This window comes from Serratia sp. CY74737 (assembly GCF_052166775.1).
GTDB classification, from domain to species: Bacteria; Pseudomonadota; Gammaproteobacteria; order Enterobacterales; family Enterobacteriaceae; genus Serratia; species Serratia ureilytica.
In genome coordinates this window covers 286,001-401,343 of the sequence record NZ_JBJNOF010000006.1, presented here as the reverse complement: position 1 = coordinate 401,343, position 115,343 = coordinate 286,001, and the positions used below count along the sequence as shown (strand labels likewise).

The 115,343-nt window shown below is 59.7% G+C and carries 101 protein-coding genes and 1 tRNA gene (1 of these 102 cut by a window edge); 56 read left to right on the top strand and 46 right to left on the bottom strand.

The genetic code is table 11. From position 1 onward, the window contains the following. The 7 genes from ACJ8PE_RS11285 to ACJ8PE_RS11255 all read right to left on the bottom strand — a co-directional run. A protein-coding gene (locus tag ACJ8PE_RS11285) for an NAD(P)/FAD-dependent oxidoreductase (protein WP_197759951.1) crosses the window boundary here: on the bottom strand, window positions 1–301 show its start. It extends 911 nt beyond the left edge of the window; the window shows 301 of its 1,212 coding nt (coding positions 1–301); the start codon lies at window positions 299–301; its stop codon lies off the left edge, out of view. After that, window positions 298–1,239, bottom strand: coding sequence for a VOC family protein (locus tag ACJ8PE_RS11280; RefSeq protein ID WP_046687782.1), 942 nt, complete (start codon window positions 1,237–1,239; stop codon window positions 298–300). The genes ACJ8PE_RS11285 and ACJ8PE_RS11280 overlap by 4 nt, the downstream gene beginning before the upstream one ends. 109 nt (window positions 1,240–1,348) lie before the next feature. After that, complete coding sequence (locus ACJ8PE_RS11275; protein WP_004937625.1) at window positions 1,349–2,143, bottom strand: IclR family transcriptional regulator; 795 nt, start codon at window positions 2,141–2,143, stop codon at window positions 1,349–1,351. Between the two features lie 37 nt (window positions 2,144–2,180). Continuing rightward, window positions 2,181–2,936 (bottom strand): SDR family oxidoreductase, encoded by a 756-nt coding sequence (locus ACJ8PE_RS11270; RefSeq protein ID WP_197759950.1) that lies wholly within the window; start codon window positions 2,934–2,936, stop codon window positions 2,181–2,183. Then, window positions 2,933–3,976 (bottom strand): aromatic ring-hydroxylating oxygenase subunit alpha, encoded by a 1,044-nt coding sequence (locus ACJ8PE_RS11265; protein ID WP_042785347.1) that lies wholly within the window; start codon window positions 3,974–3,976, stop codon window positions 2,933–2,935. Before ACJ8PE_RS11265 ends, ACJ8PE_RS11270 begins: the two co-directional genes overlap by 4 nt. A gap of 20 nt (window positions 3,977–3,996) precedes the next feature. Next, the gene (locus ACJ8PE_RS11260; RefSeq protein WP_019456046.1) at window positions 3,997–4,305 is read right to left on the bottom strand and encodes a recombinase-like helix-turn-helix domain-containing protein; all 309 of its coding nucleotides are present in this window, start codon (window positions 4,303–4,305) and stop codon (window positions 3,997–3,999) included. Between the two features lie 2 nt (window positions 4,306–4,307). Continuing rightward, on the bottom strand, window positions 4,308–4,625 hold the full coding sequence (locus ACJ8PE_RS11255; RefSeq protein ID WP_004937614.1) for a non-heme iron oxygenase ferredoxin subunit: 318 nt from the start codon (window positions 4,623–4,625) through the stop codon (window positions 4,308–4,310). Between the two features lie 397 nt (window positions 4,626–5,022). Here ACJ8PE_RS11255 and ACJ8PE_RS11250 point away from each other — a divergent pair, with 397 nt between their 5' ends. Next, window positions 5,023–6,264, top strand: coding sequence for an MFS transporter (locus ACJ8PE_RS11250; RefSeq protein ID WP_197759949.1), 1,242 nt, complete (start codon window positions 5,023–5,025; stop codon window positions 6,262–6,264). Between the two features lie 110 nt (window positions 6,265–6,374). Here the strand turns inward: ACJ8PE_RS11250 and ACJ8PE_RS11245 are convergent, their stop codons facing one another. The 3 genes from ACJ8PE_RS11245 to speA form a co-directional block, all read right to left on the bottom strand. Continuing rightward, window positions 6,375–6,527, bottom strand: coding sequence for a Hok/Gef family protein (locus tag ACJ8PE_RS11245; protein ID WP_004937610.1), 153 nt, complete (start codon window positions 6,525–6,527; stop codon window positions 6,375–6,377). A 335-nt stretch (window positions 6,528–6,862) separates the two neighbouring features. Continuing rightward, window positions 6,863–7,783 (bottom strand): agmatinase, encoded by a 921-nt coding sequence (gene speB / locus ACJ8PE_RS11240; RefSeq protein WP_004937606.1) that lies wholly within the window; start codon window positions 7,781–7,783, stop codon window positions 6,863–6,865. Window positions 7,784–7,977: 194 nt separating this feature from the next. Beyond that, complete coding sequence (gene speA / locus ACJ8PE_RS11235; RefSeq protein ID WP_442536761.1) at window positions 7,978–9,954, bottom strand: biosynthetic arginine decarboxylase; 1,977 nt, start codon at window positions 9,952–9,954, stop codon at window positions 7,978–7,980. Between the two features lie 908 nt (window positions 9,955–10,862). On the opposite strand from speA, the gene metK reads away from it, so the two are divergent. After that, window positions 10,863–12,017, top strand: a complete 1,155-nt coding sequence (metK, locus tag ACJ8PE_RS11230) for a methionine adenosyltransferase (protein ID WP_033644710.1) — start codon at window positions 10,863–10,865, stop codon at window positions 12,015–12,017. 123 nt (window positions 12,018–12,140) lie between these two features. Here the strand turns inward: metK and ACJ8PE_RS11225 are convergent, their stop codons facing one another. From ACJ8PE_RS11225 to hrpB, 7 genes are all read right to left on the bottom strand, one after another. Further along, window positions 12,141–12,293, bottom strand: coding sequence for a Hok/Gef family protein (locus ACJ8PE_RS11225; RefSeq protein WP_004937610.1), 153 nt, complete (start codon window positions 12,291–12,293; stop codon window positions 12,141–12,143). Between the two features lie 305 nt (window positions 12,294–12,598). Continuing rightward, the gene (gene fhuB / locus ACJ8PE_RS11220; RefSeq protein WP_197759948.1) at window positions 12,599–14,587 is read right to left on the bottom strand and encodes a Fe(3+)-hydroxamate ABC transporter permease FhuB; all 1,989 of its coding nucleotides are present in this window, start codon (window positions 14,585–14,587) and stop codon (window positions 12,599–12,601) included. After that, a complete protein-coding gene (gene fhuD, locus ACJ8PE_RS11215; protein WP_197759947.1) occupies window positions 14,584–15,492 on the bottom strand; it encodes a Fe(3+)-hydroxamate ABC transporter substrate-binding protein FhuD in 909 nt (302 codons plus the stop codon). The genes fhuB and fhuD overlap by 4 nt, the downstream gene beginning before the upstream one ends. Further along, a complete protein-coding gene (gene fhuC / locus ACJ8PE_RS11210; RefSeq protein WP_033651341.1) occupies window positions 15,492–16,289 on the bottom strand; it encodes a Fe3+-hydroxamate ABC transporter ATP-binding protein FhuC in 798 nt (265 codons plus the stop codon). The genes fhuD and fhuC overlap by 1 nt, the downstream gene beginning before the upstream one ends. Before the next feature lie 47 nt (window positions 16,290–16,336). Then, window positions 16,337–18,535: a ferrichrome porin FhuA gene (fhuA, locus tag ACJ8PE_RS11205; protein ID WP_197792678.1), complete on the bottom strand. Its 2,199-nt coding sequence runs from the start codon at window positions 18,533–18,535 to the stop codon at window positions 16,337–16,339. Window positions 18,536–18,786: 251 nt separating this feature from the next. Then, window positions 18,787–21,279: a bifunctional glycosyl transferase/transpeptidase gene (gene mrcB, locus ACJ8PE_RS11200; RefSeq protein ID WP_033644705.1), complete on the bottom strand. Its 2,493-nt coding sequence runs from the start codon at window positions 21,277–21,279 to the stop codon at window positions 18,787–18,789. A 118-nt stretch (window positions 21,280–21,397) separates the two neighbouring features. After that, entirely contained in the window at window positions 21,398–23,836 is a 2,439-nt protein-coding gene (hrpB, locus tag ACJ8PE_RS11195; RefSeq protein ID WP_197759946.1) for an ATP-dependent helicase HrpB, read from the bottom strand. Between the two features lie 190 nt (window positions 23,837–24,026). Here hrpB and thpR point away from each other — a divergent pair, with 190 nt between their 5' ends. The 6 genes from thpR to folK all read left to right on the top strand — a co-directional run bounded on the left by thpR (window position 24,027) and on the right by folK (window position 29,128). Further along, entirely contained in the window at window positions 24,027–24,569 is a 543-nt protein-coding gene (thpR, locus tag ACJ8PE_RS11190) for an RNA 2',3'-cyclic phosphodiesterase (protein WP_197792680.1), read from the top strand. Beyond that, window positions 24,566–25,273 carry a DNA/RNA nuclease SfsA gene (sfsA, locus tag ACJ8PE_RS11185; RefSeq protein ID WP_004937572.1) on the top strand — a complete coding sequence of 236 codons (708 nt, stop codon included), beginning with the start codon at window positions 24,566–24,568 and terminating at the stop codon, window positions 25,271–25,273. Before thpR ends, sfsA begins: the two co-directional genes overlap by 4 nt. A 183-nt stretch (window positions 25,274–25,456) precedes the next feature. Further along, window positions 25,457–25,912, top strand: a complete 456-nt coding sequence (gene dksA, locus ACJ8PE_RS11180) for an RNA polymerase-binding protein DksA (RefSeq protein ID WP_004937569.1) — start codon at window positions 25,457–25,459, stop codon at window positions 25,910–25,912. Window positions 25,913–26,107: 195 nt separating this feature from the next. Continuing rightward, complete coding sequence (gene gluQRS, locus ACJ8PE_RS11175; RefSeq protein WP_033644703.1) at window positions 26,108–27,019, top strand: tRNA glutamyl-Q(34) synthetase GluQRS; 912 nt, start codon at window positions 26,108–26,110, stop codon at window positions 27,017–27,019. A 61-nt stretch (window positions 27,020–27,080) separates the two neighbouring features. Then, window positions 27,081–28,628 (top strand): polynucleotide adenylyltransferase PcnB, encoded by a 1,548-nt coding sequence (gene pcnB, locus ACJ8PE_RS11170; RefSeq protein ID WP_071883579.1) that lies wholly within the window; start codon window positions 27,081–27,083, stop codon window positions 28,626–28,628. Continuing rightward, entirely contained in the window at window positions 28,628–29,128 is a 501-nt protein-coding gene (gene folK / locus ACJ8PE_RS11165) for a 2-amino-4-hydroxy-6-hydroxymethyldihydropteridine diphosphokinase (protein ID WP_197759945.1), read from the top strand. The genes pcnB and folK overlap by 1 nt, the downstream gene beginning before the upstream one ends. Before the next feature lie 5 nt (window positions 29,129–29,133). Here folK and qseC read toward each other — a convergent pair whose 3' ends face one another. Together qseC and qseB are read right to left on the bottom strand one after the other, a co-directional pair. Then, the gene (qseC, locus tag ACJ8PE_RS11160; RefSeq protein ID WP_197759944.1) at window positions 29,134–30,492 is read right to left on the bottom strand and encodes a quorum sensing histidine kinase QseC; all 1,359 of its coding nucleotides are present in this window, start codon (window positions 30,490–30,492) and stop codon (window positions 29,134–29,136) included. Further along, window positions 30,489–31,151 carry a quorum sensing response regulator transcription factor QseB gene (qseB, locus tag ACJ8PE_RS11155; RefSeq protein WP_033651337.1) on the bottom strand — a complete coding sequence of 221 codons (663 nt, stop codon included), beginning with the start codon at window positions 31,149–31,151 and terminating at the stop codon, window positions 30,489–30,491. Before qseB ends, qseC begins: the two co-directional genes overlap by 4 nt. 166 nt (window positions 31,152–31,317) lie before the next feature. Between qseB and panB the strand changes: the two genes are divergently transcribed. The 3 genes from panB (at window position 31,318) to panD (ending at window position 33,516) form a co-directional block, all read left to right on the top strand. Next, window positions 31,318–32,112, top strand: a complete 795-nt coding sequence (gene panB, locus ACJ8PE_RS11150) for a 3-methyl-2-oxobutanoate hydroxymethyltransferase (RefSeq protein WP_004937548.1) — start codon at window positions 31,318–31,320, stop codon at window positions 32,110–32,112. Window positions 32,113–32,135: 23 nt separating this feature from the next. Further along, window positions 32,136–32,990 carry a pantoate--beta-alanine ligase gene (gene panC / locus ACJ8PE_RS11145; protein WP_033644699.1) on the top strand — a complete coding sequence of 285 codons (855 nt, stop codon included), beginning with the start codon at window positions 32,136–32,138 and terminating at the stop codon, window positions 32,988–32,990. Window positions 32,991–33,135: 145 nt separating this feature from the next. Beyond that, a complete protein-coding gene (gene panD, locus ACJ8PE_RS11140) occupies window positions 33,136–33,516 on the top strand; it encodes an aspartate 1-decarboxylase (RefSeq protein WP_004937544.1) in 381 nt (126 codons plus the stop codon). A 36-nt stretch (window positions 33,517–33,552) separates the two neighbouring features. On the opposite strand, the gene ACJ8PE_RS11135 is transcribed toward panD, so the two are convergent. The 3 genes from ACJ8PE_RS11135 to ACJ8PE_RS11125 form a co-directional block, all read right to left on the bottom strand. After that, window positions 33,553–34,830 (bottom strand): polysaccharide deacetylase family protein, encoded by a 1,278-nt coding sequence (locus tag ACJ8PE_RS11135; protein WP_033644697.1) that lies wholly within the window; start codon window positions 34,828–34,830, stop codon window positions 33,553–33,555. A 177-nt stretch (window positions 34,831–35,007) separates the two neighbouring features. Next, window positions 35,008–35,778 (bottom strand): ABC transporter permease, encoded by a 771-nt coding sequence (locus tag ACJ8PE_RS11130; protein WP_033644696.1) that lies wholly within the window; start codon window positions 35,776–35,778, stop codon window positions 35,008–35,010. Further along, a complete protein-coding gene (locus ACJ8PE_RS11125) occupies window positions 35,775–36,698 on the bottom strand; it encodes an ABC transporter ATP-binding protein (protein ID WP_033644695.1) in 924 nt (307 codons plus the stop codon). The genes ACJ8PE_RS11130 and ACJ8PE_RS11125 overlap by 4 nt, the downstream gene beginning before the upstream one ends. A gap of 211 nt (window positions 36,699–36,909) precedes the next feature. On the opposite strand from ACJ8PE_RS11125, the gene can reads away from it, so the two are divergent. Then, window positions 36,910–37,566, top strand: a complete 657-nt coding sequence (gene can / locus ACJ8PE_RS11120) for a carbonate dehydratase (RefSeq protein ID WP_015379031.1) — start codon at window positions 36,910–36,912, stop codon at window positions 37,564–37,566. Window positions 37,567–37,607: 41 nt separating this feature from the next. Here can and hpt read toward each other — a convergent pair whose 3' ends face one another. The 4 genes from hpt to cueO all read right to left on the bottom strand — a co-directional run bounded on the left by hpt (window position 37,608) and on the right by cueO (window position 40,489). Next, entirely contained in the window at window positions 37,608–38,144 is a 537-nt protein-coding gene (gene hpt, locus ACJ8PE_RS11115) for a hypoxanthine phosphoribosyltransferase (RefSeq protein ID WP_048234659.1), read from the bottom strand. Window positions 38,145–38,234: 90 nt separating this feature from the next. Next, window positions 38,235–38,510, bottom strand: a complete 276-nt coding sequence (locus ACJ8PE_RS11110; protein WP_099784514.1) for a type II toxin-antitoxin system RelE/ParE family toxin — start codon at window positions 38,508–38,510, stop codon at window positions 38,235–38,237. A 5-nt stretch (window positions 38,511–38,515) separates the two neighbouring features. Beyond that, the gene (gene relB / locus ACJ8PE_RS11105; protein WP_004937521.1) at window positions 38,516–38,707 is read right to left on the bottom strand and encodes a type II toxin-antitoxin system RelB family antitoxin; all 192 of its coding nucleotides are present in this window, start codon (window positions 38,705–38,707) and stop codon (window positions 38,516–38,518) included. A gap of 105 nt (window positions 38,708–38,812) precedes the next feature. Further along, on the bottom strand, window positions 38,813–40,489 hold the full coding sequence (cueO, locus tag ACJ8PE_RS11100; protein WP_197759943.1) for a multicopper oxidase CueO: 1,677 nt from the start codon (window positions 40,487–40,489) through the stop codon (window positions 38,813–38,815). A gap of 219 nt (window positions 40,490–40,708) precedes the next feature. Here cueO and ACJ8PE_RS11095 point away from each other — a divergent pair, with 219 nt between their 5' ends. The 3 genes from ACJ8PE_RS11095 to speD all read left to right on the top strand — a co-directional run bounded on the left by ACJ8PE_RS11095 (window position 40,709) and on the right by speD (window position 42,865). Beyond that, a complete protein-coding gene (locus tag ACJ8PE_RS11095) occupies window positions 40,709–41,056 on the top strand; it encodes a YacC family pilotin-like protein (RefSeq protein WP_033644927.1) in 348 nt (115 codons plus the stop codon). Window positions 41,057–41,179: 123 nt separating this feature from the next. Continuing rightward, window positions 41,180–42,043: a polyamine aminopropyltransferase gene (gene speE / locus ACJ8PE_RS11090; RefSeq protein ID WP_404769043.1), complete on the top strand. Its 864-nt coding sequence runs from the start codon at window positions 41,180–41,182 to the stop codon at window positions 42,041–42,043. 27 nt (window positions 42,044–42,070) lie between these two features. Next, window positions 42,071–42,865 carry an adenosylmethionine decarboxylase gene (gene speD / locus ACJ8PE_RS11085; protein ID WP_004937510.1) on the top strand — a complete coding sequence of 265 codons (795 nt, stop codon included), beginning with the start codon at window positions 42,071–42,073 and terminating at the stop codon, window positions 42,863–42,865. A gap of 32 nt (window positions 42,866–42,897) precedes the next feature. Here speD and yacL read toward each other — a convergent pair whose 3' ends face one another. The 6 genes from yacL to pdhR all read right to left on the bottom strand — a co-directional run bounded on the left by yacL (window position 42,898) and on the right by pdhR (window position 53,660). Then, the gene (gene yacL, locus ACJ8PE_RS11080; protein WP_004937507.1) at window positions 42,898–43,260 is read right to left on the bottom strand and encodes a protein YacL; all 363 of its coding nucleotides are present in this window, start codon (window positions 43,258–43,260) and stop codon (window positions 42,898–42,900) included. 139 nt (window positions 43,261–43,399) lie between these two features. Continuing rightward, the gene (gene acnB / locus ACJ8PE_RS11075; protein WP_033644692.1) at window positions 43,400–45,997 is read right to left on the bottom strand and encodes a bifunctional aconitate hydratase 2/2-methylisocitrate dehydratase; all 2,598 of its coding nucleotides are present in this window, start codon (window positions 45,995–45,997) and stop codon (window positions 43,400–43,402) included. Window positions 45,998–46,511: 514 nt separating this feature from the next. Continuing rightward, window positions 46,512–47,936: a dihydrolipoyl dehydrogenase gene (gene lpdA, locus ACJ8PE_RS11070; RefSeq protein ID WP_004937500.1), complete on the bottom strand. Its 1,425-nt coding sequence runs from the start codon at window positions 47,934–47,936 to the stop codon at window positions 46,512–46,514. Between the two features lie 233 nt (window positions 47,937–48,169). Then, window positions 48,170–50,053 carry a pyruvate dehydrogenase complex dihydrolipoyllysine-residue acetyltransferase gene (aceF, locus tag ACJ8PE_RS11065; RefSeq protein ID WP_197778166.1) on the bottom strand — a complete coding sequence of 628 codons (1,884 nt, stop codon included), beginning with the start codon at window positions 50,051–50,053 and terminating at the stop codon, window positions 48,170–48,172. 13 nt (window positions 50,054–50,066) lie between these two features. Continuing rightward, window positions 50,067–52,730 (bottom strand): pyruvate dehydrogenase (acetyl-transferring), homodimeric type, encoded by a 2,664-nt coding sequence (gene aceE / locus ACJ8PE_RS11060; RefSeq protein WP_033632104.1) that lies wholly within the window; start codon window positions 52,728–52,730, stop codon window positions 50,067–50,069. A 165-nt stretch (window positions 52,731–52,895) separates the two neighbouring features. Continuing rightward, window positions 52,896–53,660: a pyruvate dehydrogenase complex transcriptional repressor PdhR gene (gene pdhR / locus ACJ8PE_RS11055; protein ID WP_004937490.1), complete on the bottom strand. Its 765-nt coding sequence runs from the start codon at window positions 53,658–53,660 to the stop codon at window positions 52,896–52,898. A 631-nt stretch (window positions 53,661–54,291) separates the two neighbouring features. Between pdhR and ACJ8PE_RS11050 the strand changes: the two genes are divergently transcribed. After that, window positions 54,292–55,668, top strand: coding sequence for an amino acid permease (locus ACJ8PE_RS11050; protein WP_004937488.1), 1,377 nt, complete (start codon window positions 54,292–54,294; stop codon window positions 55,666–55,668). A 63-nt stretch (window positions 55,669–55,731) separates the two neighbouring features. On the opposite strand, the gene ACJ8PE_RS11045 is transcribed toward ACJ8PE_RS11050, so the two are convergent. The 3 genes from ACJ8PE_RS11045 to ACJ8PE_RS11035 are packed head-to-tail and all read right to left on the bottom strand — an operon-like array spanning window position 55,732 to window position 60,304. After that, a complete protein-coding gene (locus tag ACJ8PE_RS11045; RefSeq protein ID WP_404769042.1) occupies window positions 55,732–56,967 on the bottom strand; it encodes a c-type cytochrome in 1,236 nt (411 codons plus the stop codon). Then, entirely contained in the window at window positions 56,964–57,518 is a 555-nt protein-coding gene (locus ACJ8PE_RS11040; protein WP_015379038.1) for a (2Fe-2S)-binding protein, read from the bottom strand. The genes ACJ8PE_RS11045 and ACJ8PE_RS11040 overlap by 4 nt, the downstream gene beginning before the upstream one ends. Next, a complete protein-coding gene (locus ACJ8PE_RS11035) occupies window positions 57,515–60,304 on the bottom strand; it encodes a xanthine dehydrogenase family protein molybdopterin-binding subunit (protein WP_197792684.1) in 2,790 nt (929 codons plus the stop codon). Before ACJ8PE_RS11035 ends, ACJ8PE_RS11040 begins: the two co-directional genes overlap by 4 nt. A 208-nt stretch (window positions 60,305–60,512) precedes the next feature. Between ACJ8PE_RS11035 and ACJ8PE_RS11030 the strand changes: the two genes are divergently transcribed. Together ACJ8PE_RS11030 and ACJ8PE_RS11025 are read left to right on the top strand one after the other, a co-directional pair. Continuing rightward, window positions 60,513–61,097, top strand: coding sequence for a nucleotidyltransferase family protein (locus ACJ8PE_RS11030; RefSeq protein WP_047573692.1), 585 nt, complete (start codon window positions 60,513–60,515; stop codon window positions 61,095–61,097). Between the two features lie 8 nt (window positions 61,098–61,105). Then, window positions 61,106–62,158 carry an XdhC family protein gene (locus ACJ8PE_RS11025; protein ID WP_197759939.1) on the top strand — a complete coding sequence of 351 codons (1,053 nt, stop codon included), beginning with the start codon at window positions 61,106–61,108 and terminating at the stop codon, window positions 62,156–62,158. On the opposite strand, the gene ACJ8PE_RS11020 is transcribed toward ACJ8PE_RS11025, so the two are convergent. Next, a complete protein-coding gene (locus ACJ8PE_RS11020) occupies window positions 62,082–62,948 on the bottom strand; it encodes a helix-turn-helix domain-containing protein (RefSeq protein WP_033644684.1) in 867 nt (288 codons plus the stop codon). The two genes, ACJ8PE_RS11025 and ACJ8PE_RS11020, sit on opposite strands and share 77 nt — an antisense overlap. A gap of 151 nt (window positions 62,949–63,099) precedes the next feature. Continuing rightward, window positions 63,100–64,746 (bottom strand): class I fumarate hydratase FumA, encoded by a 1,647-nt coding sequence (gene fumA, locus ACJ8PE_RS11015; RefSeq protein WP_033644683.1) that lies wholly within the window; start codon window positions 64,744–64,746, stop codon window positions 63,100–63,102. A 349-nt stretch (window positions 64,747–65,095) separates the two neighbouring features. Between fumA and ACJ8PE_RS11010 the strand changes: the two genes are divergently transcribed. The 6 genes from ACJ8PE_RS11010 (at window position 65,096) to ruvX (ending at window position 69,300) form a co-directional block, all read left to right on the top strand. Then, entirely contained in the window at window positions 65,096–65,608 is a 513-nt protein-coding gene (locus tag ACJ8PE_RS11010; protein ID WP_033651326.1) for a SprT family zinc-dependent metalloprotease, read from the top strand. Between the two features lie 101 nt (window positions 65,609–65,709). Further along, window positions 65,710–66,405 carry a deoxyribonuclease I gene (gene endA, locus ACJ8PE_RS11005; protein WP_025304243.1) on the top strand — a complete coding sequence of 232 codons (696 nt, stop codon included), beginning with the start codon at window positions 65,710–65,712 and terminating at the stop codon, window positions 66,403–66,405. 69 nt (window positions 66,406–66,474) lie between these two features. Continuing rightward, entirely contained in the window at window positions 66,475–67,206 is a 732-nt protein-coding gene (rsmE, locus tag ACJ8PE_RS11000; protein ID WP_025304244.1) for a 16S rRNA (uracil(1498)-N(3))-methyltransferase, read from the top strand. Window positions 67,207–67,216: 10 nt separating this feature from the next. Beyond that, window positions 67,217–68,167, top strand: coding sequence for a glutathione synthase (gene gshB / locus ACJ8PE_RS10995; RefSeq protein ID WP_033651325.1), 951 nt, complete (start codon window positions 67,217–67,219; stop codon window positions 68,165–68,167). Window positions 68,168–68,314: 147 nt separating this feature from the next. Further along, window positions 68,315–68,878 (top strand): YqgE/AlgH family protein, encoded by a 564-nt coding sequence (locus ACJ8PE_RS10990; protein ID WP_004937452.1) that lies wholly within the window; start codon window positions 68,315–68,317, stop codon window positions 68,876–68,878. Next, window positions 68,878–69,300, top strand: coding sequence for a Holliday junction resolvase RuvX (gene ruvX, locus ACJ8PE_RS10985; RefSeq protein WP_015379046.1), 423 nt, complete (start codon window positions 68,878–68,880; stop codon window positions 69,298–69,300). The genes ACJ8PE_RS10990 and ruvX overlap by 1 nt, the downstream gene beginning before the upstream one ends. Here ruvX and ACJ8PE_RS10980 read toward each other — a convergent pair. Next, window positions 69,297–70,319 (bottom strand): type IV pilus twitching motility protein PilT, encoded by a 1,023-nt coding sequence (locus tag ACJ8PE_RS10980; protein WP_442536760.1) that lies wholly within the window; start codon window positions 70,317–70,319, stop codon window positions 69,297–69,299. The genes ruvX and ACJ8PE_RS10980 overlap by 4 nt on opposite strands. A 20-nt stretch (window positions 70,320–70,339) precedes the next feature. Between ACJ8PE_RS10980 and ACJ8PE_RS10975 the strand changes: the two genes are divergently transcribed. Genes ACJ8PE_RS10975 through hemW form a run of 6 tightly spaced genes read left to right on the top strand, consistent with a single transcriptional unit; the run spans window position 70,340 to window position 74,507 of the window. Continuing rightward, on the top strand, window positions 70,340–71,047 hold the full coding sequence (locus ACJ8PE_RS10975; protein ID WP_033644673.1) for a YggS family pyridoxal phosphate-dependent enzyme: 708 nt from the start codon (window positions 70,340–70,342) through the stop codon (window positions 71,045–71,047). A 19-nt stretch (window positions 71,048–71,066) separates the two neighbouring features. Further along, window positions 71,067–71,888 (top strand): pyrroline-5-carboxylate reductase, encoded by an 822-nt coding sequence (gene proC, locus ACJ8PE_RS10970; protein WP_033644672.1) that lies wholly within the window; start codon window positions 71,067–71,069, stop codon window positions 71,886–71,888. 31 nt (window positions 71,889–71,919) lie between these two features. Continuing rightward, a complete protein-coding gene (locus ACJ8PE_RS10965; protein ID WP_033644671.1) occupies window positions 71,920–72,474 on the top strand; it encodes a YggT family protein in 555 nt (184 codons plus the stop codon). Beyond that, the gene (yggU, locus tag ACJ8PE_RS10960; RefSeq protein WP_004948014.1) at window positions 72,471–72,761 is read left to right on the top strand and encodes a DUF167 family protein YggU; all 291 of its coding nucleotides are present in this window, start codon (window positions 72,471–72,473) and stop codon (window positions 72,759–72,761) included. The genes ACJ8PE_RS10965 and yggU overlap by 4 nt, the downstream gene beginning before the upstream one ends. Window positions 72,762–72,778: 17 nt before the next feature. Then, on the top strand, window positions 72,779–73,372 hold the full coding sequence (locus tag ACJ8PE_RS10955) for an XTP/dITP diphosphatase (RefSeq protein WP_033651321.1): 594 nt from the start codon (window positions 72,779–72,781) through the stop codon (window positions 73,370–73,372). After that, window positions 73,365–74,507: a radical SAM family heme chaperone HemW gene (gene hemW, locus ACJ8PE_RS10950; RefSeq protein ID WP_197792690.1), complete on the top strand. Its 1,143-nt coding sequence runs from the start codon at window positions 73,365–73,367 to the stop codon at window positions 74,505–74,507. Before ACJ8PE_RS10955 ends, hemW begins: the two co-directional genes overlap by 8 nt. Before the next feature lie 37 nt (window positions 74,508–74,544). On the opposite strand, the gene ACJ8PE_RS10945 is transcribed toward hemW, so the two are convergent. The 5 genes from ACJ8PE_RS10945 to trmB form a co-directional block, all read right to left on the bottom strand. Next, window positions 74,545–74,979 carry a DUF29 domain-containing protein gene (locus ACJ8PE_RS10945; RefSeq protein ID WP_016930094.1) on the bottom strand — a complete coding sequence of 145 codons (435 nt, stop codon included), beginning with the start codon at window positions 74,977–74,979 and terminating at the stop codon, window positions 74,545–74,547. Between the two features lie 100 nt (window positions 74,980–75,079). After that, complete coding sequence (locus ACJ8PE_RS10940; RefSeq protein WP_102985235.1) at window positions 75,080–75,802, bottom strand: DUF2884 domain-containing protein; 723 nt, start codon at window positions 75,800–75,802, stop codon at window positions 75,080–75,082. A gap of 30 nt (window positions 75,803–75,832) precedes the next feature. Then, the gene (gene glsB / locus ACJ8PE_RS10935) at window positions 75,833–76,756 is read right to left on the bottom strand and encodes a glutaminase B (RefSeq protein WP_047575480.1); all 924 of its coding nucleotides are present in this window, start codon (window positions 76,754–76,756) and stop codon (window positions 75,833–75,835) included. A 95-nt stretch (window positions 76,757–76,851) separates the two neighbouring features. Beyond that, window positions 76,852–77,178, bottom strand: coding sequence for a YggL family protein (locus ACJ8PE_RS10930; protein ID WP_004937412.1), 327 nt, complete (start codon window positions 77,176–77,178; stop codon window positions 76,852–76,854). Further along, on the bottom strand, window positions 77,178–77,897 hold the full coding sequence (gene trmB / locus ACJ8PE_RS10925; protein ID WP_004937410.1) for a tRNA (guanosine(46)-N7)-methyltransferase TrmB: 720 nt from the start codon (window positions 77,895–77,897) through the stop codon (window positions 77,178–77,180). The genes ACJ8PE_RS10930 and trmB overlap by 1 nt, the downstream gene beginning before the upstream one ends. 175 nt (window positions 77,898–78,072) lie before the next feature. On the opposite strand from trmB, the gene mutY reads away from it, so the two are divergent. From mutY to mltC, 3 genes are all read left to right on the top strand, one after another. Then, complete coding sequence (gene mutY / locus ACJ8PE_RS10920; protein WP_197759936.1) at window positions 78,073–79,173, top strand: A/G-specific adenine glycosylase; 1,101 nt, start codon at window positions 78,073–78,075, stop codon at window positions 79,171–79,173. Then, window positions 79,170–79,442, top strand: coding sequence for an oxidative damage protection protein (locus ACJ8PE_RS10915; RefSeq protein WP_004937404.1), 273 nt, complete (start codon window positions 79,170–79,172; stop codon window positions 79,440–79,442). Before mutY ends, ACJ8PE_RS10915 begins: the two co-directional genes overlap by 4 nt. Before the next feature lie 63 nt (window positions 79,443–79,505). After that, the gene (gene mltC / locus ACJ8PE_RS10910; protein ID WP_033644661.1) at window positions 79,506–80,582 is read left to right on the top strand and encodes a membrane-bound lytic murein transglycosylase MltC; all 1,077 of its coding nucleotides are present in this window, start codon (window positions 79,506–79,508) and stop codon (window positions 80,580–80,582) included. A gap of 48 nt (window positions 80,583–80,630) precedes the next feature. Here mltC and speF read toward each other — a convergent pair whose 3' ends face one another. Further along, window positions 80,631–82,796, bottom strand: coding sequence for an ornithine decarboxylase SpeF (gene speF, locus ACJ8PE_RS10905; protein ID WP_197759960.1), 2,166 nt, complete (start codon window positions 82,794–82,796; stop codon window positions 80,631–80,633). Between the two features lie 703 nt (window positions 82,797–83,499). Between speF and ACJ8PE_RS10900 the strand changes: the two genes are divergently transcribed. From ACJ8PE_RS10900 to ACJ8PE_RS10795, 22 genes are all read left to right on the top strand, one after another. Continuing rightward, window positions 83,500–83,575, top strand: a tRNA-Phe gene (locus tag ACJ8PE_RS10900). 638 nt (window positions 83,576–84,213) lie between these two features. Further along, entirely contained in the window at window positions 84,214–84,786 is a 573-nt protein-coding gene (locus tag ACJ8PE_RS10895; protein ID WP_197759935.1) for a sorbitol dehydrogenase family protein, read from the top strand. A 3-nt stretch (window positions 84,787–84,789) separates the two neighbouring features. Next, window positions 84,790–86,445 (top strand): GMC family oxidoreductase, encoded by a 1,656-nt coding sequence (locus ACJ8PE_RS10890; RefSeq protein ID WP_033651316.1) that lies wholly within the window; start codon window positions 84,790–84,792, stop codon window positions 86,443–86,445. Further along, on the top strand, window positions 86,442–87,860 hold the full coding sequence (locus ACJ8PE_RS10885) for a cytochrome c (protein ID WP_197792691.1): 1,419 nt from the start codon (window positions 86,442–86,444) through the stop codon (window positions 87,858–87,860). Before ACJ8PE_RS10890 ends, ACJ8PE_RS10885 begins: the two co-directional genes overlap by 4 nt. Before the next feature lie 221 nt (window positions 87,861–88,081). Next, entirely contained in the window at window positions 88,082–89,284 is a 1,203-nt protein-coding gene (locus ACJ8PE_RS10880) for a lactonase family protein (RefSeq protein WP_197759934.1), read from the top strand. A 1,042-nt stretch (window positions 89,285–90,326) separates the two neighbouring features. After that, window positions 90,327–91,622, top strand: coding sequence for a lysine N(6)-hydroxylase/L-ornithine N(5)-oxygenase family protein (locus ACJ8PE_RS10875; RefSeq protein ID WP_072626982.1), 1,296 nt, complete (start codon window positions 90,327–90,329; stop codon window positions 91,620–91,622). A gap of 50 nt (window positions 91,623–91,672) precedes the next feature. Further along, window positions 91,673–92,557 (top strand): ATP-grasp fold amidoligase family protein, encoded by an 885-nt coding sequence (locus tag ACJ8PE_RS10870; protein WP_033651313.1) that lies wholly within the window; start codon window positions 91,673–91,675, stop codon window positions 92,555–92,557. A gap of 615 nt (window positions 92,558–93,172) precedes the next feature. Then, a complete protein-coding gene (locus tag ACJ8PE_RS10865; protein WP_197759932.1) occupies window positions 93,173–94,087 on the top strand; it encodes an alpha/beta hydrolase in 915 nt (304 codons plus the stop codon). Between the two features lie 416 nt (window positions 94,088–94,503). Next, window positions 94,504–94,914, top strand: coding sequence for a GNAT family N-acetyltransferase (locus ACJ8PE_RS10860; protein WP_019453029.1), 411 nt, complete (start codon window positions 94,504–94,506; stop codon window positions 94,912–94,914). 27 nt (window positions 94,915–94,941) lie between these two features. After that, window positions 94,942–95,631 carry a helix-turn-helix transcriptional regulator gene (locus tag ACJ8PE_RS10855; RefSeq protein WP_033644646.1) on the top strand — a complete coding sequence of 230 codons (690 nt, stop codon included), beginning with the start codon at window positions 94,942–94,944 and terminating at the stop codon, window positions 95,629–95,631. Window positions 95,632–95,651: 20 nt separating this feature from the next. After that, window positions 95,652–96,953 carry a cytosine permease gene (locus ACJ8PE_RS10850; protein WP_033644921.1) on the top strand — a complete coding sequence of 434 codons (1,302 nt, stop codon included), beginning with the start codon at window positions 95,652–95,654 and terminating at the stop codon, window positions 96,951–96,953. 534 nt (window positions 96,954–97,487) lie between these two features. Continuing rightward, entirely contained in the window at window positions 97,488–98,102 is a 615-nt protein-coding gene (locus ACJ8PE_RS10845) for a helix-turn-helix domain-containing protein (protein WP_033644644.1), read from the top strand. Further along, the gene (locus tag ACJ8PE_RS10840) at window positions 98,103–98,999 is read left to right on the top strand and encodes a queuosine precursor transporter (protein ID WP_033644642.1); all 897 of its coding nucleotides are present in this window, start codon (window positions 98,103–98,105) and stop codon (window positions 98,997–98,999) included. Continuing rightward, the gene (queF, locus tag ACJ8PE_RS10835; RefSeq protein ID WP_033644641.1) at window positions 98,977–99,816 is read left to right on the top strand and encodes an NADPH-dependent 7-cyano-7-deazaguanine reductase QueF; all 840 of its coding nucleotides are present in this window, start codon (window positions 98,977–98,979) and stop codon (window positions 99,814–99,816) included. Before ACJ8PE_RS10840 ends, queF begins: the two co-directional genes overlap by 23 nt. 123 nt (window positions 99,817–99,939) lie before the next feature. Continuing rightward, window positions 99,940–102,087 (top strand): phosphocholine-specific phospholipase C, encoded by a 2,148-nt coding sequence (locus ACJ8PE_RS10830; RefSeq protein WP_404769033.1) that lies wholly within the window; start codon window positions 99,940–99,942, stop codon window positions 102,085–102,087. An 86-nt stretch (window positions 102,088–102,173) separates the two neighbouring features. Beyond that, entirely contained in the window at window positions 102,174–103,310 is a 1,137-nt protein-coding gene (locus ACJ8PE_RS10825) for an ABC transporter substrate-binding protein (protein WP_197792695.1), read from the top strand. Between the two features lie 160 nt (window positions 103,311–103,470). Further along, window positions 103,471–105,594 carry a TonB-dependent receptor family protein gene (locus tag ACJ8PE_RS10820; RefSeq protein WP_197792696.1) on the top strand — a complete coding sequence of 708 codons (2,124 nt, stop codon included), beginning with the start codon at window positions 103,471–103,473 and terminating at the stop codon, window positions 105,592–105,594. Window positions 105,595–105,791: 197 nt separating this feature from the next. Beyond that, window positions 105,792–106,718, top strand: coding sequence for an aminoimidazole riboside kinase (locus ACJ8PE_RS10815; RefSeq protein WP_047573657.1), 927 nt, complete (start codon window positions 105,792–105,794; stop codon window positions 106,716–106,718). Window positions 106,719–106,913: 195 nt separating this feature from the next. Next, the gene (locus ACJ8PE_RS10810; RefSeq protein WP_101453879.1) at window positions 106,914–108,323 is read left to right on the top strand and encodes a carbohydrate porin; all 1,410 of its coding nucleotides are present in this window, start codon (window positions 106,914–106,916) and stop codon (window positions 108,321–108,323) included. A gap of 63 nt (window positions 108,324–108,386) precedes the next feature. Beyond that, window positions 108,387–109,757, top strand: coding sequence for a sucrose-specific PTS transporter subunit IIBC (locus ACJ8PE_RS10805; RefSeq protein WP_033644635.1), 1,371 nt, complete (start codon window positions 108,387–108,389; stop codon window positions 109,755–109,757). After that, the gene (locus ACJ8PE_RS10800; protein WP_197792738.1) at window positions 109,757–111,166 is read left to right on the top strand and encodes a sucrose-6-phosphate hydrolase; all 1,410 of its coding nucleotides are present in this window, start codon (window positions 109,757–109,759) and stop codon (window positions 111,164–111,166) included. Before ACJ8PE_RS10805 ends, ACJ8PE_RS10800 begins: the two co-directional genes overlap by 1 nt. Before the next feature lie 21 nt (window positions 111,167–111,187). After that, window positions 111,188–112,231: a LacI family DNA-binding transcriptional regulator gene (locus tag ACJ8PE_RS10795; protein ID WP_033644632.1), complete on the top strand. Its 1,044-nt coding sequence runs from the start codon at window positions 111,188–111,190 to the stop codon at window positions 112,229–112,231. A gap of 56 nt (window positions 112,232–112,287) precedes the next feature. Here the strand turns inward: ACJ8PE_RS10795 and exbD are convergent, their stop codons facing one another. Both exbD and exbB read right to left on the bottom strand, forming a co-directional pair. Continuing rightward, window positions 112,288–112,710: a TonB system transport protein ExbD gene (gene exbD / locus ACJ8PE_RS10790; RefSeq protein ID WP_004937307.1), complete on the bottom strand. Its 423-nt coding sequence runs from the start codon at window positions 112,708–112,710 to the stop codon at window positions 112,288–112,290. 3 nt (window positions 112,711–112,713) lie between these two features. Beyond that, a complete protein-coding gene (gene exbB / locus ACJ8PE_RS10785; protein WP_080280861.1) occupies window positions 112,714–113,691 on the bottom strand; it encodes a tol-pal system-associated acyl-CoA thioesterase in 978 nt (325 codons plus the stop codon). A 430-nt stretch (window positions 113,692–114,121) separates the two neighbouring features. Here exbB and metC point away from each other — a divergent pair, with 430 nt between their 5' ends. Then, window positions 114,122–115,318, top strand: a complete 1,197-nt coding sequence (gene metC, locus ACJ8PE_RS10780) for a cystathionine beta-lyase (protein ID WP_033644631.1) — start codon at window positions 114,122–114,124, stop codon at window positions 115,316–115,318. Window positions 115,319–115,343 lie beyond the last annotated feature (25 nt).

The following is a 115,343-nucleotide window of genomic DNA, read 5'->3' as shown; positions in this document are numbered from 1 at the left end:
GTCGCCCGTCGCTGAGCGTGACGATTTGCTGTTCGGCGTCGATAGACTCGGCGCGCAGCGGGCGACGCCAGTCGATATTCAGCTCCGCCACCGCCTGTTCGCTGAACAGCCGGCTCAGGGGAGCCGCGGCATCCAGCAGCGCCGCTTTCGACAGCGGCGGCCGCTCGTAAAAATCGTAGGGTTCGTCGCTTATCACCGTCAGCCGGCCGCTGTAACCCCGGTCACGCAGCGTCTTGGCCGCCCAACCGCCGGCCTGGCCGCCGCCGACGATGACAATGCCCGCCTGTTCCGGCCGGTTCATAACGCCTCCGCCTTTTTATGCTGGCGGCGCGTATCGTGATCGATGCCGCCTTCTACCGCCCATTCGGTGAAGGAGACCAGCGAATGTTCCAGCTCGCGCGGCTGCCAGTTTTCCGTCAGATAATCGTCGTTGGTGTAGTACTCGAACGCGCCGCCGGTCGGGCTGTTGACGTACCAGAAATACGCCGAGGAAATCGGGTGGCGGCCAGGGCCGATGAAGGTGCTCCACTGCTCTTTGTTCATGGCGATGCCGCCGCCGATCACTTCATGGATATCGCGCACGGTGAACGCCACATGGTTCAGGCCGCGTGGGCGGTTGGGCAGCTTCAGCAGGAACAGATTATGGTGACCACCGCGCGCCTGGGTGCGCAGGAAGACGGCGCGATCGATATAGCGATCGGAAACCTGGAAATCCAACAGCTCGCGGTAGAAACGCTCGGTCGCCGCCAGATCGTCAACGAAGAACACCACGTGGCCGATATTGATCGGCTGCGCCTGCGAGTAGACCGGGCTGGGTTGATCGATGCGGCGCACGTCGCCCCATTGGTTGATCGGCGTGACCGGCACTTCGACCGCCTGCTGGCGGCTGACGACGAAGCGCAGCGTCATGCCGTTGGGATCGCGGCATTCCAGCTCTTCCCCCACCTGACGAAAGCCGGGCATCAACGCCAAACGCGGCTGCAGACGCGCCAGATCCGCGGGCGATGCCACGCCCCAGGTCATGCGGCGCAGGGTGGAACCGCCTTCAAACGCCGCAGGCAGCGCCGCGCTTTGCAACGGGTGCAGAACGACCCGCGCCCCGCTCAGGGTAGTGAATTCGCGCTGCGGTTCGCCCCAATGTTGCGTGGCGGGCTGCAGGCCAAAGTCATGCATGAATTTTTCGCAGATTGGCAGATCTTCGACGCCAAACTCCAGTTTTTCGATTCCGATTACGCTCATTGCTCAGCCTCACGTTCTCGCTGTATACGGTTTTCAGGCATGACTGAACCCCGGCCCCTGTTTGCTGTGGGCCTTATCCCTGCCTGAGTGAAAGAGTCGGTCCTGTCGGTTAGCCGACGTTGGCCTGCGGCGGCGCGCCGAGGAAGCCGGAAATTTTCTCCGCCGCATCGCGCACTTCCATGCGCAGCCGCTCGCGATCCGCTTTCGGGATCTCATCGGACGGCACCATGATGCTGACCACCGCCTCGACCCGCTGCTCACGGTTGAAGATCGGGTAGACGATCGAGGAGATGCCGTGGCGGAAGAACGATTCGCCGATTACATAGCCGCGCGCCTTGTCTTGCTGCACCATCTGCCACAGCGTTTCGCGATCCGCCGGGGTGCCCGGCGCGTTGCCCGGCAGCTGCGCGTCCGGATAGAGTTGTTCGAACTCGCTGCGGGTGGCGCTGGTCAACAACATGCGGCCGAGCGAGGTTTGGTGCACCGGCAAACGGGTGCCGACGCTGACCTGATTGATCTGAGAACCGGCGGCGCTGACGCGGGCGATATAGATCACGTCGCGCCCGTCGCGGATCGCCAGATGACTGCTGCACTGGCTGCGATCGCGCAGCTGTTCGATCACCGGCTGGCCGGCCTGCGCGACGTCCAGCGACGCGATGTATTCAAAACCGAGACGCAGCACCTTGATGCCCAGCGCGAAGGTATTGGTGCGCGGATTGCGCTCCAGAAAGCCCAGGTGCTCGAGCGTCTGCACCACGCGGTAGGCGGTGGCCTTCGGCATATCGACCAGGCGATGCAACTCGGCAAAGGTCATTTCCTTATGCTGCTCGCCAAACGCCAGCAGCAACTGCAATCCGCGATCCAGTCCCGGGATCAGATACTTACATGCTTGCTCGTCCGCCATCTCTCGCTCCTGCGCTGTGCGCCTGCCCTGCGGGCCGTCAGTTGAATACGAAACCGCCGTTGACCGGCAGCAGTTGACCGGTGACGAAATCCGCCAGCGGCGACAGCAGATAAAGCACCGTGCCGTTCACATCGTCCGGATGCTGCGCCCCGGCCAGCGCGCGCCCCTGCTCATACAGCTGATGGCGCTCGGCGGGCACATACTCGGTGGCTTCCACCCGCGTCAGGCCCGGCGCAATAGCGTTGACGCAGATGCCCTGCGGGCCCAGCTCGCGCGCCATCGATCTCGTCATCGCGATCACCGCGCCTTTGCTGGCGACATAGGCCATCAGGCGCGGTGCGCCCCACAGCGCGGTGTCCGACGCCACGTTGACGATCTTGGCGTGCGGGTTGCGCGCCAGCAGCGGCACCGCCGCCTGGCTCACCAACCAGGTGCCGCGCACGTTGACCTGCATTACCCGATCCCACAGATCGATGTCGTATTCCATCATGGTTTTACCGCCGACGCCGGTCGCCAGCGCCGCGTTGTTCACCAGCCCGTCGATCCCGCCGCCTGTGGCGATCTTCTCGAACGCCGAACGGATCGAATCCGGTGAGGCCAGATCGATGATTTGCGTTTCCACCTGAGCGCCCTGCTCACGCAGCGCGGCGCCGCTCGCCGTCAGCTCATCCGCCAAAATGTCGCACATCACCACCTGCGCGCCGGCAGCGGCAATGGCGGCGGCGAAGCTGTAGCCCAGGCCGCGCGCCGCGCCGGTGACCACGATGCGCTTGCCGTTCAGCAGGCCGTTCACTGCGCCGCCTCCCGCTCGCGCAGCGTCGCCAGCTGTTTCTGCGCCTCTTTCTGCATCAGGCGGCGCAGGCGCGACAGACCGACGTCGTGCTGGTACAGGTATTCGCGGCCACGGGCGTTAGGCGCCATGTTTTCAAGCACGATGCGATCCTGCTCGAGGACGTCCCAATGCAATGATTCCAGGCGATTGCGATACATGAAGCGCCACATGTCGCGCTGCCAGTCTTGGACCTTACGGATGCGCCAGAAGAATACCCGGCAGTGATCCTTGTCTTCCGGCACCACCATGCCGATGATCCAGAAGTGGCCGCCCGGCCCGAAACGTTTCTTGTACGGGATCGACAGACGCATCCAATACGCGCCGCTGTTGCCGAACTCCACCCAGTCGAAGTTGACGCCGATCTGGCCGTTTTTCTTGAAGATAAACCCGCTATCGGTCGGCTCCAGCCCCATATCCGCCTTGCGATCCCCTTCCGCCATCGAGTGCGAGGAAGAGTGCAGGTAGGTGCCATGCATCGGATCCATCACGTTTTCCAGGGCGTATTGGTAGTTGCAGTTCCAACTGGCGGTACACAAGAAGTGGCTGTACGACGCTTCGTCCGCCAGCTCTTGCGGGAAAGTCAGCTCCGCCGGCGCTTCATCCGCCGTCACGCCAAAATAGAGGAACACCGCGCCGTAGGCTTCTTTGGCCGGGTAAGCGCGCAGGCATTTTTGCCCCACCAGCGGGCAGCGATCCACCGCCGGCACGTCTTTCACCGTCCCGTCGCCGCCGACTTCCACCCCGTGATACCAGCAGGCGATGCGATCGCCGAGGTTCCACCCCATGGAAAGCCGCGCGCCGCGGTGCGGGCAGCGATCTTCCAACGCGTGTATCTGGCCTTCACCGTCGCGCCACACCACGATTTGTTGCTCAAGGCGGGTGATGCCGACCGGATTGTTGCCCACTTCCCAACTGGCCAGCACCGGATACCACATGCCGCGCAGCCCCTGGTCAAGATAGTCCTGCAAGCTCTGTTCGGAGGATGTTGTGTTTGCTGTCATTGTCTTCTCCCGGGTGTCGATCAGAAACCGTTAACGTGAAGGAATTCGCGGAACGTCGCTTCATTCCACGGCTGGCCGCTGCGATCGAACAGGCGGCGCTGATTCAACGCGCTGACGATCTGTTCAAGCTCTTCCGCGCCCTGATCGAAGATCGTTTCCAGCGCCGCCACCAGCGCGGTTTCGAAACCGTCCGGCACCCGGGCGCGGTTTTGCCACACAACGTTGCGGAACTGGCCCGGCTGATGGATTTGACCGTTGCCGCCTTCGCGGGCCGGCGTCACCTGTTGGGTGTCCGGCAGCCAGGGATTGAAATCGGTGATGTGCTGCATGATTACTCCTCCGCGATAAAGGTGATCTGGATTTGGTTGTCGACCACCCGGGTGGGATAGGTTTGCAGATCGCGGCCGCCCGGCTCGCGCAGGCACTGGCCGGTACGCACGTCAAACAGCGCTTCGTGCAGTGGGCACTCAACCTTGCCGTCGTCAACAAACCCCTGGCTGAGCAAGGCGTAAGCATGCGGACAGACGTCTTCCAGCGCATAGTAGTTACCGTCGAGCAGGTAAACCCCGATCTCTTTGCCTTCCACTTTGCCGGAGAAAGGAAAATCTTCTTTCACCTGAGACACTTCGCACACATTCTTCCAGCTCATTGCTTTTATCCTCTATCTGATTGTTTCATATATGAAACTCAGTTTCTTATTTAATACAGTCACTATAAGTCTGGCGAAACTTTCGTCAAGCGAGCGGAACGGCAAATGTTAATGAAAGGTTGTTTAAAAATGACAAATGCGGGAAGGATCACGAAATAATGCACCGATATGAAAAACCTATGTCCGTTGTGCGCTCTTCAGCTAATTTATGGCAAAAATTGCGTTGATCCTGGCGTCGCATTGCGCGTAAAAGAGTGCTCTCGCTGTCTTTTACACCTAGTTTTATAACAATAAATTTACATAAATCGGCCTCATCCCCGCGTTTGCGCGTAATGGCATCCGCAGGTGAGTTTACTGCTGACTGAATTCGTCAACCGATCGCACTGAGGAACGCGCCGTGCAACAACGTCAACGCTGGTTTGGGGTGATCGCCCTGCTGTTTCTGATCGTTATCGCCTATGCGGATCGGGTTAATATCGCCGTGATGTTGGTCAATCCCGACTTCCTGCAACACTTTCAACTCGGCGGTGACCGCGCCCATCAGGGCACGCTGATGACGGTGTTTTTACTCGGTTACGGCCTGTCCGCCATGTTGCTGACGCCGTTTCTGGAAACGCTGATGGGTTACCGCCGCGCGCTGACGCTGAGCGTCGTGCTGTGGGCGCTGCTCACCGCCGCGTCGCCGCTGGCGGGATCGCTGCTGTTGCTGTGCGCGGTGCGCGCGCTGCTTGGCGTCAGCGAAGGACCGCTGTTCTCGCTCAAGACCATGTACATCAGCGATCATTTCGCCGCCGACGAGCGCGGCAAACCCAACGCGGTCAGCGCGCTGGGCGTCTCGTTGGGGCTGGTGATCGGCTTTCCGCTGGTGAGTTTTCTGATGGCGCACTTCGGGTGGGCGATGTCGTTTCACCTGCTGGCGCTGCTCAACCTGCTGTTGGGCCTGGCGCTGGTGCGGCTGTTCGTTCATCCGCTCGCCTTACCCTCATCTTCACGCCCCGCCGATCCTCAGCCGGTGTTGAGCCGCGTCTGGCACACCTTCGCGCTGGCCTGGCGCACGCCGATGCTCGGTTGGATCTTGCTGATCGAGATCGCCACGCTCAGCTATCTGTGGGGGTCCAGCGCCTGGCTGCCGGCCTATCTGACCGATGAAAAAGGATTCTCCATCAAGCAGATGGGGTGGATGGCCGCACTGCCTTTCATCGTCAGCATCGCCTCAAAATACCTCGGCGGCGTGCTGCTCGATCGTATCCGCCCCTATCAGGCGCCGCTGATCTTCGTCTTTGGCGGCGCGGCGACCGCGCTGTGCATCTATGGCGTAATGAACAGCCATCAGCTTGGCTGGATCGCGTTCTCCCTGCTGGCGGCCAACGCCTGTTGGGGCGCGCAGGGCGCGGCGATCCCCACGCTGCTCCAGCATTATGCGCGGCCGGAGGCGGTCGGCAGCGCCTATGGGCTGATCAACGGCATCGGCAATCTGTTCTCGGCGTTCGTGCCGATGGCGATGGGCATGGTGATGGCCAGCCAGGGCAAGGTATCCTCGGGCTTTGCGGTACTGATCGCCTCGCAGCTGCTGACGCTGCTGGCGGGCGGCGCACTGTTTGGCCGCATGTTGCTGGCGCGGCAGGTGAAGCGGGCATAACCCCGTTCCCCTCTCCTCCGTAGCGGAAAACCGAATGCTTTAAGTGGGTGCTCAGGGATCTGGACGCCATCAACCAGCAGACGGGGGACATCCCCCGTCGCCGGGTTGCCTTACCGTTCGGATTCGTAAGCCAAAATGGCCGCAACCTCCGTAGTGCCCGATCGGATACGCAGCTCACACAGCGTGCTGCGGGTTATCCATGCCAGTGATATTACCGTGGCACAAATAACCACCAGTTTTAACAGGCTCCGTTTGTTCGGCATCATGCCTTCTTCTCCTTGCCTCGCGGCGGGTAAGAGGCTAACTTAACGTTGTCTGGCGTTAGAGTTGGCCTCGGGTTGATGAATATCGACTCGGGGCTTTTCTCTTTGTACCTTTCACGCAGGCTCTAGATACAAAGATCCAGAGCACCCGTGCGCAGTATATTCATCCTCCCCGTTATCCCGGTTCCTTTTTACTGACTCCGTTTCATTTCTGCGCAAAATTGCGCAAAGGTGTTGCAACAGACTGAAAATCGCCGCGCGGATGGCGAAAATGAAATAAAAAAAGCGGCCCCCATACGATGAGAGCCGCTTTTTCAGCGAGGCGTGGCCTGGCGTCAGGCGTGTTTCTTGGCCGCCTGCAGGTACAGCATCTCCAGACCCAACGTCGCCGCGGCCAGCGCGGTGATCTCGGACTGGTCATAGGCCGGCGCCACTTCCACTACGTCCATGCCGACGATGTTCAGCGACTGCATGCCGCGCACCAGTTTCAGCGCGCGATCGGAAGTCAGGCCGCCGATCACCGGCGTGCCGGTGCCCGGTGCGAACGCCGGATCCAGACAGTCGATGTCGAAGGTCAGGTACACCGGCATATCGCCGACGATGCCTTTGATCTGGGTCAGCAGGTCGTCCACGCTGCGATCGTTCACCTGCGCGGCGTCCAGTACGGTAAAGCCATTGTCGTGATCGAACTCGGTGCGAATGCCGATCTGCACCGAGTGATGCGGATCGATCAGGCCTTCGTTCGGCGCATGGTAGAACATGGTGCCGTGGTCGAACTTGCTGCCGTTGGCGTAGGTATCGGTATGGGCGTCAAAGTGCACCAGCGCCAGCTTGCCGAAATGCTTGGCGTGCGCGCGCAGCAGCGGCAGGGTGACAAAGTGGTCGCCACCGAACGAGAGCATGCGCTTACCAGCCTTCAGCAGTTTCTCCGCGTGCGCCTGCAGCTTGTCGCTCATGTCCTGCGCATCGCCGAAGTTGAACACGATGTCGCCGCAATCAACCACGTTCAGGCGATCGCGCAGATCGAAGCTCCACGGCCAACGGTTGCCTTCCCAGGCCAGGTTGGTGGACACCTGGCGGATGGCCGCCGGGCCATGACGGCCGCCGGCGCGACCGGAGGTCGCCATGTCAAACGGAATGCCGGTGATGACCCACTCTGCATCGCTGTCGTAAGGCATGAAGTTCAGCGGAAAGCGCAGGAAACCAAAGGCGTTGGACACTAATGAATTATCGGACTGATGGCCTAAGGTGCTCATAGTAAACCCTCGTAGTTCAACAAGTTGCCGGGCGCAGACGCCGGGCCGTGACAAAAAAAAATCCCTCCCGCGTCGTTAGCCCGACGAGAAAGGGATTTATTCGATGTGTGTTTCGGTGCTACCGATACGGCAGATTATGGCCGCATTTTGCTCATGCTTCAAGGGGACCGATATCGCCCCCCTGAAGAAGGCGGTTACTCGTCTTCCAGATACGTGTAGCCGTACAGGCCAGCTTCAAACTCTTCCAGGAACTGCGCCTGCAGCTCGCTGTCCAGATCGGTTTCTTTGACCTGATCGCGGAACTTGGACAGCAGCGCGCTCGGATCGAGCTGCACGTACTCCAGCATGTCCGCCACGGTATCGCCCTCGTCGGACAGCTCGGTCTCGACGCTGCCGTCCGGGAACACGTACACGTCAACCGAGGCGGTGTCGCCGAACAGGTTGTGCATATTGCCGAGGATCTCCTGGTACGCACCGACCATGAAGAAGCCCAACGCCGGCGGGTTCTCCGGATCGTATGGCGGCATCGGCATGGTGGTCGCCACGCCGTCGCCGTCGACGTAATGGTCGATGGTGCCGTCGGAATCGCAGGTGATGTCGAGCAGCACCGCACGGCCTTCCGGCGGCTTATCCAACCCTTCCAGCGGCAGCACCGGGAACAGCTGATCGATGCCCCAGGCATCCGGCATCGACTGGAACAGCGAGAAGTTGACGTAGAACTTGTCCGCCATGCGCTCTTGCAGTTCGTCGATGATAGGACGGTGCGCGCGGTTGCTCGGATCGAGCTGCTGCTGGATCTTGTTGCAGATGTTCAGATACAGCTGCTCGGCCCAGGCGCGCTTGGTCAGGTCCAGCATGCCGTGCGCGTATTGGGTATGCACGTCGTGCAGATCCATCTGGCTGTCGTGCAGCCATTCGCGCAGCGAGCGGCGGTTTTCCGGCTCGTTCATTTCCAGCCAGGTTTCCCACATGCTTTCCAGCGCGCGCGGCGCGTCGGCTTCCGGCGGCTGCGGTTCGCTGAACTCGTTGCGCTCTACGCCGATCACGTTGGAGACCAGCACCGTGTGGTGAGCGGTCACGGCGCGACCGGACTCGGTGATCACCGTCGGGTGCGGCAGGCCGTGTTCGTTACAGGCGTCGCCGATGCCCCAAATCACGTTGTTGGCGTATTCGTTCAGGCCGTAGTTGACCGAGCAATCGGACTGCGAACGGGTGCCTTCGTAGTCGACGCCCAAGCCGCCGCCCACGTCGAAGCACTGAATGTTGACGCCCAGCTTGTGCAGCTCAACGTAGAAGCGCGCCGATTCGCGCACACCGGTGGCGATGTCGCGAATATTGGCCAGCTGCGAGCCCAAATGGAAGTGCAGCAGCTGCAGGCTGTCGAGGCGGCCCGCTTCACGCAGGGTTTCCACCAGCTTCAGCACCTGCACCGCCGCCAGACCGAACTTGGATTTTTCGCCGCCGCTCGACTGCCATTTGCCGGAGCCTTGCGATGCCAGACGCGCACGCACGCCCAGGCGCGGTATGACGTTCAGCCGTTCGGCTTCTTCCAGCACCAGGTTGATCTCGGACATCTTCTCGATCACCAGGTACACCTTGTGCCCCAGCTTTTCCCCGATCAGCGCCAGACGAATATATTCACGATCTTTATAACCATTACAGACGATCACCGAGCGGGTCATGCCGGCATGCGCCAGCACCGCCATCAGTTCGGCCTTGGAGCCGGCTTCCAGCCCCAGCGGTTCGCCGGAGTTCACCAGCGATTCAATCACGCGGCGATGTTGGTTCACCTTGATCGGATACACCAGGAAATAGCCGCCCTGGTAACCGAAGGACTCACGCGCGCGTTTGAACGCGGCGTTGATAGAGCGCAGGCGATGCTGAAGGATCTGCGGGAAGCAGAACAGCGCCGGCAGACGTTGGCCGTCTTGCTGGCGCGTTTTCACCAGTTCTGCCAGATCGACGCGCGCCTGCGGGACATCCGGATCCGGGCACACGCTGATATGGCCCAGCTCGTTGACGTCATAGTAATTGTTGCCCCAGTAGGCGACGTTATAAGTACGCAGCATCTTGCTGGCATTACGATCATTCATGGCAACCTCCTGCATGGAGCGCAAAGATAAAGACTCGCCCTCAACCGGCGGACGGTGAATCAACAGATCATCAGACATGGTTCGCCTCACATTCCGTACTGACGAAACCGTCAGCCACTATCGCAGCTACAACCCGCGAGAACAACCCAACAAGCCGCGCCGGCGGCAGCGAAGAGAACTGCCGTTCGCGGTCAGCGATCGGTTTATCACTCATATAATTGTAAGACACCCTGTTCAAACCTCGTGAATCGGGCCAAGAAACATCCCACAGGAAGGCTGCAGGCTACCCTTGTTCAGTTCTTCAGACGACCGTTAGCCGGCCCGAGAATCCTGAGTAGCGGCCAAGTGTTTATCGCACCTGGTAAGTGACAGAGAGACAAGACGGGAAATAGCAGAAGAATGTGCGCCAGAACGGCACTGCTGTTGAGAACCAACAACCGGTAGACAACGGATCATTAATCCAACCACCTCCACGCGCGCCGTTCGGAGTGAACGACCCAGCCTCTAAAATAGTGTAAGAACGTGACCGTTCGATGAAGCGGCGGCGCCACGGCGAACGCCCGCGACGGATAATAGCGCAATGCCGACGAATGCAAAGCGGAAGTTTATCGTACCTTCCCCCACGCCAGACCGCCGTACTGTGCAGCAAATGAACCGCGCGCGCAGTTTATACCGGTAAGCAGGTGAAAAAGCAAAATGAAAATTCGCCGAAAACTGTTTCAAGCGATGAAAATGGCGCCAACCCGTTTACGCAAAAGAGCGAAAGCGCAAAAAATTACTGGCAATCTGGCTAAACCCTGACCTAAAATAGACGTCCAGATGTTAATCCATCTATACTGGTTAACTGATAAACTGCTTAACGGCTTTGCCTGAGGGGCGTTGCAGGATGCATCTCGCGCCATCAGCGGAAGACCCTTCGCTTCGATGCCGGATCTCCAGCGCTGTGCAGTAATTTCTAACCCGTCTTATGCAAGGTAAAGAACACAATGGCTAAACACCTCTTCACGTCCGAATCCGTCTCCGAAGGACATCCAGATAAAATCGCCGACCAGATCTCCGATGCCGTCCTCGACGCCATCCTGGAACAAGATCCGAAAGCGCGCGTCGCCTGCGAAACTTACGTGAAAACCGGTATGGTGCTGGTCGGCGGTGAAATCACCACCAGCGCCTGGGTCGATATCGAAGAGATCACCCGCAAGACCGTGCGCGAGATCGGCTACGTTCATTCGGACATGGGCTTTGACGCCAACTCCTGCGCAGTGTTGAGCGCCATCGGCAAGCAATCCCCGGATATCAATCAGGGCGTTGACCGTACCGATCCTCTCGAGCAGGGCGCCGGCGATCAGGGCTTGATGTTTGGCTACGCCACCAATGAAACCGACGTGCTGATGCCTGCGCCTGTCACCTACGCGCACCGTCTGGTGCAGCGCCAATCCGAAGTGCGTAAGAACGGCACCCTGCCGTGGCTGCGCCCGGACGCGAAGAGCCAGGTGACCTTCCAATACGACGACGGCAAAATCGTCGGCATCGACGCCGTCGTTCTGTCCACCCAGCACTCAGAAGACATCTCGCTGAAAGATCTGCAAGAAGCGGTGATGGAAGAGATCATCAAGCCGGTACTGCCGGCGGAATGGCTGACGGCGGGCACCAAATACCACATCAACCCGACCGGCCGTTTCGTTATCGGCGGCCCGATGGGCGACTGCGGCCTGACCGGCCGTAAGATCATCGTCGACACCTACGGCGGCATGGCTCGCCACGGCGGCGGCGCCTTCTCCGGTAAGGATCCGTCCAAGGTTGACCGTTCCGCGGCTTACGCGGCGCGCTACGTGGCGAAAAACATCGTCGCCGCCGGCCTGGCCGATCGCTGCGAGATCCAGGTGTCTTACGCTATCGGCGTAGCGGAACCGACCTCCATCATGGTGGAAACCTTCGGTACCGAGAAAGTGCCAACCGAACAACTGACGCTGCTGGTGCGCGAATTCTTCGATCTGCGCCCATACGGCCTGATCCAGATGATGGATCTGCTGCAGCCGATCTACCGCGAAACCGCCGCCTACGGCCACTTCGGCCGCGAACACTTCCCATGGGAAGCGACCGACAAAGCTGCGCAGCTGCGCGATGCCGCCGGCCTGAAATAAGCCCCGACATCAACATGAAAACGGCGAGCCAAGGCTCGCCGTTTTTTTTGAACGGATGGGTGCTCCTGGATCAACGCATCGACTGCCGGCCGGCGGAGGCAAAGCCCCCGCCGCCGGGTTGCCTTACCGTTCGGATTCGTAAGCCAAAATGGCCGCAACCTCCGTAGTGCCCGATCGGATACGCAGCTCACACAGCGTGCTGCGGGTTATCCATGCCAGTGATATTACCGTGGCACAAATAACCACCAATTTTAACAGGCTCCGTTTGTTCGGCATCATGCCTTCTTCTCCTTGCCTCGCGGCGGGTAAGAGGCTAACTTAACGTTGTCGTGCGTTAGAGTAGGCCTCGGGTTGATGGATATCGACTCGGGGCTTTTCTCTTTGTATCTTTCACGCAGGCTCCAGAGACAAAGATCCAGAGCACCCGCCCGCAGTATATTCACCTCCCCCTCTCTTCCCGCGTTCCTTTTCACGTTAAATGTCTTTCTTGCGCAGCGGCACGCAACGCCTTGCAAGGCGTTGAAAAAAGGCCCAGCAACGCTGGGCCTTTGATGGCGGAGAAAGCAAAGTAGGGCTGAAGCTTACGACGTCTGCTTACGCAACAGATAAACGAAGTACGGCGCACCGATAAAGGTCGCCAGTAACCCGGCGGGGATCTGATACGGGAACAGCAGCATACGCCCGCACCAGTCGGCAAACACCATCAGCAAGCCGCCCAGCAGCGCGGCGATCACCATTTGCGGCAGCGCGCGGCGGAAGCCCAGCATACGCGCCATATGCGGCGCCATCAGCCCGACAAAGCTCAACGGCCCGACGGTCAGGGTCGCCATGGCGGTCAGGGTGGCAGCCAGCAACAAAATGGTCAACCGCGCCGGCGTCAGCGCAATGCCCACCGAGCGGGCGGTGGCGCCGCCGAGTGGCAGGATGGTCAACCAACGGCGGCACAGCGGCGCCAATACCATCAGGCCGGCGGCCACCAGCGCGGTACGCAGCGCCTGCGCCGGCTCCACCGAATAGGTCGAACCGGAGAGCCAGGTCAGCAAGCCCCCCATACGCGGATCGCCGCTGGCCAACAGCAGGAAGATGACGGTAGTAAAGGCGGTGCTGAGCGCGATACCGGCGAGCAGCATGCGTTCCGTCGAGAAACCGCCGCGGCCTGCGGCGATCATGATGATCAGCAGCGTAACGGCCGCCCCCAGACTGCCGGCGGGCAGCAGCCAAACGAAGGCGTCGCCCGGCACCATAAACAGCATCATCACGACGCCAAAAGCGGCGCCGGAGCTGATGCCCAGCACTTCCGGGCTGGCCATCGGGTTGCCGGTCAGCTTCTGGATCAACGTGCCGGCGACCGCCAACATCATGCCCGCCGCCAACGCCGACAGCACCCGCGGCCAGCGCCACGGCAGCAAGGCGTCCAGCTCCGCGCCCAGGCTCCAGTGCCAGCCGCCGGCATTTTTGCCCAGCATCAGCGCCAACGTCAGGCCGATCAACAGCACGACGCCGGCCAGCGCTGCCCAGCCAGGCAGATTCCCGCGCTCGGCAGGCACCTTGTCGCCAAGGTTCATCGGTGGCGGCGTGGCGGCGCTGCGCAAACGCGGCAGCAACCACAGCAGCAGCGGCGCGCCGAACAGCGCGGTGGCCGCCCCGGTCGGGATCTCACGCCACACCTGCGCCACCCCAATCATCACCTGATCGGTCAGCCACAGCAGCAACGCCCCCAGCAACGGCGCCAACATCATGCGATGCGCCAGGCGGCGAGCGCCCAGCATCTTCGCCATCAGCGGCGCAAACAGGCCGATAAAGCCGATAACGCCCACCGCGCTCACCAACATAGCGCTGAAAATGATGGCCAGCCCCAGGGCGCAGAAGCGCGCCATCGACAGCCCCAACCCCAGGTTGCGCGCCACGCCGTCGTCCAGCCCCAGCAGCGTCAGCGGGCGCAGCAATAGCGCCGCCAGCGCACCGGCCACCAGCAAACGCGGCAGGATAAACTGCACCGCGCTCCAGTCCTGTTGGTTCAACGCGCCAGTGCCCCACAGGAACATGCCCTGCAGCTGATCGTAATTAAACAGCGCCAACAGGCTGTTGACTGCGCCGCAGTAAAGCCCCAGCACCAGCCCGGCCAGAATCAGCGTCACCGGCGACATCCGCTTGCCCCAGGCGACGCCGAACACCAGCCCGCCCACCGCGATCGCCCCCACCATAGCGGCCAGTTGACGAGTGAACTCGCCCCCCGGCAGCACCCACAGCGTGGCGATGGTCAGGCCGAGCTGCGCGCCGGCGGCCACGCCGAGCGTCGACGGTTCCGCCAACGGATTGCGCAACACCTGCTGGAACAATACGCCGACCAATCCCAGACCGGCCCCGGCCAACAGCGACACCGTCAACCGCGGCAGCAGGCTGTAATGGAACAGCATTTGCCGCACGTCGTCGATGTCCGGCGCGCTCAGCGCCCGCGCCCATTGCGCCGGCGGCAGTTGCTGCGTCAGGTTGTATATCGTCAAACCGCCTGCCGCCGCCAGCAACAGCAGGATCAGCGTCAGCGGCAATTTCCGAATGCCCGCATTCATGCCGCACTCTCCTGAACCTGCGCCAACAGGCGGCAAAACCGCATCGTCGACAGCGTGGCACCGTAGAACCACACCGCCGGCACCTGCCGCAGCTGGTTTTGCCGCACGAAGGGCAATGACTGCCACAGCGGCGTCGCGCTGACCTTGTCCATCATCGCCTGATTGCCGTGATCGAGATAAATGACTCGGGCGTTACGCACCGTGGCCAACCGTTCAATCCCCACCACCGCCGTGCCCCAAAAGTCGGTTGGCTCCTGCCAGGCATTGCGGATGCCCAGTTGGTCCATCGCTTCCTGGAACAGGCTTTTCTGGCCGATGATCAACGCATGGCGGGTGTCTATCAGGGAAAACAGCAGCAACGGTTGCCGGGTGTAGCTTTGCAGGCGCTGACGCGCATCCTGCATAAAGCTGTCGAACTGCGCCAGGTGGTTTATCGCCCGGCTTTCTATGCCTAATCGTTGCCCCAGCGCCAGCAGCGACTGGCGGGCGACGGTCAGCGGTTTGCCGCTGCCGTCGTTGAAGCCGAAGCTCATGGTTGGCGCGATGGGTTGGATTTTTCGCGGCGTCGGGCCATAGCCTTGCGACAGCAACACCAGCGAAGGCTGGAGCTGCTGCAGCAGTTCGAGATTCGGTTCGGTGCGCTGCCCGACGTCGACGACCGTCGCCGGCAGCTTCGGTTCCGCCACCCACAGGTTGTAGTTATGGACATCGGCCACCGCCAGCGGCGTCACGCCCAATGCCAACAGCAGCTCGATCGGCAGCCATTCCAGCGCCGCAACGCGCGCGATATCCGGCGGCGCATCCGCCGCTCGCCCGGGCAACGATCCCAACAGGGGCGACAGCGCCAGCGCCATCAACAGGCGGCGGCGCAGCGGATCGTGAGAAGAAGTGAATGCAGAGGACATCAGTAGACAAAACTCACCGGCGCGCCGCCGCTCGGGTGCGGCAACGTGCCCATAGGAATACCGTAAATTTGCTCCAGCACGGGCCCCTGCATCAGTTCCAGCGGGCCGCCCTGGGCGATCATGTCACCGCCGCGCAGCGCCACCAAATGGTCGCAGTAGCGCGCCGCCATATTGATGTCGTGCAGTACGGCGATCACCGTGAGATCGCGTTCGCGGCTCAGGCGCTGGATCAGCGCCAGCACCTCGACCTGGTGCGCGATGTCCAGCGCCGACGTCGGCTCGTCGAGCAACAGGCAGCGGCTGTCCTGCGCCACCATCATCGCCAGCCAGGCGCGTTGGCGCTCGCCGCCGGACAGGCTGTCCACCAGGCGGTGGGCGAACGGCTTCAGCCCCACCAGCGCGATAGCCTCTTCCACCTGTTGGCGATCGTTGGCGCCAAAACGCCCCAGCGCGCCATGCCACGGATAGCGGCCGACGGCCACCAGCTCGCGCACCGTCATGCCTTCCGCCGCCGGCAACTGCTGCGGCAGGTAGGCCACCTGGCGGGCGAAGGATTTGCTGTCCCACTGCGCCAACGGCTGCCGATTGAGCAAGACCTGACCGCCGCTGGGCGCATGGTGCCGCCCGAGCAGTTTCAACAGGGTGGATTTACCGGAACCGTTATGGCCGATCAGGCCGCAGACTTTGCCCTGAGGAAAACGGAGCGACAGCGGTTGCAACAGCACCCGGCCGGGAACGGCGAAGCTGGCGTTATCCAGCGCGAACGTCGCGCCGGGATTAAGAAGTTTGTCCTGCATAGATCCTGCTTTTTCCGGGGCGACGCGCCGCCGCCCCGGCTATCCGGTTAGAAACGGAAGGTTGCGGTGGCGACCACCTGGCGTTCTGCGCCCCAGTAGCAGGCGTAGTCGCGGTAGCAGCTCGATACGTAAGTCTTGTCGAACAGGTTGTTGATGTTGACGCCCACGGACGAGCCCGGCAGGCCAAAGCGCGCCAGATCGTATTTAATGGTGGCGTCCACCAGCGTGTAGTCCGGCACCTTGAAGGTGGTGTTATCGCTGTTGAAGCTCGAGCTGGAGCCAACGTAACGCACGCCGGAACCCAGCGTCAAACCGCTCACCGCTGTTTCGTGGAAGGTATAATCCGCCCACAGCGACGCCATGTGTTTCGGCACTTCGACGGTCGGTTTGCCCTGATAGGTGTTGTCCTTGGTGTACTTCGCATCGGTGTAGGTATAGGAGGCGATCAGGTTGACGTTGGCATTCAACGCCGCCTTGGCTTCCAGCTCCACGCCGCGCGAACGGATCTCGCCGCTCTGCACGCTGAACTGCGCGTTATCCGGATCCGGCGTCAGGTTGTTGTTCTTGGTCAGCTGATACAGGGCGCCGGTCAGCACGATTGGGCGATCCTTCGGCACGTATTTCACGCCGGCTTCATACTGCTTGCCGATCGAAGGTTTGAACGTACTGCCCCCTTGCGTCGTGCCCAAATTCGGCTCAAACGACTCGCTGTAGCTGAAATACGGCGTCACGCCGTTGTCGAACAGATAATTCAGGCCGCCGCGCCAGGTGAACTGCCGGTCGGTCTGCTGGCTCGTCGAACTCGCATCACGGTTGTAGGCGGAGGTCTTCGCCCAGTCATAGCGCCCACCCAGCGTCAACAGCCACTGGTTCCACTCCCCTTGCTCCTGCACATACAGGCCGGTTTGCTCCTGACGGTTCAGATAATGGTAGGGGAAGTTGATGTTGACCGCGTCATTCCCGTATTGCGGATGGGTCATGCTCAACCCGTCCGCTGTACCAAATGCGGCATTGATATCGTTACGCATGCGCATGTAGTCCACGCCGAACAACAGCGTGTGGTCGATATCGCCGGTTTTCACCTTCGCCTGCGCCTGAGTATCCACCGAGAAATTGTTCAGGTGCTCTTTCGACTGAACATAGGCACGGTTAATCGTCGTCGGCGTCGCAGCAGAAACGCCACTGCCATAAATACTCTTCATGTCGGTGTCCAACTGCAGATAGCGCAGGTTCTGGCGCACCGCCCAGGTATCGTTGAAGGCGTGTTCGAAGCTATACCCGATCATCCGCTGTTTGCGGGAGGTATAGTTGCTGGCTTCGCCTTCGTTGAAATCGGTCGGCAGCTTACCGCCGTTCGGCAACGGGATCAGCGTGCCCTGCTTCGGTAGCCAGCCGTAATAACCGGTATAGGGATCGTTTTGAATGTTGGCCAACAGCGTGAAGTTGGTCTTGTCATCCGGGCGCCAGCTAAAGGACGGCGCGATCGCATAGCGCTTCTCTTTGCTCATGTTTTGCTGCGCATCGCTGTCTTTCGCCAGGCCGGTCAGGCGATAGGAATAGATGCCCTGATCGTCCAGCGAGTCGCTGAAATCGAAACCGGTTTGGAACAGGTTATCGGTGCCCATCTTGAACTGGATTTCGCGCAGCGGCTCGGTGGTTGGCCGCTTGCTGACCAGGGCGACCAGGCCGCCGGGGTTGCTTTTGCCGTACAGCACCGAGACCGGGCCGCGCAGCAGCTCGGCGCGCTCGAGGAAATAAGGATCGATGGACGCTTCGCTGTAGTTGTCGCCCAGCAGCCGCAGGCCATCCAGATACTGGGTGGTGTTGGTGGCCGGGAAGCCGCGGATCGCCACCGCGTCATAGGTCGTGGAGCTGCCGCGGCTGGCGAATACGCCCGGCGCATAGGCCAGCGCGCCTTTCACCGTATCCGGCTGGCGCATGTCCATCTCTTCACGCGTTACCACGGAAACGGACTGCGGGTTCTTCTCGATCGGCGTATCGGTTTTGGTGCCGGTGGCGCTGCGCTTGGCGACATAGGTGCCGACCGGCCCCCAGGCGCTTTCCTGCTGGGCGGTGTTGCTGCTGCCCACAACGGTAATCGTGTCTTCCTTGGCGGCCGGCTTGGCGTCGGCGGAAAAAGCCGGCATCGCCAGCGTGCCCAACGCCGCAGCGACGGTGATCGCTAACGCGCTGACGGGGAGACGGCCCTGCTTGGCCGCGGATGATGAAAGACGCTTGGTCGGCATAGTTGATTTCTCTGATGAATAATTAAATGACGAATGTAAACGATAATAATTATTATAAGCGTCGCATTTTATGCAGAAGCCAAATTAAACTGCAAGCCGAATTCATAGGGCAAATAGGTTAAGGATTAGGCGCTTAACCATGCAGCTAACAGGGAAATAAAACGAGCGGAAAAATAAAAAAGCCCGCAACCAAGGTTACGGGCTTAATAACAAAGCAAAAATTTTCACCGGGGCCGGCGCCCCGGCAGCGATTACTGGCCGAACATATCCTTGATCCAGCCTGCGACACCATCACCATCTTTTTGCTCACCCGCCGCCGGTTGCTGCTGTTGCTGCACCGCCGCCTGGCTGGCCTGACACAGTCCCTGCGGATTGTCGGTCCAGACCGGGATGGTGCGCCAGCTGCCGCCGCCGCAGATAAAGTTGCCGGCGGAGTCAATGCTCATCTGGTTAATGCCTTCCGGCGGCTGCAGCATCAGCGGCAGCGGCGTCTGGTTTTCCAGATAGCGGCGATACAGGGTCAACGCGCCGTTGGCGCCGGTCAGCTTGGCCGGGCCGTTGTTATCGCGCCCGACCCAGGCGATCGCCACTTCCTTGCCGTCGATGCCGGCGAACCAGCTGTCGCGCAGATCGTTGGTGGTACCGGTTTTCGCCGCCAGGTTGTAGTTCGGGAACTTCACCGACAGCGAGCGGGAGGTCCCGCGCGCCACGCCCTGCTGCATCGCGTACAGCGTCAGGTAAGCGGCCTGCGCCGGCACCATGCGCTCCGCCTGCGGGAAGCTCTGGTACAGCACCGTGCCGTCTTCGGCGATCACCGAACGCACCGCCGACAGCGGCGCACGGTTACCGCCGCTGGCGATGGTCTGGTACTCCTGCGCGACTTCCATCGGCGTCAGGCCGATCGCCCCCAGCAGCATCGACGGCACCGGGTTGATCTCCGCTTTCGGGATCCCCAGGCGTTGCAGCGTAGCGCTGATCTGATCCAGCCCGACCGACAGGCCGAGGTTCACCGTCGGCACGTTCAGCGAGTTGGCCAACGCATCCACCAGCATCACCTGACCGCGGAATTTGCGATCGTAGTTGTTCGGCTGCCAGACGGCGCCGTTCGGCTGTTTCAGCGACAGCGGCGCATCCGCCAGCCAGGTGTTGAGGCGGTATTTGTCCGGCTCGGACAGCGCGGTCAGGTACGTTGGCGGTTTGGCCAGCGAGCCGACCAGGCGTCGCGCCTGCATGGCGCGGTTGAAACCGGCGAACTGCGGGTTGGCGCCGCCGACCATGGCGCGTACTTCACCGCTGAAGCGATCGACGATCACCATCGCCGCTTCCAGATCCTGCAGGTGACGCGCAGCGCGCAGCGCCGGGATGCCGTCTTCGACCGCTTTTTCCGCCGCGTCTTGCGACACCGGATCCAGCGTGGTGAAGATCTTCACGCCGGACAGGTCATTGACCTTATCGCCCAGCTTGGTTTGCAGTTCCTGACGCACCATCTGCATAAACGCCGGCTGTGGCGTAATGACGCCGCCTTTCGGCTGCACGCCCAGCGGACGCGCGCTCAGCATGTCATACAGCTCGCCGTCGATCACGCCCTGGTTCTGCAACAGTTTGAGCACCAGGTTGCGGCGCTCCAGCGCCAGTTTCGGGTTGCGCCACGGGTTATACAGCGACGCGCCCTTGACCATGCCGACCAGTAACGCCTGCTGATCGAGGCTCAGCTCGTCCACCGGACGGCCGAAGTAATACAGGCTGGCCAGCGGGAAGCCGCGGATCTGGTCGCTACCGCTCTGGCCGAGGTACACTTCGTTCAGATACAGCTCCAGAATGCGGTCTTTGCTGTAACGGTAATCCACCAACAGCGCCATATAGGCTTCGTTGGCCTTACGCCACAGCGAACGTTCGTTGGTCAGGAACAGGTTCTTCACCAGCTGCTGCGTCAGGGTGCTGCCGCCCTGCACCGCGCGGCCGGCGGTCAGGTTGGCCAGCACCGCGCGGCCGATGGAGTACGGGCTGATGCCGTCATGCTCATAGAAGTGGCGGTCTTCCGTGGCGATCAACGTATCCACCAACAGATCCGGGAAACCGGAGCGCGGCACGAACAGCCGCTGTTCGCCGTTCGGCGACTGCAGCATGGTGATCAGGCGCGGATCGAGGCGGAAGAAGCCGAAGCTGCGGCCGCTGTCCAGGTTTTCGATCTTCGCCAGGCGGTTATTCTGGAAATCGAGGCGGGCGCGGATCTGCCCTTCTTTACCATCCGGGAAGTCGAACGGGCGGCGCAGCATCTCGATGCTGTTGGCCTGCACGGTAAACTCGCCCGGACGCGTCATGCGGCTGACCTGGCGGTACTGCATGCCTTCCAGCAGGTTAACCATCTCCTTCTTGCTGTACGGCATGCCCGGTTCCAGGTTGACCATGCGGCCGTACACCGCCGCCGGCAGCTGCCAGACTTTGCCGTCGATGCGGCTGCGGATCTGCGAGTCCAGGTAGACGCCATAGATCGCCAACAGGACGGCGAGCACCAGGATCAGTTTGATAAACAGGCCGAGCCAGCGGCGTTTTTTACGCGGCGGAGTCGCTTTCACCTTACGCGGCATGCGTTCCTCCTCCTCTTCATACTCGTCATCGTCATACTCGTCTTCTTCGTAATCGTCATAATCGTCGTCTCGGCGACGGCGCGGCGGCTTGCGCGACGCGGTGCTTTTTGGTTGTTTTCCTTTGCGCCCGATGGGCTCGCGGTCATCCCCAGCCATGGCTGTTGTTCTCCGAGCTTGCCGACACTGCCGGCCATAATGAGTCGCTTAATCTGTGCCGACGCCGTGGCGCTGAACAGAAGAAACATCTGAATTCCAAACCTTAAACGATCGCGGCCTACTGATATTTCTTCGTTCGGCGCGTCGGGGCCGCCGTGGCCGGATCGTCCGGCCACACGTGTTTCGGATAGCGGCCCTTCATCTCTTTTTGCACCTCGCGGTAGGCGCCTTGCCAGAAGGCCGCCAGATCGCCGGTGATTTGCAACGGCCGGTGCGCCGGTGAGAGTAACTCAAGCACTACCGGGATGCGACCCTCCGCCAACATCGGGCTGCGCTGCTCGCCGAACATTTCCTGCAAACGCACCGCCAGCGCCGGCGGTTTGCCGGCCTCATAACGGATCGGCAGGCGGCTGCCGGTCGGCACAGTGTAATGAGTGGGTAATGCATTATCCAGCCGCTGTTTTTGCTGCCAGTCCAACAGCCGGGACAACGCCTCGGCGAGGTTGACCTGCTTCAATCCGCGCAGATCGCGCACGCCGTTCAGCGACGGCAGCAGCCACTGCTCCAGCGCCGCCAGCAGCGGTTCTTCGTCCATCGCCGGCCACTCCGCCTCCGGCAGCCAGGCTTGCGCGCACTGCAGGCGCACCCGCAGTTGTTCAGCTGCGCCCTCCCAGTTGAGCACCGCCAGCCCCTGCGCGCGCACCCAGTCGAGCAGCGCCTGCTGCAGCTCTTCGTCCGCCGGCTTGGCCAGCGGCTGCGCGCGCAGCGTCAGACGGCCGATCTGGTGGCGTTTCCAGGCGCGCAGCGTCCCCTTCTCTTCATCCCACTCCACCGCCGTGCGTTGCATGACCATCGCCGGCAGCTGCGCCGCCAACGCCTCGATATCGACCGGCAACGCCAACAAAATACGCGCATCCGGGCTGTTGTGGCCCTGCAACAGGTTGGGGACAATCAACCAGGGCGCGCGCGACAGCGCCTCGTCCTGGTTCATCGCCGCGCCCAGGCCGTTGGCCAGCAGGTAGCGGCCATCCTGACCGCGACGCTGGGCGATGCGATCGGTAAATGCCAGCGCCAACAGCCGCGGCGCCAAATCGGCGTCAACTTGCCCCGCACGTTGCGGCAGACGTTTGGCCAACTGCGCGGCGCGCTGCCGCCAGTTCGGCTGCGGGCGGCTCAGCCAATAACCGATATCCATCTGCCCGCCGCGCGGCGGTTCTTCCAGCAATGCCGCCAGCAACGCGGCCGTCGCCAGGCCGTCGGCGCTCAGCGCCGCGCCGGCGACCAGCATCGCCGCCAGCCGCGGTTCACATCCCAGAGCGGCCATTTGGCGCCCCGGCGCGGTGAGTTTGTCGCCGTCATCCGTGGCCCCCAGCCGGTGCAGCAACGCCCTGGCCGCCGCCAATGCCGCTGTCGGAGGCGCGTCAAGCCAGGTCAGCTGCGCCGGATCATGGCACCCCCACTGCAGCAGCTCGAGCCAGAAGCCGGTGAGATCGCTCTGTAAAATTTCCGGCTCAGCATGTTCCACCGCGCGCTCCGCCTGCTCTTTGGCGAACAGATGCCAGCAAATGCCCGGTTCCAGACGCCCGGCGCGCCCGGCGCGCTGCACCATCGAGGCCTGACTGATGCGCTGCGTCGCCAGCCGCGTCAAACCGTTGCGCACGTCGTAACGCGCCACGCGCTCCAGACCGCTGTCCACCACCAGCCGAATGCCCTCGATCGTCAGGCTGGTCTCGGCGATGTTGGTCGCCAACACCACTTTGCGGCGGCCCGGCGCCGCCGGCTGAATCGCTTTTTGCTGTTGCGCCAGAGGCAAGGCGCCATACAGCGGGCAAAGATCGGTATCGCTCGCCACCTCGCCGGTCAATCGCTCCAGCACCCGATTGATCTCCGCTACGCCCGGCAGGAACAGCAGCAAAGACCCCGGCTGTTCGGCCAGCATGCGCTTCACCGCCGCCGCTACGCCATCCTCCAGCCGCTGATGGCTGGCCAACGGCTGATACAGGCGTTCAACCGGGAAACTGCGCCCCTCGGACACCACCACCGGCGCCTGCGGCAGCAGCTGCGTCATACGGGCGTTATCCAGCGTGGCCGACATGATCAGCAGTTTCAGATCGTCGCGCAGCCCTTGCTGCACGTCGAGCAGCAGCGCCAGCGCCAAATCGGCCTGCAGGCTGCGTTCGTGGAATTCATCGAGGATCACCAGCGATATGCCCTGCAGCTCGGCATCCTGCTGCAGCATGCGGGTGAGAATGCCTTCCGTCACCACTTCCAGCCGGGTCTGCGGCCCGCTTTTACTTTCGGCGCGCATGCGATAACCCACGGTCTGGCCGGGCTCCTCCCCCAATTGCTGCGCCAGACGATAGGCGACGTTCTTCGCCGCCAGCCGCCGCGGCTCCAGCATGATAATGCGCCCCGGCAACCCGGCCTTCGCCAGGAGCTGCAGCGGCAGCCAGGTGGATTTACCGGCGCCGGTCGGGGCGTGCAACAGCACCTGCGGGGCAGACTGCAGCGCAGCCAGCAACTCATCGAGCACTGCGCTGACGGGCAATGAAGACACTGAATTCTCCGTAGTGGTTAGCGTTAAACGGCGTACAGTGTAGCATTAGCTTTATACCCGTAACCTTTCAAACTGTTGCGGCGTTAGCTATAGTACGGAGCTCATTCGTGCGCCGCGCCCCTCGCGGGGCCGCTGCCAGTAACGTTTACCGCTGTTCCCGACCGTATTGTCATGCATTTGCCGAGCCTTTATGTCCAATTCGCGCCGCCTGTTTTTCGCCCTGTCCTTGCCTGACACCCTGCAACAGCAGGTGGTCCGCTGGCGCGCCGAGGCGTTTGCACCGGAGGCCGGTCGGCCGGTGGCGGCGGCCAATTTACACCTGACGCTGGCGTTTCTCGGTGAAGTCAGCGCACAGAAAGAACTGGCGCTGCGTAAGTTGGCCGGCCGTATCGCTCAACCCGGCTTCAGCATGCGGCTCGACGATCTCGGCCATTGGCCGCGCCCCGGCGTGGTCTGGCTCGGCACCCGCCGCGCGCCGCGCGGGTTGCTGCAGCTGGCCAAGCTGCTGCGTTCGCAGGCCGCACGCAGCGGCTGCCATCAAAGCGCGCTGCCGTTCCATCCGCACATCACGCTGCTGCGCGCCGCCACCCAGCCGGTGGCGATCCCGCCAGCGACGCCGGGCTGGGCGTTCAGCGCCGACGCCTTTTCCTTGTATGAATCGGTGTTCGAAAACGGCCGCACCCGTTACCAACACCTTGAACAGTGGCCGCTGGCCAAGCAGGCATCCCCATGATTTTTTCTCCACCGCTGCGCTCCGCCACGCTGATCAAACGTTACAAACGCTTTCTGGCTGACGTGATCACCCCAGAAGGGGAAACCTTTACGCTGCACTGCGCCAATACCGGCGCCATGACCGGCTGCGCCACGCCCGGCGACACCGTGTGGTACTCCACGTCGGACAACCCCAAACGCAAATACGCCCACAGCTGGGAGCTGACCCATACCCAACAGGGGCACTGGATCTGCGTCAACACCCTGCGCGCCAACGCGCTGGTGCGCGAGGCGATCGAACATAATTTAATCAATGAATTATCCGGTTACAGTAAAATTAGCGGCGAAGTGAAATACGGCGGTGAAAACAGCCGTATCGATTTGTTATTACAGGCAGAAAATCGGGTTAACTGCTATATTGAAGTTAAGTCAGTCACATTACTGCAACAACAACGTGGTTACTTTCCTGATGCGGTAACGCTCAGAGGGCAAAAGCACCTGCGTGAGTTGCTCAGCGTGGTTGAAAGCGGGCAACGGGCGGTATTGTTCTTTGCCGTGTTACACAGCGGTATTGAGCAGGTCGCACCGGCACATCATATAGATGAGCGCTATGCGGCGCTGTTGGCACAGGTCCGGCAGTTGGGAGTGGAAGTGGTTTGCTATGGGGCAAAATTATCACCTGACGGTATTTATCTCTGCGATAAGCTGCCGTTTTTTATCGATTAGCGCAGCCGGGTCCCTATAAATAGACAACCGGCCAGCACGATCGCCAAATACGCCTTCCTTCACACGATTGTCAAGCGGGCGACAGGAATAATTGCCAACCTACCTTCCTTCTGTTATTTATAGCGGCCTGTTTTTCCCCCGCATTGGGGATTCGATAGTGCGTGTGTATGTAGGAGAAGCAACATGCAAGAAGGGCAAAACCGTAAAACCTCGTCCTTGAGCATTCTCGCCATCGCTGGGGTGGAGCCGTACCAAGAGAAGCCGGGCGAAGAGTACATGAACGACGCCCAGTTGTCGCATTTCAAGCGCATTCTTGAAGCGTGGCGCAACCAGCTCAGGGACGAAGTGGACCGTACTGTATCGCATATGCAAGAAGAGGCAGCCAACTTCCCTGATCCGGCCGACCGCGCTACTCAGGAAGAAGAGTTCAGCCTTGAACTGCGTAACCGTGACCGTGAACGCAAACTGATCAAAAAGATCGAGAAAACGCTGAAGAAAGTGGAAGACGATGATTTCGGCTACTGCGAATCTTGTGGCGTGGAGATCGGTATTCGTCGCCTCGAAGCGCGTCCGACCGCCGATCTGTGCATCGACTGCAAGACGCTGGCTGAGATCCGCGAAAAGCAGATGGCCGGCTAATACCGCTACTCTACATGATTGGAGCTGCATCAAGGCGGCAAGAATGCGCATCCCGATGAGCTTACTCAAGTAAGTGATTCGGGTAAGCAGGCGCAGCTAACACAGATGCAGTTTCAAGCATAACGAGTATGTTACCGCTGCGGCGTGCGCATCCGCGTGCGCCGCACAGAGAAAAGGGAACCCCTCCCCTCTGATATGCAAGAAAGTCATTATGTGGGGCGCTTTGCCCCATCGCCTTCCGGGGATCTGCATTTCGGCTCGCTGATTGCCGCTCTGGGAAGCTACCTTCAGGCTCGCGCCCAACGCGGGCAGTGGCTGGTTCGCATCGAAGATATCGACCCGCCGCGCGAAGTCCCCGGCGCCGCAGCTCGCATCCTGTCCGCGCTGGAACATTATGGTCTCCACTGGGACGGCCAGGTCATCTATCAATCCCAACGTCACGACGCCTATCGCGCCGCGCTGGATCTGTTGCAGCGCCAGGGGCTCAGCTATTACTGCACCTGCACCCGCAGCCGCATCCAGCAAATCGGCGGATTGTACGACGGCCACTGCCGCGATTTGCAGCTCGGCCCGCAGGGCGCCGCCATCCGCTTGCGTCAGACCGCCCCCGTTTACCGGTTCCACGATCGCCTGCAGGGAGAATTGCACGCCGATCCGGCGCTGGCGGGAGAAGACTTTATCATTCGCCGCCGCGACGGGCTGTTCGCTTACAACCTGGCGGTGGTGATCGACGACCATTTTCAGGGCGTGACCGAGATTGTCCGCGGCGCCGATCTGATCGAACCGACGGTGCGCCAAATTGCCCTTTACCGCCAGCTGCAGGCGCCGGTGCCCGCCTATGTGCATCTGCCGCTGGCGCTGGGTGCCAACGGCATCAAGCTGTCGAAGCAAAACCATGCGCCGGCGTTGCCCGCTGGCGATCCGCGGCCGGTGCTGATCGCCGCGCTGAAATTTCTGCGCCAACCGCTGCCGGAAAGCTGGCAAGATCTTGACCTGCCATTATTATTGAGCTGGGCGATCGAACACTGGCGGTTGGAAAACGTGCCGCGTCAGGAGGCTATCCCTCTGGATGAAAACACGCCGGCATTCTCAAAGGAGCCATGGTGAGCTATGATTAGCCGCTATTTTTTGTTAGCTCCATTTTTATCAGTCACTATCGAGGTGTACCATTTTTACCCGAGTAGCCAACTTCTGTCGTAAGGTACTGACCCGCGATGACAAGCTGCCCCGCGACGACGCGGCGGCCGGCGATAAAAACGTAGTCCGCGAAGAGCGTGCCGCGGCGCCAAGCCGCCCTGCGCCGCAGCCGCGCGCCGCCGATAACGGCAGCAACGCCCCTGCCCGCCGCTCAACGCCGCGCAAGCGTCCGCCTTTCCCCCTCGCCGAGAGCAACGACTCGATGACCGTGATCCCGCGCGAACAACACTCGATTTCGCGCAAAGACATCAGCGAGAATGCGCTGAAAGTGCTTTATCGCCTGAACAAATCCGGCTACGAGGCTTATCTGGTCGGCGGCGGGGTGCGCGATCTGTTGCTCGGCAAAAAGCCGAAAGACTTCGACATCACCACCAACGCCACGCCGGAACAAGTGCGCAAGCTGTTCCGCAACTGCCGCCTGGTCGGCCGCCGCTTCCGTCTGGCGCACGTGATGTTCGGGCCGGAGATCATCGAAGTGGCCACCTTCCGCGGTCACCACGAACAGAATCAGGAATCCGACAAAAATTCCTCCCAGCAGGCGCAAAACGGCATGCTGCTGCGCGACAACATCTTCGGTTCGATCGAGGAAGACGCCCAGCGCCGTGATTTCACCATTAACAGCCTGTACTACGGCGTGGCGGATTTCACACTGCGCGATTACGTCGGCGGCCTGAACGATCTGAAACAAGGCGTGATCCGCCTGATCGGCGATCCGGAAACCCGTTACCGCGAAGATCCGGTGCGCATGCTGCGCGCGGTGCGCTTCGCCGCCAAGCTGGATATGCGCATCAGTGAAGAGACCGCCGAGCCGATCCCGCGTCTGGCTTCGCTGCTGCATGAGATCCCACCGGCGCGTCTGTTCGAAGAATCCCTCAAGCTGCTGCAGGCGGGTTACGGTTTCCAGACCTACCTGAAGCTGTGCGAATATCAGCTGTTCCAACCGCTGTTCCCGCTGATCGCCCGCAACTTCACGCCGAACCACGATACGCCGATGGAGCGCATTCTGGTGCAGGTGCTGAAGAACACCGATCATCGCCTGCAGAACGACATGCGCGTCAACCCGGCCTTCCTGTTTGCCGCCATGCTGTGGTACCCGCTGCTGGAGCACGCGCAGAAACTGGCGCAGGAAAGCGGCCTGGCGTACTACGACGCCTTCGCGCTGGCGATGAACGATGTGCTCGACGAGCAGTGCCGCTCGCTGGCGATCCCGAAACGCATTACCACACTGGTGCGCGATATCTGGCAGCTGCAGCTGCGCCTGTCTCGTCGTCAGGGCAAACGCGCGCACAAACTGATGGAACATCCGAAATTCCGTGCCGCCTATGATTTACTGGCGCTGCGTGCGGAAGTGGAAGACAATCAGGAGATGCTGCGTCTGGCCGAGTGGTGGGGTGAGTTCCAGGACGCCACGCCGGCGCGGCAGAAAGCCATGTTGAGCACCCTGGGTGACGATCCGGCGCCGCGTCGCGCGCGTCAACGCCGTCCTCGTCGCCGGGCACCGCGTAAAGAAGGGGCATAATGATCCGCGTTTATATCGCGCTGGGCAGCAACCTGGCGCAGCCGCTGCAACAGGTTAACGCCGCGCTGGAGGCGCTGGAGCATCTCCCGCGCACCCGGCTGGTCACCTGTTCTTCGTTTTACCGCACCAAGCCGCTGGGGCCGCAAAACCAGCCGGACTTTCTCAACGCGGTGGTGGCGCTGGATACCCTGTTGCCGCCCGAACAGCTGCTCGACCATACCCAGGCGATAGAACGCAATCAGGGGCGCGTGCGCAAGGATGAACGCTGGGGGCCGCGCACGCTCGATTTAGACATCATGCTGTACGGCGACAAGGTGATCCATACCGATCGCCTGACCGTACCGCATTACGGCCTGAAAGAGCGCGAATTCATGCTCTACCCGCTGGCGGAAATCGCCCCCGATCTGATTCTCCCCGATGGCGAACCGCTCGCCAGCTGCCTCAAGCGCGTGCCGGAAAACGGCATGGCGCTGTGGCACTCGCCAAAACCGAAATCCTGACCCGCCTACAGCGCCAGCCGCGCGACGAACCCGCCTGTCGGGCGATTGGCGAAACTGACCTGTAAACCATGCAAGCCGGCGATACGCTGCACGATCGATAACCCCAGCCCGCTGCCGGTTTGCTCCTGTCCCGGCGGGCGATAGAAGCGTTCCCCCAACCGCGCCAGATGCTCTGTCGTCACCCCCGGCCCCTCATCCTCTACCGTCAGCGAGCGCTCGCTCAACGTCACGGTGACCGCGCCGCCCTGCGGGGTGTAACGCACCGCGTTGTCCAGCAAGTTGCGCAATAACAGTGACAGCAGCAAGGTCTGCCCCTGACGCACCGGCGGCGTTCCCTGCTGTTCATAACGCAGCGTCACGCCCGCCGCATGAGCCAGCCGATCCTGTTCCGCCAGGGTCATCATCACCAGTTCGTTCCAGTCAATGGGCGCCAGCTCGGCCAGATCCGACAGCGAATCCAGCCGCGACAACGTCAACAGCTGATCCACCAGCCGGGTGGCGCGATCGATGCCGACCGTCAGATTATCCAGCGCGTGCTCGCGCATCGGCGCATCGTCCCCCGCCAACTGCACCACTTCGGTCTGCACCCGCAATGCCGCCAGCGGGCTGCGCAATTCGTGCGCGGCATCGGAGGTGAAGCGTCGCTCCCGTATCAGTAAAGCGTTGATGCGGGCGAACAGAGCATTGAGCGCATCCACCAGCGGGCGCACCTCGGTCGGCACCTGGCGCGCATCCAGCGGCGTGGCGTCATCGGGCGCGCGCCGACGCAAACCGGCGGCCACCGCACGCAGCGGCCGCAGCTCGCGCCCGACCATCAGCGCAATCAGCAGCATCAGCACCGGCAGCGTCGCCAGCCAGGGCACCAATTGGCCGGTCACCATGCCCAGCGCCATATCGCGCCGGTAATCCCACTCCTGCCCCACGACAATGCGATAGCGCCCGTCCGGGCTGGTCAACCATACCAGGCGCCAACTGTCGTCATCGCCTTTGCGTTCGCCGTCGGTAAAACCTTCACGCTCCCCGTCAAACAGGAAGTCGGCACCGTTCTCGCCGTCGTTGAGCAGCATCTTGCCTTGGCGATCGAAGATGGCGAACGCCAGCGCGTCATCATCTTGCTCGCCCCGTTTGCCATGATGCACCAGCTTCTTGGTTTTCGGCAGGCTACGCGCGCTTTCATCGGCCAGCAGATCGCCGAGGTTGGCGGTCGCCAGCCGCTTGGCGAACAGCATCTGCTGGGTGTCGAACACTTCGTTGATGGTATTGCGCGACATCACCCAGGCCACCACGCTGGCAGTGCACCAGGTCAGCAGCGCCAGCAGGCTGAAAATCAGGATCAGACGCAGCCGCAGGCTGAGGCGCTTCACGGAGCATCCCCCAGCGTATAGCCCACGCCATGGATGGTGCGAATGAAGCCGTTGCCCAGCTTGCGCCGCAGGTGGTGAATATGCACCTCCACCGCGTTGCTGCTCACCTCGTCGTCCCAGTTGTACAGCTTCTCCTGGATCAACGGCCGCGCCAACACGCGCCCTTTGTTATGCAGAAATAGCTCCAGCACCGCCAATTCACGCGGCGTCAGCGTCACCGGCTCACCGTTGCAGCTCACGCTGCGGGTGGCGCTGTCGAACACCACGTTGCCGTGCGTCAGTTGCGGCATCAGTTGGCCGTGACGACGGCGGATCAGCGCCTGCAGGCGCGCCGCGACTTCGGCCAGCGCGAACGGTTTGCACAGGTAGTCGTCGGCGCCGCTTTGCAACCCGCTGACCCGCTGCTCCAACGCATCGCGGGCGGTGAGGATCAGCACCGGCACATCCTGCCCGGCCTGGCGCCACTGGCGCAGGAGATCCAGACCATCGAGGCCCGGCAGGCTGAGATCGAGGATCACCGCGTCATACGGCGCGCTGCCCAGCGCATTTTTGCCGACGGCGCCGTCGGTGAACCAGTCCAGATTGAAGCCGAGTTTGGTCAGCCCGGCCTTGATGCCGTCCCCGATCAGTTTGTCATCTTCGATCAGCAGAATTCGCATGAGTATCCCTTTTGAGTCATGACGCCATTGCACCACAAGGTTCTTAAGAACCGCTTAAGCATGGCGATCCGCGCTACCCACCCCGATCGGGTTACAGTAGAATGGCTGCACTTTTTTGCAGCCTGGGCCTGCGTAAGCCGCACGGCCCGTTTCAGGAGACGTTGTGATGAAACCCACCACCGTGACCCATTTGCGCCAGTGGAAACAGGAGCAACGCAAGTTTGCTACCCTTACCGCCTACGATGCCAGCTTTGCCAAGCTGTTTGAAGAGCAAGGCATTAAAGTCCTGTTGGTGGGCGATTCGCTGGGGATGACGCTGCAGGGCCACGACTCCACGCTGCCGGTCACCGTCGCCGACGTCGCCTACCACACGCGCGCCGTGCGCCGCGGCGCGCCGGCCTGCCTGCTGCTGGCCGATCTGCCATTCATGAGTTACGCCACCCCGGAACAGACCTTCGCCAACGCCGCCGAGCTGATGCGCGCCGGCGCCAACATGGTGAAACTGGAAGGCGGCAGCTGGCTGTGCGACACGGTGAAAATGCTCGCCGAACGCGCGGTGCCGGTATGCGGCCACCTGGGGCTGACGCCGCAGTCGGTCAACGTGTTCGGCGGTTATAAGGTGCAAGGTCGCGACGAACTGGCCGCCAAACAGCTGCTGCAGGACGCGCAGAATCTGGAGCTGGCCGGCATTCAGCTGCTGGTGCTGGAGTGCGTGCCGACCGAGCTGGCACGCCAGATCACCGAAGCGCTCTCCATTCCGGTCATCGGCATCGGCGCCGGCAACGGCACCGACGGCCAGATCCTGGTGATGCACGACGCCTTCGGCATCACCGGCGGCCACACGCCGAAATTCGCCAAGAACTTCCTGGCGCAAAGCGGCGATATCCGCACGGCGGTGCAACACTACATTCAGGAAGTGGAGCAAGGCCTCTATCCGGCGGCTGAACACTCTTTTAACTAAGCGATGGTTCCAGGAGTCACCCAATGATTATTATCGAAACCCTGCCGCTGCTGCGTCAGCAGATCCGCCGCTGGCGCCAGGAAGGCAAGCGCATCGCACTGGTGCCGACCATGGGCAACCTGCACGACGGCCATATGACGCTGGTCGATGAAGCGCGCGCCCGCGCCGACGTGGTGGTGGTGAGCGTCTTCGTCAACCCGATGCAGTTCGATCGCCCGGACGATCTGGCGCGCTACCCGCGCACGCTGCAGGAAGACAGCGAGAAGCTGACCCGCCGCGGCGTCGATCTGGTGTTCGCGCCGGCCCCGGCCGCGGTCTATCCGCAGGGGCTGGAGCAGCAAACCTACGTCGACGTGCCGGGCATCTCCACCATTCTGGAAGGCGCAAGCCGGCCGGGCCACTTCCGCGGCGTTTCCACCATCGTCAGCAAGCTGTTCAACCTGGTGCAGCCTGATTTGGCCTGTTTCGGCGAGAAGGACTACCAGCAATTGGCGCTGATCCGCAAAATGGTGGCGGACATGGGTTACGACATCGACATCGTCGGCGTGCCGACCGTGCGCGCCAAAGACGGCCTGGCCCTCAGTTCACGCAACGGTTACCTGACCGCCGAGGAACGCAAGGTTGCGCCGCAGCTGAGCAAAATCATGAACGCGCTGGCGCAGCAGCTGGCCAATGGCGAGCGCCATGTCGAAACGCTGTTGGAACAGACCGCCGAGCAACTGCGCGCCGCCGGCTTTACGCCGGATGAGCTGTTTATTCGCGATGCCGACAGCCTGCAGCCGCTGACGGTGGACAGCCAACGGGCGGTGGTGCTGATGGCCGCCTGGCTGGGCAAAGCGCGGCTTATCGACAACCAGCAGGTTGACCTGACGCTGTAAGTCATTTTTCATACTGTCGTCATCCTGCCGCCCTGACCATAGGTAGACAATAGCAGGACGATCGGTGACGATAGAGATTGCAGGGATGCAGGAGAGATGTTCAACCCCAACGCCTGTGAAGGCCGATATTCAGTTAGGTAAAGCTATGATACGTACTATGCTGCAAGGCAAGCTGCATCGCGTCAAAGTCACTCAGGCTGACTTGCACTATGAAGGATCCTGCGCCATCGATCAGGATTTCCTGGAAGCGGCTGGCATTCTGGAATATGAAGCGATCGATATCTACAACGTGGATAACGGCCAGCGCTTCTCCACCTACGCCATCGCCGCCGAGCGCGGTTCGCGCATCATTTCGGTCAACGGCGCCGCCGCGCGCTGCGCCTGCGTGGGCGACAAACTGATCATCTGCTCCTATGTGCAAATGACCGACGCTGACGCCCGCCAACATCACCCGAAAGTCGCCTATTTCGAGGGTGACAACAACCTGCAGCGCAAGGCGAAAGCCGTGCCGGTTCAGGTCGCCTGACGGTAAAACGGGCGCCTCGCGCGCCCGTTCTTTTCCTTACTGCACCACCGTACCCGGCTTGTTGGCTATCCGATCCGCCATGGTCTGGATCGAGTCGGTGCGCAGAATATACAGCCGCTTCAGCGTATAGGGATTATCCCCCGGCTTCACCTTGCCCTGCACCGTGGTCACCGCCAGATGGAAACCGGCGTCCTGCGCCGCCTGGATAGCCCGCTGGTTATAGCCGCCGAACGGGTAGGACAGATACAGCACGTGCGGGTTGAACTGCGACAGCGCGCGGCGCGAGCGCTCAAAATCGAACTCGATATTGTGCAGCGAACGGCTCAGCAAAATCGGCTGGCGATTGCCGTCGGTGCGATGCAGGAAGTGGGTGTGCGACTGCACGTCGAACACGTCCTGAATCTGCTTGAGCTCCGAGACGCTCATAAACTGCAGCGAGTCCGGGTTCCATTTCTGCGGATGACGCTTGATGCGCGAAGAGATGATGAACGCCGTCGCGCGGAAACCGTAATCCTTCAATACCGGGTAAGCGTAGCGATAAACCGATTTCAGCCCGTCGTCGAAGGTCAGCACGATCGCCTTGCCCGGCAGGTTGATCTGATTCTTCAGGTAGGCTTCCAGCTGATACAGCGAAATGGTGTCGTAGCCCGCCTGCTTGAGGTAGGTCATCTGGTTGCTGAACGCCACGTCTGAGGTGGTGGTCGAAGTATGGCGGAAGCGCTTGTTCTCTTCGTTTTTCAGCAGGTGATGGTAAGTCAGCACCGGTATGCCGTTATCGATCTCGCAGTCCAGCTCATTGACGAACCCCAGCCGATCGCCGATGTTGACCTCGTACCAGGTATTGTTCAGCCGATCCTTCAGCTTGCCGATGATCGGATAACGCAGATTGCCTTCCAGCGTGCCGAAGACCTCGCTGTCCTTGTCCGCCGCGGTGTATACGTCGATCGCCTTTTGGGTGATCAGATTCTGGTTGGTCAGCGGCTTGTTCAGCTCGCCCAGATCGTCTTGCACCTTGCGCGACTTCTTCAGCTCGCGCACGTCGTCTTTATCGATAAAACCGGTGCCGTGCCCGAATTTGAATTCGTAGTATTCCGCATCCGCCGGGAACACCTGGATCAGTTGCCCGCGCTTCACTTCCCCTACCGGGATCACATGCTCGCCCACCAGCGAATAGACTTCGCTGTCGCGCTGCGCTTCCATGTATTCAGATTTAACCGCGCCGTCTTCCGACAGCAGATTCGCCAGGCTCACAGGGGAAACCAACGACATCAGAATGCCGAGTAACCCAGTCGCCAACTTGTATTGAGGCCGCATGATGATGTTCTGCTTACGAGTGCGTAATGACAAAAATGAAGGAAATGTGGAGCGCCAGCATAGCACGATTTGAACAGCGGGGAACTAGCGGTTATTTGAGCGATTCTATTGATTTACGCGCCGCCTGCGCCAAATCGGGAAAAGCGCCCCCGCCGGGAAAACGAGGGCGCATCAGGATCAGCTGCGCAGGCCGCGGCCGCGTTCGATCAGGTACCAGGACAGCAGGTAGAACACCGTGATAAACGCCACCAGCACCGCCATGGTGAACGCCAGCGGCACGTCGTTGATGCCGAGGAAACCGTAGCGGAAACCGCTGATCATATAGACGATCGGGTTCAGCTTCGACACCGCCTGCCAGAACGGCGGCAGCAGCGACAGCGAGTAGAACACCCCGCCCAGGTAGGTGAGCGGCGTCAACACGAAGGTCGGGATCAGGCTGATGTCGTCGAAAGTGGTGGCGAACACCGCGTTGATGAGCCCCGCCAGCGAGAACAGGATCGCCGTCAGCAACAGCGTCAGCGCAATCACCCACCAGGCGTGCACCTGCAGCGGCACGAAGAACAGCGAGATGATGGTCACCAGCACGCCGACGCAGATACCGCGCGCCACGCCGCCGCCGACATAGCCGGCGATCACCACGTGGGTCGGCACCGGCGCCACCAGCAGTTCCTCAATGTTGCGCTGGAATTTGGCGCTGAAGAACGACGACGCGACGTTGGCGTAGGAGTTGGTGATCACCGCCATCATGATAAGGCCGGGCACGATGAACTGCATGTAGCTGAAGCCGTGCATATCGCCGATGCGCGAACCAATCAGGTTGCCGAAGATGATGAAGTACAGCGTCATGGTGATCACCGGTGGCACCAGGGTCTGGATCCAGATGCGCGCGAAGCGGTTCACCTCTTTGGCCCAGATGCTCTGTAAGGCCACCCAATACAAACGCGTCATGCTTTCTCTCCATTGCCGTTAACCAGGGTGACAAACAGCTCTTCCAGGCGGTTCGCCTTGTTGCGCATGCTCAGCACCTGCACGCCCTGCGCGCTCAGCTGGGCGAACAGGCCGTTTAGCCCCTGTTCACGCATCACCTCCACTTCCAGCGTCGAGGTATCCGTCAGGCGGCTGCGGTAACCGTCCAGCTTCGGCAGCGGGCTTTTCGCCGCCAGATCGAGGATAAAGGTTTCCGACTTGAGCTTGGCCAGCAGCCCCTTCATCGAGGTGTTTTCCACCAGCTCCCCGTTCTGGATGATGCCGATGTTGCGGCACAGCATCTCCGCCTCTTCCAAATAGTGGGTGGTGAGGATGATAGTGGTGCCCTGGGCGTTCAGCTCTTTCAGGAAGCCCCACATCGAGCGGCGCAGCTCGATATCCACCCCGGCGGTCGGTTCATCGAGGATCAACAGCTTTGGTTGGTGCATCAACGCGCGGGCGATCATCAGACGGCGCTTCATGCCGCCGGACAGCATGCGAGCACGCTCGTTGCGCTTGCCCCACAGGTCCAGCTGATTGAGGTACTTTTCGGCGCGCGCCATCGCTTCACGCCGCGTGACGCCATAGTAACCCGCCTGGTTCACCACGATCTGCAATACGGTTTCAAACGGGTTGAAGTTGAACTCCTGCGGCACCAGGCCAAGCTGGCGTTTGGCGTTGACGATGTCTTTATCGATGTCGTAACCGAACACCCGCACGCTGCCGGCGGTTTTGTTCACCAGCGAGCTGATGATGCCGATGGTGGTGGACTTTCCGGCGCCGTTTGGCCCCAGCAGGGCATAAAAATCCCCCGCCTCGACGCTCAGGTCGATGCCGCGCAGCGCCTTGACGCCACCGGCGTAAGTCTTGGTCAGCTGCGCTAATTCCAGTGCATAATTCATATGTAAAATAGTACCTTATAACGATGAGTATGCCGCCGCGCCCCCTGTTTGCGAGGCTTGAAACAATAACAATAATCCTAGCATCGACGGCGTTTTCACTGCGTCGAATCCGTGCGGTAAATGAGGTTGCACCACTGTTCCGATTTCCAAATTGTGACGCTTACCCTATATTACCCCAACGCAATCTGTTCGTTACGGGTCAATCACCTCCATGAAAGAAATCGAAGAGCTTATCGCCAACAACCAGGCCTGGTCGGCCAATATCAGTCAGGAAGACCCGGATTTTTTTGAACGTTTAGCCCAGGCGCAAAAGCCCCGCTTCTTATGGATTGGTTGCTCTGACAGCCGCGTTCCCGCAGAACGCCTGACCGGCCTCGAGCCGGGTGAACTGTTCGTCCATCGCAACGTGGCGAACCTCGTTATCCACACCGATCTTAACTGCCTGTCGGTGGTGCAGTATGCGGTAGATGTGCTGGAGGTCGAACACATCATCATCTGCGGCCACCTGGGCTGCGGCGGCGTGCAGGCCGCGGTGGAAAACCCGGAGCTGGGGCTGATCGACAACTGGCTGCTGCACATTCGCGATCTGTGGTACAAGCACAGTTCGCTGCTGGGCGAGCTGCCGCCGGAACAGCGTTTCGACATGCTGTGCGAGATCAACGTCATTGAGCAGGTATACAACCTGGGCCACTCCACCATCATGCAATCGGCCTGGAAACGCGGCCAGAAGGTGATGATCCACGGCTGGGTGTACGGCATTCAGGACGGCCGTCTGCGCGATATGGAAGTGCTGGCGACCAGCCGCGAGAGCCTGGAGATGGGCTACCGCAAAGCGATAGCCAAACTGAAGCAGGATAAAGGCGTATAATCCCGCCGCGGGCGCGGCAGGCAGGCCGCGCCCCACATCAATTACTCGTCCAGCAGCACCACTTTGCCGACGTACGGCAGGTGACGGTAGCGCTGGGCGTAGTCGATGCCATACCCCACCACGAACTCATCCGGGATCGAGAAGCCGACATATTCGACCGGCACCTGCACTTCACGGCGCTCAGGCTTGTCCAGCAAGGTGCAAATCGCCAGCGATTTCGGCCCACGCAGCGCCAAAATCTCGCGCACTTTGTTCAGCGTGTTGCCGGAATCGATGATGTCTTCCACGATCAGCACGTCTTTGCCGCGAATGTCTTCGTCCAGATCCTTGAGGATCTTCACGTCGCGAGTGGTGGACATGCCGCTGCCATAGCTGGAAGCCGTCATGAAGTCGACTTCATGCGGCACGTCAATCGCGCGGCACAGATCGGCCATGAACATGAAGGAGCCGCGCAGCAGCCCGACCAGCACCATGTCACTGCCGCTGTCGCGGTAATGTTCGGTGATCTGGCGGCCAAGTTCGGCGATACGGGTCTTAACTTCCTGCTCGGAAATCATTACGTCTACAGTGTGTTTCATAGTATTCAGGTCAGTTGCCGGAAGAAAGGCGCAGAGTTTAGCATAGGCCGTTACGAGTTGCCTCTCTCCCGGACAGGGGAGTTTTCTTTATTAAGGGTATTCCTGACGAGCGTGCAGGACACCCACTATTTCAATGTGTGCAGCCAGCACGCGGTAAACCACAATGTAATTAGGATGAACGACCATTTCACGGGTCCCGTTCACCCTGCCTGGCCGGAACAGATAAGGATGTTCCGCTAACGGGATAACCGACTCTTCAATGCGTTGCAACAGAGCCTCAGCGGCAAGTGGGTTTCGCTCCGCGATAAAGGCAAGCAGCGTGTATAAACCCGTTTTTGCTTCGTCAGTCCATTTGACGATTAACATGAGGGTCAGGCCGATTTTCTTTTGGCTTTCGCCTGTTCGATAATGTGACGAGCACCGGCCATAACCTCGTCATGGGGGACGCGGGGTGTGTCGCTATTGATGGAAGATTCCACGGTGCTTCTGAACCAACGATCGTAACTATCAGCCTGCTCTTGAGTCTCAAACTCAGAAACGATGGGATCCAATTTTGTCGGCATGACGCACTCCTCAACAGCTGATATTTTAATCAGTATAACGGCTTCCTTTCATTGAACCAAGCGGTGGCGACGCGAGCGCACCGCCACCTGAGCGATAGGCCGCGATCAATCGGCGACGGTAAAGCCCATCATCATGCCGGTATCTTCGTGTTCCAACAGGTGGCAGTGGGCCATATACGCATGTTCGCTGCTTGCCGGATGATCGAAACGCACCAGCACTTCGCTGCGCCACCCTTCGACACGCACCGTGTCCTTCCAGCCGCTGCGATGCGCCGCCGGCGGTTTGCCGTTTTCCGACAGGATACGGAACTGGGTGCCGTGAATGTGGAACGGGTGCAGCATCATGTCGCCCTCGCCGGAAATGGTCCATTTTTCATACTGGCCCCGTTTGGCGGCGAACATCGGCTTGGTCATATCGAAGGCCTTGCCGTTGATCATGTTGCCGTGGCTGAAGTCGAACGGTTTGGCGTTGCCCTGCGCGCCGCCATGATCCATCCCGGCCATCTTGCCATGATCCATGCCTTTCATGCTGCTCATGTCGCCGTGGTCCATGCCCTGCATGCCGCCCTTCTCCATGCCCTTCATGTTACCGTGGTCCATGCCTTTCATGTTTCCAGCGCCCGTCGCGCCATGATTCATGCTCATGCCTGCCATCGCCTGATGACCATAACGATCCATCAGCGCCTGCATGCCGAGCATATCCAGCTGCGGATCCATCATCAGCTGCAGCCAACGCTCCTGGATGCCGGTGGTGGCAGGCAATGTCGGCAGCTTCACCAGGCTGTCCGGCATGGTTTTGATGCCCTGCGCCAACGACGGCTGAATGCGCAACACCGGCAGCGGCCGATCGAACGGCGCCAGCGTCATGCCCATCTGTTTCACCGGCAACGTCACGATGTCGAACGCTTTCCCGTCGGAGGCATCGACCAGCACTTCAAAGCGCTCGCCCATCAGCATCGGCAGCTCAGTCAGCTTCACCGGCTCCGTCAGGAAACCGCCGTCGCTGGCGATGACGTACAGCGGGCGGTTGTCACTGGCCGCCAGATTCAGCGAGCGGGCGTTGCAACCGTTGAGGAAACGCAAACGCAGCCAACCGCGCGGCGCCAGATGTTGCGGGTACTGCGCGCCGTTGGTAAACATGCGATCGCCAAACCAACCCACCGCCGCGCTCATCACGTCCAGGTGATATTCGATCTGGGCATCTTTGCCCAGCCGCTTATCCTGCAGGATCACCGGAATGTCATCCTGCCCCCAGGTTTTCGGCAGCGGCAGTTTGGCGCTTTCATCGTCTTCCAGCAGCACCAGCCCCGCCAGCCCCATCATCACCTGGCTGCCGGTTTTACCGTGGGTATGCGGGTGGAACCAGCAGGTGGCCGCCGGTTGATCGACGGTGAAATTCACCGTGCGCGTTGCGCCGGGATGGATCAACGCCTGCGGGCCGCCATCGACGTCGCCGGGGATTTCCAGGCCGTGCCAGTGGACGGTACTGGCTTCCGCCAGGCTGTTTTTGATATCGACCGTCACCGGCTGACCCCGCTGCAGCTTCACCGCCGGCCCGAGCAGCGCGCCGTTGAATCCCCAGGTTTTGGTGGCGGCGCCTGGCAACCAGCGGGTTTCCCCCGCCTGCAGCGCCAGCGCAATCTTTCCCTGCGCGTCGGGCGTTAACAACGAGGGCACCGGCAGGGCCGGCCGCTCGGCCGCTAAGGCGGCCCGGCTCCATAACGGCAATGCGCTCGCGGCGCCCAATGCAGCGGTCAATTTAATAAAATCACGGCGTAACATCGCTGACTCCCTTTTCTCAGTGACATAACTCAACGCAGCCAGCCTAAACCTTCCCCCAGGCGGAAGGTCAAGCCTTTCCTGGCGGTATTTTAAGCTATGCCTCACAATCAAGAGCGCGCCGTGGGTGAGCGCTATGGCAGCGCCCGTCAGCAATAAAATTTGGTGCCTTTACAGACAAGTGTGGTAACGTCTGCAGACGACAAACAGGCCTATTTCATGATGAAAAAAACAACGTTAACGATGCTGCTGCTGGCGATGCTGGGCTTCTCCAACGCCAGTCTGGCGCTGAATGAATCCGAGGCGGAAGATCTGGCCGATCTGACGGCGGTATTTATTTATTTGAAAAATGATTGCGGCTACAACGATTTGCCAAATGCGCAAATCAAGCGCGCCATCGTCTATTTCGCGCAACAAAACCGCTGGGATTTGAGCAACTACAACAGCTTTAACATGAAGGCGCTGGGCGAAGACAGCTATCGCGATCTGAGCGGCATCGCCATTCCAACGCCTAAAAAGTGCAAATCGCTGGCGCGCGACTCCCTGAGCCTGCTGGCCTACGCCAATTAATCTTCCCCCTCGCCCGTCCGCCCTCCGCTCTCTCTGTCTGAAATTCAACCGTGCATCGCCAGGCAGAGTTAGCTATGATGTTGCGCCGATTTTTCATGGCTGTTATTACGGAGTTTCCCGCACATGACCCAGAAAGAAATTTGGTACGAAACGCTGCATACGGGCTTCGGCCAGTACTTTTCGGTAGAGAAGGTGCTGTACCGCGAGAAGACCGATCATCAGGATCTGGTGATCTTCGAGAACCCGGTGCTGGGGCGCGTGATGGCGCTCGACGGCGTGGTGCAAACCACCGAGCGTGACGAGTTCATCTATCACGAAATGCTGACCCACGTGCCGCTGTTGGCGCACGGCCAAGCGAAGAAAGTGCTGATCATCGGCGGCGGCGACGGCGGCATGCTGCGCGAAGTCAGCCGGCATCCTGGCGTTGAGCAGATCACCATGGTCGAAATCGACGCCGGCGTCGTAGAGTTCTGCCGCCAGTACCTGCCCAACCACAGCGCCGGCGCCTATGACGATCCGCGCTTCAAGCTGGTGATCGACGACGGCGTCAACTTCGTGAATCAAACCGACAAAACCTTCGATGTGATCATCTCCGACTGCACCGATCCGATCGGCCCCGGCGAAAGCCTGTTCACCTCGGCGTTTTATGAAGGCTGCGCCCGCTGCCTGAATGAGGGCGGCATTTTCGTTGCGCAGAACGGCGTCTGCTTCCTGCAACAGGACGAGGCGGTCAACAGCCACGCTAAACTGAGCCGCTACTTTACCGACGTCAGCTTCTATCAGGCGGCGATCCCGACCTATTACGGCGGCATCATGACCTTCGCCTGGGCGAGCCAGAACCCGGCGCTGCGCCAGCGCGATCTGCCAACTCTGCAACAGCGCTTTAACCAAAGCGGCCTACACTGCCGTTATTACAACCCGGCAATTCACGTCGGCAGCTTTGCCCTGCCGCAATATTTGCTCAATGCCCTGAACGTAACACGTTAAGCGAGAAGATAAAGGAGGTGGCCCAAATTGCATAAGCTAAAACTGCACGGCTTCAACAACCTGACCAAGAGCCTGAGTTTTTGTATTTACGATATTTGTTACGCCAAAACCGCGGACGATCGCGACGGCTATATCGCCTACATAGACGAACAATATAACGCCAACCGGCTGACCGAGATCCTGAGCGAAACCTGCTCGATCATCGGCGCCAATATTCTGAACATCGCGCGTCAGGACTACGAGCCGCAGGGCGCCAGCGTCACCATCCTGGTCAGCGAAGAGCCTATCGATCCGAAAGACGTCGATACGTCGGAACACCCCGGTCCGCTGCCGAATACGGTCGTCGCGCACCTGGACAAGAGCCATATCTGCGTGCACACCTACCCGGAAAGCCATCCGGAAGGCGGGCTGTGCACCTTCCGCGCCGATATCGAGGTCTCGACCTGCGGTGTCATTTCGCCCCTCAAGGCGCTGAACTACTTAATTCACCAGCTGGAATCCGACATCGTCACCATGGACTATCGCGTGCGCGGTTTTACCCGCGACGTGAACGGCGTGAAACATTACATCGATCATGAGATCAATTCGATCCAGAACTTTATGTCGGAAGACATCAAGGCGCTGTACCACATGATGGACGTGAACGTTTACCAGGAAAATATCTTCCATACCAAGATGTTGCTGAAGGATTTCGATCTGAAGCACTACCTGTTTAACGCGGAGCCGGAGGCGTTGAGCGCAGCCGAACGCAAGCAGATCACCGATCTGTTATGGAAAGAGATGCAGGAAATCTATTACGGCCGCAATATTCCGCATCTGTGATGGAAAGGGCGCGGCGCGCCGCGCCCTGATGCTTAGTACTTCAGCATGAAAGAACGATAGGCCTTCAACACCAGCAGGAAATCCTCAACGCCGCAGAATGAGAGGCTTTCTTCGTCGTAATAGTTCATCCCCTCTTCCATTTCATCGCCCTCGAACTCCAGCTGATTGGCGCGGATCATCACTTCTTCACCATCCATCAGCAGCGTATATTCATGGCCTTCCAGCTGCCATTGGCGCTCACTGCCTTTGACCTCGGCCGCGCCGGCTTCAATGCGGTCCAGCAGGTTGAAATCGCCTTTGACTTCTTCGTTGATCCAGTGGCCAATCGCTTCATGCCCCATCGAAAATCTGACGATCACCTGACCGGTGACGTCACGCAGAAATTCGTAATCCATAGCATGCCCTCCTGAGCCCTTTTTCTTAGTGTAAACATAAATGGCGGACTAACTCAGTGAGCGCTCGCAAAGTTGGCAACTGAGCAAAATAAAACGGGAGGCCAAGGCCTCCCGTTAAACAGTTGCGCAATATAGCGGCTTACACGGCGGTTTGGAAGATCACGCCGTCGGCTTTTTCGGTGTACTGGCCCAGCTGGTCAAAGTTCAGGTAGCGGTAGGTATCCGCCGCCGTCTTATCGACCTGCGCCATATAGGTCTGGTACTCGTCCGGCGTCGGCAGGCGGCCCAGCAGGGACGCTACCGCGGCCAGTTCGGCAGACGCCAGATAGACGTTGGCGCCGGTGCCCAGACGGTTCGGGAAGTTACGGGTTGAGGTGGAAACCACCGTCGCGCCGTCCGCCACGCGCGCCTGGTTACCCATGCACAGCGAGCAGCCCGGGATCTCGATACGCGCGCCGCTCTTGCCGAAGACGCTGTAGTAGCCTTCTTCAGTCAGCTGAGCCGCATCCATCTTGGTTGGCGGCGCCACCCACAGACGGGTCGGCAGCTGGCCCTTGTGCTGATCCAGCAGCTTGCCCGCCGCGCGGAAGTGGCCGATGTTGGTCATGCAAGAACCGATGAACACTTCATCGATTTTGCTGTTGGCCACGTCAGACAGCAGGCGCGCATCGTCAGGATCGTTCGGCGCACACAGGATCGGCTCTTTGATCTCGTTCAGATCGATGTCGATCACCGCTGCGTATTCCGCATCCGCATCGCCTTCCAGCAGTTGCGGATCCGCCAGCCATTTTTCCATGCCCTGAATACGGCGCTCCAGCGTACGGCGATCGCCGTAGCCTTCGGAGATCATCCACTTCAGCAGCACGATGTTGGAGTTCAGGTACTCTTCAATCGGCGCCTTGTCCAGCTTGATGGTACAACCGGCGGCGGAACGTTCGGCGGACGCATCGGTCAGCTCAAACGCCTGCTCGACCTTCAGATCCGGCAGGCCTTCGATCTCCAGAATGCGGCCGGAGAAGATATTTTTCTTGCCCTTCTTCTCGACGGTCAGCAGCCCCTGCTGGATCGCGTAGTAAGGGATGGCGTGCACCAGATCGCGCAGGGTGATGCCCGGCTGCATTTTGCCTTTGAAGCGCACCAGCACCGACTCAGGCATATCCAGCGGCATCACGCCGGTCGCGGCGGCAAACGCCACCAGGCCGGAACCGGCCGGGAAGGAGATGCCGATCGGGAAGCGGGTGTGGGAATCGCCGCCGGTGCCGACGGTGTCAGGCAGCAGCATGCGGTTCAGCCAGGAGTGGATCACGCCGTCGCCCGGGCGCAGCGAGACGCCGCCGCGGTTCATGATGAAGTCAGGCAGCGTGTGGTGCGTGGTCACGTCGACCGGTTTCGGGTACGCGGCAGTGTGGCAGAACGACTGCATGACCAGATCGGCGGAGAAGCCGAGGCAGGCCAGGTCTTTCAGCTCATCGCGGGTCATCGGGCCGGTGGTGTCCTGAGAGCCGACGGAGGTCATCTTCGGCTCACAGTATTCGCCAGGGCGAATGCCGGCGACGCCGCAGGCGCGGCCGACCATTTTCTGCGCCAGCGAGAAGCCTTTGTTGCTGGCTGCTACCGGTTTGGCGATGCGGAACACGTCGCTGTGCGGCAGACCCAGCGCTTCGCGCGCCTTGGTGGTCAGGCCGCGGCCGATGATCAGCGGGATACGGCCGCCGGCGCGCACTTCATCCAGCAGCACGTCGGTTTTCAGTTCGAAGTTGGCGATCAGCGCGCCGGTTTCGTGGTTGCGCACTTCACCTTTGTACGGGTAAACGTCGATCACATCGCCCATGTTCAGCTCGGACACGTCCACTTCGATCGGCAAGGCGCCGGCATCTTCCATGGTGTTGAAGAAGATAGGCGCAATCTTGCCGCCCAGCACCACGCCACCGCCGCGCTTGTTCGGCACGTGCGGGATGTCGTCGCCCATGAACCACAGCACCGAGTTGGTGGCGGATTTACGGGAAGAACCGGTGCCGACCACGTCGCCGACGTAGGCCAGCGGGAAGCCTTTCTTGTTCAGCAGCTCGATCTGTTTGATCGGGCCGACGCTGCCCGGCTGATCCGGCACGATGCCTTCACGTTCGTTTTTCAGCATCGCCAGCGCGTGCAGCGGGATATCCGGGCGCGACCAGGCGTCCGGCGCCGGAGACAGGTCATCGGTGTTGGTTTCGCCGGTCACTTTGAACACGGTGACGGTGATCTTTTCCGCCAGCTCCGGGCGCGACAGGTACCATTCGGCATCGGCCCAGGACTGCATGATCTGCTTGGCGTGCGCGTTGCCGGCTTTCGCCTTCTCTTCCACATCGTAGAAGTTGTCGAACATCAGCAGCGTGTGGGACAGCGCTTTAGCGGCGATCGGCGCCAGCTTTTCGTTGTCCAGGGCTTCGATCAGCGGATGAATGTTATAGCCGCCCTGCATGGTGCCTAACAGTTCAATGGCTTTCTCGGGGGTAACCAGGGGGGATGTCGCTTCACCTTTGGCGATGGCCGCCAGGAAACCTGCTTTGACGTAGGCGGCTTCGTCGACGCCCGGTGGAACACGGTTAATCAGCAGGTCTAACAGGAATTCTTCTTCGCCTTTTGGCGGATTCTTCAGTAGTTCGACCAGCGCGGCCATTTGGGTGGCGTCTAGCGGCTTAGGGGCGATGCCCTCAGCAGCACGCTCGGCTACGTGCTTACGGTATTCTTCTAGCACGACGTTCTCCTCGCTCTCATTGTCATTTATTGTGCCTGGCGTATATGCAAACCGGGTTTATACCCTTGGGGTTTCACTCTGTGGCTAGGCGATCGGCCCGTAAAGGCCCCGAAACGGTGATTGGGGCAAACAAGCACGGTCAAACAGCGCTACAGCATGAAAGACTGATGGGTAGAGCGCACGGCGATATTGATGCCATCTATCCTGACGGGGCACTGCTGTCGATGTCCTGGACTGTAAGGTACAGTGCCCGGTTCCGCTCAGCCAGCATATCAGGATTTGAAACGGTTGTTAATTCGTTCACATAAAAGCAACATTAAATCTTTGCTGAATCGTTGAGCGCAGCGTAATCGGCTGCCGGACAAACAGGGCATTATATCCACATAATTTAAACGGATATAAGCATGAGGATCGGAATTTGGCGCAGCGGCCACAAAAAACCGTTTTGTGCATCTGGGCAAAAAAAAACGGCCCCTTCTCAGGAGCCGCTTGTTAACCGGTCAAGCCAGCAGAATTACTTCTTCTTGGCTTTCGGGTTAGGCAGGTCGGTGATGCTGCCTTCGTAGATTTCCGCCGCCAGGCCCACGGATTCGTGCAGGGTCGGGTGAGCGTGGATGGTCAGCGCGATGTCTTCCGCGTCGCAGCCCATCTCGATGGCCAGACCGATTTCACCCAGCAGTTCGCCGCCGTTGGTGCCGACAATCGCGCCACCGATGATGCGGTGAGTTTCTTTGTCGAAGATCAGTTTGGTCATGCCGTCTGCACAGTCGGAAGCGATCGCACGGCCGGAAGCCGCCCACGGGAAGGTGGAGGTTTCGTAGCTGATGCCTTTCTCTTTCGCTTCTTTCTCGGTCAGACCCACCCACGCCACTTCCGGCTCGGTGTAAGCGATGGATGGGATCACTTTCGGATCGAAGTAGTGCTTCATGCCAGCGATAACTTCTGCGGCAACGTGGCCTTCGTGCACGCCTTTGTGCGCCAGCATCGGCTGCCCGACGATGTCGCCGATGGCGAAGATGTGCGGCACGTTGGTGCGCAGCTGTTTGTCGACGTTGATGAAGCCACGCTCGTCAACTTCCACACCGGCTTTGCCGGCATCCAGCAGTTTGCCGTTCGGCACGCGGCCGATCGCCACCAGCACCGCGTCGTAACGCTGTGGTTCTGCCGGCGCTTTTTTACCTTCCATCGTGACGTAGATACCGTCTTCTTTGGCTTCTACCGCGGTCACTTTGGTTTCCAGCATCAGGTTGAACTGCTTGCTGATACGTTTGGTGAAGACTTTCACCACGTCTTTATCTGCCGCCGGGATAACCTGATCGAACATTTCAACGACGTCGATCTGTGAACCCAGCGCATGGTATACGGTGCCCATTTCCAGGCCGATGATGCCGCCGCCCATAACCAGCAGACGCTCTGGGACGGTTTTCAGCTCCAGCGCATCGGTGGAATCCCACACGCGTGGATCTTCATGAGGAATGAATGGCAGTTGGATCGGACGAGAACCTGCAGCGATGATGGCGTTGTCGAAGTTGATGGTGGTTGGGCCGTTTTCGCCTTCCACAACCAGGGTGTTAGCGCCGGTGAACTTGCCCAGGCCGTTGACCACTTTCACTTTACGGCCTTTCGCCATGCCAGCCAGACCGCCGGTCAGCTGAGTGATGACTTTTTCTTTCCAGACGCGCACTTTGTCGATGTCGGTTTTCGGCTCGCCGAAAACGATGCCGTGTTCGGCCAACGCTTTGGCTTCTTCGATCACTTTGGCAACGTGCAGCAGTGCTTTGGAAGGGATACATCCCACGTTCAGGCAAACCCCGCCCAGAGTGGAATAACGTTCAACCAGAACGGTTTCAAGACCTAAGTCAGCGCAACGAAAGGCTGCAGAGTAACCTGCCGGGCCCGCCCCAAGTACCACGACCTGAGTTTTAATTTCAGTACTCATCATGACCTCTTAATTGATTGTCCGGCGGGTCAGACGTCATTTTTATTGCTAATCGATCTCATAACGCCCTTCATCCACCGGGACGCTTACACCGCGAGCAGTTTACAGAATTGTTAATAATCTGCAAAGCGTGTTCGAGTGACCCGTGTCTCAACAATTTTGTCGAGTTATGCAAAATCCGACAAAACTGCTACAGAATCGTCAGGGGCGCAGCATGCTGCGCCCCTTTTGCATTACATCACCAGACGGCGAATGTCGGACAACATGTTGTTGATGATGGTGATGAAGCGCGCACCATCGGCACCGTCGATAACGCGGTGGTCGAAGGACAGCGACATCGGCATCATCAGGCGCGGCATGAACTCTTTACCGTTCCAGACCGGCTCCATCGCAGACTTGGAGACGCCCAGGATAGCCACTTCCGGCGCGTTGACGATCGGCGCGAAGTGGGTCGTCCCGATGCCGCCCAGGCTGGAGATGGTGAAGCAGCCGCCCTGCATCTCGCCCGCGGTCAGCTTGCCGTCGCGCGCTTTCTTGGAGATGGCCATCAGTTCGCGAGACAGCTCGGTGATGCTCTTCTTGTTCACGTCCTTGAACACCGGAACCACCAGGCCGTTCGGGGTATCTACCGCCACGCCGATGTTGATGTATTTCTTCAGCGTCAGCTTCTGGCCATCTTCGGACAGCGAGCTGTTGAAGCGCGGCATCTGCTCCAGAGCGGCAGCGACGGCTTTCATGATGAACACGACAGGCGTGAACTTCACGTCCAGCTTGCGCTTGGCCGCTTCTTCGTTCTGCTGCTTGCGGAACGCTTCCAGATCGGTGATGTCGGTTTTGTCGAAGTGAGTCACGTGCGGGATCATCACCCAGTTGCGGCTCAGGTTCGCACCAGAGATCTTCTGGATGCGGCCCATTTCGACTTCTTCGATCTCGCCGAACTTGCTGAAGTCCACTTTCGGCCACGGCAGCATGCCTGGCAGACCGCCGCCGGCAGCAGCCGGGGCCGCTTCAGCGCGTTTCACCGCGTCTTTCACGTAAGCCTGAACGTCTTCGCGCAGGATGCGGCCTTTACGACCGGTGCCTTTCACTTTCGCCAGGTTAACGCCGAATTCACGCGCCAGACGACGAATGACCGGAGTCGCGTGCACGTAGGCCGCGTTCTCGGCGAACTCGCCTTTGTCTTCAGCTTTCGCAGCCGGAGCGGCGGCTTTAGCGGCGGCCGGCGCCGGCGCAGCGTCCGCTTTAGCGGCTGGAGCGGCGGCAGCGGCAGGCGCAGCGCCTTCCACTTCGAACACCATGATCAGGGAGCCGGTTTTCACTTTGTCGCCGGTCGCGATCTTGATCTCTTTCACGGTGCCCGCGAACGGCGCTGGCACTTCCATGGAGGCCTTGTCGCCTTCCACGGTGATCAGAGACTGCTCGGCGGCAACCTTGTCGCCCACCTTGACCATCACCTCGGTCACTTCGACTTCGTCACCGCCGATATCCGGCACGGCGACGTCTTTAGCCGCCGAGGCCGCAGGCGCTGCGGCGGCAGCCGGTGCTTGCGCCGCAGCCGGGGCCGCAGCGGAAGCGGCGCCGGCCACTTCGAACACCATGATCAGGGAACCGGTTTTCACTTTGTCGCCGGTCGCGATCTTGATCTCTTTCACGGTGCCCGCGAACGGCGCAGGGACTTCCATGGAAGCCTTGTCGCCTTCCACAGTGATCAGGGACTGCTCGGCTTCCACCTTATCGCCCACTTTCACCAGGATCTCGGTCACTTCGACTTCGTCGGCGCCGATATCCGGCACGGCAACGTCTTTGGCCGCAGCGGCAGCCGGGGCAGCTGCTGCTGCCGCCGGTTTTTCTTCCGCTTTCGCCGCCGGTGCAGCTTCCGCTGCGCCTGCCGCTTCGAAGATCATGATCAGTTTGCCGGTTTCGGTTTTATCGCCGACCGCCACTTTGATCTCTTTCACCACGCCCGCCTGCGGGGAGGGCACTTCCATGGAAGCCTTGTCGCCTTCCACGGTGATCAGCGATTGTTCCGCTTCAACTTTATCGCCGACCTTCACCAGAATCTCGGTGATTTCGACTTCATCTGCACCGATGTCCGGTACGTTGATTTCGATAGACATTATTCAGTACCTCTTAGGCCAGACGCGGGTTAACTTTTTCCGGGTTGATGTCGAATTTCTTGATTGCATCAGCAACCACAGAAGCTTCGATCTCACCGCGTTTAGCCAGTTCACCCAGAGCAGCAACCACCACGTAGGACGCATCGACTTCGAAGTGGTGACGCAGGTTTTCGCGGCTGTCCGAACGACCGAAGCCGTCGGTGCCCAGTACGCGATAATCGCTGGCCGGCACATAAGTACGAACCTGTTCGGCGAACAGTTTCATGTAGTCGGTAGAGGCTACCGCCGGCGCGTCGTTCATCACCTGAGCGATATAAGGCACGCGTGGCGCTTCGGTTGGGTGCAGCATGTTCCAACGCTCGCAATCCTGGCCGTCGCGCGCCAGTTCGGTGAACGAGGTCACGCTGTAGGTGTCGGAACCCACGCCGTAGTCCTTCGCCAGGATCTGCGCAGCTTCGCGCACGTGGCGCAGGATGGCGCCGGAGCCCAGCAGCTGCACCTTGCCTTTGCTGCCTTCCAGCGTTTCCAGCTTGTAGATACCCTTGCGGATACCTTCTTCCGCACCCTGCGGCATCGCAGGCATGTGGTAGTTTTCGTTCAGCGTGGTCAGGTAGTAGTACACGTTTTCCGGGTTGTCGCCATACATGCGCACCAGACCGTCGTGCATGATGACCGCCACTTCGTACGCGTAAGCCGGATCGTAAGAGATGCAGTTAGGGATGGTCAGAGACTGGATGTGGCTGTGGCCATCTTCGTGCTGCAGACCTTCGCCGTTCAGGGTAGTACGGCCCGAGGTCCCGCCGATCAGGAAGCCGCGCGCCTGTTGGTCGCCCGCTGCCCAGCACAGGTCGCCGATACGTTGGAAACCGAACATCGAGTAGTAGATGTAGAACGGAATCATCGGCAGATCGTTGGTGCTGTAGGAGGTCGCTGCGGCAAGCCAGGAAGAGGCTGCGCCCAGTTCGTTGATGCCTTCCTGCAGGATTTGGCCTTTCTCGTCTTCTTTGTAGTAAGCAACCTGCTCACGGTCCTGCGGGGTGTACTGCTGGCCGTTCGGGCTGTAGATACCAATCTGACGGAACAGACCTTCCATACCGAAGGTACGCGCTTCGTCGGCGATGATTGGCACCAGGCGATCTTTGATCGACTTGTTCTTCAGCATCACGTTCAGGGCACGCACGAAGGCGATAGTGGTGGAGATCTCTTTGTTCTGCTCTTCCAGCAGCGAACTGAAATCTTCCAGCGCCGGCATTTCCAGCTTCTGGGTGAACTCCGGCAGACGGGTAGGCACGTAGCCTTTCAGCGCCTGGCGACGTTCGTGCAGGTATTTGTACTCTTCGGAATCTTTCTCGAAGGTGATGTACGGCAGTTTTTCGATGTCAGCATCGGCAACCGGCACGTTGAAACGATCGCGGAAGTGGTGAACCCCTTCCATGTTCATTTTCTTCACCTGGTGAGCGATGTTTTTACCTTCCGCGGTTTCACCCATGCCGTAACCTTTGATGGTGTGGGCCAGGATAACGGTCGGTTTGCCTTTGGTGTCTTGCGCTTTTTTCAGTGCAGCGAAGATTTTCTTCGGATCGTGACCACCACGGTTCAGCGCCCAGATTTCGTCGTCGGTCATGTCTTTGACCAGCGCCGCGGTTTCCGGGTAACGGCCGAAGAAGTGCTCGCGCACGTAAGCGCCGTCTTTGGATTTGAAGGTCTGGTAGTCGCCGTCCAGGGTCTCGTTCATCAGCTGAACCAGTTTACCGCTGGTGTCTTTGCGCAGCAGCTCGTCCCAACGGCCGCCCCAGATCACTTTCAGCACCTGCCAGCCTGCGCCGGAGAAGATGCCTTCCAGTTCGTTGATGATCTTGCCGTTACCGGTGACCGGGCCGTCCAGGCGCTGCAGGTTGCAGTTGATGACGAACACCAGGTTGTCCAGCTTCTCGCGGGTGGCGATGGTGATGGCGCCTTTGGATTCCGGCTCATCCATCTCGCCGTCGCCCAGGAAGGCGTAAACGGTCTGCTCAGAGGTGTCTTTCAGGCCGCGGTGTTCCAGGTATTTCAGGAACTTCGCCTGATAGATGGCGCTGATTGGGCCCAGGCCCATGGATACGGTCGGGAACTGCCAGAATTCCGGCATCAGCTTAGGATGCGGGTAAGAGGACAGGCCGTTGCCGTGCACTTCCTGACGGAAGTTGTTCATCTGTTCTTCGGTCAGGCGGCCTTCAAGGAAGGCGCGCGCGTAAACGCCCGGAGAGATGTGGCCCTGGAAGTAGACCAGGTCGCCGCCGTCTTTCTCGTTGCGTGCGCGGAAGAAGTGGTTAAAGCAGACTTCATAGAAGGTCGCGGAAGACTGGAAGGAAGCCATGTGGCCGCCCAGCTCCAGGTCTTTCTTGGATGCGCGCAGAACGGTCATGATCGCGTTCCAACGGATCGCAGAGCGAATGCGGCGTTCCAGATCCAGGTTGCCTGGGTAAGCCGGTTCGTCTTCTACCGCGATGGTGTTGACGTAGTTGTGCGCTGCAGCACCGGCCGCAACGTTAACGCCGCCTTTGCGGGCTTCTCCCAATACCTGATCAATCAGAAACTGAGCTCGCTCAACACCCTCTTCACGGATGACCGATTCGATCGCCTGCAGCCAGTCGCGGGTTTCGATCGGATCCACGTCATTGTTTAAACGTTCTGACATGGTGGTATTCCTTATCTGTCTAATGGTTTGTTTGGAGCCTGTCTTCCTGTGCTCTGTGAAAAAACACACGAAGACAGGCCCATCAGTTTAGTTGCCGCTTAAGTACTTAACTAAGTACCTCGAACTTAACCCCCGCAGGCTGGTGTACCCTGAAGAGGACAGCTCTTAATCCTTGCGTTGCTGGAGACGCCGCAGCGATCTCTCGCGCCGAGTATGCTCCCGGCTGAGATCCAGCAAGATTTCCTCGATAAACGCCAAGTGGCGATGCGAGGCTTCACGGGCCTTTTCCGGCTCGCGTGCCACAATCGCCTCAAAAATTCCGGCGCGGTGGCTGCTCACTTTTGCCAACATCTCACGGCGCGAGTAGAGCAATTCAAAGTTCTGACGCACGTTCTGTTCCAGCATCGGCCCCATGCAGCGTAGCAGGTGAAGTAACACAACGTTGTGAGCGGCTTCAGTCACGGCGATTTGATACTGCATGACCGCATCGGCTTCGGCGTCGAGATCGCCGCTGTCTTGAGCCTGTTGAATCACGATGTGGCAATCGCGGATGCGCGCCAGATCTTCATCGGTGCCGCGCAGCGCCGCGTAATAGGCGGCAATGCCTTCCAGCGCGTGACGGGTTTCCAGCAGATCGAACTGTGATTCGGGATGGTCGGCCAGCAGCTCGGCCAGCGGATCGCTGAAGCTCTGCCACAGATTAGTTTGCACGAAGGTGCCGCCGCCCTGACGGCGCAGGAGCAGCCCTTTCGCTTCAAGGCGCTGAATGGCCTCTCTCAGAGAAGGACGGGAGACATCAAATTGTTTCGCCAGCTCGCGCTCCGGAGGCAGTTTTTCGCCTGGGCGCAGTGTCCCCTCGAGGATCAGGTATTCGAGCTGTTGCTCGATAACATCTGACAACTTGGGTTGGCGGATTTTGCTGTAGGCCATGAGTGAATTCTTCTCTGCGAATGGCGCGGAGTCAATTGGTAATACCAATTTCAAAAACGTGACGGTAAAGTAACAAAGTATTCACCTCCTGTCCATACGGGCCTTGATCGAAATCAGGTTAGCCGCACATTTTAACACCCCGCTGAAAACCCCGCTGCAAACCGGTAACGCCGTGATGGTATTACCATTTACGCGGCGGGTTGGGGATTTAACTTTTACCAAACCTTACGCAAGGCAGAGTGCAAACTTTTTGCCCGAGTTTTATTGCATGGTTATTACGCTTTAATGAATGGCTATTTGGCGAGCAGCGCAACGGCGGTTCGTTCATTATTTGAACGCAGCCCACCGTTCAGATCTACGTTATTTTTGCGCATTATGTGATTTGTTGCTTATTTCATGCACTGAATCCCCCCTGCCGTCACACAACCCGCATTTTGTTTCCTAAACTGCTGCAATCTTAATCACTCACACGACAAAGCAGGTGCAAACCGACGCGCATAACATTATTCTCTGCCAAACGGTAGCGGCGCCGTGGAATTAATAGCTATAACGCCGTAAATAAAACAAAACACACATCGTAACCACTGCTTTACAGGCAGATGGGCATTCACAACGACAGAGGGTTAGATTGATGGATGGTCAACAGCATGGTGACCAGCTGAAGCGCGGCCTGAAAAACCGCCATATTCAGCTCATCGCCTTAGGTGGCGCAATCGGCACCGGGTTATTTCTCGGTATCGCTCAAACAATAAAAATGGCCGGCCCGTCAGTGCTTCTCGGCTACGCCATCGGCGGCTTCATCGCGTTTCTGATCATGCGCCAGCTGGGGGAAATGGTGGTGGAAGAGCCGGTCGCCGGTTCCTTCAGCCACTTCGCCTACAAATACTGGGGCAACTTCGCCGGCTTCGCCTCCGGCTGGAACTATTGGGTGCTGTATGTCCTGGTGGCGATGGCGGAGCTGACGGCGGTCGGCATCTACGTACAGTACTGGTGGCCGGAGATCCCCACCTGGGTTTCCGCCGCGGTATTCTTCCTGGCGATCAACGCCATCAACCTGGCCAACGTGAAAGTTTACGGCGAGATGGAGTTCTGGTTCGCCATCATCAAAGTGGTGGCGATTATCGGCATGATCGTGTTCGGTGCCTACCTGCTGTTCAGCGGCATGGGCGGCCCGGAAGCCACCGTCACCAACCTGTGGGCGCAGGGCGGGTTCTTCCCGAACGGCGTCATGGGCCTGGTGATGGCGATGGCGGTGATCATGTTCTCCTTCGGCGGCCTCGAGCTGGTCGGCATCACCGCCGCCGAAGCCGACAACCCGCAAAAAAGCATTCCGAAAGCCACCAATCAGGTGATCTACCGCATCCTGATCTTCTATATCGGCTCGCTGGCCATTCTGCTGTCGCTGTACCCGTGGGGCAAAGTGGTTGAAGGCGGCAGCCCGTTCGTGCTGATCTTCCACGCGCTGAACAGCAACCTGGTGGCGACCGTGCTGAACATCGTGGTGCTCACCGCCGCGCTGTCGGTCTACAACAGCTGCGTCTACTGCAACAGCCGCATGCTGTACGGCTTGGCGCAGCAGGGCAACGGCCCGAAAAGCCTGCTGAAGGTCGACGGCCGCGGCGTGCCGGTGGTGGCCATCGGCATTTCCGCCCTCGCCACTGCGCTGTGCGTGCTGATTAACTACCTGATCCCGGGCCGCGCCTTCGAACTGCTGATGGCGTTGGTGGTATCGGCGCTGGTGATCAACTGGGCGATGATCAGCCTGGCGCACCTGAAATTCCGCGCCGCCAAAAACCGCGAAGGCGTGGTGCCGAAGTTCAAAGCGTTCTGGTACCCGTTCAGCAACTACCTGTGCCTGCTGTTCATGGCCGGCATCCTGGTGATCATGTACCTGACGCCGGGCATTCAAATCTCGGTGCTGCTGATCCCGGTCTGGGTGGCGATCCTGGCCGTCGGTTACGCCATCAAACAGCGCAGCCAACGTGTCGACGGCGTCACCAGCCGTTGAATCCCGTGACCGCGCAATAAAATGGCCCGCAGATGCGGGCCATTTTTTTCGTCTGAACGCCGCTTACTTGCGCAGCGCTTTCACCTGCTCGGCGGTGATGTCCGCCGGTAAACCGCCCCAGGTCACCCGCAGGTAGTTTACCAGTTCCGCCACGTCGGCATCGCTCAGACGCTCGCCGAAGCCCGGCATGCTCTGCATGCTTTCACCGTTCGGGAACTGCTGGGCCGGCAGGCCGTCCAGCACCGACACGATCAGGTTCTTGCCGTCCGCCTGGCGCAGCGTGGCGTTATCGCGCATCGCCGGTGCGACGTGCGGTTTGCCTTCGCCTTCGCGCGCATGGCAGCCGGCGCACTGATCCAGATAGGTCATGCGCCCGGCATCGCTGCCCTGCCCCATTTTCACCGGCACTGCCGCCGGCGGCTGCTCGCCCATCAGATACAGCGCCAGCGCCTGATGGTCTTCCGGCGTCAAATGACGGGTGCTGAGATCCACCACCATATGCATCTCACTGAAGGCCGAACCCTGCGGCGCGAGGCCGGTGCCGAGGAAGCGGCTGACGTCCTGCGGCGTCCAGCCGCGCTGCGCCAAGCCGTGCGGCGTAATGTCCGGCGCCATGAAGCGGCCGAGATCGCCGCCCTGCATCGGCTTGCCGAGATCCATCTGCCCCAGCGCGCCGCGCGGCGTGTGGCATTCGCCACAGTGGCCCAGCACGTCGGCCAGATAGCGGCCGCGCTGCCATTGCGGCGAGCTGCCCTGCGAACTGGCCGGCAGCGGATCCTGGCTGCGGAACAGCAGATTCCAGCCGATCAGCGCCATGCGCTGGTTGAACGGGAACGGCATCTCGTTGGCCGGAATGGCCACGTCCACCGCCGGGCGCGTCATCAGGTAAGCGTAGATGTCATCGGCGTCCTGACGCGAAATGCCCTTGTACGAGGTGTAAGGCATCGCCGGGTACAGGTGCCGTCCGCCCGGCGCCACGCCCTGTGTCAGCGCCAGGAAGAAGTCGTCCTTGCTCCAGCGCCCGATGCCGTGGTCGGCCGACGGCGTCAGGTTGCTGCCGTAAATCGTGCCGAACGGCGTGTCCAGCGGATAGCCGCCGGCCAACGGCGCCCCACCGCTGGCGGTATGGCAGGCGGCGCAGTCGGCGGCCTGCGCCAGATAGCGGCCGCGCGCGATCTGTTCGGCGCTGGCGGTCACCTGCTGCACCGGGCCGTCGTAACGGCGGTTTTCCCGCCACCACAACAGCGCAATCACCACGATCGCCACCAGCACAATCAACATTGCGAGACGTTTTTTCATTGCGCCGTCTCCTTCAGCAGGCCCGGCGTTTTCAGCACCACGTCGCGCACCGCTTCGTAGTAGCGCACGTAGCCGGTGCAGCGGCAGATGTGGCTGTCCAGCGCCTGCTCGATAGCGTTCTCCAGCTGATCGCGGGCGATCGGCTCACGCTTGAGCTTTTCCACGAAGATGGTGGCGGCGTTGACGAAGCCTGGCGTGCAGTAGCCGCACTGGAAGCTGTAGTGCTCCAGAAACGCCTGCTGGATCGGCGACAGCTCAACCACCTCCCCCTGTTCGTCCACCCTGGCGTGGCCTTCGACGGTGCGCACTTTCTTGCCGTTGAAGAAATGCGCGCCGGTGATGCAGGTGCGCACCTCTTCGCTGGTGCCGCTCGGGTGATCGACAATAGCCACGCAGGCGTGGCAAATGCCCTGCCCGCAGCCGAGGCGCGAACCGGTCAAATCGAGATACTCGTGCAGGAAATCGATCATCATCAAGCCTTCCGGCACCTCGATCGGGCCGTACTGTTTCTCGTTGATGGTCAGGGAAATCGGCTGGGTTTTAATGCTCATTGTAATACCTCACGAATATTTTCTGCACGAACGGGCAAATCACGGAAACGGTGGCCGGTGGCGTCGGCAATGGCGTTGACCAGTGCGGCCACGATCGGGATCATCACCACTTCCGCCATGCCTTTCGGCGGATCGGTTTCCGACAGCGCCGGCAGGATGTCGCCGCTCTGTTTCCATACCGCCACGTCGCTGGCGCGCGGCAGGTGGTAACGGTTGAAGTTCCAGGTGCCGTTGCCCGGGCCGTCTTCGTACAGCGGTAAATATTCGTGCAGCGCATGGCCGATGCCCATCGCCAGCCCGCCCTGCAGTTGGCCGGAAACCAGTTCCGGCACGATCAGGTTGCCACACTCCATGATCGAGTGGTGATTCAGCAACTCCACCTGGCCGGTGGCGATATCCACCGCCACTTCCGCCAGCGTGCCGACGGCGCTGTAGTAGGTCACCGCCGCATTGTTGCGCTGGGTCGGCGGGTAGTAGACCTGCCCGCGCGCCAGCGGTTTGAATTCGCCGCCGGCGTTGCGCAGCGCCATGCCGTCGATCGGCAGGCGTTCGCTTTTGCCGTTCAACGTGAAATCGGCCTCCGCCCACTGCCAGCGGTTGAACACATGCACCGCCGCGCCGGTGACGCCGCCCATCTGATAAGCCGTCTTGGCCAGCAGCTCGAGGCTCAGCACCGACATGCCCGCCGCCGTCAGGCCGCCTTCGACCCAACGCGCATCTTCGCGCCGCACCACCAGCGGCGCCGCCTGGCCGCCGCCGATACCGGCCTGCCACAGCGCCATCGCCGCCGGCCACAGGCCGTGATCGAAGATCAGGCGCGCCGCTTCGCGGGTGCTGTGCGAGAAGTAATAGGCCGAGTTGCTGGCGCTCGACGGCGAACAGTAGCTCGGCGTCCAGTTGGGGTTGGTTTGCAGCTTATCCTGCTCTTCTTGCGACATCAGGTAAGGATCGCCGCTGGTGACCATCGGCAATACCGACCAGTCGGTGACCGAGAAGTGCGCTTCGTCGGCCGGTTTGCCCAGCCACTGCGCGCACAATACCGACTGCGAGGTCGACATGCCGGTGCCCATCTCCGCGCCGCTGTGATGCAGGGTGATGCGGCCGTCTTCGCTCAGCTCCACCCGGGCGAACGAGGTTTCCGCCCCGGTGCCGAAGTCTTTCTGCACGCAGCCGAAGCCGACGCCATAGCGCTTGCCGGGATGGCGGCTCTCAAACTCGGCCTTGCGTTCGGCGCGCTTAAGCCATATCTCATGCTTCGCCGCCTTTTCCAGTACTTCATCGGCGCGGATCGCACCGGCCGGGATCGCCCCCTGGGTGTTTTTCATGCCGGATTTCAGCACGTTGCGCAGGCGGAACTCGATCGGGTCAATCTTCAGCTCGGCGGCCAACTCATCCACCATCATCTCGGTGGCGGCCATGCTCTGCAGCGTGCCGTAACCGCGCGCCGAACCGGCGTCGATAGCGCGTGAAGCCAGCCCGACCGACGACAGATCGCTTTTCGGGAAGTAGTAAATCGACTGGGCGGCGGTTGCGCCGACCATCACCACCGAAGGGGTAAAGTTGCTGCGGCCGCCGCCGTCCGCGGTCATGTCACCGAGGAACGACTGCATGACGCCGGTCTGCTTATTCACCGCGATGCGGTAGTTCATGTCGAACGCGTGGCGCTTCAACGCCGTCTGGAACTGTTCGAAGCGATCGTTGGCCAGACGCACCGGGTGGCCGTCGCCATACATCGCCGCCACCGCGCCGTAATACGGGAAGTTGTAGTGGTCTTTCGAGCCGTAGCCCACGGTGTAGCACGGGTGCAGGATCAGCTGTTTCACCGGCGGATTGCGCTTGGCCAGCATGCGCGGCATCTCGTCGGCCACTTCCTGCGGCGACTGCGTCGGCACCACCAGATGCAGGGTTTGCGTCTGCGCGTCGAACCAGCCGTTGGCGTTGTCCGGCTCCAACGCCGAGGTGTCGATCGACTGCGTGGTGTAGCGGCGCGACATTACCAGCCAGTCGGCCGGCGGATTCGCCAACTCGTCGGCGATCAGGCCCGCATAGCGCATGCCTTCCTGATCCAGCTTGCCGCCCTCGCGCCCTTCCGGCCACACCGGCAGGTGTTTTTTCATCGATACCGGGAAGATCGGCGTGTCCTTCAGGCTGGAGAAGCGATCGTCGTCGAACGGCTGTTCTCCCCCCACCCGCACATAGCGGAAGCTGCCCCAGGGATCGCGCTCGAGCGGGCCGGTTACCGCGCCGTATTTGATGGTTTCTTCGCGGAATTTCAGCTTGTCCTTGGCGAAGCGGAAACGGGCGAAGTCGTGATAGATCAGGATCGCCACCGCCTGGCCGAGGTAGGCCGGAGTTTTGCCGCTCGGCAGCAGCATGTCGTCACCGTAGAACGCCGGAAAGGCCAGGCCGTCGCGCGCCAGATCTTCCGCCGTCACCAGGCGATCCGGCTGCAGATCGTCCCCCAACAGCGACAGATCGACCCCTTCGAACAACCGGTCGGCCTTGGTCACGCGCAGAATGAAGGCGTGCGCCTGTTTCTGCGGCCAGTGCGGCATGTCCACCGCGCGGATATCGCGCGCGAACACCTTCTGCCCCATGACCTTGGCGCGGCCGTCGATACGGAAACGCACGCGCTTGGCCTGCGGATCCCAATTGGGCGACTGGAGGATTTTTTGCTCGAACAGCGCGGCGTAGGCGCGGCTGTACAGGGGCGCGAGGTACACGGATACCCCCGCAATCACGGCGCTTTTGATAAAGCGACGCCGCGACGGGTTGAAATTGCTCATAAATAAGTCCTTCACGTCTTTCTTGTAATTGGTTTTTGTTCGCGGTGTTGTTGCGCAAACGCTGACGACCTTGCCGTAGACGTCATAAGCATATGCTTATAACTAAAATTATGTGATGATTAACAGGCTGTTTTCAACAAAAAAACATTTGCAAAACACATAAGGTTTGTACGCTAATAAATAATTTGCGCAAACGCGGGCTTGAACCATGATCACGGGCATCATTATTACCGCCGCCGGACGCGGGGAGCGCTTTATTCGGGCCGGCGGCCAGGGCAACAAACTGAACGCCGGGTTTGCCGATGCGGCGGGCGAGCGGCGTTCGCTGTTCGAACACACCCTGCGCCAGGCGCTGGCTTCCGAGCTGCCGGTGCAGGTGGTGACCCGTCCGGATAATCTGCCGGTGCTGGCAGCCTGCGCCGCCAATCAGGTGCCGGTTACCCTGCTCGCCAGCGCGGGCCTCGGCGACTCGATCGCCGCAGGCGTTGCGGCCACGCCGCACTGGCAAGGCTGGCTGATCCATCTGGCCGATATGCCGTTCGTCGGCGCCGACGTTTTCCGGCAGGTGGCGAGCGCCTTACGGCAACACGCGATCGTACGCCCCAGCTATGCGCAACAGCCCGGTCACCCGGTCGGCTTTTCCGCCCTATTGCGCAAACAACTTTGCCAACTGCGCGGCGATAATGGCGCCCGTGGGCTGTTGCAAGGCGCAGCGGTGCACCTGTTGCCACTTGAACACCCCGGCGTCGTGCAGGATATTGATCTTCCATCGCAACTTCCGGCCAGCGAGTAAATTCACCTATGCAACATCTTGATGTCACCGTGGTCAGCCAGGCGATAAGCTGGCTGCAACACCAGCCGGTCTGGTTATGCACCGTCCTCAGCACCTATGGTTCTTCGCCGCGCTCGCCGGGCGCGCTGATGGCGGCGACCCACGACGGCCGCTACAGCGGTTCGTTGTCGGGCGGGTGCGTGGAGGAGGACTTTCTGGGCCGCGTGGCCGCCGGGGAGTATCAGGCGGCCAGCCAGGTGATCCGTTACGGCGAAGGCGGTATGACGCCCAATGTAGCGCTGCCGTGCGGCGGCGTGCTGGACGTGCTGATCGAGTATCTGCCGGCGGGAGAAGCCAGCGTCGCTTACCTGCGACGCATCGCCGGCGCGCTGGAAGGGCATCACGCGTTGATCAAACGCCTGACGCTGCCCCACGCCTGCCACAGCCTCGAGCAGAGTCATTTCACCAGCGCCACCCAGGTGGAACGCCGGCTCGAACAGATTACCCTGCATATCGCGGCTGCACCGCGCCTGCTGATCGCCGGGCTGTCCAGCGTGGCGCTGTACTGCGCCGATTTCGCCGTGGCGCTGGGGTTTGAGGTGCTGGTTTGCGAGAATCGCCCGGAGGCGCTGGATAACTTCGCCGCCGAGTTAAAACCGGGCGTGACGCTGCTGCGCCAGTTTCCGGCCAAGTTCATTGAGGACGGCGGTTGCCACGCCAATACCGCCGTCGTGGCGCTGACCCACGATCCGCGTATGGACGATCTAACGCTGATGGAAGCGATCCACACTCCGGCGTTTTACATCGGCGCCATGGGATCGCTGAGAAACAGCGCGCGGCGGCGCCAGCGGTTGCAGCAGATTGCCGAATTCACGCCGCAGGAGTTGGAACGCATCCATGCGCCGATCGGCCTGCCGCTGGGCAGCAAAACGCCGGCGGAGATCGCCCTGGCGGTGATGGCGGCGATCGTGCAGCAGAAAAACCGGCGGCCGGCCGCCGACGGGATCAGTGCAGCGGCACCACCGGCACCAGATGCTGCAGCTCCAGATGCAGCTCCTCTTTCCCGCTCAGCGAATAGCTGAACACCGTCATGTCCGGCCCGTCACCGCGGGCCAGCCCCATTTCGGGCAGCACCTGCGTGTAAATTTTAATGATGTGATCATTGAGCGCCACCGGCTTGCCGGAATAGCGAAAACGGCAAAACTCGCCGTGGATCTCCGGCAGCGGCTCCAGCGCCACGCCTTCACGCAGCGGATAGTCCGTCGTCACGCCCAGGGTATAGTCGACTCTGACCCGCTCGCCGTCCGGCACCAGTTGGGTAAACGAATAGGTTTGCGTCGGGCGCTCGCCCAACAAGGTGTAAAACTGCGCCCGCAGCGCGCTGCGCTGCGGCAGATGCGACTTATCCAACCTCTCTATGTCCAGGTGGTAAGCGTACTGCTTGCCGTGAAAAGCGTATTGCCCTCTGGCGATGCTGACGCGTTCAACCTCAATATCGCCGGGCTGGCTGGCCGCGAGTGAACGCACCAGATTGCTGAAGTCCTGTTTGCGGGCATGACGATAAACGCTGGGCGACTCGGCGAAGTGTTTCTTGAAACAGCGCGAGAACGTCTGCTGATTATCGAATTGATATTCAACCGAAATGTCCAGAATGCTCTTCTGCGTGAAGCGCAAGGCGAAGGCGGCGAGGTAGAGGCGACGAGCGCGGATGTAGGAGGCTAACGATAATCCGGTCTGCTTCTTGAACATGCGCTGCAGGTACCATTTCGTATAGCCTGACTTGGCGGAAACGATATCCAACGACAGCGGATTGGTCAGGTTGTCTTCAATCCAGACCAGCAATTCCCTGATGTGACTTTCCTGCGTACCCATGTGCTTGCCGAACCTTATGTTACCGATATTCCATTAGTCGAATTTTAGTGCTATCCGCGTAGGGTATACAGGTTAAAACTCGCCGTCCAGCAAGCTACAGGACTTTACACAGTCCCCCTTCACCGCCCGCGAGCGGCGAAGGGGGCAACGCTTATTTCAGGCAGCTGGCGCATTGGCCGGCCTGGATCTTCTGGAAGAAGTCATTGCCTTTGTCATCCACCAGGATAAACGCCGGGAAATCTTCCACTTCGATTTTCCAGATCGCTTCCATGCCCAATTCAGGGTACTCCACGCACTCCAGGCTCTTGATGCTCTGCTGCGCCAGTACCGCCGCCGGGCCGCCGATGCTGCCGAGGTAGAAGCCGCCGTGCTTGTGGCAGGCATCCGTCACCTGCTGGCTGCGGTTGCCTTTCGCCAGCATGATCATGCTGCCGCCGTGAGATTGCAGCAGATCGACGTAGGAATCCATACGCCCGGCGGTGGTCGGCCCCAAGGAACCGGACGCATAGCCTTCCGGCGTTTTAGCCGGGCCGGCGTAGTAGATCGGGTGATCCTTGACGTACTGCGGCAGGCCTTCACCGCGATCCAGGCGCTCTTTCAGCTTGGCGTGCGCGATATCGCGGCCAACGATGATGGTGCCGCTCAGCGACAGGCGCGTGGAAACCGGGTACTGTGACAGCTGTTTGAGGATCTCGGCCATCGGACGGTTGAGATCGACCTTGATCGCCTCGCCTTCCCCGGCCTGGCGCAGCTCCTGAGGAATGAATTTACCCGGATTGTGCTCCAGTTTTTCCAGCCAGATGCCGTCGCGGTTAATCTTGCCTTTGATGTTGCGGTCCGCCGAACAGGAAACGCCCATGCCGACCGGGCAGGAGGCGCCATGACGCGGCAGACGCACGACGCGGATATCGTGCGCGAAGTATTTGCCGCCGAACTGCGCGCCCAGCCCCAGGTTCTGCGCTTCTTGCAGCAGTTCAGCTTCGAGTTCCAGATCGCGGAACGCCTGACCATGCTCGTTGCCTTCGGTCGGCAGGCCATCGTAATACTTGGTCGAGGCCAGTTTGACGGTTTTCAGCGTCGCTTCCGCCGAGGTGCCGCCGATGACGAACGCCACGTGGTACGGCGGGCAGGCCGCAGTGCCCAGCGTGCGCATCTTGTCGACCAGGTAGTTTTTCAGCTTGCCCGGCGACAGCAGCGCCTTGGTTTCCTGATACAGATAGGTTTTGTTGGCTGAACCGCCGCCCTTGGCGATGCACAAGAACTTGTATTCTTCGCCGTCAACGCTGTAGAGATCGATCTGCGCCGGCAGGTTGCTGCCGGTATTGACCTCTTTGTACATATCCAGCGCGGCGTTCTGCGAATAGCGCAGGTTCTCTTCGATGTAGGTGTTGTACACCCCACGCGACAACGCTTCTTCATCGCCGCCGCCGGTCCAGACGCGCTGGCCCTTTTTGCCGACGATGATCGCCGTGCCGGTGTCCTGGCAGGTCGGTAAAATACCCTTGGCGGCGATTTCTGAGTTACGCAGAAATTGCAGCGCAACGTACTTGTCGTTTTCGCTGGCGTCCGGATCTTTGAGGATATCGGCCACCTGCTGTTGGTGCGCCGGGCGCAGCATGAACGAGGCGTCGTGGAACGCATGCTGGGCAAGCAGGGTTAACGCTTCAGGGGCAACTTTCAGTATTTCCTGGCCTTCAAACTCGCTCACGGAAACGTGGTCGCGGCTCAGCAGATAATATTCGGTATCGTCTTTCTTCAGCGGGAACGGATCTTGATAGTGGAACGGTTTATTCGACATTGATCTCTCACTTGCAACATCAGCTGCGTTAAATTCACACGTGCGGCGCGCGAGGCGGCGCCTTGTCAAAAAACTGCCTCCACCTTACGTATTTTTAATCAGTCAGTTATTGCGCCAAATCGCAAAATAACCGCTCTTTGCGTAAGGGATTACCACAGGCGGCGTTTCAACCTTGCTCGGTGAGAACTGCGGGTACAGGCTCATCATGCACGCTTTATTATCCCGCAGTTAACACATTGATTACAATCCATCGGTGGCGATCGCTTTATCAATGTGGCGAAAAAGCGCCGGATGCGATTTGCGCCGGTGCGTATTGTCAGCCGCCGCGCCATTGCTTAAGCTAGCCGCAATGAACAAACCGAGAATCCCCATCGCGCTGCAACAAGCGGTGATGCGCTGCCTGCGAGAAAAGCTGCAGTTGGCCCGCCGGCATTTTGCCGTCGAGTTCCCCGAACCCAGCATCGTCTATCAGCAACGCGGCACCAGCGCGGGCACCGCCTGGCTGCAAAGCTGGGAAATCCGCCTGAACCCGGTGCTGCTGCTGGAAAACCAACAGCCGTTTATCGATGAAGTGGTGCCGCACGAACTGGCGCACCTGCTGGTGTTTCGCCAATTTGGCCGGGTGGCGCCGCACGGCCGCGAATGGCGCTGGATGATGGAAAGCGTGCTGCTGACCCCCGCCAGCCGCACTCACCGTTTCGAAACCGCCTCGGTGCAAAGCAAGACCTTCCCCTACCGCTGCGCCTGTGGGCAGCACCCGCTCACCATTCGCCGCCATAACCGCGTGCTGCGCGGCGAAAGCGAATACCGCTGCCGCCGGTGCGGCGAAAAACTGAAATTTCTTGCTAGCGAGAACCTTTAGTTAAACGATTTATACGTTAAAACAAGCAAATATCGCCATTTGCCACTACCGGCAAGTTCCGTTACCCTGCCTGCTTTTCCAATTTTGAGCTGTTTTGGAATATGCTTCGCAGAATTTTGTTTATGGCGGTTTTCGCCGCAGGCGCCGTACAGGCACACGGCATCAATAACTTTTCTCAGGCCAAGGCGGCGGCGGCCAAGATTAACCAGGATGCGCCGGGCAGCTTTTACTGCGGCTGCCGCATCGACTGGCAAGGCAAGAAGGGCATCCCGGATCTCGCCGGCTGCGGCTATCAGGTGCGTAAAAACGCCCAGCGCGCGCAGCGCATCGAGTGGGAACACGTGGTGCCGGCCTGGCAGTTCGGCCACCAACTGCAGTGCTGGCAAGACGGCGGACGCAAAAACTGCAATAAGGACGCCACCTATCGCCAGATAGAAACCGATCTGCACAACCTGCAGCCGGCGATCGGCGAAGTGAACGGCGACCGCAACAACTTCATGTACAGCCAATGGAACGGCGGCGCAGGCCAATACGGGCAGTGCCCAATGAAGGTGGACTTCAAGAATAAACAGGCGGAGCCGCCCGCCCGCGCCCGCGGCGCCATTGCCCGCACCTACTTCTACATGCGCGATCGCTACCAGCTGCGGCTGTCACGCCAGCAAACCCAACTATTTGAGGTGTGGAACCGGCAATATCCGGTGAGCCAATGGGAATGTCAGCGTGAAGCACGTATCGCCAAGGTGCAGGGCAACCACAACCCCTATATTCAACAGGCTTGTCAGCAGCGGAAAAGCTAACCTACTATAGCCTTTATCTTTCATGGCGCCGCCAACCCGCGGCGCCGTTTCGTCAGGATCAGACTACCCATGCGCATACCCCGCATTTACCATCCGCAGCCGTTGACCGACCGGGCGGAGATCGCCCTCAGCGAGGACGCCGCCAACCACGTCGGGCGCGTGCTGCGCATGAGCGCCGGCCAGGCGCTGCAGCTGTTCGACGGCAGCAACCAGGTGTTCGACGCCGAGATAGTCCGGGTGGACAAAAAGAGCGTGCTGGTGCGCCTCGGCGACGGCCGCGTGGAGGACATCGAATCGCCGCTCAACCTGCATCTGGGCCAGGTGATCTCGCGCGGCGAGAAGATGGAGTTCACCATCCAGAAATCCATCGAGCTGGGCGTCAACGTCATCACCCCGCTGTTTTCCGAGCGCTGCGGCGTCAAGTTGGACGGCGAGCGTCTGGCGAAGAAAATCCAACAATGGCAGAAGATCGCCATCGCCGCCTGCGAACAGTGCGGCCGCAACCGCATTCCCGAAATCCGCGAGGCGATGTCGCTGGAGGCCTGGTGCGCCGAGCAGGACGGCAGCCTGAAACTCAACCTGCACCCGCGCGCCAGCCACAGCATCAACACGCTGCCGCAGCCGGTAGACCGCGTTCGCCTGCTGATCGGCCCGGAAGGCGGTTTGTCCGCCGACGAAATCGCCATGACCACCGACCACGGATTTACTGATATTCTGCTGGGACCACGCGTTCTGCGTACCGAAACCACAGCGCTCACCGCCATTACCGCTCTGCAGGTCCGCTTCGGCGACCTGGGTTAAAGGAGAAAAGATGATTAAGCTCGGCATCGTGATGGATCCTATCGATTCCATCAACATCAAGAAAGACACCAGCTTCGCCATGCTGCTCGAAGCGCAGCGCCGCGGTTACGAATTGCACTACATGGAGATGAACGATCTCTATCTGCACGCCGGTGACGGGCGCGCCCGCACCCGCCTGCTGAGCGTGAAGGAAGACAAGGAGAGCTGGTTCAGCTTCGGCGCCGAGCAGGATCTGGCGCTGCACGATCTGGACGTGATCCTGATGCGCAAGGATCCGCCGTTCGATACCGAATACATCTACGCGACCTACATTCTGGAACGCGCCGAAGTCAAAGGCACGCTGGTGGTCAACAAGCCGCAAAGCCTGCGCGACTGCAACGAGAAGCTGTTCACCGCCTGGTTCTCGGAACTGACGCCGGATACGCTGGTCAGCCGCAGCGCCGCGCACATCCGCAAATTCCACCAGCAGCACGGCGACATCATCCTGAAACCGCTGGACGGCATGGGCGGCGCGTCTATCTTCCGCGTGAAGCAGGACGATCCTAACCTGTCGGTGATCATCGAAACCCTGACCGAACACGGCAGCCGTTTCTGCATGGCGCAGAACTTCCTGCCGGCGATCAAGGACGGCGACAAGCGCATCCTGGTGGTGGACGGCGAGCCGGTGCCTTACTGCCTGGCGCGCATTCCGGCGCAGGGCGAGACCCGCGGCAACCTGGCGGCCGGCGGCCGCGGCGAAGCGCGCCCGCTGAGCGAAAGCGACTGGAAAATTGCCCGCGCCGTCGCCCCGACGCTGAAAGAGAAAGGGCTGATCTTCGTCGGCCTGGACGTGATCGGCGATCGCCTGACCGAAATCAACGTCACCAGCCCAACCTGCGCGCGCGAGATCGAGGCGGCATTCCCGATTTCGATTACCGGCATGCTGATGGACGCCATTGAAAAGCGCCTGGCGGCGAAGTAATGCGTCATGCGGGCGGCATGCCGCCCGCTATTCTGTATCGCGCCCGCCAAAACCCGCCTTTCCGGCAGCGGCTTGAAAGGCGGCGGGTATAGCCGCATACTGGCGGCTGTTTATTTTCTCACCCATTGATTACCTTATACTAACGCCATGAATTTACAGCACCATTTTCTGATCGCCATGCCAACGCTGCAGGATCCTCGCTTCAAGCGCTCGGTGATTTACATTTGCGAGCACAATGAAGAAGGCGCCATGGGTTTGGTGATCAATAAACCGGTGGAGCAGTTCACGGTAGCCACGGTGCTGAGCAAGCTGAAGATCATGCCGCCTGCGCGCGATCCGGCCATCAGCCTGGACAAGCCGGTGTTCGCCGGCGGCCCCCTGGCGGACGATCGCGGGTTTATCCTGCATACGCCGCGCCACGGCTTCGGCGCCAGCATTCAAATTTCGCCCAACACCATGATCACCACCTCGAAAGACGTGCTGGAAACGCTCGGCACGCCGGAGCAACCGGACGACGTGCTGGTGGCGCTGGGTTATGCGGGTTGGGAAAAGGGCCAGTTGGAGCAGGAAGTATTGGAAAACGCCTGGCTGACCATCGAAGCCAACACCGACATTTTGTTCCGCACGCCGATCGCCAGCCGCTGGCGCGAGGCGGGGAACCTTTTGGGTATCGACATTCGCAGCATCGCCAACCACGCAGGACACGCCTGATGAGTAACCGCACCATTATCGCCTTCGACTTTGGCACCAAAAGCATCGGCGCGGCCGTCGGCCAGGAGTTGACCGGCAGCGCCCGCGCCCTGCCGGCTTTCAAAGCGCAGGACGGTTCGCCGGACTGGCTGAAAATCGAAAAACTGCTGAAGGAGTGGCAGCCGGATTTGGTGGTGGTCGGCCTGCCGCTGAACATGGACGGCACCGAACAGCCCGTTACCGCCCAGGCGCGCAAGTTCGCCAACCGCCTGCACGGCCGCTTCGGCATCCAGATCGATCTGCATGACGAGCGTCTGAGCACCGTGGAGGCGCGCGCCAACCTATTCGATCGCGGCGGCTTCCGCGCGCTTGATAAAGGCAGCGTGGATTCCGCCTCCGCGGTGGTTATCCTCGAAAGCTGGTTCGAACGGCAGCTGGGCTAAACGCCCGTTCCCTCCCCCGCGCAGTCCCCCAACACACCGGCGTCGATCCGCTGCTGCAAACCTTGCTCAAAGGTTTGCATGCCGGACTGCGCGCCGGTTTGCAACACGCTCGCCAACTGATGCGTTTTCCCTTCACGGATCAGGTTGCTGACCGCCGCCGTCGCCGTCAGCACTTCAAAGATCGCCACTCGTCCGCCGCCGGGGCGCTTCATCAGCTTTTGCGCGATCACCGCTTGCAGGCTGCCCGCCAGCTGGGCGCGCACATAGGGTTTCTCTTCCGCCGGAAACACGTCCACCAGCCGTTCTACCGCCTGCGGCGCGCTGCGGGTATGCAGCGTCGCCAGCACCAGGTGGCCGGTCTCCGCCGCAGTGAGCGCCAGCCGGATGGTGGCGGTATCGCGCAGCTCGCCCAGCAGGATCACATCCGGATCTTCGCGCAGCGCGGCGCGCAACGCCGCATCGAAGCTGTGGCTGTCGCGGCCGATCTCCCGCTGCTGGATCAGCGATCGCCGGCTGCGGTGCAGGAACTCGATCGGATCTTCCAGCGTCAAAATATGCCGCTGCTGGTGCCGGTTGATCTCGTCGATCATCGCCGCCAGCGTGGTGGACTTGCCGCTGCCGGTGGCGCCGGTGACCAGGATCAATCCGTCGGCGCGCCGCAGCAGCGCCGGGACGATGGCCGGCGCCGCCAGCTCGGCAAGCGAAGGCGATTGCCCGGCGATACGCCGCAACGCGAGAGAAATCCACGCGCTTTGTTGAAAAACGTTGGCGCGCAACCGCTCCCCGCCCGGCCTGTGCAACGCCAGATCGACCTGCCCCAGCCGCCGCAGGCTCTCGCGCTGCTGCGCATTCAGCAATCCATCGCAGAGGGCCTGCGCGCCTTGCGCCGTCAGCGTTTGCGCCGCCGCCAGCGGTTGCAGTTCACCGTCGATGCGCAACATCGGCGGATGACCGGCACAAAGGTGCAGATCGGAAGCATTATGCTTTACACTAAGGGCCACGAATTCATCGATATCCATATCACTCTCCCGGGTCAATAATGAGCACTATCCAACAGAACCTGCAGGATGTCAGAAACCGCATCGCGGCCGCCGCGCAAAACTGCGCGCGGGCGCCGGAAGACGTTGCTCTGCTTGCAGTCAGCAAAACCAAACCTGTGGCGGCGATCGAAGAAGCCATCGCCGCCGGCCAGCGCGCCTTCGGCGAGAACTACGTGCAGGAAGGGGTAGACAAGATCCGGCATTTCGCCGAGTCGTCGCAGGGCGGTGAGTTGGTGTGGCACTTTATCGGCCCGCTGCAATCCAATAAGAGTCGGCTGGTGGCGGAACATTTCGCCTGGTGTCATACCGTGGATCGGCTGCGCATCGCCCAGCGTCTGAGCGATCAGCGCCCGGCCGACATGCCGCCGCTCAACGTGCTGATTCAAATCAACATCAGCGATGAGCAGAGCAAATCCGGCATCGCGTTGAACGAACTGCCGGCGTTGGCCGACGCGATCGCGGCGCTGCCGAATCTGGCGCTGCGCGGCCTGATGGCCATCCCGGCGCCGGAAACGGATTATCAGCGGCAGTTGGCGGTATTCAGCCGGATGAACGACGCATTTCTCGCCCTGCGTCAGCGTTATCCGCAGGCCGATACGCTGTCGATGGGCATGACGGACGATATGGCGGCGGCGATCGCCGCAGGCAGCACCCTGGTGCGCATCGGCACCGCAATTTTTGGCGCCCGCGACTACTCGCAGGCCTGACAAACAGACGAGGGATTTGATGCAACATCGCAAGATTACCTTTATCGGCGCCGGCAACATGGCGCGTGCAATCATCGCCGGCCTGGTCGCGGGCGGCTATCCGGCCAAATCCATCAGCGTCTGCGCCCCGTCGCCGAAAAACCGTGACGCGTTGGCGGCGGACTACGGCATCGTCAGCAGCGGCGACAACGTCGCCTGCGCGCGTGAAGCCGACGTCGTGGTGCTGGCGGTCAAACCGCAAATGATGGCCGACGTGTGTCAGCCGCTGCGCGAACAGGTCGATTTCGGCGGCAAACTGGTGCTGTCGATCGCCGCCGGCATTCAGGTCAGCCGTTTCTATCAGTTGCTCGGCGACCAACTGGACATCGTGCGCATCATGCCCAACACCCCGTCGCTGGTCGGCAAGGGCATGAGCGGGCTGTACGCGCCGGCGCAGGTCAGCCAACAGGATCGCGACTACACCGGCGATTTAATGGCCTCGGTCGGTAAAGTTTGCTGGGTAGATGACGAAAATGGCATCAACGGCGTGATCGCCGCCGCGGGCAGCGCCCCGGCTTATTTCTTCCTGTTTATGGAAGCGATGCAAAAAGAGGCCGAACGCATGGGCTTCGACAGCCAGACCGCGCGCGATCTGGTGCAGCAGGCCGCTTCCGGCGCCGCCGCGCTGGTTGAAGCCAACCCGGATACGCCGCTGGGCACGCTGCGCGAGCAGGTGACCTCCAAAGGCGGTACCACCGCCGAAGCGCTGCGGGTGTTCAACGAACGCCAACTGCCGGAAACCGTGGCGCAAGCGATGCAGGCCGCCGTTTCCCGTGCGCAAGAAATGGAAAAATTATTTTAAATAACCCCGAGTTAAGGAGAAGGACCACTTCATGCTAACGCTGACTTTCCTGGTCAAGACCGTTATTGATCTGTACGTGATGGTGCTGTTGCTGCGCATTTGGATGCAATGGACGCGCACCGATTTTTACAACCCGTTCTCGCAGTTTGTGGTGAAGATCACCCAACCGGTGGTCGGCCCGCTGCGCCGCATCATCCCAGCGCTTGGGCCTATCGACAGCGCTTCGCTGCTGCTGGCGTTCCTGCTGATGACCATCAAGTACCCGCTGCTGCTGCTGATACAAAGCCACGCGCTGTCGCTCAGCCCGTATAACCTGCTGTTCGGCCTGATCTCGCTGGTCAAGTCCGCCGGCTACCTGATCTTCTGGGTGATGATCATTCGTGCGCTGATGAGCTGGGTAAGCCAGGGCCGCAGCCCGATCGACTACGTGATGTACCAACTGACCGAACCGTTGATGGCACCGATCCGTCGCATCATCCCGGCGATGGGCGGCATCGATTTTTCCGCCATGGTAGTGATCCTGATCCTCTATCTGATCAACTACCTGGGCATGGATGTGTTCGGCGAGATCTGGTTCCTGCTGTGAGCGCAGTCACTCCCGTGCTGGACGGGCTGGCGATCAGGCTATATATTCAGCCGAAAGCCAGCCGCGACCAAATTATCGGCTTGCATGGCGACGAGCTGAAAGTCGCCATCACCGCCCCGCCGGTCGACGGCCAAGCCAACGCCCATTTGATCAAGTTTATCGCCAAGCAGTTCAAAGTGGCGAAAAGCAACGTCACCATCGAGAAAGGCGAACTGGGGCGGCATAAACAGTTACGCATCGTGAATCCGCAACAGATCCCCGCCGTGGTCGCGGCGCTCATCGAATAATTTTCAAGGTAGTCATTATGCAAAAAGTCGTTCTTGCCACCGGTAACCCGGGCAAAGTGCGCGAACTCGCCGACCTGTTGGCCGATTTCGGCCTGGACGTGGTCGCGCAAACCGATCTGGGCGTGGAGTCCGCCGAAGAAACCGGCCTGACGTTTATCGAAAACGCCATTCTGAAAGCGCGCCATGCGGCACAGGTCACCGGCCTGCCGGCGATCGCCGACGACTCCGGTCTGGCGGTAGATGCGCTGGGCGGCGCGCCGGGCATCTACTCCGCGCGCTACGCCGGTGAAGACGCCGACGATCGGCAGAACCTCGACAAGCTGCTGGCGGCGATGAAAGACGTGGCGCCGGGCCGGCGCGGCGCGCAATTTCACTGCGTGCTGGTCTATCTGCGCCATGCGCAAGATCCGACGCCGCTGGTGTTCCACGGCAGCTGGGCCGGCGAAATCACCGAACAGGCCGCCGGTGAAGGCGGTTTCGGTTACGATCCGGTCTTCTACGTGCCGGAGCTGGGCCGCACCGCCGCCGAGCTGAGCCGCGACGAGAAGCGGGCGATTTCGCACCGCGGCAAGGCGCTGAAGCTGATGTTGGAAGCCATGCGCAATGCTTAAGCTGCCCCCGCTGAGTCTCTACATCCATATCCCGTGGTGCGTGCAGAAATGCCCGTACTGCGACTTCAACTCCCATGCGCTAAAGGGTGACGTGCCGCATCAGGAGTATGTCGATCATCTGTTGGCGGATCTGGATGCCGACCTGCCGCTGGCCGGCGGCCGGGAAATCAGCACTATCTTTATCGGCGGCGGCACCCCCAGCCTGCTGAGCGCCGAGGCGATGCAAGCCTTGCTGGACGGCGTGCGGGCGCGCATTCGCGTCGCCGACGACGCCGAAATCACCATGGAAGCCAATCCCGGCACCGTGGAGGCCGATCGCTTCAGCGGCTACCAGCGCGCCGGCGTCAACCGCATCTCCATCGGGGTGCAAAGCTTCAGCGCCGAGAAGCTGAACCGTCTGGGGCGCATCCACGGCCCGGAAGAAGCCAAACGCGCGGCGACGCTGGCGACCGGCCTCGGCCTGCGCAGCTTCAACCTCGATCTGATGCACGGCCTGCCGGATCAGTCGCTGGAAGAGGCGCTGGACGATCTGCGCCAGGCTATCGCCCTCAATCCGCCGCACCTGTCGTGGTATCAGCTGACCATCGAGCCGAACACCCTGTTCAGCTCGCGCCCGCCGGTTTTGCCGGACGACGATGCGCTGTGGGACATCTTCGAGCGCGGCCACCAGTTGCTGAGCGCCGCCGGCTATCAGCAGTATGAAACCTCGGCCTACGCCAAGCCGGGCTACCAATGCCAGCACAATCTCAACTACTGGCGCTTCGGCGACTATCTGGGGATCGGCTGCGGCGCGCACGGCAAGGTGACCTTCAGCGACGGACGCATCCTGCGCACCGCCAAGACCAAGCACCCGCGCGGCTTTATGCGCGGCGACTACATGGACAAGCAGCATGAGGTGGCGGTGGCGGATCGGCCGTTCGAGTTCTTCATGAACCGCTTCCGCTTGCTGGAAGCCGCGCCGCGCGCCGACTTCGCCAACTACACCGGGCTGGCGGAAAGCATCATTCGCCCGCAGCTGGACGAAGCGCTGGCCAAAGGCTATCTGGAAGAAACCGCGGAGCACTGGCAGATCACCGAGAAGGGCAAACTGTTCCTCAACTCGCTGCTGGAACTGTTCCTGGCGGACGACGAGTAAAAAAAAGCGCTGAATGATCAGCGCTTTTTTATTGGTGTTAATCCGGGTAAAACGTCTGAGACAGAATCTGCTGAGTTTCCCAGATGCCGTTTTCCGGATACACATCCAGCCCGGTTTCGGCCGTGGCGAGCGCAACGGCCTTCGACCAGACGACATCCAGCCAATCGGCATCGCTCAGTTTACCTTTTAGGCTGGGCGACTCTTTCAAGCTGTAAAGCACCTCTTTGCGCTGCGCTTTAATCGTTCTTTCCCAGCTGGTTCCGCGCCTGGCCGGCTGATATTTCCATTTAAGCAAATGTGCAATCAGCACCGTCATCCGGCTAGCAAGTTCCCTTTGCTCGCTCTTCCCCACGTCCTCAATCTCCTCGGCGATCTTTTCAATATCGATCTCAGACAATTTTCCGGAGCGCAAAAGAGCGGCCTGTTCATTTGCCCAGGCAACAACATCGGTTTCGTAACGTGTATGGCTCATAGCGTCCTCCGTAAACATCCATAAATCTGTACGTAGTTTGATCAGTCTGTCAGATAAGCTTCAGAAGGTCAAAAAACGGTCTACCAAGAAGATTCTTAAATCACTTCAACGCGTTAAGCAGATCCTTGCGCTGGGTTTCCAGTGCGGTGACGCGGTTGCACACGTCATGACCGAAGTTCTGGAAGTCCTGCTCCTGGTTGTTCCATTCGTTCTGGATCGCCTTCTGCAAGCCGCCCAAATTGCCCATGATCGCCTGCAGCGGGTTGCCGCCGCTGTTGGCGGCCTGTTTGACGCCCATCTCGTTCAGGCTGTCCTGCAGCACGCCGCCCATGCTCTGCTGCACGATGTTGCGGCCGTCCTGCTCCACCTGGTCGATCGCCTTGTGGTGGAAGGTCAGGCCGTCGCTGCGGTGCTCGATGATGCGGTTCATCTGCTGTTTCAGTTGGCCATTCAGGGTGGTCAGCCGGTTGCGCACGTTACTGTTGCTGCCCAGCTCTTTAACGATCACCTTATCCAGCGCCGAGCGGGCTTTCTCCAGGTGTTTCTGCGCGCCGTCGTCGATCCACGGCAGCTGCTTGCGCAAGGCGCTCTGGTAACTGAAGGCTTTCTGCCGCTGGCTGTCGTTCAAGCTCAGCGCCTGGCCGTTGCGGATCACGTCGCCATCCGGCGATATTTGCAGATCGCCGCTGGCGCCTTTCACCTGCACGCTCTGCGGGCTGATGATCACATCGTCCTGGGGTTTAACGCTGCACTGGTACTCGGCGTGGGCCTGCGCGGCAGTCGCCGCCAGCAGCAGTAAGGCTAACCCGGTTTTCTTCAACATAGCTTCTCCTGACTCCCATCCAGACTGGGATTAAAAAATCGAACGGCCGATACGTTGAGACAACAGTTCCAGCGCCGCAGTTCCCGCCAGCGAGTTGCCGGAAGCATCCAGTTCCGGCGACCAAACGACGATCGACAATTCGCCCGGCACGATGGCCACGATGCCGCCGCCCACGCCGGACTTGCCCGGCATCCCCACCCGATAGGCGAATTCGCCGGCGCCGTCGTACATGCCGCTGGTCATCATCAGGGCGTTGATCTGCCGCGCCTGCAGCGGGCTGATCACCGCCTCGCCGCTGAGATCACGACCGTGATTGGCCAGATAGACGAAGCTGCGCGCCAGTTCCACGCAGCTCATGCGCAGCGCGCAGTAGTGGAAATAGGTTTGCAGCACGGTGATGACGTCGTTTTCGAAGTTGCCGAACGATTTCATTAGATAGGCGATGGCCGCATTGCGATCGGAGTGTTCGAACTCGGAGCGCGCCACCCGCAGATCATAGGCCAGGTCGTCTTCACCGGCCAACTGACGCACCACCTCCAGCATGCGCTGTTTAGGGGCGCTGAGCCGGGTTTGCAGCATGTCGCACACCACCAGCGCGCCGGGGTTGATAAACGGATTGCGCGGTTTGCCCTGCTCCATCTCCAGCTGCAGCAGCGAATTGAACGGCAGGCCGGAAGGCTCTTTGCCGACGCGCCGCCAGATCTCATGCTCCTGATAGCGCGTCAGCGCCAGCGTCAGGCTCAGCACTTTGGAGATCGACTGGATGGAGAAGCGCTCCGCGGCGTCGCCGGCCTGGAACAGTTCGCCATCCACCGTACACACGGCGATCGCCAGCCGATCGGCGGGCACTTCCGCCAACGCCGGGATGTAGTCGGCCACTTTTCCCTGGCCAATCAGCGGGCGCACCTGTTGCAGGATCTCTTCCAGCAACGCGTTATCCAATGTTGTTACCACCTCGGTCACACTCCGGGCAAAACAAAGGCGCCGTTAAGGCACCTTAGATCAATAAAACGGCGCGGCGCGAAGCCGCGCTCATCGGGCAAGCGCGATCAATCCCACCAGATATCGAACAGATCGCTGACCTTAACGTCGGTCAGTTTGCGCGCTTCCAGCCAGTTTTTCACCAGTTCGCGATGCTCGTCGGTACAGTGGCCGATCTTCTGCAGGCAGATCAAACCTTCCCACTGCAGGTAGCCGCTGCCGTCAAACGCCAGACCGTTCGGCTCGATCACTTCATCGATGAAGGTATCCAGCGTGCTGTCGATATCTTCCACCGACGTGCCTTCGGCGAAGCGCCAGGCTACGGAGAAACCCAACTCCTGAAATTCTTCAATGTGCAACTTTTTACGTAAACGACGACTGCGGTTCTTAGCCATTATTCTTTCCTCTCAAACATCAAGTCCCAAACGCCATGTCCCAGGCGCTGGCCGCGTAATTCAAATTTCGTCAGTGGGCGCGAATCCGGACGCGGCACATAATCATTATCGCTGGAAAGATTACGGTAGCCTGCGACCCCGTTCATAACCTCTAACATATGTTCCGCATAAGGTTGCCAATCGGTGGCCATGTGGAAGACGCCGCCGGTCTTCAGCTTGCGCAGCACCAGTTCGACAAACGGCGTTTGCACGATGCGGCGCTTGTTGTGGCGCGCCTTGTGCCACGGATCGGGGAAGAACAGCTGCACCATGTCCAGCGAGCCGTCCGGGATCATGTTTTCCAGCACTTCAACCGCATCGTGGCACATTACGCGCAGGTTGCTCAGCTTCGCCTCGTGGGCGTCGGCCAGGCAGGCGCCCACGCCCGGCGAGTGTACTTCGATCCCTAAAAAGTTCTGCTGCGGGTTGTTGCCCGCCATGGTCACCAGCGAGGCGCCCATGCCAAAACCGATCTCCAGCACCGTCGGCGCTTCGCGGCCGAACAGCGCGGCGAGATCGACAGCGTCAGCCTGATACTCCACGCCCATCACCGGCCAATAGTTCTCCAGCGCGTGCTGCTGGCCTTTGGTCAGCCGCCCCTGGCGGCGGACAAAACTGCGGATACGGCGCATCGCGCGGCCGTTCTCATCAAATTCCGGGGAGATGACGTCATTAATCATAGTGCTTTCTGTCTGTTTGGCTGCCAATTAGGGAAACGCGCATTATGCAAAGATACATTGGTTTAGCAAGTGTTCATCTTCTGTACCCGCCGTGCGGCGTCGGAAAGTTCCGGTTTACAGCATCATGACTCTATGCTGCAATCTCGCTTCATTTTCTGCCGGATAACGACTCTTCATGATGCAAGCACAACAATTCGCACAGGTGGTGCTTGACTGGTACCAGCGCTACGGCCGCAAAACCCTGCCATGGCAGCTGGAGAAAACCGCCTATCAAGTATGGCTCTCCGAAGTGATGTTGCAACAGACCCAGGTTGCCACCGTCATTCCTTATTTTCAGCGCTTTATGGCCCGTTTTCCCAACGTGCGCGCGCTGGCGGAGGCCCCGCTGGACGAAGTGCTGCATCTGTGGACCGGCCTCGGCTATTACGCCCGCGCCCGCAACCTGCACAAAGCGGCGCAGACCATTGTCGCACAGCACGGCGGCGAGTTCCCGACAACCTTCGCAGAAATCGCCGATTTACCGGGCGTCGGCCGTTCCACCGCCGGCGCGGTGCTGTCGTTGGCGCTGGGCCAACATTATCCGATCCTCGACGGCAACGTGAAGCGCGTGCTGGCCCGCTGCTACGCGGTGGAAGGCTGGCCGGGCAAAAAAGAGGTCGAAAACCGGCTGTGGAAAATCAGCGAAGAAGTCACCCCGGCCCAGGGCGTCGGCCAGTTCAACCAGGCGATGATGGATCTGGGCGCCATGGTCTGCACCCGCTCCAAGCCCAAGTGTGAGCTCTGCCCGCTCAACGTCGGCTGCCTGTCTTACGCCAACCACAGCTGGGCCAACTACCCCGGCAAGAAGCCCAAGCAGACCCTGCCGGAAAAAACCGCCTACTTCTTATTGCTGCAGCACGGCGACCGCGTGTGGCTGGAGCAGCGCCCGGCGGTGGGCCTGTGGGGCGGCCTGTTCTGCTTCCCGCAGTTCAGCGCGCGCGTGGATTTGGAACTCTGGCTGCAGCAGCGCGGTCTGAAAGGCAAGCGCCTGGAACAGCTGACCGCGTTTCGCCACACGTTCAGCCATTTCCATCTCGATATCGTGCCGATGTGGCTGTCGCTCGACGCGGCGGGCAGCGGCATGGATGAGGGCGCGGGTCTCTGGTATAACTTAGCGCAGCCGCCGTCGGTCGGGCTGGCAGCGCCGGTGGACCGCCTGTTGCAACAGCTGGCGAAGCAGCCCCCGATCCAACAAAACTTATATGGCGCTAGCGCCATCGATGAGGAATTAGCATGAGCCGCACCATTTTTTGTACTTTCCTTCAACGCGACGCCGAAGGCCAGGACTTCCAGCTTTATCCCGGCGACGTCGGCAAGCGCATCTACAACGAGATCTCCAAGGAAGCCTGGGGCGAGTGGATGAAGAAGCAGACCATGCTGATCAACGAGAAGAAGCTGAACATGATGAACGTTGATGACCGCAAACTGCTGGAAGAGGAAATGATCAAATTCCTGTTCGAAGGGCACGACGTGCACATCGAAGGCTATACGCCGCCGAGCGAATAACGCTGTTGGGGCCAGGCGCTGGCCCGCTTCAATCCTCTTATACTTCTTCCAAACGGCTTTAAGATGAAGAAAATTTTAGCTTTGCTCGTAATAGCGCCTTTGCTGATCTCCTGTTCCGGCAAAAAAAGTGAAGAAATCAACGAAGCCTGGATCAAAGACACCAACGGCTTCGACATTCTGATGGGCCAATTCGCCCACAACATCGAGAACATCTGGGGTCTGAACGAAGTTCTGATCGCCGGGCCGAAAGACTACGTCAAGTACACCGACCAATACCAAACCCGCAGCCACATCAACTTCGACACCGGCGCCATCACCGTCGAGACCATCGCCACCACCGATCCGGCCGCGCACCTGCGCCAGGCGATCATCAGCACGCTGCTGATGGGTGACGATCCGGGTTCGATCGACCTCTATTCCGACGCCAACGATATCCAGATCAGCAAAGAGCCGTTCCTGTACGGCCAGGTGCTGGATAACAAAGGGGCGCCGATCCGCTGGGAATGGCGCGCGGCGCACTTCGCCGATTACCTGCTGCAAACCAAGCTGCAAAAACGCACCTCCGGCCTGCACGTCATCTACTCGGTCACCATCCAACTGGTGCCGAACCATCTGGACAAACGTGCGCATAAATATCTGCCGATGGTGCGCAAGGCGTCGGAAAAATATGGCGTGGACGAGTCGCTGATCCTGGCTATCATGCAGACCGAATCGAGCTTCAACCCGTATGCGGTGAGCGGTTCGGACGCGCTGGGCCTGATGCAGGTGGTGCAGCACACCGCCGGTAAGGATGTGTTCCAGATGCGCGGCAAATGGGGCACCCCGAGCCGCAGCTACCTGTTCGATCCGGAGAACAACATCGATACCGGCACCGCCTACCTGGCGATCCTGCAGAACAACTACCTGGGCGGCATTCAGAACCCGACCTCGCGCCGCTATGCGGTGATCACCGCTTACAACGGCGGCGCCGGCAGCGTGCTGCGGGTGTTCTCCAGCGACAGAACGCGCGCGGTGGGCATCATCAACGGCATGCAGCCGGGCGACGTGTACCAAACGCTGACCACCAAGCACCCGGCAGCCGAGTCGCGCCGCTATCTGGTGAAAGTGAATACCGCGCAGAAGAGCTACCGCAGAAAGTAGCGCTTCCCGCGTGGATAGAAGAAGGGCCGGTGCGAACCGGCCCTTTTTTCATGGCTTGATCATATAGCCGAAGATGCGCTTCCAGCCGTGATCTTTTTTCTCGATGTAGACCCCCTGCAGCTCCGGCGAGAAGCCCGGCAGGCGGTTGATGCCCTCCTCGAGCGCCAGGAAGTAGCGCTGCACCGCGCCGCCCCACACTTCGCCCGGCACCACGCACAGCACGCCCGGCGGATACGGCAGGGCCCCTTCCGCCGCGATGCGCCCTTCCGCCTGGCCGATCGGCACCAGCTCGACGTTGTCGCGGATAAACTCCACGTTGGCGTCCTGCGGGTTCATCACCACCGGCGGGAAATGATCCTGACGGAACATCTCCTTTTGCAGCTGCTTAACGTCAAAGCTGACGTACAGATCGTGCATCTCCTGGCACAGCCGGCGAATGCTGTAGCCGCGGTAACGCTGCTCGTTCTTGCGGTACACCGTCGGCAGCACCACGCTCAGCGGCGCATCCTCTTCGACATAGCGTTCGAACTGCGCCAGCATCTCCACCAGCTGTTCCATCTTGGCCGGATTCTCCGCCGGGGTCAGCAGGAACAGGATCGAGTTGAGATCGCACTTCTCCGGCACGATGCCGTTCTCGCGCAGGAAGTTGGCCAGAATGGTGGCCGGCACGCCGAACTCGGTGTATTGGCCGGTCGCGGCGTCAATCCCCGGCGTGGTCAGCAGCAGCTTGCACGGATCGACCAGATACTGGTCCTGGGCATAGCCTTCAAAGCCGTGCCACGTCTCCCCCGGCACGAAGGTGAAGAAGCGCGCGTCGTTGGCGATCAGATCGGTATCGTAATCCTGCCAGTCTTTGCCCGCCACCTGCAGCGGAATAAACGGCTTCAGCTGCGAGCAGCGCGTGAGCAGCTGTTTGCGCGTCTCGATGCCCAGCTTGACGCAGTCCATCCACATGCGGCGCCCGGCGGGGCCGGCGTGCATCTTGGCGTTGACGTCCAGCGCGGCGAACAGCGGATAGAACGGGCTGGTCGACGCATGCAGCATAAATGCGTTGTTCAGGTGCTTGTGGTTGCAGTGGCGCTTTTGCCCTTTGATGTGGTCGTCTTTCTTGTGGATCTGCGAGGTCTGCGAGAACCCCGCCTGCTGTTTATGCACCGACTGGGTGACGAAGATACCCGGATCGTGCTCGTCCAGCTCCAGCAGCAGCGGCGAGCACTCTTTCAGCATCGGAATAAAGCCTTCGTAGCCCACCCAGGCGGAGTCGAACAGGATGTAATCGCACAGGTGGCCTATGGTGTCAATCACCTGGCGAGCGTTGTAAATCGTGCCGTCGTAGGTGCCAAGCTGAATGATCGCCAGCCGGAACGGCCGCGCCGCCACGGCTTTCTCCGGCGCCACCTCGCGGATCTGCTCGCGCAGATAGCGCTCGTCGAAGCAGCGCGCATCGATGCCGCCGATAAAGCCGAACGGGTTGCGGGCGGTTTCCAGATACACCGGCGTGGCGCCGGCCTGGATCAGCGCCCCGTGGTGATTGGATTTGTGGTTGTTGCGATCGAACAGCACCAGATCGCCACGGGTCAGCAGCGCGTTGGTCACCACCTTGTTGGCCGCCGAGGTGCCGTTGAGCACGAAGTAGGTTTTATCAGCGTTGAACACCCGCGCCGCATGCTTTTGCGCATCCTTGGCCGAGCCTTCGTGGATCAGCAGATCGCCCAGCTTAACGTCGGCGTTGCACATGTCGGAACGGAAAAGAGTTTCACCGTAGAAATCGAAAAACTGCCGGCCGGCCGGGTGCTTGCGGAAGAACTCGCCGCCCTGATGTCCTGGACACGCAAAGGTCGAATTCTCCATCTCGACGTAGGTCTTCAGCGTTTTGAAGAACGGCGGCAGCAGCGCCTGCTCGTAGGCGTCGGCGGCTGCCTCCAACTGCGCCATGTAGAATGGCTTGCTGGCGCCGGCCAGCAGCGCGAAGACCCCGCTGACAAACGGCAGATAATCCGGGGAAAGATGCTCGTCCCCTTCCACCGCCACGAAGGTCGGAATATCGAACCCCGTCGCCTGCAAGCGCGCCAGAATGCCGGCATCCACGTCGGCGACCGACACCACCACCGCCGCCACGTCGGTGTAGTCCGTCTGCTCTACGCGCACGATCTGGCGCAGCGTCTCAATGGTGGCGACCAGGCTGGCGCTGGTTGCGATTTTCAATTCTTTCATCATGCTGACTCTCAAACGGTGAAGGATGAGGGTGTGCCACCGGCACGGTAATGAGATAACGCGGTTATCCCGGTAAAAGCGATACCCGGGCACGGCAGCATAAGCGGCGTGCGTGACCGCCTCATGATCGGGGACCATCAGGCAGCTATCGGGGGGAACTGGTCTTGGCAGCGTCCGACAGGCATCAGTAAAATCAGGGCCGCAGCGCTGGCTTTACGCATGCCTAACAGCGAGCATCAGGCGGCCTTACCGCATGATCGGCAGGCGTATTCGGACGGATGGCCTTCGGAGCAAGCAAAGACGGAACGGTGGCGTCAGAGGTCTGGTGCGCGACAGCGCTTGAGCGACAAAACCAGTCATGCCAATAACCCTCTGACTTATAAGAAGCGGGAACACCGTCAGGGAACGGAGAGTGCTAAAATTTGCGCAATGATTGCATGATTCGTTACGAGGTTCAAGCGAGAATCCTCTGGGTTGAGCTTGCGTTAATGCAAAGGTAATGCATTGTTATTTAACAACAAAAATAAAAAACAATATTGACAAAGTGGTATAAATACACGTTTTTTATGCATATTTATTGGGTGGCGATATCGCCACAGGCTCTAGCGCTTCGGGTTCGCTGCCTGAAAATAGAGCAACCGATCGGCTTTGTGACAGAAAGCGATTGACGCCATCCGGCCAATACGGTTTAATGCGCCCCGTTGCCCGGATAGCTCAGTCGGTAGAGCAGGGGATTGAAAATCCCCGTGTCCTTGGTTCGATTCCGAGTCCGGGCACCATATTTAGAGAACCCAGCCTATGGCTGGGTTTTTGCTTTTCAGGGACAGGACTCTCCATCGAACTGCGTTCGATTATTCGGCCAAGGGCCTCACCCTGCGGGCCAGCGCTGAGACCTTGAATACCGAGCAGAAGTGCTCCTGTTCCTATCTCTTTAACCTAAATCTCGGCCTTTATATTCGCAGTCTTAATTGATGCCCGCCCCCCTGCTCTGTGTTTACGGCACTGTATTATTTCCATTTTCGCCATAACCCAACCTTCCTTATTTTCGCCGTCATTTGAATTAATACACAAACACGGGTTACGCAACAATGCCATTAATGTTTTCATTCTGCGCCTGATAAAAACCCACCCCCACAAACCGATAAAAACATTAAATAACAATCAATTAAACAGAGTCCCGCCACATAATTCCCTGCCGTTATTAAAAATAAACCAAAAATGCGGTCAGCACTCACCTTGTGATTTTTTGATAAATACCGTCCGTTGCTGCTGCTAATTTACCGACAGGCGTTCTTAAAACATCACATTGGTGAAGATCGTCATATCACCGTAATAGAACGCTTAATTTAGCCTGCTCACCCACTGATATTTTGGCCTTTTTTGGCTCTGGCATTAAACACCCGTTGAGAAAAAACATATGGAATATGGTTTATCAGACAATGGCGAACAGCCGGATCAACACGGCAAGGGCGTCAGCCGCAGAAATATCTTGCTCGGCCTGGCGTCAACGCTTGTCGCCACCGCATTGGCCGGCGCCCCATTCCTCACGCTGGCGGAACAGTATACCGCCGCGCATAACCCCCTGCTTTTTGCCCGTTTCTTCGCGCTCTCCCGGCAATTGACAGAACGTCAGGATATTGACCCTGGCATTTCGGCTCGTATTTTCACTGCGTTGAGCCTCGCAAACCCGCAATTCTCATCACAGGTTGAGCGATTAAGCGCGCGCGTGAAGGCCGGACAAAGCGCCCGGCAACTTCAGCAAATCGCCGGCCAACTGGGGCTGGCGGCATTGGTCTCGGCCATCGTCACCGCCTGGTATACCGGTACCGTGGGCCAGGGGGCAAACGCCAGTCTCATCGCTTATAAAGATGCCCTGATGTATCGCCCGGTTAAAGACGCCTTGATTGTGCCCACCTATTGCGGCAACGGCCCGCTTTGGTGGACCGTCGCCCCGCCTGAGGTTAACGCCTTACTGCCCTCTGAGAGCTGAATCATGAAAAAACCGGTATTCACGGCTGATGGCGATGCCTCGGCCGATATTGTCATCGTCGGCTCGGGGATCGTCGGCGGCATGATGGCGGACCAGTTGGCCGGCCAAGGCTATTCCGTACTGGTATTGGAGGCGGGCCTGCGTATCGATCGCGCGCAGGCCGTCGAAAACTGGCGCAATATGCCGTTTGATAACCGTGCGGGCTCCGATTTTCAAGGCTTGTACCCGCAATCAGCCTACGCCACCGCGCCGCTCTATTTTCCGCCAAACGATTATGTCGCGTTAAGTGGCCCAAGCGCGGACAGCTTTAAGCAGGGCTATTTACGCACCGTGGGCGGCACGACCTGGCACTGGGCGGCCTCCTGCTGGCGCCATCTGCCAAACGATTTCAAAATGAAAACGCTGTACGGGGTTGGCCGCGACTGGCCCATCGCCTATGACGATCTCGAGCCCTACTACTGCCGCGCGGAGGAGGCGATTGGCGTCGCCGGCCCAAACGATCCGGCCAAACAATCGCCTTCAGCGCGCAGCAAGCCTTATCCCATGGATATGGTGCCCTGGGCCCACGGAGATACGCGCTTCGCCGAAGTGGTCAACCCGCACGGTTACCGCTCCGTACCGATCCCCCAAGGGCGCAGCACGCGACCATGGCAGGGGCGGCCCACCTGCTGCGGCAACAATAACTGCCAACCTATCTGCCCGATTGGCGCCATGTATAACGGCATCCATCACATCGAACGCGCCGAAATGAAAGGAGCGCTCGTGCTGGCGGAAGCGGTGGCGTACAAAATCGATACCGATGGACAAAATCAGGTTACCGCCGTGCATTGGCTGGACAACCAAAAGCGGTCGCACAAAGCCAGCGCCAGCGCGTTCGTCCTGGCATGCAATGGCATCGAAACCCCGCGCCTGCTGTTGATGGCCGCCAATGCGCAAAACCCGAATGGGATCGCCAACAGCTCCGATCAGGTTGGCCGCAATATGATGGATCACTCCGGCTTTCACTGCACCTTCCTGGCGAAAGAGCCGCTGTGGCCAGGACGCGGCCCGGCGCAGAGCAGCTGTTTGGTCGGCCCGCGCGATGGGGATTTCCGCAAGCATTACTCAGCCAACAAGATGATCCTCAATAACATCAACCGCGTTTTGCCGGCTACGCGTCAGGCCCTGGCGCAGGGCCTGGTGGGGAAAGCGCTGGATGACGAGATCCGCCGCCGCGCGGCGCACGGCGTCGATTTGTCCATCAGTCTGGAACCGCTGCCCGATCCCAATAACCGTCTGACGTTGAGCGCAACGCGCAAAGACGCCCACGGTTTGCCTTGCCCGGACATTTACTATGACGTGGGGGACTATGTGCGAAAAGGGGCTGAAGCGGCGCACCGGCAGCTCAAGCATATTGGCCAATTGTTTGATGCCGATGAATTCACCATCACCACCAGCCTGAATGCCAATAATCACATTATGGGCGGCACCATCATGGGCAACGATGAGAAAAATTCCGTGGTGAACGGCGATTGCCGTGCGCACGATCATCCGAACCTGTGGCTACCCGGCGGTGGCGCCATCCCTTCAGCCAGCGTGGTGAACAGCACGCTGACGATGGCGGCCCTGGGCCTTAAAGCGGCGGACGACATTGCCCGCAAACTGGCGGTGAAATCATGAGAAAACCTGCAAGGATAGCCTGGCTGGCGCTGCTCTTCGCGGCGGGCGGCGGCTCGGCGTTCGCCGCCGACGAAGGACCGTATTTCAGCGCCGAGCTGATTGAAAAAGGCGAGCGGCTCGCGGTGGCGGCGGACTGCCAGGCCTGCCACACCCAAACGGGAGGCGGCGAGCGATTTGCCGGCGGTTACAGCATCGCCACGCCAGTAGGCGTGATTTACACCACCAACATCACCCCCGACAAGGAAACCGGCATTGGCCGCTACAGCGAAGCGCAATTCGCCCGCGCCGTGCGTGAAGGCATTCGCGCGGATGGCACCCCGCTGTACCCGGCAATGCCTTATACGTCATACGTCAAATTGAACGACGAGGACATTCACGCGCTGTACGCCTACTTTATGAACGGCGTCGCCCCCGTCGTTCAGCACAACAGGCGAACCGAACTGCCCTTCCCCTTTAACCTGCGCTTTATCATGCCGGCCTGGAACAGTTTGTTTCTGGAAGAGGGGCATTTCAGCGCCGACAGCCGCGAAGATGCGCAATGGAACCGCGGCGCCTACCTGGTCAACGGCCCTGGACACTGCGATACCTGCCATACGCCGCGCAACGTGTTACTGGCTGAATACAGCGGGCAACCGCTTTCCGGCGCCATGGTCGGCAGTTGGTATGCGCCCAATATTACTTCCGACCCGATCAGCGGCATTGGCGGATGGAGCCAGGCTGAGCTAATCCAGTATTTGAAAACCGGGCGCGCGGCGGGAAAAAACCAGGCGGCGGGGGGCATGGCGGAAGCGATAGAAAACAGCCTGCAATATTTGTCGGACGACGATCTGGCCGCGATTGCCGCTTACCTGAAAAACAGTCCGCCGATCAGAGATCGACGCGATACGCGGCCGGCAGACAGCTTTGGCAAGCCGTTCAACGTTGAACCCGAGCTGCGCGGCGCGCATCCGCCGACCGCCAACGAGACGGTGATTGACGGCGCCGCCTTGTTTAGCGGCAACTGCGCCAGCTGCCACCAACCCGACGGCAGCGGCAGTCAAAACCAGGCCTATCCATCGCTGTTCAACAACACGGCAACGGGCTCGCGCAATCCCTCCAATCTGATCTCGGCCATTTTGTTCGGCGTCGAGCGCCGCGTCGGGGATCAACATATCCTGATGCCGAATTTCGGCCCGCAATCCTATGTCAATCCCTTGAACGACCAACAGATTGCGGCGATCGGCAACTATGTCTTGCAACATTACGGCAACCCCGCGGCGCACGTCACCGCCGAAGACGTTGCGATCCTCAGACGAGGGGGCCCGGCGCCCTTGCTGGCCGAGATGCAGCCCTATATGGCCCCGGGGTTGGGCGGCGGCGCGCTGGCGCTATTGGCCGCCATCGCGTGGCGGGTGCGCAAACGCCGCGGCGCGTGATTCACGCCAATTAAAGCTCCCTACGCTGGCGCTTGTCTGCCGGCGCGCAAGGCTCTGATGCCATACGCCAATGATGTGCTAAAAATAGGCCCCGCCGGCGTTTTGCACTATTTTGGTTATGTCTGCCTGTTCATTCTGGGCGGTGCCTCGCTACGACGATAAACCCTGTACACCGTTCGCCTCGGTCACAAAACACAGTCAATCACGCCAGGAGCCCGACCATGAAAAACGCAACGTTCCCCAACATCGCCAAGTTCTCTTTTCTGTCTTTATTATTGCCGGCCTGGGTCACCCAGGCCGCTCTCCCACAGCCGCAGCCGGGCAGCACCGCGCAAATCGTTTTGATTGGCACCTGGACTGGGGAAAGAGACGGCGATCGGGTTCAGCCGCCCGTTTATCCCAGCCAGGGGATGTATCGGTTGGCGCTCAACGAAGACGGCAGCCTGCTGCCATTAAATCGCATAAAAATGGACAGCCCTTCCTGGATAGTTCTGAGCAAAAATCGCCAATTTGCCTATACCACCAATGAAACTCAGCAAGGCCAAATCAGCACGCTCAGGCTCGGCAAAGGCGGCGACCCGCAACGCATCAGCGGCATCGACTCGCAGGGACAAGAGCCGACGCATGCCGCCATCAGTCCAGACGGGCGCTACTTATTGGCCGCCAATTACTCCAACGCCCCCGGGCATGCCAGCGTCATCGTGGCCCCCATTCTCCAGAACGGTGAACTCGGCGAGGTGCTGCAGCGCTTTCCCTTCACCAAGGGCTCAGAGGCCGTTGCCGAGCGGCAAGCCAGCGCCCATATTCACTCCGTCAACTTCACCCCCGACGGGCGCATGATGTACGCCGCCGATTTAGGCGGCGACATCATTCATGCCTTCTTCTACGACGCGGCAAATAAGGCCGCGCCGTTCAGGCTCGCGCCGGATTACGATTTGTCGTTTCCGCCGGGCACCGGCCCGCGACATATGATCTTTTCCGCAAATGGCAGATTCGCCTACGTGATCAGCGAAATGTCGGCGAATATTTTTGCCTACCAGATTAATAACGATCGGTTGGAGAACATCCAGACATTAGCGCTGACGGAAAGCGCCCGCGCGGATGCAAAGGGCGGCGGCGGGCTGGCGTTTTCCCCTGACGGAAAATACCTCTATGCGAGCAATCGCCAAAAAACCAACGAAATCGTGGGTTATAAAATTAACCCGGAGAATGGCAAACTCACGCTGATTGGCCGCACGCTTTCCGGCGGAATCGAACCGCGCGCTTTCGCCTTCGATAAAAGCGGAAAGTTTTTGCTAGTCGCCAATGTGTTTAGTAATAACGTTACCGTATTACAACGCGATCTGGATACCGGCGAATTATATGGCAACGGCGTAAGCGTCCAGATAGGTACGCCAACTGACGTTAAATTTATCCACGAGTAAATTATTGCTGCGGCAATCCGTTCGTCGCAGCGCCAACATCGATTCTCTTGCCCACACGAGCGCCATACTTTACCCCATTCCCATGGCGTTTAACGTGTCGATAACGTGAACGCTCAGGTAATGAGAATCATCATCAGCGGCAAAGGAATGATAAAAGAGAAACGCCAAAACAATTCAAACCGGGTTGATATCATGGCGGCTACATTCAGGCAAGTTCCGGCGGCACACGGATATCCTTGCACGTCACGCCGTCGCTGAACCTAAACGAACCTAAACGTCAAACTGCCGGCCAATCGGTTTTTAATTGGCGCTTTTCCAACGTCAACAGGCGCCTCTGTATATAACATGAACATTCACTCATTGAAATTAATGCATATAGGGATAATTTCCCGCCATACAGGCCCGCAAACAACAAAACTGGACGCATTGGCCGGTGTAAAAGCGGATGCCCCCATGCCGCCCAGACGCAATACCCCTCGCACCCAAAAGATAATAACACATTGAATACAATGACAAAAACACCATCAAACCGGCCTGATTTCATAATTTCACTTTAATTTCATCTTTTCAAAAAGCGCTCAACGCCTAATATCATGTTATTTCACCTTCCCAGAATCCTTTTTAACGCTATTCTAAGCAGCGAATACCTGATTCAAGAAACACAAGCCGAACGCAGAACGGCGTATACACGTTAACAGTCAATAGTCGATGCCAATCCCATGCGGCTTATCCTCTTTGCGGAGTGTCGTTACATGGAATGATGAACGCGGTTTCTAAGATTATTGCTTAAGAATATTAATTAAACACATACGCAAGCTTTCGCAGGGACTTTCATGGAAAGAAATACACCCGTAGCCTTTACCTGATGTGCTACCGAATTCTAAACGGGCATTTAAAAATGACGCATTTTTAACCCGCATATCTTTTAATTATTTTTAATTCATGTCGTTTACTTATAAGAAAAAGGCAGCCTGGTTGCTATAAGCCAACCCCTTTGCAGCCGTATTTCTGGGTATTATTCTCATTATACTGGAGCTTATTAATGAATCAGCGTTTCGATATCATCGGTATTGGCCTTGGCCCGTCGAATCTTAGCCTGGCGGCCTTAGGGAGCGAAATCGAGGGATTTACGGGGCAATTCCTTGAGCGCAAACCTCATTTCTCCTGGCACCCAGGCATGATTTTGGCTGACTGCAACATGCAAACCAACTTTTTAAAGGATTTGGTGAGCGCGGTTGCCCCAACCAATCCCTACAGCTTTCTCAACTATCTGGTAAAAAACCGAAAATTCTACCGTTTCCTGACGACCGAACAGCGTACCGCATCGCGTGAAGAGTTCGCCGATTACCTCACCTGGGCCGCAAGCGGGATGGGATCGTTGGCGTTCAATCAAGACGTTCAGCGAGTCGAGTTTGACGATCGGCAACGCCAGTTCGTGGTGACCACCTCACGGGAGATCTTCCACGCCAGACACGTAAGCATCGGTATTGGCAAGAAAATAAAGTTACCGGATTGCGTGACGGCGCAAAACGATCGCTGTTTCCACGCCAGCGAAATGATGCTGCGCAACCCTAATCTGGCAGGCAAACGCGTGGCGATCGTCGGCGGCGGCCAGAGCGGCGCCGATCTGTTCCTGAATATTTTTAAAGGGGAATGGGGGCAGCCAGAACAACTCGACTGGATATCGCGACGCAACAATTACAACGCGCTTGATGAGGCGGCCTTTGCCAATGAATATTTCACGCCAGATTACGTCGAGAGTTTCTACTCACTGGACAGCGCGGCCAAGCGGCATATGCTGGCCGAACAAAAGATGACCTCAGACGGCATCACCAGCGAGTCGCTGCTGGCCATCTATCGCGCCATGTACCACCGCTTCGACGTACTGCGCGAGAAATTATGGGTGCGCCTGCTGCCCAGCCGTTCGCTGACGGCCGTAAAACACACGCTTGATAACGCCTACCAACTCGAAACGCGTCATCATCTCGATCACGGCGAGGAAACCTTCAAGGCGGACGTGGTGATCTTTGCTACCGGTTATCAATCGGCGACGCCTGAGTTCCTTGCGCCTCTGGCCCACCGACTGTTGACCACGGCGGACGGCGAGTACCGCATAGCCCCGGACTTTACCTTTGAGTGGGAAGGCCCGGCGGAGAACTGCTTATTTGCGATGAACGCCAGTATGCATAATCACGGCATTGCCGATCCTCAACTGAGCCTGATGGCGTGGCGTTCGGCGCGCATTCTTAATCGGGCGTTAGACCACCAGCCATTTGATCTGGGAACAACGCCGACAGCCATTCAATGGCGCAGTGAAGGCGCGCCACCCGCGTTTTAAATACAAGAACGTCTTAATCATTGTCACTATGCTTTGATGGAATTACGTATATGAAAAGACAAATAAACAAGTTCATTATGAATCAGTTGGCCGTATTGGCCCCCGAATTCAAGGCCAGATTGATCTACAAAAGAGCATTTGGCAAACCGCTGAACTTGCAGGCGCCATCGACCTGGAATGAAAAAATCAATCACCTTAAGTTGAATGACTACAGTAAAAATGCCTTAGTCACTCAATGCGCAGATAAATATGCGGTTAGAGAGTACATCAAGGCAAAAGGATGTGAAGAGATCCTTAATGAACTGTACTTTGCCTGTGATTCGGTACAGGAGATCCCATGGGAAACGCTGCCTGAGAAATTTGTCATCAAGGGAAATCACGGCTCAGGATATAATTTAATTTGCCAGAATAAACAATCGTTGAACATTAAAAGCGCCTCCCAGCTGATCGATGGCTGGATGAAAGACGATTACTGGAAAACCTATGTAGAACTCAACTACAAAGGGATACAAAAAAAGATCATTGGAGAAAAGTATATCGAATCGGCCAATGGTCACGGGCCTGAAGACTATAAAATTTATTGTTTTCGCGGTGTGCCTTACTGCACCTTGCTGTGCGTCGGCAGGGATACCGGGACGCCGAAATATTACTTCTTCGACAAAGATTTCAAGTTCCTTTGCTATAGCGAGGACTGCCTGGCGTTGAGCCAGGAGGAGATAGACGCCTTCGTGAAACCGGAGGGATACGATGAGCTGTTTGAGTATGCCGCTCGCTTGTCGGCGCCCTTCGAGTTCGTGCGCGTTGATTTCTACATCTCTCAGGGCCAAATCATTTTCGGTGAGCTGACCTTTACCCCCTCGGCCGGGCTGGATACAGATATTCTGCCACCGACCGATGTTTTGCTTGGCAAGATGCTTACGCTGCAACAGCACTGATTATCATCAACAAAAGGCGGCGCAATTCCCCTGCGCATCCATCAAACAGGAGATACCGGCCGGCGTTTTCGCAGACCGCCCGCCGGTATCTCACTGTGGGGCGTCGGGCCGGCACCGCCCCGCCACCTGCGTTTTATCCACAGCGGAGTGGCTTGCACCGCCAACGGGAACGTTCCCCCTTGGGCGACATAACCCTTTGAAAAACAATGGCATTAGAACATTAATAAGAATCGTTTACATATTTATAATAAAATGTTCTATATGTATAGGAAGCTATAATATAAGATACCGGAAAGTTTCCCTGGTGTTGTTGTGTGTCTTTGCCCTATTTTATAGGGCTTTTTTTTCGCTAACACCCATTGATGATTGAGTGTTTTTGCACCCATCAGCAGATTATCCCCTCCAAAAAAACATAATCATTTCTAATTAATCGTAACCCTTCTTATTCCTGACTTGCCAATAATAACAATGAGTTGCTATTAACCCTGCGAAGCATCAGGCAGCCACCGCCTGACCCCGGCCGCACTTCGCCACTGAAATACCCGCCCGAAGGAGAGGTTTTTACTGGGCGCGTACCGATGCTAATATCGGCCTTTTTCGAGGACGCTGCCCCGCATGTTATTGTCTCACAGGCATTTTATCTGCACGCTTCTGGCGCTCGCCATCGGCTTTTGGTTGCCGACTGCCGTGCAGGCCAGGCCCGATCTGGAACGCAGGATCGGCGTGACCGTCGCCGATAGCGACTCTGCGGATTACCGCTTCAGCGATCTGCGCTTCACCTCCGCCGATGGTCAACGGCGTTACCGCGTCCGTATCGCCCAGCCGCGTCGGGCGCCTGCGCCTGACGGCTATCCGACGATTTATTTCCTCGACGGCAATGCGGTGCTGATGGAGCTGAACGCCAGCTTACTGGCCAGATTGGCGACGGCGAAGCGGCCACCGGTGCTGGTGATGATCGGCTATGACAACGATCTGCGCATCGATGCCGCCGGCCGCGCCTACGACTATACGCTGCCTCTGCCGACGGGCATGAAGAAACCGCCGCAGGCGGGCGGGGGCGCGGAGGCCTTCCTGCAATTGATGGAAACGCGGATCAAACCGGCGATCGCCGCCAAACTGGCGGTCGATCCGCAGCGGCAAACGCTGTGGGGCCATTCCTACGGCGGGCTCTTCGTTCTGCATACGTTATTCACCCATCCCGCCGCCTTCCAGCATTATATCGCCGTGGAACCCTCGCTGTGGTGGGGCAACGGCATGATCCTGCAAGAGGCGCAGCAGTGGGCGGAACGGCATCCGACGCCGGCGGCAAGGCTGCAGTTGTGGGTGGGTCTGGCGGAGCGCGATCGCGCGGCCCCGCCCGGCGTGAAGAGCCCTGCACTGCCGGCGAACGCGGCGCAAATGCTGGCGGAACGCCTGGCAAAGCTCGACGGTCTTACCGTCGGCTATCGGGAGTGGCCCGGCTTGGGACACGGCGCCATGCTGGGTGCCGCCATCGAGCCGGCACTGAACAGCGTGGCATATGAAGACTAAAGGAGGGTATCGACCGCATTTTCATCAGCGGCTCATATCTTCTGATAAGAAGAGCGTTTAATATCTGAGACAGCGCGCAGTCATCGCGGAACGGATGCGCAAAAACAAAGTGGCTCCCCCGTCGGCAAGTCAGCTTGCTCTATCCGGTGGAGCCATACAGTACTGCAGTTTTCCCGGTGGGGCCCTGGTGAGGCGCAAGTAGGAAAAGATGGTGTTGGCAGGGCATTTCAGCGTTTTAATACTGCCTGTTTCGCTATTTTCTTCACCCTGTGATGCTTACTATAAGCGCCCGCCTGCACGGCGGAAAAGGGTGAAAACCACCCTTGAAATACATTAATAAAAGTGATAATAGAAGCGGTTGGGGCGAAAGCGTCTAGTTCAGATTTGAATAATTAAATCAGGGAATTATATTAAAGATGAATATTAACATCACCGACAAACCTAACCCGCAGGATGAAGAGTTCGTTATCGACAGCCTCTGGGCGCACAACCATAAAACCCAGCCCGTAGACATTCACCCGCTGTTCCTGACCGTCACCGACGACAACCAGCAGATCGTCGGCGGTCTGGTCGCACGTACCTGGTGGGGCGGCCTGGAAGTACAGTATCTTTGGGTCGGCGATCAATGCCGCAAAAGCGGTTACGGTCGCCAACTGATGCAGCTGGCCGAAGAAGAAGCCCGCAAGCGCGGTTGCCATATGGCCTACGTCGATACCTTCGATTTCCAGGCCAGAGGCTTCTACGAAAAACTGGGCTACCGGGTCTATGGCGAGCTGGGTGACTATGCGCATCGCCATACCCGCCATTACCTGGCTAAAAGCCTGTAACGCGGCCTGAGCGGCGCAGAGGTGGGTATGGGTTCATCGCATAAAAATAATGAATCTTATTTCAAGGGCCTCATCACCATGATGGAGCACCTGAGCGAGCCCTGGGGCATCAAAGACCAGCTGTCCCGCCACCTCTATATGAACCGCGCCGCTTATCTCTATACCAATACGCCGCTGAATTTCGACGTCGCCGGAAAATATGACCACGAATTCCCCGCCGACTGGGCCGATTCCGCCGCCGACTTTATCGAGCATGACAAGATGACCGAAGCAGCGCGCGATCGGGTCACGGTCATCGAGACGCACTACTGGTATGGCAAAGACAGCCTGACGCCGTTTATCAGCGAAAAGCTGCCGGTCTACAACGATGACAAACAGGTGATCGGCGTGATCTGGAACGCCAAGCCGATGAACAGCCTGTCGCCGCTGAAATACATCAATCAGCAAAAACCCAGCATCTTGACCACCGAAGTTAACAACGAGCTGTTCACCCGCGCCGAGCTCGATGTCATTTTCCTTATGCTGCAGCGATTTACGGTGAAAGAGATCGCCAAAATCTATAACGTCAGCAATAAGACCATCGAAAACCGCATTTATAATATTTACCAGAAGGCCAACGTGCATACTCAGCAACAGTTTGAGGAGTATTGCAAATACGCCAACCTGGATAACTACATTCCCGATCGCCTGATAACCAAGGGCATTCAGTTTATTTGAACCGCAAGGAAGATCTCACCGTGATAAAGATCGAAGATTATCCGCTCACCCGGGTGCCGCAGGATAAAAGAGTCTCGTTTTTAAGCGTGGCCATCGTGCATATGGGCATGCTGACCGCGCTGGACCAGTTCATGCTCGGCGCCGTGCTCGGCAACTCCATGACGTTGATTGACGCCTTCACCGCCATTTTCGTCGGCAGCCTGATCTTCGGCGTGGTGACCTATGGGCTTGGGATGGCGGGCATGCGCGAAGGGATTTCCGGCAGCCTGCTGGCGCGCTGGTGCGGCTTTGGCCGCCTGGGCTCGGTGCTGATCGGCGTGGTCGTGGCCGTCAGCCTGCTGGGTTGGTTCGGCATTCAAAACGCCATTTTCGCCAAGTCGCTCGATTTCGCGCTCGGCAATAAGCTGGGCTTTGGCCTGGCCGCCGGGCTCTCGGGCACGCTGTTGACCATCCTGGTGGCATTCGGCTTCAAGGCGTTGCGCATCGCCGCCCGTATCGCGGTGCCGATGTTCATTATGCTGGTGGCCTATATTTCAGTGACCGCGCTTTCCGGTCATAACCTGCAGGAGATCATCCAGCTGGCGCCGCCGGGTGAACCATTGACCATCAGCGCCGGCATCACCATCGTCGTCGGCGGCGCCATCGTGGCCAGCCTGATGACGCCCGATCTGACCCGTTACTCCAAAAACGGCAAACACGTGCTCGGCGTTACGATCTTCACCATCGTCGCCGGCGAGTTCGTGGTGAATGGTCTGGCTATCCTGATCGCCAAAACCCTGGGCACTGCGGATGTGGTCACCATCATGTCGCAAGCGGCCGGCGGAGCCGGTTTGCTGGTGGTGGTGTTTTCCACCCTGCGCGTCAACGATCTCAACCTGTACTCCTCTTCGCTGGGCATCGTCAACGCGGTGGAAGGCATCACCGGCAAAAAGCTGAAGTACACCTACACCACGTTGGCGATCGGTATTCTGGGCACCACGCTGTCGGTGCTGGGCATTCTCGACCGCTTCGTCGACTTCCTGACGGTGCTTGGCGTGGTCTTCCCGCCCATTATCGGCATCATGCTGGTGGACTATTACCTGCTGCGCAGCCACCGCAAAATCCTGGACGAGAGCCGCCGTACGGGCCAGTTGCCGAACGAAACCCCAACCATCGGCTGGGCGGCGATCGTCGCCAGCATCGCCGGCGGCGCCGTTGGCCTGGCGACCGAATGGGGCGTACCGACCATCAACTCACTGGTGGCCGCCAGCCTGCTGTATTGGGTGCTCAAGCTGGCCTTCAGTCGGGCGCAAAAACCCCTGGCCTCGCAGAAGTCGCTCTGATTTTCGCACAGGCGTTAACGCACTCCTCCGATGACGGGGGAGTGTTTTATTGCTCGCAAAATGCGGAGTTCAGCGCAAAGGAATAGGCCGATCGCGCAGACAAACGGCCGTGGTGATGAGGGTCCCTGGTGTCGGTAGCAAGCTATCCATTATGCTCAGAGTGCGGGAACATCCCCCTCTGAGCTTTTTATTATAAAAGTCGTTAGCTTCAGTGTTTTGATCGTAAAGAAAAACTTCAGCTTGCATGAACAGTAGCCCATGAAATCGCCTTTGGTCAACATAAAAGTGAACATAAAATTGGCTTTTGTGTTCACTTTTCCATAAGCAAAAGCTAATCAATTGATTTGCACAGCTTTATCATTTCCCCAAACCGCCTTCCGCATCCACGTCGCCCGCCCCCCGCCAAGCCGCTGACAGAAAGCAATAATTAACGAAAATAATCAGTCTGTTATCCTATTCCCTGCGCCTTTTTATCTGGACAACGCCAACGCGTAAGATATAGTGAAGCCAGCGTAATGTTTGTAAGGACAGCCTATGAAAACCCCCAACGCACAGCGCAAAATCAACATCATTAAAAATATTGAATATCTAATGCGTACCCGCGGTGAAACCAAGGCTTCCTTTTCCAACCGCAGCGGCCTGACGCGCACTACCCTATACAAAATTCTTGATGGAAGAGTGAACAACGTTCAGCAATCCACCGTTAATCGGATTTCAGATTTTTTCGGTGTCTCCTGTGAAGAGATCGAAGACTACGATCTGGAAAAACTGGAGCTGCTCAACGAAACGTTGTCCACCGAAGGCAACAAGAACCCTTCCGCCATTCCGGTGATCCCGCAGTCGCGCTATCTGGCCGTCTCGCAGCGCAAGATCGGGCAACTGGTCACCGAGTTTCCTTTGACTTATTTCTTCGGCGATGAGTCGAACATGTTGGCAATGAAAATAGAGACCGAAATTAAAGGGTCATTCATTCCGGGCGAAGTCATTATCATCAAACGTCCGCCGGTACTGATTTGCGATTCACCTTTGCTGTATCACTCGGGAAAAAGCGGCTTCTTTGTGGTTGACGACAAAGACAGCGAAAGCATGGACAAACGCCTTCAGGAGACGGTGCAATTCCTGGGTTATATCGTTGGAGAAAGGTTATAAATGGAACCGAATCAGAAGTTCAAGCTGTTGGGCTTCACCCGACATGGCACCATCGCGGCCAATGTCATGGTATTGGCCACCGGCAAAACCATTACCATGGGGCTCAATGAGCTGGCCGACAGCGAAATATCGGAAGATCTGAGCCGGCACGAGCTGCAGGCGCTGTACCGTAAACTCTACGGCGACAATCAACAAAAAACCGCCTATGAGCTCAGCGATCGCCATGAACGTTCCTGGTACGCCTACCTGATTATTACCGTGGCGCTCAGCGTGATTTATATCTTCTCGACGCTGTGCGGCGTCAAGCCGATCCAAATTCCGGTGCTGAATCTCATCACGCCGCCGGCGATCTTCATCTATCCGCTCACGTTCATTCTGGTGGACATTCTCAACGAGTTCTATGGGTTGCGGCTGGCCAGACGCACCATCATCATCTCGTTCATCGCCAACCTGACCTTCGTTCTCGGCGTCTGGGTGACGACGCTGGTGCCGAGCATTCCACAGTGGGAGTACAGCGAGACCTACAACGGCATCGTGCACAGCATCATGGCGGTGCTGGTGGCCTCTTCGGCGGCCTATCTGATCTCCGAGAACGTCAACTCCTATCTGCTTTGCAAGATCAAGGAGTTGACCAACTCCCGCTACCTGTTCGTGCGCGTGATCACCAGCACCGTAATCGCATCGGCCATCGACAGCGTGGTGTTCTGTACGCTGGCGTTCTACAACGTGCTGAGCTGGGACATCATCAAAACCATGATCCTGTCTCAGTTCCTGATCAAGGTGGTTTACGCCCTGCTGGGCGTCGGGCCGATTTACGCCACCCGCAGTCTGTTTAACCGCTACATCAATACCGAACAAGCAAAGGGCAATGAATATGCATATCCAAAAGCAAGATAAGATCACCCATCTTGGCGCGAACTCCGATTATCCGGACCAATATGCTCCCGCATTGCTCGAAGCCTTGCCGCGCGCACGCGGCCGCGATCTGATCGGCGTGGACGAACGGCAGCTGCCGTTCAGCGGCTTTGATCTGTGGACCGCCTTCGAGTTGTCGTGGCTCAACGGCAAGGGCAAACCGGTGGTGGGCATCGGCGAATTTACCTTCCCGCACTCCTCTTCCAACCTGATCGAATCGAAATCGTTCAAGCTGTATCTCAACAGCTTCAACCAAACGCGCTTCGACAGCGTGGAACAGGTGAGCGCCGCCATGCAGAAGGATCTGTCGCAGGCGGCCAATGGCCAGGTCACCGTCAAGCTCTATCCGGGTCTGGAAGGTTATCCGGCGCAGATCGATCGTCTGCCGGGCATCAACATCGACGATCTGGATATCGCGGTCGACGACTTCGCCTTCAAACCGGAATACCTGAGCGGCGCGGCCGATCAAGGGGAGCACGTAGCGGAGACGCTGTCTTCCAATCTGCTGAAATCCAACTGCCTGGTCACCAACCAGCCGGACTGGGGCAGCGTGGTGATCCACTATGAAGGCCGCAAAATCGATCGCGAAAGCCTGCTGCGCTACCTGATCTCCTTCCGCCAGCACAACGAATTCCACGAGCAGTGCGTCGAGCGCATTTTCAACGACATCAAGCAGAGCTGCCGCCCGGAAAAACTCAGCGTGTTCGCGCGTTACACCCGCCGCGGCGGCCTGGACATCAACCCCTTCCGCAGCGATTTCGAAACGGCGCCGACGCTCGGCCGCCTGATCAGACAGTAAGCCTCATCCCCCAATGCTCCCGCCAGGGAGCATTGTTTCTCTCGCTTTCATCTCCCTGTTATTTTTCGCCATTATCGTCGTCAGCGGCTATCTTCAAAGCACACTGACGGAGATCAACGACGCATGCCTGACCTTTCTCGCAGAGACATCCTGCGGGCTGCCGCCATCGGATCGGCGTTCTCGCTGTTGCCCGCCTCGATTCGCAAAGCGCTGGCCATTCCCGCCAATAACCGCACCGGCACCCTGCGCGACGTCGAACACGTGGTGATCCTGATGCAGGAGAACCGCTCTTTCGATCACTACTTCGGCACCTTACCGGGCGTGCGCGGCTTCAGCGATCGATTTACCATTCCACTGCCCGGCGATCGCCTGGTCTGGCAGCAACAGGGCGCTGAACGGCTGGTGCTGCCCTACCATCTGGACAGCAAACGCGGCAACGCCCAGCGCGTCACCGGCACGCCGCACTCGTGGGTAGATGAGCAAGCCGCCTGGGATCACGGCCGCATGAGCGCCTGGCCCACCTACAAAACGCCGGCCTCGATGGGCTACTACCGCCAGCAGGAGCTGCCGTTCCAGTTCGCGCTGGCCAACGCCTTCACCCTGTGCGATGCCTATCACTGCTCCATCCACGCCGGCACCAACACCAATCGGCTGTTCCACTGGACCGGCACCAACGGCCCGTCCGCCGCCGACGTGGCGGTAGTGGTCAACGAATGGGACAGCCCCGGCCCGGCAGAGATCGGCTACCGGTGGATCACCTATCCGGAACGGCTGGAGGCGAGCGGCGTCAGTTGGAAGGTGTACCAATTCCTGCCGGACAACTTTACCGACAACCCGCTGGCGGGCTTTCGCCAATACCGCGCCGCCAGCATTCAGGTGGGCAACCCGGCTCGGCCGCCAAAAGACTTCAACGCCTTCGTGCCTTATCGCGACGAGCTCAACGCGACCGCGCCGCTGTACAAAGGCAACGGCAACACCCTGCCGGCCGCCGACGGCAACGATCTGGACGCCATGCTGGCCGGATTCCGCACCGACGTGCAGCAGGGCAAACTGCCGCAGGTCAGTTGGATCATCGCGCCGGCGGCCTATTCGGAACATCCCGATCCCTCCAGCCCGGTGCAGGGCGGCTGGTTCACGCAAGAGATCCTCAACGCGCTGACCGACAACCCGGAGGTGTGGAGTAAAACCGTGCTGCTGGTCAACTACGACGAAAACGACGGTTTTTTCGATCATATGCCTTCGCCTTCCGCGCCGTCGCTGCGCGAAGACGGCAGCTTCGCCGGTAAATCGACGGTGCCGTTCGATACCGAGATCTTCCAGCACGTGGCGCCGCCCGGATCGCAGGACCAGCCGCCGCCGGACGGCCGCATCTACGGCCCCGGCCCGCGGGTGCCGATGCTGGTGCTGTCGCCCTGGAGCCGCGGCGGCTGGGTCAATTCGCAGGTCTTCGATCACACCTCGGTGCTGCAATTCCTGGAAAAGCGCTTTCAGGTGCACGAACCCAACATCAGCGCCTGGCGCCGCGCGGTGTGTGGCGATCTCACCTCGGCGTTCAACTTTGTCGATCCTAACGGCGAAGCATTGCCGAGCCTGCCCGCCACCAGCCGCCACGCCGCCGACGGTCTGCGTCAACGCCAGGAGCAGCTGCCGCAGGTGCCGCTGCCGCCGCCCGCCCGCCAGCGTTTGCCACACCAACGCCGCCTGGCGCGCCCTTCTCGCGCACTGCCCTATCAGCTGCACGTCGAGGTCAGCGTCGCGGCCGAGCAGCGGCGCGTAACGCTGAACCTGTTCAATACCGGCGAGCAAGGGGCGGTGTTTCACGTCTACGACCGGCGAGATCTGACGCAGATCCCGCGCCGCTATACCGTCGAGGCCGGCAAGGCGGTCAGCGACGACTGGCAGACGGAGGACGAGTACCATCTGTGGCTGCTCGGCCCCAACGGTTTTCATCGTGAAATGCGCGGCGCGCTGAGCCGGCCGCAGCCGGAAGTGCGTTTGCGCCCGACGGGCCGCAGCCTGCTGCTGCAGTTGGATAACCCGGGTGCCGAAACGGTGACGGTCACTCTCGACCGCTGCCCTTACACGCAACAAGGCCCGTGGCCCATCACGCTGCCTGCGGGCGGCAGCCACCGCCAAACGTTTGACGCCCGCGCCAGCGGCGGTTGGTATGATCTTGCGCTGCACAGCGCCGGAGGCTGGCGGCGCCGCCTGGCGGGCCGACTGGAGGATGGCGAACACAGCATCAGCGACCCGCTGATGGGCCAGGAGTAGCCTATCGACAGCGAAGAGGTTCAAAAAGCGAAAGGATATCGCTTATCATTGCGTTCTCGTTCCTAGCCGATTACTCAAGGATCTCCATGTCCGCTGTTCTTATCGCCAAAGCCGGCCGCTGGCTGGCAGCCTGCGTTTTGCTGTTGGCCGGCGCCGCTCAAGCCGCGCCGATCGTCGTTACCGATGTCGCCGGCCGTCAGGTTACGCTGCCGCAACCGGCCAAGCGCGTTATCCTGGCCGACGCCCGAGCGCTGTTGGCGCTGAATATTCTGCATCCGCAGGAGCCGCTGAAAAACATCATCGCCTGGGACAACTCGCTGAAGGTCAAAGCCCCGGATCTGGTTGAGGCCTATGCGAAAAAATTCCCGCAGGTCATGCAAATCCCCACCTTCGACAACCCCTACACCAGTGACTTCAGCGTGGAGAGCGCGGTGGTGCGCCAACCGGATCTGATCATTTTCGACATCGGCCTGCTGAGCAAATTGAAAGACAGCGGCGTACTGACCCAGTTGGAAAAAGTTGGCATCCCGGTGCTGATCATCGATTTTCGCCAGCAGCCGCTGACCAATACCGTCGCCAGCATGACGCTGTTGGGTAAAGTGTTTGACGAGCAGCCCAACGCCGACGCCTTTATCCGTCTCTATCAGCAGCGCCTCGAACTGGTGCGCCAGCGCGTCGCCACGCTGAAGCCGGAGCAACGCCCCAGCGTCTTTATCGAGCGCAGCGCCGGCATCAAAGGCGAACAGTGCTGCAATACCTTCGGCAAAGGCAGCTTCGGGCAGTTCATCGATACCGCCGGCGGCAACAATATCGGCAGTAAGCTGTTTTCAGACATGGGCGGTGAAGTGAATGTCGAGCAGGTGATTAGCAGCAACCCGGATTTCTATCTGCTGACCGGCGCCGACTGGAGCCGCGGGCATCGCGGCACGCTGGCGGTGCCGCTGGGTTACACCACCGATATGACCACCAGCCAAAAGAAACTGGCGCATCTGCTGGATCGCACCGGCATTAACGTGCTGAAAGCGGTGAAAGAAAAACGCGTGATGGCGATTTACCATCAATTTTACGACACGCCGCTCAACTTTATCGCCGTTGAGGCGATCGCCAAATTCCTGCACCCGGCGCTGTTTAAAGATATTGATCCGCAAGCGGATATCGAAATGGTGCACCAGAAATTCACCGCGCTGGATTACAGCGGCGTCTTCTGGCTTACGCCGCAATAACCCCCGCAAGGGCCCGCCAGCCGGGCCCTGTTTCCCGCATTCATTATTTAGTTACCCGCTTAACTATCCCGTAACAATTCTATTTACTTGCCAATAATTATCATTAAGATTGTCTTTTCTAAAAAAACACATCCGGGTCTGAAACTCTTAAGGCATTATTATGTCAACTCTTTTTCGCCTCTCCCTGCTGGCGACCTCTATCGCCGTTGCTTTCCCCATCCTTGCTGCTGATAACTCATCTCAAAACGATACCGACACCGTGACCGTCGTCGGCAACTGGCTGGACAACCCTGATACCAGTTCGGTGCTGCTCAACCATCCGGGCGCGCGTTCCATCGTCACCCAGCAGCAGATGCATGAGCAAGGCGACCAAACCATCGCCGACAGCCTGCGCGGTGTGCCCGGCGTGCAGGTGCGCGACAGCAACGGCACCGGCGGCAGCGACATCTCGCTCAACGTCGGCGTGCGCGGCCTGACTTCGCGTCTTTCTCCACGCTCCACCATTCTGATGGACGGCGTCCCGCTGGCGGTCGCGCCTTACGGCCAGCCGCAGCTGTCGATGGCTCCGCTGTCTATCGGTAATCTGCAATCGGTGGACGTGGTGCGCGGCGGCGGCGCAGTGCGCTACGGGCCGCAGAACGTCGGCGGCGTGATCAACTTCGTTACCCGAGACATTCCCAAAACGTTTGGCGGCACCGCCGGCGTACAAACCCAGGGCGCCAGCCACGGCGGCCTGAAGACCCTGACCAGCGCCTCGGTGGGCGGCACCGCAGATAACGGCTTCGGCGCCGAGCTGCTCTATTCCGGCCTGCACGGCCAGGGTTACCGCGACAACAACGACAACACCGACATCGACGATTTCATGCTGAAAACGCGTTATGCGTTCACCGATCGCGACGAACTGCTGGCCAATTTCCACTACTACGACGCCAAAGCCGGCATGCCGGGCGGGCTGAGCAGCGCGCAATACGCGCAGAACCCGTTCCAGTCCACGCGTCCCTGGGACCAGTTCGAAGGCCGCCGCAAGGATATGTCGTTCAAATACAAACATCAGGAAGACGACAAACAGTTCGAAGTGTTGACCTACTTCACCGACAGCTACCGCGGCAGCAACATCGAGTCGGAAGGCACCGGCAAAAATGCCGGGTTGCGGCGCATGGTGTCCTATCCGCGCCACTATTCGACCTGGGCGATCGAACCAAGCTATTCGCAGCTGTTTCGCTTCTGGGATATGGCGCACGAGATCACCCTCGGTTACCGCTACCTGAATGAAACCATGGATGAAAAGGCGTCGCGTTCGGCCTGGTATAACCCGGCGAATGTCGGCGCCACGCCGGATACCCCGGACTATTACCAGCACACCTCCGGCGGCACCGCAGCCAACGCGTTCTATATCGACGATACCATTAACGTCGGCAACTGGACGGTCACGCCGGGCCTGCGTTATGAAAGCATTCGCACCCACGTGGACGATTCGTTCAACAACATCAGCCGCGAGAAAAGCTACAGCGAACCGCTGCCGTCATTGAACGTGATGTACCACCTGTCCGACGCCTGGAAACTGTTCGCCAACGCCAACACCTCGTTCGGCAGCATGCAGTATTTCCAGCTGACCAAAGGCGGCAACGGCAACCAGCCTGCGCCGGGGCTGACGGCGGAAAAAGCGCATACCTATGAGTTCGGCACCCGCTACGACGACACCGTGGTCAAGGCCGAAGCCACGCTGTTCTATATCGACTTCGATAATCAGCTGCAGTACATCAGCAACGATGTGGGCTGGACCAACATGGGCGCCACCAAGCACAAAGGCATCGAGTTGGCGCTCAGCTACGATCTCAGCGAGCTGAACCGCGTGCTCGACGGCGCCAGCGTCTACACCAGCTATACCTACACCAAGGCCAGCACCGACAAGGGCGACTTCGCCGGTAAAGACCTGCCGTTCTACTCGCGCCAGGTCTATACCGTCGGCACGCGCTACGCCACCGGCAACTGGGTATGGAATCTGGACGGTTACGCGCAGTCCAAACAGCATTCGCCGGGCACCGGGCCGGAGTACGTCACGCAGGAAAGCGCCGATGGTCAGTTCGGCAATATCGCCGGTTACATGGTGTGGAACATGCGCGGGGAATATAATTTCGGGCCGCAGCTATCGAACCTGACGCTGGGCGCCGGGGTGAAAAACCTGTTCGATCAGCGCTACTTTACCCGCTCCAACGACAATAACTTCGGCAAGTACGTCGGTGAACCGCGCACCTTCTTCGTGCAGGGTTCCGTCGCATTCTGACGCCCAGCGCCCACTACAGGCGCTTCGTTCATCCATACCGCCCGCTCGCATCGCGGGCGGTATTTCCTGCGCCTGACCCGCCCTATTTTTTGATCTTCCTCACTCCCCAAACGCCTGACGCATTATTTCATTGCTTTGCTAAACCGGTTCTTCTATTTTAGCCACCCATCAGACATCGGTAGAAACAGGGATTAAGCATGGCGAATCGCGTATGGGTGCTGGGCGACGCAGTGGTCGATTTGGTGCCAGAAAATTCAAACAGTTATCTTAAATGCCCCGGCGGCGCGCCGGCTAACGTGGCGGTGGGCGTCGCCCGCTTGGGCGGCGACAGCGCCTTTATCGGCCGAGTGGGGCAAGACAGCTTCGGCGCCTTTCTGCAGCAGGTGCTGAGCGAAGAAGGGGTGGATATTGACCATATGCTTTCGGATCCCGAACACCACACCTCCACGGTAGTGGTGGATCTCGATCAGCACGGTGAACGCTCATTCACTTTCATGGTACAGCCCAGTGCCGATCTGTTTTTACAGCCTGACGATCTGCCGGCCTTCCAACGCGGCGAGTGGCTGCATCTCTGCTCCATCGCGCTGTCGCAGGAACCCAGCCGCAGCGCGGCCTTTACGGCAATGGAAAACATTCGGGCGGCCGGCGGGCGGGTCAGTTTCGATCCCAATATCCGCGAAGAGATCTGGCGCCAACCGGAAGCGCTGCGCCCCTGCCTGCAAAAGGCGTTGCTGCTGGCGGACGTGGTGAAACTGTCGCGCGAAGAGCTGGTTTTCATCAGCCATCTTGACGATGTGGAGAACGGCATCCGCTGGATGATGCAAACCTACCCGTTGCGCCTGTTGCTGGTCACGCTGGGCGGCGACGGCGTCTACGTGCATGACGGCCAACGGCTGCGTCATTTCCGCGCGGCGCCTGTCGTGCCGGTCGATACCACCGGTGCCGGCGACGCGTTTGTCGCCGGGCTGTTAGCGGCGCTGGCGCGCCTTCACGCATTGCCGCAAGAAGCGCAATGGCCGGCGATTATCGCCCAGGCTCAGGCCTGCGGTGCGCTGGCCACCACCGCCAAAGGCGCCATGACCGCCCTGCCCCGCGCCGAAGAGCTCGCCGCTTTTCTGCGCTGATCCCCTGCATCCACGGCGATCCCCTGGGCGCCGTGGTCTTTTAACCCCACGATTTGCGCACTCGATCACAATAGCTGAATCGGGTTAGCAAACTTGATTGCCAGTCCGCTTCTCGATCGTTATCTTTCGCCATGAAAAACCGGTTTAGCAATTTAGCAAAAAATAATAACAACCCTTCCCGGATGATAGACGATGATGAAAAAACTCAGCTATTTGGCGATAACAACAGGGCTTTTCCTCTCCACTTCTGCCGCTGCGGCCTCCGGCGACGGCAGTATCGAGGCGCGTCTTAACGCGCTGGAACAACGTCTGGCGCAGGCGGAACAGCGCGCCGCTCAGGCTGAAACCCGCGCCACGGCGGCGGAACGCCGGGCGCAACAGCTGGAGCAGCGCACCGCCAGCACCGAGCGGCAAACCGCGCGGGTCGCGCAACGCGCCGCCGCGCTGGAAACGCAATCCCCCGTGACCGGCGCGCTGAAACTGAACGGCTTCAACGATCTGAAGCTATACGGCGACGTGGAGTTCAATCTGGACGGCGCCAGCCGCAGCGGCCAACTGACGTCGTTGAAAGGCAGCGATCACAAGGATTGGAAACCCGGCAACAAAGAGCGCTGGGACATCAACGGCCGCATTCTGGTGGGGCTGGACGGCTATCGCCGCAATCCGGACGGCAACTTCTCCGGTTTCAGCGTCCAGCCGCTGGCGGACATGACCGGCAAAATGAACCTGGACGACGCCGCTTTCTTCTTCGGCAATGAAAAGAACTGGCAAACCAAAATCGGCCGCTTCGAAGCCTACGACATGTTCCCGCTGAATCAGGACACTTTCATTCAGTATTCAGGCAACACCGCCAACGATCTTTACGCTGACGGCTTTGGCTATATCTATATGATGAAAGAAGGCCGTGGCCGCAGCAGCAGCGGCGGAAACCTGATGTTGAGCAAATACGCCGGGGATGTCTATTTCGAACTGAACACGCTGGTGGAAGACGGCACCTCGCTGTTCCAGGACAACAGCTACCACGGCAATGCGCTGAACAATAAGAAAAACGTCGCCTATTTGCGCCCGGTGATCGCCTGGAAGAAAGAGGCCTTCAGCATCGCGGCGGCGATGGAAAGCAACGTGGTGAATAATGCCTACGGCTATCAGGACAGCCAGGGCCGCTTCGTCGATCAATCCAAGCGCAACGGCTACGGCATGACCATGAGCTGGAACACCAACGCGGCCGATCCGGATAACGGCGTGGTGGCCAACCTGAGCACTGCCTACCTGGACGCCGCCGGCGAGCAGGACTTGACCGCCGGCGTCAACGTACTGTGGCGGCGCTTCGAACTGGGTTATATCTATGCGCACAACAACATCAAAGAGTTCAATACCGCCGGGATCGCCGCCGATATCCACAATCCACTCAGCGAGCCGGGCAACTACGACATCCACACCGTTCACGCGTCGTATCAGATACCTAACATTATGAATATGAAGAATTTCAATGTGTATTTAGGCGCCTATGTTTCGCTGCTGGAAGCCAACGCAGAGAACAAGATCGCCAACGGCGACAACGACCAGCGTTACGGCGTGCGCGCCAGATTCAAGTATTTCTTCTGACATCGATGAACGTATTTCCGCCGCGCAGAGCGCGGCGGCATTTTAATTCAGCAAGGGGACAACATGGACATTACCGCAACCGCCAACGCGCTGTTGCCGCTGCTTGGCGGTAAAGAGAACATCGCCAGCGCCGCCCACTGCGCCACGCGCCTGCGCCTGGTGCTGGTGGACGACAGCAAGGTGGACAAAGAGGCCATCGGCAAACTGGACGGCGTCAAAGGCTGCTTCAGCAACGCCGGTCAGATCCAGGTGATCTTCGGCACCGGGCTGGTCAACAAGGTGCATGCGGAATTCATCAAGGCGGCGGGCGTCAGCGAATCCAGCAAAGCCGAAGCCGCCGATATCGCGGCGAAAAAGCTCAACCCGCTGCAGCGCATCGCCCGCCTGCTGTCGAACATCTTCGTGCCGATCATCCCGGCCATCGTCGCCTCCGGCCTGCTGATGGGGCTGCTCGGCATGGTGAAAACCTATGGCTGGGCGGATGCCGACAGCGCGCTGTTCGTGATGCTGAACATGTTCAGCTCGGCGGCGTTCATTATCCTGCCGATTCTGATCGGTTTCACCGCCGCCCGTGAATTCGGCGGCAACCCCTATCTGGGCGCCACGCTCGGCGGCATTCTGACGCACCCGGCGCTAACCAACGCCTGGGGCGTCGCCGGAGGGTTCCATACCATGAACTTCTTCGGTCTGGAGATCGCCATGATCGGCTATCAGGGCACGGTATTTCCGGTGCTGCTGACGGTGTGGTTCATGAGCCTGTTGGAAAAACGCCTGCGCAAGGTGATCCCCAACGCGCTGGATTTGATCCTGACGCCGTTCCTGACGGTCGTGATCTCCGGGTTTGTCGCCCTGCTGTTTATCGGCCCCGCCGGCCGGGCGCTGGGCGACGGCATCTCCTTCGTGCTCAGCACGCTGATCGCCCATGCCGGTTGGTTCGCCGGCCTGCTGTTCGGCGGCCTCTATTCCGCCATTGTCATCACCGGCATCCATCACAGCTTCCACGCGGTGGAGGCCGGGCTGCTCGGCAACCCCAACATCGGCGTCAACTTCCTGCTGCCGATTTGGTCGATGGCCAACATCGCTCAGGGCGGTGCCTGCCTGGCGGTGTATTTCAAAACGCGCGATGCAAAAATCAAAGCCATCGCGGTGCCCTCAGCCTTTTCCGCCATGCTCGGCATCACCGAGGCGGCGCTGTTCGGCATCAACCTGCGCTTCGTGAAACCGTTCCTGGCGGCGCTGGCGGGCGGCGCGCTCGGCGGCGCCTGGGTGGTGGCCAATCATGTCGGCATGAACGCGGTCGGGCTGACGGCGATCCCCGGCATGGCGATCGTGCAGGCCAGTTCGCTGGTCAGCTATATCATCGGCCTGGCGATCGCGTTTGGCAGCGCCTTCGCCCTCTCCCTGCTGCTGAAATATAAAACGGACGCGCAATGATGGAGGAGCTCAGCTTAATCAAGCAGGCAATGCGGGCGGTCATGAACGGCCTGCCGGGAGCGCTGCGCGATCCGCACCGCCCGGCCTGGCATCTGGCGCCCAGCGTTGGCCTGCTGAACGATCCCAACGGCTTCATTCAGCACAACGGCGTTTATCATCTGTTCTATCAATGGAATCCGCTGGGCTGCGACCATCGCAACAAGTGCTGGGGACATTGGCAGTCGACCGACTTGCTGCGTTGGACGCATCAGCCGATCGCCCTGGCGCCGGGCGCCTGTTACGACAGCCACGGCTGTTACTCCGGCTCGGCGGTGGTGGCGGAAGACAAAATCACGCTGATCTACACCGGCAACGTGAAATTCCCCGACGGCTCACGCACCGCTTACCAGTGCCTGGCTCAGGAAAGCGATCGGAGCGAGTACCGCAAACTCGGGCCGGTGCTGCCGCTGCCGGCGGGCTACAGCGGGCACGTACGCGATCCGAAAGTGTGGCGTCATCAGAATGCGTGGTACATGGTGCTCGGCGCGCGGGACTTGCAGGATCGCGGCAAGGTGCTGTTACTGCGCTCCGCCGATCTGCGCGGCTGGCAACCGCTGGGCGAGATCGCCGGTTCCGGCCTGAACGGCTTAGGCGAATTCGGCTACATGTGGGAGTGCCCGGATCTGTTCTCGCTGGACGACGCCGAGGTCTTGATCTGCTGCCCGCAGGGGCTGGCGCCGCAGCCGGAACGCTACCTCAATCGCTATCAGGCCGGTTATCTGATCGGCAAGCTGGATTACCGCCAGGCGGCCTTCCGTCACGGCGAATTCCGCGAACTGGACGCCGGCTTCGAGTTTTATGCGCCGCAGACGACGCTGGCGGAAGATGGCCGCCGCTTGCTGTTCGGCTGGATGGGCGTGCCCGAGCAAGATGAAGAAGCCCATCCGACGCGCCGCTACGGCTGGATCCACACCATGACCTGCCCGCGCGAGCTGTCGCTGCGGCATGGCCGCCTCCAGCAGCGTCCGGCGCGCGAGCTGCAACAGCTGCGCGGCGAACGAACATGCTGGCAGGGCCGCGCCGATGACGCCCCCGCCTGCGCGCTGGGGGCCGCGGAGCTGCAGTTGGCGCCGCAGGGCGCGTTCAACGCCGCCTTTGGCGACGCAATGACGCTGAACTGGGACGGCGAAAGGCTGCGGCTGACGCGCGCTTCCCTGGCCGACGGCCAGCCGGAGCACCGTTACTGGCGCGGCCCGGTCACGCATCTGCAGCTGTTGTTCGATCGTTCCAGCGTGGAGATCTTCATCAACCGCGGCGAGGCCGTGATGAGCGCGCGCTACTTCCCGGCCATTGAGCCGCAACTGCGGCTGTCCGGAAACGCGCCGCTGGCGTTGGAATACTGGCCGCTGACGCCATGCATGCTAGAATGACGCATCCTCCGATGACTTCAGATGGCGTCAGTGAAAAAAAATAAACGCATTACCATCAGTGACATCGCCACGCTGGCCGGGGTGTCGAAATCGACCGCCAGCCTGGTGCTGAACGGCCGCAGCAAGGAATACCGGGTGTCCGACGACACCCGCGACCGCATTCTGGCGCTGGCGCACGAACACCATTATCAGCCCAGCATCCACGCCCGCTCCCTGCGCTCCAACCGCAGCCACACGCTGGGGCTGGTGGTGCCGGAGATGACCAACTACGGCTTTGCGGTGATTTCACGCGAGCTGGAAACGCTGTGCCGCGAAGCCGGCCTGCAGCTGTTGATCGCCTGCACCGATGAAAACCCGGCGCAGGAGATGATGGCGGTGAACAGTCTGGTACAGCGGCAGGTGGACGGCTTGATCGTCGCCTCCAGCCAGTTGAACGACGCAGAATACCAGAAGATCAACGCCGGGCTGCCGGTGGTGCAGATGGATCGCCTGATCGCCGGCTCCGAACTGCCGCTGGTGATCACCGATTCGGTCAATTCGACCGCCGACCTGGTGGAAACGGTCGCGCGCCAACATCCGGATGAAATCTATTTTCTCGGCGGGCAGCCGCGCATTTCGCCGACCCGCGATCGCCTGGCCGGCTTCCAGCTTGGCCTGGAGCGCGCCGGCGTAACGTGCAAACCGGAATGGATCATCAACGGCAACTATCACCCCAGCTCAGGTTACGAGATGTTCGCTCAGCTGTGCGCACAGTTGGGGCGTCCGCCCAAAGCGCTGTTTACCGCCGCCTGCGGCCTGCTGGAAGGCGTATTGCGTTATCTGACGCAGCATCAGCTGATGGAGAGCGACATTCACCTGTGCAGCTTCGACGATCACTACCTGTTCGACTGCATGACGCTGAAGATAGACACGGTCGCGCAAGACTGCCTGGCACTGGCGCAACATAGCTTCGACAACGTCACCGCGCTTATCGACGAGCGGCCGCTGGAACAGAACGCGCTGTATCTGCCGGGCCGCATCCACTGGCGCCATGCCGGTTCCAGGGATTTGCTGGCAAAGGCGTGACAGCTCTTTAGCCGTAAAAAAAGGGCGCCTGAGCGCCCTTTATCGTTTTGCTGCCGCTACTTGGCGGCGCCTTCCATGCCCACCAGCCCCACTTTCAGGTAACCGGCTTTACGCAGGGTGTCCATCACGCTCATCAGCGTTTCATAGTCCACGCTCTTGTCCGCCTGGAAGAAGATGGTGGTTTCTTTGTTCGCCTGAGTGCGTTGATCCAGCACCGAGGTCAGCTGATCGGCATTCACCGGCTGATCGCCGACGTAGAGCTGCTTGTCGGCCTTCACCGACAGGAAGACCGGTTTTTCCGGCCGCGGCTGCGGCTTGGCGGAAGAAGCCGGCAGATCGACGCGGATATCTACCGTTGCCAGCGGCGCGGCCACCATAAAGATGATCAACAGCACCAACATGACGTCGATAAACGGCGTCACGTTGATTTCATGCAGTTCGCCGCTGTCGTCCAGATCTTCATTTAAGCGCATCGCCATGACTCACCCCGCCCGCAGTTGATGTGCGTGCTGTGAGCGCTTGGCTTCCGCCGTTGCGGCCAGATCCAGATCGCGGCCCTGCAGCAGCAAGACCTGGGCCGCCACGTCGCCCACCTGGGCGCGATGGCCACTGATGACGCGGGCGAAGATGTTGTAGATCACCACCGCCGGGATCGCCGCCACCAGGCCCATTGCGGTCGCCAGCAGCGCCTCGGCGATGCCCGGCGCCACGACCGCCAGGTTGGTGGTCTGCGAATGGGCGATGCCGATGAAGCTGTTCATGATGCCCCATACGGTACCGAACAGGCCGACGAACGGCGAGATGGCGCCGATGGTGGCCAGAAAGCCGTTGCCGCGGCCCATATTGCGGCTGTAGGCCGCCACGCGGCGCTCGAGGCGGAAACCGGTGCGCTCTTTGATGCCGTTGTTGTCGTCAGACTCGGCGGACAGCTCCAGCTCGTTTTGCGCATCGTTCAGCAGCACCGCGCTGACGCTCTCCGGGGAGAAGTTTTGCGCCAGCTCGGAAGCTTCATCCAACGAGCGCGCGTCGGCCAGCGCCGACTGTTCGCGGCGCAGACGGCGCTTGGCGCGCAGCAGTTCGCTGCCTTTGGCGAACAGAATGGTCCAGGTCACGATAGACGCCAGCACCAGGCCGATCATCACCGCTTTCACCACCGCGTCGGCGTGCTGGTACATGCCCCAAATGGACAAGTCCATACCGCGGGTTTCCGGCGGCTGGATCGTGGGCGCCGGGTTCACCGGCGTGATGCTTTCCGGCGCGGCGGCTGCAGGCGCTGGCGCGGTGGCCGGCGCAACGCTTTCGGCAACGGCCGGATGGGTCGCCGGCGCAGCCTGCGCGCTGCCGGCCAACCCTACGACCAGCACCATTGAAGCCATCAGGCTGCGGCCAAAGGCCTTGCCCCACTGCGCCCGGCCCTGGCCGAACGATCCTTGATTTAAATTCTTGCCAGCCGTTTTCACGCTGTGCCTCCACCCATTACCGATCAAAATTAAGGAATAATTCAGCGTGCGATCATATCAAACCAACCGGGGATTGATAGTAGTTCTCATTATTATTTACCAAATAAACGAGAAAATTTTAGACACCTCCGCAACCAAACGCCAATCCACGCCCGTTCACCGCTAAAAGCCCCTTTTATAGGGCGATTTCGTTACTTTTCTCCCACAACGGCGCAACAACGCCACGCTGCCGAACGGCGTCTCGACCGATGAATGGGCTTCTCTCTGGCCGCTCGGCAGAAGGATGACGCGAAAAATGCGCGGGCGGCAGCCAATTATAGCCGTTTCTATATCCAGAAGTTAAAACGTCTGGATGGCTATAATAACTCATGCTAACGTAAGGGCTATCGCAAACGGGCAGTGCAGAGCAACCAGAGGTGAGCCAGGTACCATGACGTCAAAACACATCGAAACCACGCTGATCGGCGCCGGCCGCGGCAAACGCTACACCCAGGGCTCCGTCAACCCCGTGACTCAACGCGCCTCTTCCCTGGTCTTCGACTCCGTCGCCGCCAAAAAACAGGCCACCGCGCAACGCGCCCACGGCGAGCTGTTTTATGGCCGACGCGGCACGCTGACCCACTTCGCGCTGCAGGATGCGATGGTGGAGCTGGAGGGCGGCGCCGGCTGCGTGCTGTACCCCTGCGGCGCGGCGGCGGTGGCCAATGCGATCCTGTCGTTCGTCGGCGCCGGCGATCACCTGCTGGTCACCGGCTCAGCGTATGAACCGACCCAGGACTTCTGCACCCACATCCTCGGCCGCATGAACGTCAGCACCACCTATTTCGATCCGCTGATCGGCGCCGACATCGCCACGCTTATCCAACCCAATACCCGCGTGGTGTTCCTTGAGTCCCCCGGCTCCATCACCCTGGAAGTGCAGGATATCCCGGCGATGGTGCAGGCCATTCGCGCCGTGGCACCGGACGTGGTGATCATGATAGACAACACCTGGGCGGCGGGCGTGCTGTTCAAGGCGCTGGATTTCGACATCGACATTTCCATTCAGGCCGGCACCAAATACCTGATCGGCCATTCCGATTACATGCTCGGCACTGCCGTCGCCAACGCGCGCTGTTGGGAGCAACTGCGCGAGTACTCCTATCTGATGGGGCAGATGGTGGATGCCGACACCGCCTACATGGCGAGCCGCGGCCTGCGCACCCTGAGCGTGCGGCTCAAGCAGCACGAACGCAGCAGCATTGAGGTCGCCAACTGGCTGGCCGAACGGCCGGAGGTGGCGACGGTCAATCACCCGGCCCTGCCCAGCTGCAAGGGCCACGCGTTCTACCGCCGCGACTTCAGCGGCTGCAACGGGCTGTTCTCTTTCGTGCTGAAAGAGCGGCTGGATGAGGCGCAGCTGGCCGCTTACCTGGACAACTTCAGCCACTTCAGCATGGCCTACTCCTGGGGCGGCTTCGAGTCGCTGATCCTGGCCAATCAGCCGGAAGAACTGGAAGCGATCCGCCCGGCGGGCGGCGTCGATTTTTCCGGCACGCTGGTGCGGTTGCATATCGGTCTGGAGAACGTCGAAGACCTGATCGCCGATCTGGCGGCCGGCTTCGATCGCCTCAACGGCGTGCGCTAAGGCGGATTCCGGTAATTTTCTTCGT

Excerpts from the sequence above, each read along its gene's own strand:
- ACJ8PE_RS11030 (WP_047573692.1), top strand. The coding sequence starts at position 60,513 with ATGATCACGGGCATCATTATTACCGCCGCCGGACGCGGGGAGCGCTTT.
- ACJ8PE_RS10795 (WP_033644632.1), top strand. The coding sequence starts at position 111,188 with ATGGCGTCAGTGAAAAAAAATAAACGCATTACCATCAGTGACATCGCC.
- ACJ8PE_RS11110 (WP_099784514.1), bottom strand. The coding sequence starts at position 38,510 with ATGTTAATCGTCAAATGGACTGACGAAGCAAAAACGGGTTTATACACG.
- aceE (WP_033632104.1), bottom strand. The coding sequence starts at position 52,730 with ATGTCAGAACGTTTAAACAATGACGTGGATCCGATCGAAACCCGCGAC.
- ACJ8PE_RS10955 (WP_033651321.1), top strand. The coding sequence starts at position 72,779 with ATGCAAAAAGTCGTTCTTGCCACCGGTAACCCGGGCAAAGTGCGCGAA.
- ACJ8PE_RS11035 (WP_197792684.1), bottom strand. The coding sequence starts at position 60,304 with ATGAGCAATTTCAACCCGTCGCGGCGTCGCTTTATCAAAAGCGCCGTG.
- ACJ8PE_RS10890 (WP_033651316.1), top strand. The coding sequence starts at position 84,790 with ATGAAAAAACCGGTATTCACGGCTGATGGCGATGCCTCGGCCGATATT.
- ACJ8PE_RS10830 (WP_404769033.1), top strand. The coding sequence starts at position 99,940 with ATGCCTGACCTTTCTCGCAGAGACATCCTGCGGGCTGCCGCCATCGGA.
- lpdA (WP_004937500.1), bottom strand. The coding sequence starts at position 47,936 with ATGAGTACTGAAATTAAAACTCAGGTCGTGGTACTTGGGGCGGGCCCG.
- panC (WP_033644699.1), top strand. The coding sequence starts at position 32,136 with ATGATTATTATCGAAACCCTGCCGCTGCTGCGTCAGCAGATCCGCCGC.
- mltC (WP_033644661.1), top strand. The coding sequence starts at position 79,506 with ATGAAGAAAATTTTAGCTTTGCTCGTAATAGCGCCTTTGCTGATCTCC.
- metK (WP_033644710.1), top strand. The coding sequence starts at position 10,863 with ATGGCTAAACACCTCTTCACGTCCGAATCCGTCTCCGAAGGACATCCA.
- ACJ8PE_RS11245 (WP_004937610.1), bottom strand. The coding sequence starts at position 6,527 with ATGCCGAACAAACGGAGCCTGTTAAAACTGGTGGTTATTTGTGCCACG.
- mutY (WP_197759936.1), top strand. The coding sequence starts at position 78,073 with ATGATGCAAGCACAACAATTCGCACAGGTGGTGCTTGACTGGTACCAG.
- ACJ8PE_RS11040 (WP_015379038.1), bottom strand. The coding sequence starts at position 57,518 with ATGAGCATTAAAACCCAGCCGATTTCCCTGACCATCAACGAGAAACAG.
- metC (WP_033644631.1), top strand. The coding sequence starts at position 114,122 with ATGACGTCAAAACACATCGAAACCACGCTGATCGGCGCCGGCCGCGGC.
- speE (WP_404769043.1), top strand. The coding sequence starts at position 41,180 with ATGACCCAGAAAGAAATTTGGTACGAAACGCTGCATACGGGCTTCGGC.
- ruvX (WP_015379046.1), top strand. The coding sequence starts at position 68,878 with ATGAGTAACCGCACCATTATCGCCTTCGACTTTGGCACCAAAAGCATC.
- ACJ8PE_RS10915 (WP_004937404.1), top strand. The coding sequence starts at position 79,170 with ATGAGCCGCACCATTTTTTGTACTTTCCTTCAACGCGACGCCGAAGGC.
- ACJ8PE_RS10810 (WP_101453879.1), top strand. The coding sequence starts at position 106,914 with ATGAAAAAACTCAGCTATTTGGCGATAACAACAGGGCTTTTCCTCTCC.
- ACJ8PE_RS10815 (WP_047573657.1), top strand. The coding sequence starts at position 105,792 with ATGGCGAATCGCGTATGGGTGCTGGGCGACGCAGTGGTCGATTTGGTG.
- trmB (WP_004937410.1), bottom strand. The coding sequence starts at position 77,897 with ATGATTAATGACGTCATCTCCCCGGAATTTGATGAGAACGGCCGCGCG.
- ACJ8PE_RS10875 (WP_072626982.1), top strand. The coding sequence starts at position 90,327 with ATGAATCAGCGTTTCGATATCATCGGTATTGGCCTTGGCCCGTCGAAT.
- ACJ8PE_RS10895 (WP_197759935.1), top strand. The coding sequence starts at position 84,214 with ATGGAATATGGTTTATCAGACAATGGCGAACAGCCGGATCAACACGGC.
- hpt (WP_048234659.1), bottom strand. The coding sequence starts at position 38,144 with ATGAAACACACTGTAGACGTAATGATTTCCGAGCAGGAAGTTAAGACC.
- ACJ8PE_RS10965 (WP_033644671.1), top strand. The coding sequence starts at position 71,920 with ATGCTAACGCTGACTTTCCTGGTCAAGACCGTTATTGATCTGTACGTG.
- queF (WP_033644641.1), top strand. The coding sequence starts at position 98,977 with ATGCATATCCAAAAGCAAGATAAGATCACCCATCTTGGCGCGAACTCC.
- ACJ8PE_RS10855 (WP_033644646.1), top strand. The coding sequence starts at position 94,942 with ATGGGTTCATCGCATAAAAATAATGAATCTTATTTCAAGGGCCTCATC.
- cueO (WP_197759943.1), bottom strand. The coding sequence starts at position 40,489 with ATGTTACGCCGTGATTTTATTAAATTGACCGCTGCATTGGGCGCCGCG.
- speA (WP_442536761.1), bottom strand. The coding sequence starts at position 9,954 with ATGTCTGATGATCTGTTGATTCACCGTCCGCCGGTTGAGGGCGAGTCT.
- ACJ8PE_RS10975 (WP_033644673.1), top strand. The coding sequence starts at position 70,340 with ATGAGCACTATCCAACAGAACCTGCAGGATGTCAGAAACCGCATCGCG.
- ACJ8PE_RS10980 (WP_442536760.1), bottom strand. The coding sequence starts at position 70,319 with ATGGATATCGATGAATTCGTGGCCCTTAGTGTAAAGCATAATGCTTCC.
- gshB (WP_033651325.1), top strand. The coding sequence starts at position 67,217 with ATGATTAAGCTCGGCATCGTGATGGATCCTATCGATTCCATCAACATC.
- exbD (WP_004937307.1), bottom strand. The coding sequence starts at position 112,710 with ATGGCGATGCGCTTAAATGAAGATCTGGACGACAGCGGCGAACTGCAT.
- can (WP_015379031.1), top strand. The coding sequence starts at position 36,910 with ATGAAAGAAATCGAAGAGCTTATCGCCAACAACCAGGCCTGGTCGGCC.
- ACJ8PE_RS11010 (WP_033651326.1), top strand. The coding sequence starts at position 65,096 with ATGAACAAACCGAGAATCCCCATCGCGCTGCAACAAGCGGTGATGCGC.
- thpR (WP_197792680.1), top strand. The coding sequence starts at position 24,027 with ATGTCCAATTCGCGCCGCCTGTTTTTCGCCCTGTCCTTGCCTGACACC.
- panB (WP_004937548.1), top strand. The coding sequence starts at position 31,318 with ATGAAACCCACCACCGTGACCCATTTGCGCCAGTGGAAACAGGAGCAA.
- ACJ8PE_RS10930 (WP_004937412.1), bottom strand. The coding sequence starts at position 77,178 with ATGGCTAAGAACCGCAGTCGTCGTTTACGTAAAAAGTTGCACATTGAA.
- ACJ8PE_RS10865 (WP_197759932.1), top strand. The coding sequence starts at position 93,173 with ATGTTATTGTCTCACAGGCATTTTATCTGCACGCTTCTGGCGCTCGCC.
- ACJ8PE_RS10880 (WP_197759934.1), top strand. The coding sequence starts at position 88,082 with ATGAAAAACGCAACGTTCCCCAACATCGCCAAGTTCTCTTTTCTGTCT.
- ACJ8PE_RS11280 (WP_046687782.1), bottom strand. The coding sequence starts at position 1,239 with ATGAGCGTAATCGGAATCGAAAAACTGGAGTTTGGCGTCGAAGATCTG.
- ACJ8PE_RS10800 (WP_197792738.1), top strand. The coding sequence starts at position 109,757 with ATGGAGGAGCTCAGCTTAATCAAGCAGGCAATGCGGGCGGTCATGAAC.
- yacL (WP_004937507.1), bottom strand. The coding sequence starts at position 43,260 with ATGGATTACGAATTTCTGCGTGACGTCACCGGTCAGGTGATCGTCAGA.
- aceF (WP_197778166.1), bottom strand. The coding sequence starts at position 50,053 with ATGTCTATCGAAATCAACGTACCGGACATCGGTGCAGATGAAGTCGAA.
- ACJ8PE_RS11095 (WP_033644927.1), top strand. The coding sequence starts at position 40,709 with ATGAAAAAAACAACGTTAACGATGCTGCTGCTGGCGATGCTGGGCTTC.
- ACJ8PE_RS10990 (WP_004937452.1), top strand. The coding sequence starts at position 68,315 with ATGAATTTACAGCACCATTTTCTGATCGCCATGCCAACGCTGCAGGAT.
- ACJ8PE_RS11020 (WP_033644684.1), bottom strand. The coding sequence starts at position 62,948 with ATGGGTACGCAGGAAAGTCACATCAGGGAATTGCTGGTCTGGATTGAA.
- fumA (WP_033644683.1), bottom strand. The coding sequence starts at position 64,746 with ATGTCGAATAAACCGTTCCACTATCAAGATCCGTTCCCGCTGAAGAAA.
- qseB (WP_033651337.1), bottom strand. The coding sequence starts at position 31,151 with ATGCGAATTCTGCTGATCGAAGATGACAAACTGATCGGGGACGGCATC.
- rsmE (WP_025304244.1), top strand. The coding sequence starts at position 66,475 with ATGCGCATACCCCGCATTTACCATCCGCAGCCGTTGACCGACCGGGCG.
- ACJ8PE_RS10860 (WP_019453029.1), top strand. The coding sequence starts at position 94,504 with ATGAATATTAACATCACCGACAAACCTAACCCGCAGGATGAAGAGTTC.
- ACJ8PE_RS10825 (WP_197792695.1), top strand. The coding sequence starts at position 102,174 with ATGTCCGCTGTTCTTATCGCCAAAGCCGGCCGCTGGCTGGCAGCCTGC.
- ACJ8PE_RS11260 (WP_019456046.1), bottom strand. The coding sequence starts at position 4,305 with ATGCAGCACATCACCGATTTCAATCCCTGGCTGCCGGACACCCAACAG.
- speB (WP_004937606.1), bottom strand. The coding sequence starts at position 7,783 with ATGAGCACCTTAGGCCATCAGTCCGATAATTCATTAGTGTCCAACGCC.
- ACJ8PE_RS10945 (WP_016930094.1), bottom strand. The coding sequence starts at position 74,979 with ATGAGCCATACACGTTACGAAACCGATGTTGTTGCCTGGGCAAATGAA.
- fhuA (WP_197792678.1), bottom strand. The coding sequence starts at position 18,535 with ATGCCGACCAAGCGTCTTTCATCATCCGCGGCCAAGCAGGGCCGTCTC.
- ACJ8PE_RS11125 (WP_033644695.1), bottom strand. The coding sequence starts at position 36,698 with ATGAATTATGCACTGGAATTAGCGCAGCTGACCAAGACTTACGCCGGT.
- ACJ8PE_RS11265 (WP_042785347.1), bottom strand. The coding sequence starts at position 3,976 with ATGACAGCAAACACAACATCCTCCGAACAGAGCTTGCAGGACTATCTT.
- panD (WP_004937544.1), top strand. The coding sequence starts at position 33,136 with ATGATACGTACTATGCTGCAAGGCAAGCTGCATCGCGTCAAAGTCACT.
- hemW (WP_197792690.1), top strand. The coding sequence starts at position 73,365 with ATGCTTAAGCTGCCCCCGCTGAGTCTCTACATCCATATCCCGTGGTGC.
- dksA (WP_004937569.1), top strand. The coding sequence starts at position 25,457 with ATGCAAGAAGGGCAAAACCGTAAAACCTCGTCCTTGAGCATTCTCGCC.
- endA (WP_025304243.1), top strand. The coding sequence starts at position 65,710 with ATGCTTCGCAGAATTTTGTTTATGGCGGTTTTCGCCGCAGGCGCCGTA.
- fhuC (WP_033651341.1), bottom strand. The coding sequence starts at position 16,289 with ATGCAGGACAAACTTCTTAATCCCGGCGCGACGTTCGCGCTGGATAAC.
- fhuD (WP_197759947.1), bottom strand. The coding sequence starts at position 15,492 with ATGTCCTCTGCATTCACTTCTTCTCACGATCCGCTGCGCCGCCGCCTG.
- mrcB (WP_033644705.1), bottom strand. The coding sequence starts at position 21,279 with ATGGCTGGGGATGACCGCGAGCCCATCGGGCGCAAAGGAAAACAACCA.
- ACJ8PE_RS10870 (WP_033651313.1), top strand. The coding sequence starts at position 91,673 with ATGAAAAGACAAATAAACAAGTTCATTATGAATCAGTTGGCCGTATTG.
- folK (WP_197759945.1), top strand. The coding sequence starts at position 28,628 with ATGATCCGCGTTTATATCGCGCTGGGCAGCAACCTGGCGCAGCCGCTG.
- ACJ8PE_RS10885 (WP_197792691.1), top strand. The coding sequence starts at position 86,442 with ATGAGAAAACCTGCAAGGATAGCCTGGCTGGCGCTGCTCTTCGCGGCG.
- pdhR (WP_004937490.1), bottom strand. The coding sequence starts at position 53,660 with ATGGCCTACAGCAAAATCCGCCAACCCAAGTTGTCAGATGTTATCGAG.
- ACJ8PE_RS11045 (WP_404769042.1), bottom strand. The coding sequence starts at position 56,967 with ATGAAAAAACGTCTCGCAATGTTGATTGTGCTGGTGGCGATCGTGGTG.
- ACJ8PE_RS10820 (WP_197792696.1), top strand. The coding sequence starts at position 103,471 with ATGTCAACTCTTTTTCGCCTCTCCCTGCTGGCGACCTCTATCGCCGTT.
- ACJ8PE_RS10805 (WP_033644635.1), top strand. The coding sequence starts at position 108,387 with ATGGACATTACCGCAACCGCCAACGCGCTGTTGCCGCTGCTTGGCGGT.
- proC (WP_033644672.1), top strand. The coding sequence starts at position 71,067 with ATGCAACATCGCAAGATTACCTTTATCGGCGCCGGCAACATGGCGCGT.
- ACJ8PE_RS11255 (WP_004937614.1), bottom strand. The coding sequence starts at position 4,625 with ATGAGCTGGAAGAATGTGTGCGAAGTGTCTCAGGTGAAAGAAGATTTT.
- relB (WP_004937521.1), bottom strand. The coding sequence starts at position 38,707 with ATGCCGACAAAATTGGATCCCATCGTTTCTGAGTTTGAGACTCAAGAG.
- ACJ8PE_RS10845 (WP_033644644.1), top strand. The coding sequence starts at position 97,488 with ATGAAAACCCCCAACGCACAGCGCAAAATCAACATCATTAAAAATATT.
- ACJ8PE_RS11275 (WP_004937625.1), bottom strand. The coding sequence starts at position 2,143 with ATGGCGGACGAGCAAGCATGTAAGTATCTGATCCCGGGACTGGATCGC.
- sfsA (WP_004937572.1), top strand. The coding sequence starts at position 24,566 with ATGATTTTTTCTCCACCGCTGCGCTCCGCCACGCTGATCAAACGTTAC.
- ACJ8PE_RS10940 (WP_102985235.1), bottom strand. The coding sequence starts at position 75,802 with ATGTTGAAGAAAACCGGGTTAGCCTTACTGCTGCTGGCGGCGACTGCC.
- ACJ8PE_RS11130 (WP_033644696.1), bottom strand. The coding sequence starts at position 35,778 with ATGACGCGTTTGTATTGGGTGGCCTTACAGAGCATCTGGGCCAAAGAG.
- speF (WP_197759960.1), bottom strand. The coding sequence starts at position 82,796 with ATGAAAGAATTGAAAATCGCAACCAGCGCCAGCCTGGTCGCCACCATT.
- gluQRS (WP_033644703.1), top strand. The coding sequence starts at position 26,108 with ATGCAAGAAAGTCATTATGTGGGGCGCTTTGCCCCATCGCCTTCCGGG.
- ACJ8PE_RS11135 (WP_033644697.1), bottom strand. The coding sequence starts at position 34,830 with ATGCGGCCTCAATACAAGTTGGCGACTGGGTTACTCGGCATTCTGATG.
- ACJ8PE_RS10840 (WP_033644642.1), top strand. The coding sequence starts at position 98,103 with ATGGAACCGAATCAGAAGTTCAAGCTGTTGGGCTTCACCCGACATGGC.
- ACJ8PE_RS11225 (WP_004937610.1), bottom strand. The coding sequence starts at position 12,293 with ATGCCGAACAAACGGAGCCTGTTAAAATTGGTGGTTATTTGTGCCACG.
- fhuB (WP_197759948.1), bottom strand. The coding sequence starts at position 14,587 with ATGAATGCGGGCATTCGGAAATTGCCGCTGACGCTGATCCTGCTGTTG.
- ACJ8PE_RS11050 (WP_004937488.1), top strand. The coding sequence starts at position 54,292 with ATGGATGGTCAACAGCATGGTGACCAGCTGAAGCGCGGCCTGAAAAAC.
- ACJ8PE_RS11025 (WP_197759939.1), top strand. The coding sequence starts at position 61,106 with ATGCAACATCTTGATGTCACCGTGGTCAGCCAGGCGATAAGCTGGCTG.